Annotated in this window: 116 protein-coding genes, 4 tRNA genes, 2 pseudogenes and 2 riboswitches (1 of these 124 running past the window's edge); of the genes and pseudogenes, 69 read left to right on the forward strand and 53 right to left on the reverse strand. The window is 46.8% G+C overall.

What is annotated here, in order from left to right; genetic code table 11:
* Positions 1-185, forward strand: a 185-nt coding sequence (locus C8R30_RS16100) for a hypothetical protein (protein WP_218143458.1), incomplete at its 5' end; no start/stop codon positions are given.
* Here the strand turns inward: C8R30_RS16100 and rpsT are convergent.
* From rpsT to C8R30_RS06335, 3 genes are all read right to left on the reverse strand, one after another.
* Positions 165-428, reverse strand: coding sequence for a 30S ribosomal protein S20 (rpsT, locus tag C8R30_RS06325; protein WP_090669926.1), 264 nt, complete (start codon positions 426-428; stop codon positions 165-167). The two genes, C8R30_RS16100 and rpsT, sit on opposite strands and share 21 nt — an antisense overlap.
* Before the next feature lie 137 nt (positions 429-565).
* The gene (locus C8R30_RS06330) at positions 566-1,720 is read right to left on the reverse strand and encodes an NAD(P)/FAD-dependent oxidoreductase (protein ID WP_107789782.1); all 1,155 of its coding nucleotides are present in this window, start codon (positions 1,718-1,720) and stop codon (positions 566-568) included.
* Positions 1,717-1,884, reverse strand: coding sequence for a rubredoxin (locus tag C8R30_RS06335; RefSeq protein WP_090669932.1), 168 nt, complete (start codon positions 1,882-1,884; stop codon positions 1,717-1,719). The genes C8R30_RS06330 and C8R30_RS06335 overlap by 4 nt, the downstream gene beginning before the upstream one ends.
* Positions 1,885-2,203: 319 nt before the next feature.
* On the opposite strand from C8R30_RS06335, the gene htpX reads away from it, so the two are divergent.
* Entirely contained in the window at positions 2,204-3,088 is an 885-nt protein-coding gene (htpX, locus tag C8R30_RS06340; RefSeq protein ID WP_090669935.1) for a protease HtpX, read from the forward strand.
* 111 nt (positions 3,089-3,199) lie between these two features.
* Here the strand turns inward: htpX and C8R30_RS06345 are convergent, their stop codons facing one another.
* The 10 genes from C8R30_RS06345 to C8R30_RS06395 all read right to left on the reverse strand — a co-directional run bounded on the left by C8R30_RS06345 (position 3,200) and on the right by C8R30_RS06395 (position 11,409).
* On the reverse strand, positions 3,200-3,970 hold the full coding sequence (locus C8R30_RS06345; protein ID WP_090669938.1) for an MlaA family lipoprotein: 771 nt from the start codon (positions 3,968-3,970) through the stop codon (positions 3,200-3,202).
* An 831-nt stretch (positions 3,971-4,801) separates the two neighbouring features.
* Positions 4,802-5,104, reverse strand: a complete 303-nt coding sequence (locus C8R30_RS06355; RefSeq protein WP_090669948.1) for a HigA family addiction module antitoxin — start codon at positions 5,102-5,104, stop codon at positions 4,802-4,804.
* 26 nt (positions 5,105-5,130) lie between these two features.
* A complete protein-coding gene (locus tag C8R30_RS06360) occupies positions 5,131-5,406 on the reverse strand; it encodes a type II toxin-antitoxin system RelE/ParE family toxin (protein ID WP_107789784.1) in 276 nt (91 codons plus the stop codon).
* A gap of 171 nt (positions 5,407-5,577) precedes the next feature.
* On the reverse strand, positions 5,578-6,471 hold the full coding sequence (locus C8R30_RS06365) for a nucleoside triphosphate pyrophosphohydrolase family protein (protein ID WP_107789785.1): 894 nt from the start codon (positions 6,469-6,471) through the stop codon (positions 5,578-5,580).
* Complete coding sequence (locus C8R30_RS06370) at positions 6,458-7,465, reverse strand: nucleotide kinase domain-containing protein (RefSeq protein ID WP_107789786.1); 1,008 nt, start codon at positions 7,463-7,465, stop codon at positions 6,458-6,460. The genes C8R30_RS06365 and C8R30_RS06370 overlap by 14 nt, the downstream gene beginning before the upstream one ends.
* Positions 7,449-8,207, reverse strand: a complete 759-nt coding sequence (locus tag C8R30_RS06375; RefSeq protein WP_107789787.1) for a hypothetical protein — start codon at positions 8,205-8,207, stop codon at positions 7,449-7,451. Before C8R30_RS06375 ends, C8R30_RS06370 begins: the two co-directional genes overlap by 17 nt.
* Complete coding sequence (locus C8R30_RS06380; protein WP_107789788.1) at positions 8,204-9,034, reverse strand: ImmA/IrrE family metallo-endopeptidase; 831 nt, start codon at positions 9,032-9,034, stop codon at positions 8,204-8,206. Before C8R30_RS06380 ends, C8R30_RS06375 begins: the two co-directional genes overlap by 4 nt.
* Positions 9,021-9,362 (reverse strand): helix-turn-helix domain-containing protein, encoded by a 342-nt coding sequence (locus C8R30_RS06385; protein ID WP_219908823.1) that lies wholly within the window; start codon positions 9,360-9,362, stop codon positions 9,021-9,023. Before C8R30_RS06385 ends, C8R30_RS06380 begins: the two co-directional genes overlap by 14 nt.
* Positions 9,359-9,640: an acyl carrier protein gene (locus C8R30_RS06390; protein WP_181258706.1), complete on the reverse strand. Its 282-nt coding sequence runs from the start codon at positions 9,638-9,640 to the stop codon at positions 9,359-9,361. Before C8R30_RS06390 ends, C8R30_RS06385 begins: the two co-directional genes overlap by 4 nt.
* Before the next feature lie 588 nt (positions 9,641-10,228).
* Positions 10,229-11,409, reverse strand: a protein-coding gene (locus tag C8R30_RS06395; RefSeq protein WP_107789790.1) for an IS3 family transposase whose coding sequence is annotated in 2 segments (ribosomal slippage) — positions 10,229-11,139 and positions 11,139-11,409 — 1,182 coding nt in all. Because the reading frame shifts where the segments join, the coding sequence is not laid out codon by codon here.
* Positions 11,410-11,503: 94 nt separating this feature from the next.
* Between C8R30_RS06395 and C8R30_RS15830 the strand changes: the two genes are divergently transcribed.
* The 9 genes and pseudogenes from C8R30_RS15830 to C8R30_RS16635 form a co-directional block, all read left to right on the forward strand.
* The gene (locus C8R30_RS15830; RefSeq protein WP_181258707.1) at positions 11,504-11,650 is read left to right on the forward strand and encodes a hypothetical protein; all 147 of its coding nucleotides are present in this window, start codon (positions 11,504-11,506) and stop codon (positions 11,648-11,650) included.
* 6 nt (positions 11,651-11,656) lie between these two features.
* Positions 11,657-12,634 carry a hypothetical protein gene (locus C8R30_RS06400; protein ID WP_107789791.1) on the forward strand — a complete coding sequence of 326 codons (978 nt, stop codon included), beginning with the start codon at positions 11,657-11,659 and terminating at the stop codon, positions 12,632-12,634.
* A gap of 14 nt (positions 12,635-12,648) precedes the next feature.
* On the forward strand, positions 12,649-13,314 hold the full coding sequence (locus C8R30_RS06405; protein WP_107789792.1) for a hypothetical protein: 666 nt from the start codon (positions 12,649-12,651) through the stop codon (positions 13,312-13,314).
* Between the two features lie 181 nt (positions 13,315-13,495).
* On the forward strand, positions 13,496-15,103 hold the full coding sequence (locus tag C8R30_RS06410) for a type IV secretory system conjugative DNA transfer family protein (RefSeq protein WP_181258708.1): 1,608 nt from the start codon (positions 13,496-13,498) through the stop codon (positions 15,101-15,103).
* A gap of 12 nt (positions 15,104-15,115) precedes the next feature.
* A complete protein-coding gene (locus C8R30_RS06415) occupies positions 15,116-15,397 on the forward strand; it encodes a hypothetical protein (protein WP_107789794.1) in 282 nt (93 codons plus the stop codon).
* Positions 15,398-15,497: 100 nt separating this feature from the next.
* Positions 15,498-15,776, forward strand: a complete 279-nt coding sequence (locus C8R30_RS15835) for a hypothetical protein (RefSeq protein ID WP_181258709.1) — start codon at positions 15,498-15,500, stop codon at positions 15,774-15,776.
* Positions 15,760-16,164 carry a hypothetical protein gene (locus C8R30_RS15840; RefSeq protein ID WP_107789795.1) on the forward strand — a complete coding sequence of 135 codons (405 nt, stop codon included), beginning with the start codon at positions 15,760-15,762 and terminating at the stop codon, positions 16,162-16,164. Before C8R30_RS15835 ends, C8R30_RS15840 begins: the two co-directional genes overlap by 17 nt.
* 211 nt (positions 16,165-16,375) lie before the next feature.
* Positions 16,376-16,699, forward strand: a complete 324-nt coding sequence (locus C8R30_RS06430; protein ID WP_107789796.1) for a hypothetical protein — start codon at positions 16,376-16,378, stop codon at positions 16,697-16,699.
* A pseudogene (locus C8R30_RS16635) lies at positions 16,692-17,132 on the forward strand (recombinase family protein); the annotation flags it as partial. The gene C8R30_RS06430 and the pseudogene C8R30_RS16635, both read left to right, overlap by 8 nt.
* A gap of 48 nt (positions 17,133-17,180) precedes the next feature.
* On the opposite strand, the gene C8R30_RS16390 reads toward C8R30_RS16635, so the two are convergent.
* Positions 17,181-17,396 carry a hypothetical protein gene (locus tag C8R30_RS16390; RefSeq protein WP_107789797.1) on the reverse strand — a complete coding sequence of 72 codons (216 nt, stop codon included), beginning with the start codon at positions 17,394-17,396 and terminating at the stop codon, positions 17,181-17,183.
* 90 nt (positions 17,397-17,486) lie between these two features.
* Between C8R30_RS16390 and C8R30_RS16640 the strand changes: the two are divergent.
* A pseudogene (locus C8R30_RS16640) lies at positions 17,487-17,642 on the forward strand (recombinase zinc ribbon domain-containing protein); the annotation flags it as partial.
* Here C8R30_RS16640 and C8R30_RS06445 read toward each other — a convergent pair.
* The 3 genes from C8R30_RS06445 to C8R30_RS06455 form a co-directional block, all read right to left on the reverse strand.
* Positions 17,580-17,963: a hypothetical protein gene (locus tag C8R30_RS06445; protein WP_107789798.1), complete on the reverse strand. Its 384-nt coding sequence runs from the start codon at positions 17,961-17,963 to the stop codon at positions 17,580-17,582. The pseudogene C8R30_RS16640 and the gene C8R30_RS06445 overlap by 63 nt on opposite strands.
* Positions 17,964-18,189: 226 nt before the next feature.
* A tRNA-Ser gene (locus C8R30_RS06450) sits at positions 18,190-18,282 on the reverse strand.
* Positions 18,283-18,355: 73 nt separating this feature from the next.
* Positions 18,356-19,588, reverse strand: a complete 1,233-nt coding sequence (locus C8R30_RS06455; protein ID WP_090669960.1) for an aspartate kinase — start codon at positions 19,586-19,588, stop codon at positions 18,356-18,358.
* Positions 19,589-19,782: 194 nt separating this feature from the next.
* On the opposite strand from C8R30_RS06455, the gene C8R30_RS06460 reads away from it, so the two are divergent.
* The 5 genes from C8R30_RS06460 (at position 19,783) to C8R30_RS06480 (ending at position 23,875) form a co-directional block, all read left to right on the forward strand.
* Entirely contained in the window at positions 19,783-20,223 is a 441-nt protein-coding gene (locus C8R30_RS06460) for a hypothetical protein (protein WP_090669962.1), read from the forward strand.
* A gap of 175 nt (positions 20,224-20,398) precedes the next feature.
* Positions 20,399-21,040, forward strand: a complete 642-nt coding sequence (locus C8R30_RS06465) for a ubiquinone biosynthesis accessory factor UbiJ (protein WP_090669965.1) — start codon at positions 20,399-20,401, stop codon at positions 21,038-21,040.
* A 70-nt stretch (positions 21,041-21,110) separates the two neighbouring features.
* Positions 21,111-22,625 (forward strand): ubiquinone biosynthesis regulatory protein kinase UbiB, encoded by a 1,515-nt coding sequence (ubiB, locus tag C8R30_RS06470; protein ID WP_090669968.1) that lies wholly within the window; start codon positions 21,111-21,113, stop codon positions 22,623-22,625.
* Between the two features lie 282 nt (positions 22,626-22,907).
* Positions 22,908-23,216, forward strand: coding sequence for a (2Fe-2S) ferredoxin domain-containing protein (locus C8R30_RS06475; protein WP_090669972.1), 309 nt, complete (start codon positions 22,908-22,910; stop codon positions 23,214-23,216).
* A gap of 29 nt (positions 23,217-23,245) precedes the next feature.
* The gene (locus C8R30_RS06480) at positions 23,246-23,875 is read left to right on the forward strand and encodes an alpha/beta hydrolase (RefSeq protein WP_107789799.1); all 630 of its coding nucleotides are present in this window, start codon (positions 23,246-23,248) and stop codon (positions 23,873-23,875) included.
* A 19-nt stretch (positions 23,876-23,894) separates the two neighbouring features.
* Here C8R30_RS06480 and C8R30_RS06485 read toward each other — a convergent pair whose 3' ends face one another.
* Entirely contained in the window at positions 23,895-24,797 is a 903-nt protein-coding gene (locus C8R30_RS06485; protein ID WP_090669976.1) for a LysR family transcriptional regulator, read from the reverse strand.
* A 198-nt stretch (positions 24,798-24,995) separates the two neighbouring features.
* Between C8R30_RS06485 and C8R30_RS06490 the strand changes: the two genes are divergently transcribed.
* From C8R30_RS06490 to parA, 12 genes are all read left to right on the forward strand, one after another.
* Positions 24,996-26,417 (forward strand): form I ribulose bisphosphate carboxylase large subunit, encoded by a 1,422-nt coding sequence (locus C8R30_RS06490; RefSeq protein WP_090669979.1) that lies wholly within the window; start codon positions 24,996-24,998, stop codon positions 26,415-26,417.
* 112 nt (positions 26,418-26,529) lie between these two features.
* Positions 26,530-26,856 carry a ribulose bisphosphate carboxylase small subunit gene (locus tag C8R30_RS06495; protein WP_090669982.1) on the forward strand — a complete coding sequence of 109 codons (327 nt, stop codon included), beginning with the start codon at positions 26,530-26,532 and terminating at the stop codon, positions 26,854-26,856.
* Between the two features lie 26 nt (positions 26,857-26,882).
* Positions 26,883-29,594, forward strand: a complete 2,712-nt coding sequence (locus tag C8R30_RS06500; protein ID WP_107789800.1) for an alpha-carboxysome scaffolding protein CsoS2 — start codon at positions 26,883-26,885, stop codon at positions 29,592-29,594.
* An 11-nt stretch (positions 29,595-29,605) separates the two neighbouring features.
* On the forward strand, positions 29,606-31,138 hold the full coding sequence (locus tag C8R30_RS06505; RefSeq protein WP_107789801.1) for a carboxysome shell carbonic anhydrase: 1,533 nt from the start codon (positions 29,606-29,608) through the stop codon (positions 31,136-31,138).
* Between the two features lie 36 nt (positions 31,139-31,174).
* Positions 31,175-31,423 (forward strand): alpha-carboxysome shell vertex protein CsoS4, encoded by a 249-nt coding sequence (locus tag C8R30_RS06510; RefSeq protein ID WP_244888069.1) that lies wholly within the window; start codon positions 31,175-31,177, stop codon positions 31,421-31,423.
* Positions 31,423-31,668, forward strand: a complete 246-nt coding sequence (locus C8R30_RS06515) for a carboxysome peptide B (RefSeq protein WP_090669992.1) — start codon at positions 31,423-31,425, stop codon at positions 31,666-31,668. Before C8R30_RS06510 ends, C8R30_RS06515 begins: the two co-directional genes overlap by 1 nt.
* Positions 31,669-31,746: 78 nt before the next feature.
* Positions 31,747-32,043 carry an alpha-carboxysome major shell protein CsoS1 gene (locus tag C8R30_RS06520; RefSeq protein WP_090669995.1) on the forward strand — a complete coding sequence of 99 codons (297 nt, stop codon included), beginning with the start codon at positions 31,747-31,749 and terminating at the stop codon, positions 32,041-32,043.
* A gap of 47 nt (positions 32,044-32,090) precedes the next feature.
* Positions 32,091-32,387 (forward strand): alpha-carboxysome major shell protein CsoS1, encoded by a 297-nt coding sequence (locus C8R30_RS06525; RefSeq protein WP_107789802.1) that lies wholly within the window; start codon positions 32,091-32,093, stop codon positions 32,385-32,387.
* A gap of 47 nt (positions 32,388-32,434) precedes the next feature.
* Positions 32,435-32,773: an alpha-carboxysome major shell protein CsoS1 gene (locus tag C8R30_RS06530; RefSeq protein ID WP_107789803.1), complete on the forward strand. Its 339-nt coding sequence runs from the start codon at positions 32,435-32,437 to the stop codon at positions 32,771-32,773.
* Positions 32,774-32,784: 11 nt separating this feature from the next.
* Positions 32,785-33,222 (forward strand): ferritin-like domain-containing protein, encoded by a 438-nt coding sequence (locus tag C8R30_RS06535; RefSeq protein WP_107789804.1) that lies wholly within the window; start codon positions 32,785-32,787, stop codon positions 33,220-33,222.
* The gene (locus C8R30_RS06540) at positions 33,209-33,484 is read left to right on the forward strand and encodes a 4a-hydroxytetrahydrobiopterin dehydratase (RefSeq protein WP_107789805.1); all 276 of its coding nucleotides are present in this window, start codon (positions 33,209-33,211) and stop codon (positions 33,482-33,484) included. Before C8R30_RS06535 ends, C8R30_RS06540 begins: the two co-directional genes overlap by 14 nt.
* A gap of 2 nt (positions 33,485-33,486) precedes the next feature.
* A complete protein-coding gene (parA, locus tag C8R30_RS06545) occupies positions 33,487-34,122 on the forward strand; it encodes a ParA family partition ATPase (protein WP_107789806.1) in 636 nt (211 codons plus the stop codon).
* 72 nt (positions 34,123-34,194) lie between these two features.
* On the opposite strand, the gene C8R30_RS15845 is transcribed toward parA, so the two are convergent.
* The gene (locus tag C8R30_RS15845) at positions 34,195-34,347 is read right to left on the reverse strand and encodes a hypothetical protein (protein ID WP_177182332.1); all 153 of its coding nucleotides are present in this window, start codon (positions 34,345-34,347) and stop codon (positions 34,195-34,197) included.
* Between the two features lie 151 nt (positions 34,348-34,498).
* Here C8R30_RS15845 and C8R30_RS06555 point away from each other — a divergent pair, with 151 nt between their 5' ends.
* The 4 genes from C8R30_RS06555 to C8R30_RS06570 all read left to right on the forward strand — a co-directional run bounded on the left by C8R30_RS06555 (position 34,499) and on the right by C8R30_RS06570 (position 39,229).
* Positions 34,499-35,251: a CbbQ/NirQ/NorQ/GpvN family protein gene (locus tag C8R30_RS06555; RefSeq protein WP_219908409.1), complete on the forward strand. Its 753-nt coding sequence runs from the start codon at positions 34,499-34,501 to the stop codon at positions 35,249-35,251.
* 71 nt (positions 35,252-35,322) lie between these two features.
* Positions 35,323-37,677 carry a nitric oxide reductase activation protein NorD gene (locus C8R30_RS06560; protein ID WP_107789807.1) on the forward strand — a complete coding sequence of 785 codons (2,355 nt, stop codon included), beginning with the start codon at positions 35,323-35,325 and terminating at the stop codon, positions 37,675-37,677.
* Between the two features lie 6 nt (positions 37,678-37,683).
* Positions 37,684-38,313 carry a hypothetical protein gene (locus C8R30_RS06565; RefSeq protein ID WP_090670023.1) on the forward strand — a complete coding sequence of 210 codons (630 nt, stop codon included), beginning with the start codon at positions 37,684-37,686 and terminating at the stop codon, positions 38,311-38,313.
* An 85-nt stretch (positions 38,314-38,398) separates the two neighbouring features.
* Positions 38,399-39,229, forward strand: a complete 831-nt coding sequence (locus C8R30_RS06570) for a S1 family peptidase (protein WP_090670026.1) — start codon at positions 38,399-38,401, stop codon at positions 39,227-39,229.
* Positions 39,230-40,091: 862 nt separating this feature from the next.
* Here the strand turns inward: C8R30_RS06570 and C8R30_RS06575 are convergent.
* The 8 genes from C8R30_RS06575 to hemE all read right to left on the reverse strand — a co-directional run bounded on the left by C8R30_RS06575 (position 40,092) and on the right by hemE (position 52,121).
* Complete coding sequence (locus C8R30_RS06575; protein WP_090670029.1) at positions 40,092-43,400, reverse strand: DUF2309 domain-containing protein; 3,309 nt, start codon at positions 43,398-43,400, stop codon at positions 40,092-40,094.
* A 42-nt stretch (positions 43,401-43,442) separates the two neighbouring features.
* Positions 43,443-44,696, reverse strand: a complete 1,254-nt coding sequence (locus C8R30_RS06580; RefSeq protein ID WP_107789808.1) for a proton-conducting transporter transmembrane domain-containing protein — start codon at positions 44,694-44,696, stop codon at positions 43,443-43,445.
* Positions 44,693-46,318 (reverse strand): NADH-quinone oxidoreductase subunit 5 family protein, encoded by a 1,626-nt coding sequence (locus tag C8R30_RS06585; protein WP_219908824.1) that lies wholly within the window; start codon positions 46,316-46,318, stop codon positions 44,693-44,695. The genes C8R30_RS06580 and C8R30_RS06585 overlap by 4 nt, the downstream gene beginning before the upstream one ends.
* Positions 46,319-46,803: 485 nt before the next feature.
* Positions 46,804-47,106, reverse strand: coding sequence for a P-II family nitrogen regulator (locus C8R30_RS06590; RefSeq protein WP_258191951.1), 303 nt, complete (start codon positions 47,104-47,106; stop codon positions 46,804-46,806).
* Between the two features lie 85 nt (positions 47,107-47,191).
* Positions 47,192-48,154, reverse strand: coding sequence for a sodium-dependent bicarbonate transport family permease (locus C8R30_RS06595; protein WP_107789811.1), 963 nt, complete (start codon positions 48,152-48,154; stop codon positions 47,192-47,194).
* 902 nt (positions 48,155-49,056) lie between these two features.
* Positions 49,057-50,352 carry a sensor histidine kinase gene (locus C8R30_RS06605; protein ID WP_090670047.1) on the reverse strand — a complete coding sequence of 432 codons (1,296 nt, stop codon included), beginning with the start codon at positions 50,350-50,352 and terminating at the stop codon, positions 49,057-49,059.
* Positions 50,339-51,022: a response regulator transcription factor gene (locus C8R30_RS06610; RefSeq protein ID WP_090670050.1), complete on the reverse strand. Its 684-nt coding sequence runs from the start codon at positions 51,020-51,022 to the stop codon at positions 50,339-50,341. Before C8R30_RS06610 ends, C8R30_RS06605 begins: the two co-directional genes overlap by 14 nt.
* A 31-nt stretch (positions 51,023-51,053) precedes the next feature.
* On the reverse strand, positions 51,054-52,121 hold the full coding sequence (gene hemE / locus C8R30_RS06615) for a uroporphyrinogen decarboxylase (RefSeq protein WP_107784353.1): 1,068 nt from the start codon (positions 52,119-52,121) through the stop codon (positions 51,054-51,056).
* A 394-nt stretch (positions 52,122-52,515) separates the two neighbouring features.
* On the opposite strand from hemE, the gene rpsF reads away from it, so the two are divergent.
* The 5 genes from rpsF (at position 52,516) to dnaB (ending at position 55,549) form a co-directional block, all read left to right on the forward strand.
* Positions 52,516-52,956, forward strand: a complete 441-nt coding sequence (gene rpsF, locus C8R30_RS06620) for a 30S ribosomal protein S6 (RefSeq protein ID WP_090670056.1) — start codon at positions 52,516-52,518, stop codon at positions 52,954-52,956.
* A gap of 14 nt (positions 52,957-52,970) precedes the next feature.
* The gene (gene priB, locus C8R30_RS06625) at positions 52,971-53,267 is read left to right on the forward strand and encodes a primosomal replication protein N (protein WP_090670059.1); all 297 of its coding nucleotides are present in this window, start codon (positions 52,971-52,973) and stop codon (positions 53,265-53,267) included.
* Positions 53,268-53,290: 23 nt separating this feature from the next.
* A complete protein-coding gene (gene rpsR, locus C8R30_RS06630; protein ID WP_090670066.1) occupies positions 53,291-53,569 on the forward strand; it encodes a 30S ribosomal protein S18 in 279 nt (92 codons plus the stop codon).
* An 18-nt stretch (positions 53,570-53,587) separates the two neighbouring features.
* A complete protein-coding gene (gene rplI, locus C8R30_RS06635) occupies positions 53,588-54,043 on the forward strand; it encodes a 50S ribosomal protein L9 (RefSeq protein ID WP_090670069.1) in 456 nt (151 codons plus the stop codon).
* Between the two features lie 114 nt (positions 54,044-54,157).
* Entirely contained in the window at positions 54,158-55,549 is a 1,392-nt protein-coding gene (gene dnaB, locus C8R30_RS06640) for a replicative DNA helicase (RefSeq protein ID WP_090670072.1), read from the forward strand.
* A gap of 15 nt (positions 55,550-55,564) precedes the next feature.
* On the opposite strand, the gene C8R30_RS06645 is transcribed toward dnaB, so the two are convergent.
* Both C8R30_RS06645 and C8R30_RS06650 read right to left on the reverse strand, forming a co-directional pair.
* Entirely contained in the window at positions 55,565-57,073 is a 1,509-nt protein-coding gene (locus C8R30_RS06645) for a YifB family Mg chelatase-like AAA ATPase (RefSeq protein ID WP_107789812.1), read from the reverse strand.
* Positions 57,074-57,185: 112 nt separating this feature from the next.
* Positions 57,186-57,467, reverse strand: a complete 282-nt coding sequence (locus C8R30_RS06650) for an accessory factor UbiK family protein (protein WP_090670078.1) — start codon at positions 57,465-57,467, stop codon at positions 57,186-57,188.
* Between the two features lie 300 nt (positions 57,468-57,767).
* Here C8R30_RS06650 and C8R30_RS06655 point away from each other — a divergent pair, with 300 nt between their 5' ends.
* The 4 genes from C8R30_RS06655 (at position 57,768) to pnp (ending at position 62,413) form a co-directional block, all read left to right on the forward strand.
* A complete protein-coding gene (locus tag C8R30_RS06655) occupies positions 57,768-58,772 on the forward strand; it encodes an aminoglycoside phosphotransferase family protein (RefSeq protein WP_107789845.1) in 1,005 nt (334 codons plus the stop codon).
* Between the two features lie 27 nt (positions 58,773-58,799).
* On the forward strand, positions 58,800-59,495 hold the full coding sequence (gene murU / locus C8R30_RS06660; RefSeq protein ID WP_107789813.1) for an N-acetylmuramate alpha-1-phosphate uridylyltransferase MurU: 696 nt from the start codon (positions 58,800-58,802) through the stop codon (positions 59,493-59,495).
* Positions 59,496-59,946: 451 nt separating this feature from the next.
* Positions 59,947-60,216: a 30S ribosomal protein S15 gene (rpsO, locus tag C8R30_RS06665; RefSeq protein WP_107789814.1), complete on the forward strand. Its 270-nt coding sequence runs from the start codon at positions 59,947-59,949 to the stop codon at positions 60,214-60,216.
* Between the two features lie 88 nt (positions 60,217-60,304).
* Positions 60,305-62,413, forward strand: a complete 2,109-nt coding sequence (pnp, locus tag C8R30_RS06670; RefSeq protein ID WP_107789815.1) for a polyribonucleotide nucleotidyltransferase — start codon at positions 60,305-60,307, stop codon at positions 62,411-62,413.
* Positions 62,414-62,556: 143 nt separating this feature from the next.
* Here the strand turns inward: pnp and C8R30_RS06675 are convergent, their stop codons facing one another.
* From C8R30_RS06675 to C8R30_RS06690, 4 genes are all read right to left on the reverse strand, one after another.
* Positions 62,557-63,909: a DUF3422 domain-containing protein gene (locus tag C8R30_RS06675; RefSeq protein WP_239654090.1), complete on the reverse strand. Its 1,353-nt coding sequence runs from the start codon at positions 63,907-63,909 to the stop codon at positions 62,557-62,559.
* A gap of 536 nt (positions 63,910-64,445) precedes the next feature.
* Positions 64,446-64,520, reverse strand: a tRNA-His gene (locus tag C8R30_RS06680).
* A 68-nt stretch (positions 64,521-64,588) separates the two neighbouring features.
* Positions 64,589-64,665: transfer RNA gene (locus tag C8R30_RS06685), tRNA-Arg, on the reverse strand.
* A gap of 40 nt (positions 64,666-64,705) precedes the next feature.
* Positions 64,706-64,782, reverse strand: a tRNA-Pro gene (locus C8R30_RS06690).
* Positions 64,783-65,147: 365 nt separating this feature from the next.
* A riboswitch (glycine riboswitch) is annotated at positions 65,148-65,251 on the forward strand.
* 43 nt (positions 65,252-65,294) lie between these two features.
* Between C8R30_RS06690 and gcvT the strand changes: the two genes are divergently transcribed.
* From gcvT to C8R30_RS06720, 6 genes are all read left to right on the forward strand, one after another.
* The gene (gene gcvT / locus C8R30_RS06695; protein ID WP_107789816.1) at positions 65,295-66,386 is read left to right on the forward strand and encodes a glycine cleavage system aminomethyltransferase GcvT; all 1,092 of its coding nucleotides are present in this window, start codon (positions 65,295-65,297) and stop codon (positions 66,384-66,386) included.
* A gap of 42 nt (positions 66,387-66,428) precedes the next feature.
* A complete protein-coding gene (gene gcvH, locus C8R30_RS06700) occupies positions 66,429-66,818 on the forward strand; it encodes a glycine cleavage system protein GcvH (protein ID WP_090670089.1) in 390 nt (129 codons plus the stop codon).
* 53 nt (positions 66,819-66,871) lie between these two features.
* Positions 66,872-68,233 (forward strand): aminomethyl-transferring glycine dehydrogenase subunit GcvPA, encoded by a 1,362-nt coding sequence (gene gcvPA, locus C8R30_RS06705; RefSeq protein ID WP_090670091.1) that lies wholly within the window; start codon positions 66,872-66,874, stop codon positions 68,231-68,233.
* A 94-nt stretch (positions 68,234-68,327) separates the two neighbouring features.
* Positions 68,328-69,776 (forward strand): aminomethyl-transferring glycine dehydrogenase subunit GcvPB, encoded by a 1,449-nt coding sequence (gene gcvPB / locus C8R30_RS06710; protein WP_090670094.1) that lies wholly within the window; start codon positions 68,328-68,330, stop codon positions 69,774-69,776.
* Between the two features lie 115 nt (positions 69,777-69,891).
* Positions 69,892-70,827: a carbohydrate kinase family protein gene (locus C8R30_RS06715; RefSeq protein ID WP_107784220.1), complete on the forward strand. Its 936-nt coding sequence runs from the start codon at positions 69,892-69,894 to the stop codon at positions 70,825-70,827.
* A gap of 299 nt (positions 70,828-71,126) precedes the next feature.
* Positions 71,127-71,948: a lysophospholipid acyltransferase family protein gene (locus C8R30_RS06720; RefSeq protein WP_258191952.1), complete on the forward strand. Its 822-nt coding sequence runs from the start codon at positions 71,127-71,129 to the stop codon at positions 71,946-71,948.
* On the opposite strand, the gene C8R30_RS06725 is transcribed toward C8R30_RS06720, so the two are convergent.
* The 3 genes from C8R30_RS06725 to C8R30_RS06735 all read right to left on the reverse strand — a co-directional run bounded on the left by C8R30_RS06725 (position 71,875) and on the right by C8R30_RS06735 (position 74,194).
* Positions 71,875-72,702, reverse strand: a complete 828-nt coding sequence (locus C8R30_RS06725; RefSeq protein ID WP_107789817.1) for a symmetrical bis(5'-nucleosyl)-tetraphosphatase — start codon at positions 72,700-72,702, stop codon at positions 71,875-71,877. The two genes, C8R30_RS06720 and C8R30_RS06725, sit on opposite strands and share 74 nt — an antisense overlap.
* A gap of 31 nt (positions 72,703-72,733) precedes the next feature.
* A complete protein-coding gene (dapB, locus tag C8R30_RS06730; protein WP_090670103.1) occupies positions 72,734-73,540 on the reverse strand; it encodes a 4-hydroxy-tetrahydrodipicolinate reductase in 807 nt (268 codons plus the stop codon).
* 213 nt (positions 73,541-73,753) lie between these two features.
* On the reverse strand, positions 73,754-74,194 hold the full coding sequence (locus C8R30_RS06735) for an outer membrane protein assembly factor BamE (protein ID WP_090670106.1): 441 nt from the start codon (positions 74,192-74,194) through the stop codon (positions 73,754-73,756).
* Between the two features lie 75 nt (positions 74,195-74,269).
* On the opposite strand from C8R30_RS06735, the gene fur reads away from it, so the two are divergent.
* Together fur and C8R30_RS06745 are read left to right on the forward strand one after the other, a co-directional pair.
* The gene (gene fur / locus C8R30_RS06740) at positions 74,270-74,713 is read left to right on the forward strand and encodes a ferric iron uptake transcriptional regulator (protein ID WP_090670110.1); all 444 of its coding nucleotides are present in this window, start codon (positions 74,270-74,272) and stop codon (positions 74,711-74,713) included.
* A 10-nt stretch (positions 74,714-74,723) separates the two neighbouring features.
* A complete protein-coding gene (locus tag C8R30_RS06745; RefSeq protein WP_090670114.1) occupies positions 74,724-75,200 on the forward strand; it encodes a restriction endonuclease subunit S domain-containing protein in 477 nt (158 codons plus the stop codon).
* 99 nt (positions 75,201-75,299) lie between these two features.
* On the opposite strand, the gene C8R30_RS06750 is transcribed toward C8R30_RS06745, so the two are convergent.
* Positions 75,300-75,725, reverse strand: a complete 426-nt coding sequence (locus tag C8R30_RS06750; RefSeq protein WP_090671924.1) for a hypothetical protein — start codon at positions 75,723-75,725, stop codon at positions 75,300-75,302.
* Between the two features lie 340 nt (positions 75,726-76,065).
* On the opposite strand from C8R30_RS06750, the gene C8R30_RS06755 reads away from it, so the two are divergent.
* The gene (locus C8R30_RS06755) at positions 76,066-77,019 is read left to right on the forward strand and encodes a LysR family transcriptional regulator (protein ID WP_090671928.1); all 954 of its coding nucleotides are present in this window, start codon (positions 76,066-76,068) and stop codon (positions 77,017-77,019) included.
* An 11-nt stretch (positions 77,020-77,030) separates the two neighbouring features.
* On the opposite strand, the gene lpdA is transcribed toward C8R30_RS06755, so the two are convergent.
* Positions 77,031-78,776 (reverse strand): dihydrolipoyl dehydrogenase, encoded by a 1,746-nt coding sequence (gene lpdA, locus C8R30_RS06760; protein WP_107789818.1) that lies wholly within the window; start codon positions 78,774-78,776, stop codon positions 77,031-77,033.
* 40 nt (positions 78,777-78,816) lie between these two features.
* Positions 78,817-80,082 carry a glutamate-5-semialdehyde dehydrogenase gene (locus tag C8R30_RS06765; protein ID WP_107789819.1) on the reverse strand — a complete coding sequence of 422 codons (1,266 nt, stop codon included), beginning with the start codon at positions 80,080-80,082 and terminating at the stop codon, positions 78,817-78,819.
* A 422-nt stretch (positions 80,083-80,504) separates the two neighbouring features.
* On the opposite strand from C8R30_RS06765, the gene C8R30_RS06770 reads away from it, so the two are divergent.
* Together C8R30_RS06770 and C8R30_RS06775 are read left to right on the forward strand one after the other, a co-directional pair.
* The gene (locus C8R30_RS06770; protein ID WP_090671937.1) at positions 80,505-80,942 is read left to right on the forward strand and encodes a host attachment protein; all 438 of its coding nucleotides are present in this window, start codon (positions 80,505-80,507) and stop codon (positions 80,940-80,942) included.
* A gap of 40 nt (positions 80,943-80,982) precedes the next feature.
* Positions 80,983-81,297: an HPF/RaiA family ribosome-associated protein gene (locus tag C8R30_RS06775; RefSeq protein WP_090671940.1), complete on the forward strand. Its 315-nt coding sequence runs from the start codon at positions 80,983-80,985 to the stop codon at positions 81,295-81,297.
* Positions 81,298-81,520: 223 nt separating this feature from the next.
* On the opposite strand, the gene C8R30_RS06780 is transcribed toward C8R30_RS06775, so the two are convergent.
* Positions 81,521-81,967, reverse strand: coding sequence for a DUF4124 domain-containing protein (locus C8R30_RS06780; protein ID WP_090671944.1), 447 nt, complete (start codon positions 81,965-81,967; stop codon positions 81,521-81,523).
* A 98-nt stretch (positions 81,968-82,065) separates the two neighbouring features.
* On the opposite strand from C8R30_RS06780, the gene C8R30_RS06785 reads away from it, so the two are divergent.
* Together C8R30_RS06785 and C8R30_RS06790 are read left to right on the forward strand one after the other, a co-directional pair.
* On the forward strand, positions 82,066-82,521 hold the full coding sequence (locus tag C8R30_RS06785; protein ID WP_090671947.1) for an EVE domain-containing protein: 456 nt from the start codon (positions 82,066-82,068) through the stop codon (positions 82,519-82,521).
* 76 nt (positions 82,522-82,597) lie between these two features.
* Complete coding sequence (locus C8R30_RS06790; RefSeq protein ID WP_107789820.1) at positions 82,598-83,395, forward strand: sulfite exporter TauE/SafE family protein; 798 nt, start codon at positions 82,598-82,600, stop codon at positions 83,393-83,395.
* A gap of 40 nt (positions 83,396-83,435) precedes the next feature.
* Here the strand turns inward: C8R30_RS06790 and C8R30_RS06795 are convergent, their stop codons facing one another.
* The 3 genes from C8R30_RS06795 to purE are packed head-to-tail and all read right to left on the reverse strand — an operon-like array spanning position 83,436 to position 85,989.
* Entirely contained in the window at positions 83,436-84,326 is an 891-nt protein-coding gene (locus C8R30_RS06795; protein ID WP_107789821.1) for a phosphoribosylaminoimidazolesuccinocarboxamide synthase, read from the reverse strand.
* Between the two features lie 38 nt (positions 84,327-84,364).
* Positions 84,365-85,501 (reverse strand): 5-(carboxyamino)imidazole ribonucleotide synthase, encoded by a 1,137-nt coding sequence (locus C8R30_RS06800; protein WP_107789822.1) that lies wholly within the window; start codon positions 85,499-85,501, stop codon positions 84,365-84,367.
* The gene (purE, locus tag C8R30_RS06805) at positions 85,498-85,989 is read right to left on the reverse strand and encodes a 5-(carboxyamino)imidazole ribonucleotide mutase (protein WP_090671957.1); all 492 of its coding nucleotides are present in this window, start codon (positions 85,987-85,989) and stop codon (positions 85,498-85,500) included. Before purE ends, C8R30_RS06800 begins: the two co-directional genes overlap by 4 nt.
* A 163-nt stretch (positions 85,990-86,152) precedes the next feature.
* On the opposite strand from purE, the gene C8R30_RS06810 reads away from it, so the two are divergent.
* The 11 genes from C8R30_RS06810 to C8R30_RS06865 all read left to right on the forward strand — a co-directional run bounded on the left by C8R30_RS06810 (position 86,153) and on the right by C8R30_RS06865 (position 99,086).
* The gene (locus C8R30_RS06810; RefSeq protein WP_090671960.1) at positions 86,153-86,596 is read left to right on the forward strand and encodes an ExbD/TolR family protein; all 444 of its coding nucleotides are present in this window, start codon (positions 86,153-86,155) and stop codon (positions 86,594-86,596) included.
* A 98-nt stretch (positions 86,597-86,694) separates the two neighbouring features.
* Positions 86,695-87,333 (forward strand): superoxide dismutase, encoded by a 639-nt coding sequence (locus C8R30_RS06815; protein ID WP_107784230.1) that lies wholly within the window; start codon positions 86,695-86,697, stop codon positions 87,331-87,333.
* 13 nt (positions 87,334-87,346) lie between these two features.
* Positions 87,347-87,994 (forward strand): ATP phosphoribosyltransferase, encoded by a 648-nt coding sequence (hisG, locus tag C8R30_RS06820; protein ID WP_090671966.1) that lies wholly within the window; start codon positions 87,347-87,349, stop codon positions 87,992-87,994.
* 52 nt (positions 87,995-88,046) lie between these two features.
* Positions 88,047-89,345 (forward strand): histidinol dehydrogenase, encoded by a 1,299-nt coding sequence (gene hisD, locus C8R30_RS06825; protein WP_181258710.1) that lies wholly within the window; start codon positions 88,047-88,049, stop codon positions 89,343-89,345.
* Between the two features lie 24 nt (positions 89,346-89,369).
* Positions 89,370-89,963: a transcription elongation factor GreB gene (greB, locus tag C8R30_RS06830; RefSeq protein ID WP_107789823.1), complete on the forward strand. Its 594-nt coding sequence runs from the start codon at positions 89,370-89,372 to the stop codon at positions 89,961-89,963.
* A 308-nt stretch (positions 89,964-90,271) separates the two neighbouring features.
* Positions 90,272-92,197 carry a TonB-dependent receptor plug domain-containing protein gene (locus tag C8R30_RS06835; protein WP_177182375.1) on the forward strand — a complete coding sequence of 642 codons (1,926 nt, stop codon included), beginning with the start codon at positions 90,272-90,274 and terminating at the stop codon, positions 92,195-92,197.
* A gap of 6 nt (positions 92,198-92,203) precedes the next feature.
* Positions 92,204-92,782, forward strand: a complete 579-nt coding sequence (locus C8R30_RS06840) for a YfiR family protein (protein ID WP_090671975.1) — start codon at positions 92,204-92,206, stop codon at positions 92,780-92,782.
* Positions 92,779-95,541 (forward strand): response regulator, encoded by a 2,763-nt coding sequence (locus tag C8R30_RS06845; protein ID WP_107789824.1) that lies wholly within the window; start codon positions 92,779-92,781, stop codon positions 95,539-95,541. Before C8R30_RS06840 ends, C8R30_RS06845 begins: the two co-directional genes overlap by 4 nt.
* A gap of 243 nt (positions 95,542-95,784) precedes the next feature.
* Positions 95,785-97,722, forward strand: a complete 1,938-nt coding sequence (locus C8R30_RS06855; RefSeq protein ID WP_107789826.1) for a GGDEF domain-containing response regulator — start codon at positions 95,785-95,787, stop codon at positions 97,720-97,722.
* 81 nt (positions 97,723-97,803) lie between these two features.
* Entirely contained in the window at positions 97,804-98,730 is a 927-nt protein-coding gene (locus C8R30_RS06860) for a hypothetical protein (protein WP_107789827.1), read from the forward strand.
* A 29-nt stretch (positions 98,731-98,759) separates the two neighbouring features.
* On the forward strand, positions 98,760-99,086 hold the full coding sequence (locus tag C8R30_RS06865; RefSeq protein WP_107784235.1) for a hypothetical protein: 327 nt from the start codon (positions 98,760-98,762) through the stop codon (positions 99,084-99,086).
* 101 nt (positions 99,087-99,187) lie between these two features.
* Here C8R30_RS06865 and C8R30_RS06870 read toward each other — a convergent pair whose 3' ends face one another.
* On the reverse strand, positions 99,188-99,601 hold the full coding sequence (locus C8R30_RS06870; RefSeq protein WP_107789828.1) for a rhodanese-like domain-containing protein: 414 nt from the start codon (positions 99,599-99,601) through the stop codon (positions 99,188-99,190).
* Between the two features lie 144 nt (positions 99,602-99,745).
* Positions 99,746-101,416: a YeiH family protein gene (locus tag C8R30_RS06875; RefSeq protein ID WP_107789829.1), complete on the reverse strand. Its 1,671-nt coding sequence runs from the start codon at positions 101,414-101,416 to the stop codon at positions 99,746-99,748.
* 400 nt (positions 101,417-101,816) lie between these two features.
* Between C8R30_RS06875 and C8R30_RS06880 the strand changes: the two genes are divergently transcribed.
* The 3 genes from C8R30_RS06880 to C8R30_RS06890 all read left to right on the forward strand — a co-directional run bounded on the left by C8R30_RS06880 (position 101,817) and on the right by C8R30_RS06890 (position 107,181).
* Positions 101,817-103,742: a S8 family serine peptidase gene (locus C8R30_RS06880; protein ID WP_258191953.1), complete on the forward strand. Its 1,926-nt coding sequence runs from the start codon at positions 101,817-101,819 to the stop codon at positions 103,740-103,742.
* A gap of 288 nt (positions 103,743-104,030) precedes the next feature.
* A complete protein-coding gene (locus C8R30_RS06885; protein WP_107789830.1) occupies positions 104,031-104,720 on the forward strand; it encodes a PEP-CTERM sorting domain-containing protein in 690 nt (229 codons plus the stop codon).
* Positions 104,721-105,011: 291 nt separating this feature from the next.
* A riboswitch (cyclic di-GMP riboswitch) is annotated at positions 105,012-105,098 on the forward strand.
* Positions 105,099-105,255: 157 nt separating this feature from the next.
* The gene (locus C8R30_RS06890; protein ID WP_258191954.1) at positions 105,256-107,181 is read left to right on the forward strand and encodes a S8 family serine peptidase; all 1,926 of its coding nucleotides are present in this window, start codon (positions 105,256-105,258) and stop codon (positions 107,179-107,181) included.
* Between the two features lie 82 nt (positions 107,182-107,263).
* On the opposite strand, the gene C8R30_RS06895 is transcribed toward C8R30_RS06890, so the two are convergent.
* From C8R30_RS06895 to C8R30_RS06930, 8 genes are all read right to left on the reverse strand, one after another.
* A complete protein-coding gene (locus C8R30_RS06895) occupies positions 107,264-109,369 on the reverse strand; it encodes a M3 family metallopeptidase (RefSeq protein ID WP_107789831.1) in 2,106 nt (701 codons plus the stop codon).
* Positions 109,370-109,709: 340 nt separating this feature from the next.
* Complete coding sequence (locus C8R30_RS06900; RefSeq protein ID WP_107789832.1) at positions 109,710-110,987, reverse strand: dihydroorotase; 1,278 nt, start codon at positions 110,985-110,987, stop codon at positions 109,710-109,712.
* Positions 110,988-111,000: 13 nt separating this feature from the next.
* Positions 111,001-111,951 (reverse strand): aspartate carbamoyltransferase catalytic subunit, encoded by a 951-nt coding sequence (locus C8R30_RS06905; protein ID WP_090671754.1) that lies wholly within the window; start codon positions 111,949-111,951, stop codon positions 111,001-111,003.
* Positions 111,948-112,457 carry a bifunctional pyr operon transcriptional regulator/uracil phosphoribosyltransferase PyrR gene (pyrR, locus tag C8R30_RS06910; RefSeq protein WP_107789833.1) on the reverse strand — a complete coding sequence of 170 codons (510 nt, stop codon included), beginning with the start codon at positions 112,455-112,457 and terminating at the stop codon, positions 111,948-111,950. Before pyrR ends, C8R30_RS06905 begins: the two co-directional genes overlap by 4 nt.
* Positions 112,444-112,893: a Holliday junction resolvase RuvX gene (gene ruvX, locus C8R30_RS06915; RefSeq protein ID WP_107789850.1), complete on the reverse strand. Its 450-nt coding sequence runs from the start codon at positions 112,891-112,893 to the stop codon at positions 112,444-112,446. The genes pyrR and ruvX overlap by 14 nt, the downstream gene beginning before the upstream one ends.
* A gap of 58 nt (positions 112,894-112,951) precedes the next feature.
* Positions 112,952-113,512: a YqgE/AlgH family protein gene (locus C8R30_RS06920; RefSeq protein ID WP_107789834.1), complete on the reverse strand. Its 561-nt coding sequence runs from the start codon at positions 113,510-113,512 to the stop codon at positions 112,952-112,954.
* A 102-nt stretch (positions 113,513-113,614) separates the two neighbouring features.
* A complete protein-coding gene (gene coq7 / locus C8R30_RS06925; RefSeq protein ID WP_090671760.1) occupies positions 113,615-114,241 on the reverse strand; it encodes a 2-polyprenyl-3-methyl-6-methoxy-1,4-benzoquinone monooxygenase in 627 nt (208 codons plus the stop codon).
* A gap of 36 nt (positions 114,242-114,277) precedes the next feature.
* Positions 114,278-115,343, reverse strand: partial view of a (Fe-S)-binding protein gene (locus tag C8R30_RS06930; protein ID WP_258191955.1) — the 3' portion only. The gene runs 242 nt beyond the window's last position; the window shows 1,066 of its 1,308 coding nt (coding positions 243-1,308); its start codon lies off the right edge, out of view — the gene reads right to left on this strand; it ends in the stop codon at positions 114,278-114,280.

Below are 115,343 nucleotides of genomic sequence, written 5' to 3' on the forward strand. Positions count from 1 at the left end.
GTACCGTCGATATGTTCGCTTGCAATACGCCCGCAAACAGAACACCGCATACCGTCATCAGCCCCTTCAGCCAACTCCTGGCTTCCATTATTCTCCCTCCTTTTTTCGTTTTATTTATAAAAAACTACACGAAAATGCCCATTTTAACTACTTTAACAAACAACTCAGGCCATCGCTTTTATTGAGCTTGCCAAACGGCTTTTATGTCTAGCCGCTTTATTCTTATGAATAATCCCTTTATCTGCAATAGAATCGAGAATACTCGTCGATTTTCTATAAACAGCTTGCGCTTGAGTTTTATCTCCCGACTCAATCGCTTTTCTAACGCTTTTGATCGCGGTTCTTAACCTTGATCGCAAACTAAAATTCCGCTCTCGCCTTGCAACGGTCTGTCTTGCCCGCTTTTTGGCTTGCGCTGTATTCGCCATAAATATTCAATTCCTCAATTTGAGTTGCTAAAAACCTCGGGATGTTACGTTTATTCTCGAGATATTGCAATAAAAATCCTAAGTCATAAAACCAAAAAACCCGCGATTAATCTCTTCCCTTTTATCACTGAATCGATTTAAGCTATTACCGGCGGCAGAAGCGAAACGATTGCGTTTTTTTCTTTGGTTGCTTCGCCCAATAAAGCAAAACCTTGAAGATTGCCCGCTTCATCTCTGAATAGAGCCTTGAGGCCATCTAGCTGAGCATCGATTTGCCAGCTACCTGGCATAGCAGGATCAGGTGGAGACACGATGGTCGGGCAAGCGGGTGTTTTAACCAATACTGGCATAGGCGGGTAACGGACGGGTGTGGCTGTTCCATTGATAGTGGCTGCTATTGCTCGCGCTGCGTGTGTAATTGGCATTACAAATGGCAACACTTTACCCTCCACCTCAGCACAATCCCCCAACGCGAAAATACTTGCATCTTGGGTTTGTAAAAATCGATTGGTCACTATGCCGCGATTAACATGAATACCCGTAGTTTGTGCTAGCGTTGTGCGTGGCCGCAAACCCACTGCCGACAAAACCAGGTCGACTTCTATCACCTGGTCATCAGCCAAAATTAATCGATAGCGATGCCCTCTTCGCTCGATAGATTGCGTTTGTGTATTCAAATGAAATTGGATACCCGCTGCCGCGAGCTTATCATGCAGATACTTACCCGCTTCTGTAGGGAGCAATCGACCCAAAGGCTGCATACTGATGTCTATTATGCGTACTTGGTAACCTGCTCCTGCTAGATCATTAGCAAATTCACAGCCGATTAAGCCTGCTCCAAGTATGGCGATTTCTTTTTTTCCTTCTAAGGCTTCGCGAAAGCGGCGATAATCATCGAGATCGTTTACAGACAAAATATCGTCGACCGCATCCCCTGATAAGGGCAATCGAATAGGATCGGCACCCACCGCTAACACCAATTTACTAAAAACTAGATGACCACCGTTCTCAAGTTTTATGGCTTTGTTCGCTTGATCAATTTCCTGGGCACGCGTATGCGTGTGTATCTCTATTTTTAGCTGGGCCGTCATTTGCGCGGCATCCGAATTCAAAATAGCAGCGGGCGTCTTACCTGTCGCTAACGCATTGGATAGCATCGGCTTGGAATAAAACCCGCCATGATCAGCAGATAACATAGTGATAGGAATATCGCTATTCAATTTACGTAACTCCCTAGCCACAGCGTAGCCTGCAAGACCACTGCCAATAACTACAACTGATTGCTGACTCATATCATCTCTACCATTTCGAAATCATCTTTGACTACTCCGCACTCGGGACAGGACCAACTCGCGGGGATTTCTTCCCAACGCGTTCCCGCCTCGATACCATGTTCTGGATCGCCTATCGATTCGTCATAAATAAACCCACATACCATGCACTGAAACTTTCGCATCGAATTATCAAACTCCTATTAGATTTTGCATATTTATACTCATCGCACCTCAAAATTCGGCATCTACACCTTCTCCCGCTGGAGAAGGTTGAATGAGGGGTGATAAAAATCCAATTTTGAGGTGTGAAGCGTATAATTGTTTCAATAATTGTACCCCAACGAATGAACTTGGTTCGCCTTTACTATTTTCACCATTTCATAATTCATGCTTGATAGAATACATGCCTCATTTTCGCCACTGAGGCAAAATTGAACCAATGTCTGGAAGGCTATTCAAATGTTCGTTAATAAAAAAACAACTAATAGGTAGAGTTAATCCATGAAACGTATTCTTTTATTCATTGCAACCAACCTAGCTATTTTAGTGGTACTCAGCATTACGTTGAGGATATTGGGTGTCGACCGTGTGCTTGATGCTGAAAGCGGTGGGTTGAACTATAACTCCCTGCTGGTATTCTCGGCTGTCATTGGATTCGGGGGCTCGCTTATTTCTCTCGCCATGTCTAAATGGAGCGCGAAACATATGACTGGCGCAGTTGTCATCGATATTCCATCGAATGCAACGGAAGGATGGCTGGTTGAAACTGTTCGTCGACAAGCTAAAGCATCCGGTATTGGCATGCCAGAGGTTGCTATCTACGATTCACCTGATGTCAATGCTTTTGCAACGGGTATGAGCCGCAATAATGCACTTGTTGCAGTGAGTACGGGTTTACTCCAGAAAATGGAGCGAGATGAAATCGAAGCCGTATTGGCGCATGAAGTCAGCCACATCGCCAATGGCGACATGGTGACACTGACCTTAATTCAAGGTGTGGTCAATACCTTTGTTATTTTCCTATCCAGAATCATCGGACATGCAGTCGATCGCATCATCTTCAAAACTGAAGAAGAACATGGTCCAGCCTATCTCATAACAAGTATCATTGCTCAGATCGTGCTGGGGATCCTTGCGAGTATCATTGTCATGTGGTTCAGCAGGCAGCGTGAATTCCGTGCAGATGCGGGCAGCGCAAAACTGGTCGGTCGGAATAAAATGATCGCGGCTCTTGAAAGATTGAAACAGCAGTATGAACCTTCTCATTTACCCGACAAAATGGCCGCGTTTGGTATCTCAGGAAAACAGAGCCAGATAGGTCGTCTATTTATGTCTCACCCTCCTCTCGATGAGCGTATTGCTGCTTTACGTGAGGCTGCGTATTGAGATAGTTACTATTTTTAATATTCGGTAGGATGCGGTTATGTGTATCCTACCGAATCGCAAAGTTTACGCAGAAACAGACTGGATTATCCTGTTGAATCTCATCAAGCGAGCTTATTCGAGCTTTTCTGTTTCATCTTCACCATTAAACTCGAAGCTCTCATCTGCCGGTGGGCTACCGTCATAAACCAAATTCTGACGGCGTTGTAAATAAGCATCGCGTACAAATTCGTATTTATCCAGGGCTGCTTCTTCCAATGTCTTGTCCGTATCGAGCATTTGAGCACGCGTATCAATCGCCCATCCAACTGAAGCAGGAAATCGAACAGTCAGAAAATCAAAATCAGGATAGATCGACCAGATTGGATGAAAAATAGAACTGTCCACCGCAATACCTACAGCGTCACGTATCGTACTCGGACCTAAGAAAGGTAATACAAGATAGGGTCCCGGGCCAATGCCATAACGGCCAAGTGTTTGGCCAAAATCTTCATTACGTTTACTTATGTCGATATCACTCACGGCGCTGATATCACTCGCAAGATCGATAATTCCAAACAAGCCAAATGTCGAGTTAATTACGACACGTGTTGCGCTAGCTGCCGCATCATCGAACTTGAGCTGCAGCAAAGCATTGGCCGTAATCACGACATCGCCAAAGTTTGAAAAAACATTACCAATTATCATTTCGAGCGGATCCGGTACAATCGCTCGATACCCCCTAGCGACTGGCTCCAGTACAAAATCATCCACTTTTTCATTAAATGCAAATACTGCTCGGTTCATTGATTCTAAAGGATCTCTCCGATTCTCGACCGAAGCACAACCAATCAGCATATACCCTAATAACATCAAAACCAGAAATCTATAGCGATATAAGATCATTTTACGTCTATTGTTTTTATTTGCGAACGGGGCATCTTGCCATATTTACGTATTTGCGACAACCTAATGATCACCTCTAAATTCGCGATTACCTTTTCTGATTTGTCTCACGCGATCAGGCGGTTGACGCGGAATACACGATTTTTCGTACAAACTAGCTTATTGAACCGGGGTTGGAGTTTCGAGCCATTTTTAGATAATCAAAGACAACCCGAGTATTTAGCGGACATTTTTCGTCATCTCAGGAGAATTGTTTCGCTTTGCTTCTTGTTTTTTGTCTGCCCTGATCATCAAGCGCACTGCACATAGTTTTTCCGTCAATAGCTAGGAGAGGCTCATCCAAATAGACTGATTGACTGCATACGAGCCTGGTTGGCCGGATTTTCCGATCCTTTTCGTTAAATAGAACGGCTATTCGTCTCAATTGATCGAAAAATCCAACTCAATCAATCTCATCCTCGCTACATCGCTATTCTCGGCCAGTCTTACCTAACTCATAATGATGCGGTGTTTCATACTGAATTGGATGCCACGATACGAATCATCAGTGCGCGTCTAATGACAAAGCAAGAGAAAAAGGTTTATGAAGAAGACCAAGGTAAAAGATGAACTTAATCATAATCTTGCAAAAAACTGTCAAGTGAGCAACTTGCAAAATTTAGGGATTAAGCAGAATTACTGGTTTGAACAGCCAACAAAAGCAAGATAGCCTGTCCATAAGTGATAAAGCTGAGTTATCAGAAACACAAAAATCATTAACAAATGAAAAGATTCCGGATGCCGGGAGCTGAGTGACATACCCGATTTGATCTAATACTCAAATGCCAGATTCTAAATAAGCGCTTCTTTCTGTGATTGCCACGGATGAATTTTACGAATTTTATTGCCTAGCGCGGTTTTAGCTTTATCAAGCTCATAGGCTTTTTGCAGGTTTAACCAAAGCTCAGGGCCGGTGCCAAAGAACTGTCCTAACCGCAAAGCAGTATCTGCTGTTAAATCCCGTTTGCCACGAATAATCTGTGAGATACGGTTTGGTGGCACATCAATTTGCCGCGCAAGCTCAGTGCGCGTCATACCAATTTCCGTTAATTCATCAGCGAGAAATTCGCCGGGGTGAATAGCTTCTCTAACCATCTTTGTTTACCTTTTCATAGACTGTTTCAGTGATAATCCACGATTTCCACATCAATTGCGCCTTCGTCCCACATAAAATACACGCGCCATTGTTGATTGATACGAATACTGTATTGTCCCACTCTATCGCCGGATAAGCGTTCAAAGCAATTGCTGGGTAATGCAACCAACGCTTCCAGCGTAATGGCGGCATCCAGTATTCGGAGACGCTTTTCCGCTTGGCGTTTAAAGCTGGAAAACGCCGCAACATGCTGACCGTCAAAGAGGCGCTGGGTTTTCCGGCATTTAAAGCTCTTTATCATTCTTAACCCTAACACGCATGACGTGTTACGTCAATCGTCAATATGATACGATAATTAAAATCAAGTTTAAGGGGACGGTGATTTACTAACTATGATAATGAAACTCTATATTATCCGATGGTTGGAGAAATAAATTATTGAAATATAAAATTTGTCCTGAGATGCGAAGGGTTAAGATAATTCTTCAAAAAACATCGTCTTTTCATGCAGATTGCAAACAACCCTACCTGTTTTTTCTTTTCGCATTTTCCTCCACACCACAAAGCCAGTAAGAATTGCTTGTTCCCATTGTTTAGGTGTAGCCTTCTTGACTTCAAGGTGTCTTGTTAATTGCCTGATTGTATGTAGTAATTGTTCATCTATCGTTTGAATTCCATCGTAAAAATTATGATTTCTAGCGTGTTCAAATACCAGTGCAGAAATTGCTTCATCAATTACAATAGCTCTTCCACCATCTTCTATTTCATTTATTAAATCATTGCTTCGCCTTTTTTTGTGCATTAATGCTCTGGCAGTGGGCGACCAGCCGAGTACAGTCACGTACGAGAAATGAAACAGGTCATGATATCTGTAGTAATCGTCTTCGTAGTGGTTATCACGAATTGGGTCGCCAAATTTTTGCCCGTTAATGAATATTTCAACACATTCTTTTCCATTGTTATCGACCCCTTCGTTAAACTCCGCTACGAATTCCCTAGGAAACTGCTCTGTCTCTTCAAATCCGTCATCAAAAAATTCACCTCCAAGGTTTAGCTGACCTTCGCTATGTAGATCAATCCACCTTTCTTTGGTTTTTTTCAGGTTGTATTCTAGAATTTCTGAGAGAGGAATTTTTTCTATAGTTGCAATTGATGTGAGATACCAAATGATATCGCCCAGTTCTTCCATTATTTTTTCACGAAAGATCGCGTAGCTGTCTCCATCACGTATTTTTTTCTTATATTCAGTAGATAAACCTCCAACTTCTCCATTGAGGCCAAGCATTACAATTGAAAGCGCCTTTTCGTGATCTTTATTGAATTGCATCGTCTCAGCAGCTTCAGCCTGATACTCATCTGCATTCATCTTTTACTCCTAATTGGATTTTCCATTTGGGGGGGAAAAAATATCTGATTGGTTCAGGATTCTGTTTAAAGCGCTGCTTAATGCGTGTTCTTCCAGAAAAACCGGATAGATTTGGATGCGCAACACGACAGTATTTATCTACTTCACAAAAAATATTTTGTATATCTATATACTGTAACGGACGATTTCCGATTTTTTTAAAGTCAAGCCCTAGTCGTTCGAATTCTAGTTCTTGCCTATCCGTCATCATTTTGATGATATCCGTTTCCGATAAGCCACCAAGCTTAGAAAAGCATTTCTTGATTCCGTCCCTAGCTCCCGGCCCGGGAATAGTAAATTCTGTTTCGTTAAAGTCGATTAGGTCACTATAGTTCAGGTCAGTCACGTATTGGTATGCTAGAAATCTGCCGATTAAAGGGTAATCAAGAAGTAATGCATATGCTTGCATCATCTTTTTGCATGATGCTACTTTGTCTGCCAAATTTTCATCTAGCATTCTCTTTAAAAGAATTAGATGCGCATGATGCTTTCTTGTTACATTAAATTCTTTACATCCAGAGGCCATCATATAAGCGTTCGAATACAATGTCCTGCCACTGTTCATTTCACTGTCTAGAAAAGTTCTAAAAGAATCCAAATTAAAATTATCGACATTTAGATCGCCAAATTTATTTTCCAATAACTGCCATGTCTCAATTTTGTTAAAAAGCTTGAACAATATCACTCTGAACAAAATATCATTTGCTGTACGTTTGTTACAGTTCTGGTAGATTACGTTTTTTATTAGATACTGGCTTACTCTGTCACATGCCCGATACACATTGGTAAACTTGAATTCTTGAATTATTGAATCTTTTGTAAATGGAGGGTTTTCAACTTTAAGTCGCGCAAAAAATACGTTTTGTCGTTCGTAAGCGAATCTCCAGAAAGTGTCATATGCTATTGTAGGCTTGGCGGGATCGAGTTTAATAATAATATCAGTCTGTTTCGACATATTTTCTATACTTATTTGTAAAATTTCTGGCTTCAGTTTTATTCATTCTCCCCAGTTCAAGTACACTAGCGATACAATTGACTTCATCTAGCTCAAGCCCCATTTTACCGGCCATAAAATTCCCAAGATTTCGTAACCCAACATAGTTACCATACCCTCTATTAGTAAGATGCTGCATGGCATATATAGCGTTGATAGTCATTTTTCCACTTTTTTTCGGAATAAAGCAGACCTGCTGTAAGCAAGGGAAGCCTCTCATTGTTTGGGATGTATGATCAATCGAAGGGTCGAATGTCAAAGCTATTAATGCGGAACGCCTATGCACAGGTTTTCTCACGCCTTCTACACCGTTATATGTGTCTATAATATGCTTAAGCTGATTGATTGGTTGGCCGCTTGCCTCATTGAAAGCAATTAAACGTCTAAAGTAATGTCCATTTCTATTTTGTTTATCTTTTTTTACATGCTTCCAGATATTTTCAAAGCGTTCAAAGACTGTGCTCTGATCACCAGTAGCTAGGCTTTTCGGAAATATCGTGCTGGCAGTTGTTTCAAATGAGTTCTGCCCTATACGTTTAAGAAACTCATTGAGATCATTTTCCAGTTCTTCTTGATAGTCAGGGACTGAATTGTTGACAGCAAAATTCGCCACGAGTGGTGCAATTTCTGTACTCGCACTATCAGCTATAGCAATCAGTATTTTTAGCCAGCATTCTGTTATTGAATTTCCACGTACAATCATTCTTCCTCGTATTTGTATTGATAAAGCCCTTGGAACTTGTGTTGACTAGCTTTCAAAAAACAACTCCAATCCTCACTAAAAATACGCGTGATACCAGGCGCCGTTGCCACATAAATAATTTGTTGGCTATTTGAAACATGCTTAAGAATTTGCGGCCCATCAACGGAAAGTGTTTTTGAGGATACGATATAGTCGCCGACTTCAAGCTCAATTGCTTTTTCGTCCCACCAATTTCCAATATTGAAAACTTGTGATTTCACTTCCAACCCACTAATAGAATGGCGTATATCCGATAGTTTTGAAGAGATGAGTTTCTGATAGTGTCTATAAGGGATTAGTCGAAGATTTATGTATAAATGGGTTGCAAATGCCTGATATGAAACACCGAAATATTTGGACAACGTATAAGCATCAACCGAAGTAATACTATCTGCGCTAATGCCATAGAGAAGTAATGTCCTATTTACAGCTGAAGATGGCATCAGAAGCATGCTTGCGAAGAAGTCAGCCTCTTGTTCTTCTTGTTTGTTGGACCCACACTCCAGAATTTCATCAATCACGGTGCCATGTTTAAGAACGTGATGTCCTATTTCATGAGCACATGTGAATCGTTTGCGCCCCTCGGGCCTTTCAGCAGAAATTAAAATAAGATTTTTATTTGCAATATACATACCTTCAAAAGAAGGAATTTTTATAAAACGAAGATCGAATCCCATCGCCTCACACAAAGAGTAAGGGCACACAGGTAGATGCGGATCAATACCCAAGAAGGTTTTTCTTGTTTTGAGCGCTTTAGCTGTAATTTGCGCTGCCCTAATTTTTTCCATCCTTATTCTCCGAAGCCTTTATCATCTTAATGGTGTTAATCAAAGCTTCAATGTCCTCATCTTTCATTGAACTTAGTTCACGGGCAGCAGCTAAGATAGACTGATCAATTTTATCTTCATTCACTTTTCCTTCAGTTATCCAAGTAATTTCAACACCGTACAAATTTGCCAGTTTGAGCAATTCATCAGATTTAACATTTCTACGGCCTGCTTCAATTTCACTAATAGTAGGGCGATGCATTCCAAGCCGTTTTGCTGCTTGTCCTTGAGAAAGCCCGGCCATTTCTCTAGCAGAACGAAGCCTATTGGCGATCTCCAGTTTACTCATTTTGTTTTTTCCTTTGTAAATTGATATATTGATCTCACCATTGACGAAACAGTAATATCTTCCAGATTAATATTTGAAAAAATTTTTTCAGGAGGTAATTCACATTCTATTTTTTCCTCAATGCTCATCAAGACTTCGATAGCTCTGAGGCTATCAAAACCAGCTAGATCAGAAGCTGGCTTAGTGCTATTAGTGATGTCTGGGATCGACTCTCCTGATAGCTCAAGATTATCTCTAAGAGATTGAATTACAATATATTCCAATTCCTGTATAGTCATAATTTCCCCCATTTATTACCAACGGTAAGAATATATTACCGGCGGTAATATATATTGTCAAGCTTCTAAATTTTTAGCTCATTGTTCTATTGGGAATGCTAGTGTTATGCAGGGATGAAAAATCAAAAGATGGCATCAACTCAGTATACGGCTGCTCGAGGGGATAGATAAAGGTTGTAAATTAATCTCTTTGAAGGGCGTTTTACGACTATTCATTTTTAATATGCGTATAGCAAAGGAAGACAATTCTTCCAAGCGGTGAGTGTGATAATACAGCGATACATTTTAATGGTGCATGAAGGCTCAATGCCGAATGCGCCACTATGCCGGGGGTATGCAACAGGGGCGCGCAGCGGGCCCCTTTGCCAAGATGGCGTCGTGCGGAAAAATCGAAGATTTTGTAGTACAACGCACAGCTTGCGTGTAACGGGAAGCGACGTAGGACAATAGCGTTTTGTAGCACAAAATGGAGACGCGACCAAACAAGACCCGTTTGATCGTTGCAATCATCGGCCAAAGACCAGAGAGCTGGTCCTACTTTGTTGGACAGATTTGCGGCGAAGTTAAGCTACAAATCGTTGGTTTATGTCATGCCGCTTGTCTTGTGTTTTGTTCCTCCGGGTGCAGGGCGTAGCCCAAGGCCGGAGGAACAAAATTTCGTCCATCATAAACCTCATCCGGCGTACGTCCATCAAAAGTTGAATGGGGCCGCTGCGCATTGTAAAACGCCAGCCAATGCCCGATTTCCCGCCTTGCCCGAAGGCCGTTATCAAAGGCGTTCAGATAGACGCACTCATATTTCAAAGACCGCCAGAGCCGCTCGATAAACACATTGTCCATCCACCTTCCTTTGCCATCCATTGAGATTTTGATACCGTTTTCCTTCAAAAGCCCGGTAAATTCAAAGCTCGTGAACTGGCTGCCCTGATCGGTGTTGAAGATTTCCGGCCTGCCGTAGCGGGCCAGAGCCTCTTCCAGAGCCTCGACGCAAAAGCCTGTATCCATCGTGTTGGACAGACGCCAGGACAGCACCTTGCGGCTATACCAGTCCATAATCGCCACCAGGTATAAAAAGCCTCTGCGTACCGGAATATAGGTAATATCCGCACACCAGACCTGACCCGGACGGGCAATATCCAGCCCTTTCAGCAAGTACGGATAGATCTTGTGCCCGGGGTGCGGATCAGACGTGCGCGGCCTTTGATAAACCGCTTCAATCCCCATTTGCCGCATCAGCCTGCGCACACGGTGACGGCCAACATTATAACCCTGACGCCGTAAATGCCGCGCCATCTGACGGGAGCCGTAATACGGCGCAGCCAGAAACTGCTCGTCGATCAACCGCATCAGCTTTAAATTGAGCGGGGTCTCGCCCTTCGGATCGTAATACCAGCCAGACCGGCTGATCGATAGCAGGCAGCACTGCGCCGTGATGCTCAGATTGTCATTGCCCGGCTCTACCATTTCCTGACGCCTCCTAACCCCAACCGGCTGGAGGCATCTGCTAAAAAATCACGTTCCACCGTCAATTGCCCGATTTTTGCGTGGAGCGCTTTGACCTCTGCTTTATGATCCTTCTCCTGAACCTCCAGCTTACCGGAAAAGCCAGCCTCCATTGACGCCAGGGCTTCTTTCTTCCAACGGTGGATGACGTTCGCATGCACGCCATAACGCGCCGACAGCTCCGCCACGCTCGCATCCTCGCGTAACGCCGCCAATGCCACCTGCGCTTTAAATTTTGCAGGGTAGTTCTTCCTTGTTTTGCTCATTTTATTGACCCTCCTTCGGTCATAAAATGTAGCTTAACAAACTGTCCGAATTCTTGGGACCACCTCTAACGCCATTGATGCGGCGCAGGTGGAAATGGCCGATTCACTGCGGCGCATCATGGTGAATGTGCATCTGATACTGAGCATAGCCTATCCGGATAGCCCGATTTCCAATCCACCCGGTTCAGGCTCCCCGCAAACCATTCGCGCATTGATGCATAAGCGCAATTATCTGGAGTAAATCATCATGAAAGAAATCAAACATGTGGTATTGACCGACAAAGAATACGCTTATGTCGCCGTTGCCATGAATCATATAAAAAAGACGGCGCAACAGGCGCTATGGCTGCTGTTTCCGACAGCTTTATCCCTGCTGATTTTTCTCTGCGCCGCTGGAATCGAGGTTGCAATCGCCTACGGCGTATTCAGCGGCTTGCTGCAAGGTATCGAAGACCCGGTGGTGGAACATTCAGCGGGATTATTGTCGTTGACGGCGATAGTCGCCATGCTAACCTACCACTGGATCAGCAAGGATCATCCGGATGCATGGCCGGTACGCCTGATCCGCAATCTCAGCACTATATTCGCGCCGTTTTACGTACTGGCTGGCGGCCTGTTCTTGGGCATACTGCTATTTCCCGGCGCGGTTGCCACGGCCACCACAGGCACACCCGACACGATTTTCGGGTTGCCGGTGGAACAGGCCGATGCCGGTTCAATAGGACAAGCCATCGTCACGTGGCTGCAAGACAACATGGTGCTTGCCGCACCGTTTTTTGTCGCGGGCGTCATGGGCATTTCGATAATGGGTTTGTTTGTAGGCGGCCAGTGCATAGGTACGATCTTCACGAATGCCTCAACTATTTATCATGCCCTGTCCAACCAGAAGATCGCCAAACAGGCATGGGGACAATTTCAGACGGATATCAACATTTATCCCAAAACTGTAAAGGCATACGACCGGCTTAAAAACTGGACTGACAGTGCGCTCAGAAACAAGGCGGCGTTGATGATCGCCGGTTTGGCCGGTCAATTTGTACAACGCGCCGAGTCGGCAATCGAGAACAATCCTGCACTACAGACTGGCAATGACGAGCCGGATTCGGCGTTAAGCCGGTTTTTCGGCAAACAGCCTGATCTGGGGCATATCAAGCCCCGCATTGAAACCCTCAAAACACTCACTGCAAAAAATATTCGCAGTGTCATCGACCGCAATCTTAAATAAAGGAGAACCAAATCATGAAATTCAAGATGAAATTCACTACATTATCTTTACTGACCGCACTGGGCGGTACAAGTTACGCACAAACGCCTATACATGTGACATTTGCGCTGGATCGGTCTTCGTCCAACCCGAATGAAGTTAAAACATTCCGCGATGCCGCTGCAAGACATGCCAAGGATACAGTTTCAGCATTGAAAATGGGCGATACCGTAGCCGTTATGGCTTTCGGCGATGGCGGCTTGAGCAATTTCCAGCTAACAAAGCGTGTGAAACTGTCGGCGCGTATGCGGCCTTCACAAGTCGGGGGTGCGTTGGAAAAAGCCATTATTGCGAAAGCCGAAGAAGCGGCAAACAAACCGCAAAACGAAACCCGCCTGATGTCTTTTCTGGAGGAATCTCACCGGGAATTCCAGTGCGCGTCCGGTAATGCCAAGGTGATTGTCTATACCGACGGTATCGAGCATTCGGCGGAACTGACGGGCAAACAATTTGTGCTCGATAAAAAACCGCTTCCCGATCCGACACCTGGCATCCTTTCGGGGTGCCATGTAGAGTTTATCGGCGTCGGTCTGGGCGTCAACGGCGCACTGCAACGGCCTGAGAAAAGACACATCACAGATGCATGGTCTGCATGGATGGAAAAAGCCGGTGCGACCTTTGAAGCCCGATCCAACCTTTAACGGGTTGGACGGTTTTTACTGAGCTGCATTAACCATGCATCAACAATACCCCAACAATCAACCGCCACCCAGCCTGCTCATGGTTGCAGGCATAGCAGCCGGGCTGGTGTGGTGGTCGATGAACCTGAACCCGCCGCTGGTGAACGGTCAGATTGACGGTTTCTCGGCGCTGATACATTTTATGGCGGGACTGTTCTGTCTCCATACGGTTATTCGGCTGCTGGAAAATCTTTCGCACTTTATCGACTTTCTTTCCAGCCGCAGACCGATGGGACAACACGGCACTGCCGCATGGGCGAAAGTCAGGGACTACAAAAACGCACTAACCAAAAACAAACGCGGCCCATTCTGGGGGCGTGCGCTGGACGGTTCCCGGCCTGCTTTATTCTTTGATTTCGTTAGTAATTCAATGACAGTCGCACCAGCAGGCTCCGGTAAAGGTATTTATACCGTTGTGACCAATATTATGAGTATCCGGCACAGCAAGGTCGTGGCTGATTTCAAGGGTGAGCTGGTCTGCATGTGCAAGGCCGCACTGGAAAAACGCGGCGAGATTGTGCGTGTCCTCAATCCCGGCAATCTGTGGCAGAACATTATCGGTCAAAGCGGTTCCTGCAATCCGCTCGATATTATCGCAGACGATCTCACGCGGCCCGGCGGTTTACGGGATGTAATGGACGATTTGCGGGAAATGGGTTCGCAAATCCTGCCCGAACCGGGTGACAAGGAAGGAGAAAATACCTACTTCCGCGAAGGCAGCCGCCGTCTCATTGCCGATGCAATTTTGTTTGAAGTCATGGTCGATTTGTATGACGCTACGCTGTCATCTGTGGCACTGCTCATCGAAAACCGCACCCGTCTGGAAGATATGGCGCGATGGGTGGCCGGAGTCGATATCGAAGACAAACTGCACCCGGACGGCCCGTTTCCGATTGAACATACCGAATGGGCAAAAGCGCATGATCCGCAGAATGTTGCAGAATTTGCCGCTCTAGTCAGAGCCAGAGCGAAAAACCTGATTGCACTTATGTCGGGCGGTGACAATCGTACATTCGATTCATTTATTACCGGCGCACAGCAGGCGCTTGCACCGTTTGCATTCGGCAGACTGGCCCCGGCCATGGGACGTTCGACGTTTCGCATGAGCGATCTTAAGGAAGGCAAGAAGCCGACAACATTATTTATCGTTGCGGACGCCAGCCGTATGGAAGCCTACAAGGCATTTGTCGGTCTGGTGCAATGGTGCTGTATGACGGCGGTAAAACGCCATGAAAACAAGGCACGGCCTGTCTGTTACATACTGGACGAAGCGACGAATTACAAAGTCAACGGGCTGGAAAATCTGCTCACATGGGGTCGTTCTTATGGGCTGCGTTTGCATTTAATCTTTCAGGACTTGGCCGCATTTGAGCGCACTTACGGTAAGACCGCGCTTGATACCTTGTTAAGCGAGACGGAAATCAAGCAATTCCTGCCCGGGCAACGCTCGCCCAAAACACTGGAACTCATCTCAAAACAACTGCTCGGCGATCAATCCATGATGGCAATCGGCACCAGCCGTTCTGTCGATCAACCCGGTTTAAGCGAGAATTTGAGCGAAGCGGGCCGACCGCTCGCCACACCGGATGAAATCCGGCGCATGAAGGCAGGGATTCTGTTTGTACGCCAGCACCGCCCGATTGCGTTCGAGCCGGTGTCATACGCCGAGATCGAGCCGTGGCGCTCACAGGTCGGTATCAACCCGTTCCACGGCAAGCCCTTCAAGAAGAAAGTCAAAATCAGATTATAGGAGGTCACAAACATGAAAACCTATTCACCCGGAAAATTCCGCCCGCTGTCATGGCTCTCATTGCTGTTGCGCGGTATCGCCTATGTACTGCGCCACTGGCTTGTCATCCTGATTGCCGTGCTGGTGATCTCGCCGGTCGGGCCGCATCTGCTGGTCTGGTACACGTATAAGGATTACGGCGCATACAAGGATATGAACGATTGCGTTTACCTGGGCGGTCGCGGACTGGTCAAGCGCCATGACGGCGATAACTGCCCGGTCATCGTCATCATCGACCGGCGCATAGAGCGCTAATTTCAACTGAACATTCTCATTTTATAAACCCGCTTCCCGGCATGCCTGCATCCGGGACGGATACGATTTATGCAGGCGATTTGATTTTAAGGAGATAACAATGAGCGACGAACATTCAAACACGGGCCGCAAGCCCGACCAGATTGCGTATTCGGTGAAAGAATCGCCCGATGGCAAGGGATACTGGAACAGAGTAGGAGCACTTTTCTATCACCGTGACGGTCATGGCGCGGAACTGGTTCTGGACAGCATCCCGGTTAACGGACGTATCACGCTGCGCGATCAGCGCGACCAGCGCATGCAGGATTATCAGGACGAGCGTGAGGCGCGTCAGCCGGTGAAGCAGACCCGGACGCGTGATTATGGCCGCGAACGATAACAGTGGCGGCAACAGAAATCCCAACCGCGAAGTATATCCGCGAACGGCAAGCTATGCCGGAAAACACCCGGAACTGGCGGGTGACATGCCCGCCGGTTTCCGTGCAGCGCTGTCACCCCGCCGCGCATTCAACGATGTCCGCGAGCACACAGGGCGCGGTTCTGAAATGATACGGCGGGACAAGCCGTTTCCCGAGCTTCGTCCCGAAGACGAACAGGCTCCCATCCGTGAAGCGTTTAACCGCGCATGGCTGCGCGAACAGCGTGAAGCGCGGATGGCCGATCTGGAACGGCAACGCGAGGAACGGCGGATGATTGAACAGGCCGAACGTGCAAAGCAACAGGATTTTGAAGCGCAAGCGCCTGTGCAGCACGTACCGGAGCGTTAGGTTCGATCTGCCGGTTGATCCGAAAAACCGTTGCAGGAAAAACCGGATTTAACCCCGGAAAACTTGGCGGCTGAGACGTTTTTTAATTGCCAACTCAAGGAAAATATGTTCTCTTTTTGTTCGTGTTGGGTGTTTTTTTTAAACGACAGGAAGGGGCACGACAGATGAATGGATAAACCGCAAGGCAGGGCCTTGCCATAAGGAAAACGCTATGAACGACGAAACGACAACGCAGGAAAAAAGCAAACAGGAAGCCATACCCGTCCCGGTACTGGATGTCGATGCCTACCGCGCCGACTGGACGGATTTGGAATTAACCCCCGAACAGGAAAAAGAACTCCTGCTGATCCTGTGGGACATGATGCGCACATTATGCGATCTCAATCTGGAAATGGATGCGGTGCAGATGATCATGCCGCCGTCATTGTACAAAGCCTTCAATGACGAAACCGATGAAAATTTGAACGAGGCGGAGCAGCAGCTCGATCAAAATACAGATATACAAACCAGCACAAGGAGCAAACCCAATGGATAAAGCCGTGATTTATTGCCGGGTGTCCACCAAGCGGCAGACCAAGGCCGGAGACGGCCTTGCGTCGCAGGCCACGCGCTGCCGTGAATTTGCCCGCTACCGCAATCTCGAAGTGATCGAGGTATTTCAGGATTCGCAATCCGGCTCGCTGATCGACCGGCCCGGCATGCAGGACATGCTTAAATTCCTGCGTGCGCACCGCAAAGACAATCTGACGGTGATCATCGACGATCTGAGCAGGCTTGCGCGTGGCATGGAAGCGCATATTCACCTGCGTACCGCAATTGCCGAAGTGGGTGCCAAGCTGGCTTCGCCCAGCATTGAATTTGGCGAAGATTCGGATTCCGTATTGGTGGAGCATCTGCTGGCCAGCGTCTCGCAGCACCACCGGCAGAAAAACGCCGAACAAACCCGTAACCGCCGCCGTGCGCGGATGCTGAACGGCTATTGGGTGCATTTTGCGCCGATTGGTTACAAATACGTCTCAAAACCCGGTCACGGCAAGGTGCTGGTGCGTGATGAGCCGCTGGCCAGCATTATCGCCGAAGGGCTGGAAGGGTACGCCAGCGGGCGCTTTCAGATCAGGGCGGAAGTCAAACGCTTCTTCGAACAGTTCCCGGAGTTTCCCAAAGACGCTAACGGCGAAGTCAAGAACGAGCAGATCAACCGGATATTCAGCCGGGTGATTTATGCCGGTCATATTCAATCGGATGTGATGGACGTATCGTTGCGTCCGGCGCAGAACGAACCGCTGATTTCGCTGGAAACGTTCCAGAAAATCCAGCAGCGCATGCAGGAAAAACCCAAGATACCCGCGCGTAAGGATTTGAACGAAGACTTCCCACTCAGGGGCGCGGTGCGGTGCTCTGATTGCGACAACCCGTTAACGGCCTGCTGGACGAAAGGGCGCAGCAAGCACTACCCCTATTATTACTGCTTTACCAAAAGCTGCGAGAGCTACGGCAAGGCTATTGCCCGCGAGAAAATCGAAGGGGAATTTGTCAGCCTGTTGCACAAGCTGGAGCCTTCCGCGCCGCTGTTCAAGACCGCGAGCAAGATGTTCGAGACATGGTGGCGTTACCGGCAGGCGCAAATTGAACAGCGCGGGCAATCGCTTGAACGTGAGATTCAGAAGCTGGACGGCAAAATAGAGCAATTGATGGACAGGCTGGTTGAAACGGACAGCGATTCGATGGTCAAGGCGTATGAGAACCGGATCAAGAAGCTTGAAACCGACAAGGCGGTACTCGTTGAAAAATCGTCTCAATCGCTGCGCCCGATGCGTTCTTACGATGCGGCACTTAGAACCGCGCTGGATTTTATCTCAAACCCGCATAAACTCTGGGATTCAGGGCGGCTGGACAACCGCCGCGCGGTGCTGAAACTCGCCTTTCCGGGTGGGTTTCAATACCATAGAAATACAGGACTTAGAACCGCTGAAACCCCATTACCTTTCAAGGTGTTAGGCATGCTTACAGATAAAAAAAATCATCTGGCGGAGAGAGAGGGATTCGAACCCTCGATAAGCTTTTTGAGCCTATACTCCCTTAGCAGGGGAGCGCCTTCGACCACTCGGCCATCTCTCCTCGAGAACCCGCAAGCATAACGGGTTAAAAATACCAGGTCAAATTTTTATATTCTCTAAAAATATTAGAAATATTAGAGCTCTTGATCTAAATCAAAAGCCTTGTGAAGGACTCTGACAGCAAGCTCCATATATTTCTCGTCTACGACAACAGAAATTTTGATCTCCGATGTGGTGATCATCTGAATATTGATACCTTCTTCTGCTAATACACGAAACATTTTGCTCGCAATACCGGCATGAGAGCGCATACCCACACCGACTACAGAAACTTTGGCTATCTTATCACCCCCGATGATGTCTCGCGCACCAATATGAGGCAGAATCTTGTTCTTCAGGATATTCATGGTATTAGCAAATTCACCACGATTCACGGTAAAGGAGAAATCTGTAGTTCCATCATGGCCTACATTTTGGATGATCATATCCACATCGATATTGGCATCTGCAACAGGACCCAGAATCTGATAAGCAATGCCGGGATGATCGGGTACACCCAAGATTGTTATTTTTGCCTCGTCACGATTAAAAGCAATGCCAGAAATAACAGCCTGTTCCATATTATTTTTATCTTCCTCAAAAGTGATCAGAGTCCCCTCACCTTCCTCTTCAAAGCTCGAGAGCACCCTGAGCTTGACTTTATATTTGCCAGCGAACTCAACAGACCGTATTTGCAAAACTTTCGAGCCTAGGCTTGCCATTTCTAGCATTTCTTCGAAAGTGATCGTTTTCAGCCGTCTTGCTTCGGGCACAATACGAGGATCTGTCGTATAGATTCCATCCACGTCTGTATAAATTTGACATTCATCCGCTTTTAACGCAGCGGCGAGCGCGACACCAGTCGTATCGGACCCTCCCCGCCCAAGCGTTGTAATATTATTTGCTTCATCGATACCTTGAAAACCCGCAACCACGACAACGTTGCCTGCTTTGAGATCAGCACGAATTCTTTCTTCGTCAATTTTTAAAATTCGTGCTTTAGTATGTGCGCTGTCGGTCAATATGCGAACTTGCGATCCCGTATAGCTTTTGGCTTTTATATTGATTTCCTTCAAGGCCATTGCCAATAACGCTATGGTCACTTGCTCGCCCGTAGAAACCATTACATCAAGCTCACGCGGATCAGGATTTGCCTGAATCTCTTTGGCTAATGCGATAAGTCGATTTGTTTCCCCGCTCATAGCAGAGACTACGACAATCAACTCGTGCCCAGCCGCATAATATTTCGCTACACGCCGGGCTACATTTTTGATACGCTCAGCACTGCCGACCGATGTTCCACCATATTTTTGAACAAAAAGCGCCACTGAATTAACCGATCTTTGACTTGAAATGAAAACTCATGAAATGAGGTTTGAATTCTACACATTTCTTAAAAAGAACTCTATCTTATTATCATAAAATTAGATAAAAAATACTTGCGGGATCACTATGTTGGCTTGTAATATCACAAAGACGATCTATATCGTCGTAGTGTTTGATACCTTGAGATAAAAATGACATGGCGGAGCAGAAATACGTAATCAGACAACAGGATAAAAACGCTGCGGTGAGTTACTTGGATCAACAGATCGCTAGCAATCCTCAGTGGTTATCCCATGATGACGCGAAGCGCTCAATCGCTGAACGCGAGTATCGGGATGCTAAATTCGAGTCAATAACCTTGAATGACTGGTGCTGGAAATGGTTGGATGAAATCCGGTGGGCACAACTCAAGAACGCTATTCAAGCCGCAAGAGATCGAATCGAAAGCCAGAAATACCGGCCGCAACTTAAAACAATTAGTCTCACGCACAATGCATGGCAGATTCTCACTGATTTGGCAAAACATGATGAGGCTACGCTTTCAGAGGTCATTATCAAGAGATTAGGCGGCGAACAGCTAAATTCATACGATCAACCCGAAAAGCGCAGATACATCAATATCAATAAATCCAATTAATTCTGCTAAAGTTTATAGTAACGCTTTATGCTTTGTAATTCCTTGCAACTATTTGTAAGCACATGAAATCCTGGTATAAAAAGAAAAATTAGAATTGGCCTACGCCTGTGCTTAGCTGTCGTATTTGCTCATACATGCTATTCTAAATAAGTTGTCGTAATCATACTGCTTACCCATGCTGCCTTCTTTCATATTTACGGCACTGAGCCATGTCTTAAATGGTGAATCCTGGGCGCGCAAGCGTCTTCAACCCCATGCCGGCAAGACGATTCAATTTGCTATTTTTTCGTCTAGCGATCTAGTTGCACTTATACAAAGTGACGGAAAAATTACGGCAATTCCATTTTCAAATACCACTGCTACAGCCAACACAAGCTTAACTATCCCACCTTCATTGCTGTTACGCCTCATCGCCCGTGATGCAAGCGCGATTCAAGAAATAAATATATCCGGTGATAGGCTGCTTGCTGATGAATTATTAACTATCATCAGAAGCCTACATTGGGATATAGAACATGACTTAAGCCCCTTTTTAGGAGATATCCTTGCCCATCGCCTAACACAGACAGGACAAACGCTACTCCGCTGGCAATCGCAGAGTTTATTGAACGTTTCGCAAGCGATGATCGAGTATTTATCTGAGGAAAAGCCCATCTTATCAAATCAAGCAAGCATCGATCATTTTGTTGCTGAAATCAATACACTTAACGAGCAGGTAGCTTCTTTAGAAGAAAGAATAGACACTCTAAGCAGTTCATTAGCTTCAGCCGAAAAGAGCGGCGTTACTTTACAAACAGGGAGCAAGGAAACAAGTTAGAATAGCGCGATAGATTATTACCACGACGCTTCCACTTACACGAGCTCCTTGTTGATCAAAAGAAGAATAAATGCGCTTTTTTCGCTTATTTAAAATCATTCTAATCGCATTACGTTTCGGCTTAGATGATATTTTACTGAGTCATCCCCGCCTGCGTCTATTTCGCCCCCTTACCCTGCTGGTGCCATTTCGGTCAAGACTGAAATTGCCACGCGCCATGCGCTTGCGATTGGCTCTAGAAAAGCTGGGGCCTATTTTTATTAAATTTGGCCAAATGCTATCTACTCGGCGCGATTTATTGGCTCAAGACTTTGCTGATGAGCTCGCGAAGCTCCAAGACCAAGTACCCCCTTTTGCGTCCGATCTTGCCATCGCCACTTTAGAAAAAGTTTATCAAAAACCGATCAGTCAAGTTTTTCTGGAATTTGAGAAACAGCCTATTGCGAGCGCATCAGTCGCTCAAGTTCATTATGCTGTTTTGCATGATGGCACTGAAGTTGCCGTCAAGATTTTGCGCCCTTCTATTGCTCCCATCATTGCACATGATATTTCCTTAATGGAAACCGGTGCATGGCTGCTTGAATCGATATGGCCTGATGGCAAACGTTTAAAGTTGCGGGAAGTCGTCACAGAATTTGCACGGCATTTGGGAGATGAGCTTGATTTGATTCGTGAAGCTTCTAATTGTAGTCAATTGAGACGAAATTTTTTAGATTCCCCCCTGCTACTTGTCCCAGAAGTATACTGGGATTACTGCCATACGGAAGTAATGGTCATGCAGCGTGTAGATGGTATTCCGATCAGCCATGTCGAAGAACTTCGTAAACGCGAAATTGATATCCCACAACTTGCACGCGTCGGCGTGGAAATTTTTTTTACACAAGTATTCCGAGACGGTTATTTTCATGCGGATATGCACCCAGGTAACATTTTCGTCGGATTGGATGGACGCTACATTGCCGTCGACTTTGGCATTATGGGAACACTTAGTGATGAAGATAAAAATTATTTAGCTCAGAACTTTTTGGCTTTTTTTCGCCGTGATTATCGACGTGTCGCGCAAGCACATGTTGAAGCGGGCTGGGCCCCGAGAAACACGCGCGTAGACGACTTTGAAGCAGGCATCCGCGCTGTTTGTGAACCCATTTTCGACAGACCATTAAAAGAGATCTATTTCGGACGCGTTTTATTACGGTTATTTCAAGTATCCCGCCAGTTCAATGTTGAAATTCAGCCTCAGTTAGTTTTACTGCAAAAGACCTTGCTCAATATCGAAGGATTAGGGCGAGATCTCGATCCTGATCTCGATTTATGGAAAACCGCCAAACCCTTCTTGGAAAATTGGATGGCAGAACAAGTCGGTTGGCGAGGTTTGATTAGCCATCTTCAAAAAGAAGCACCTAACTGGGCGGCTATGTTGCCGGAATTTCCACGATTGATCCACTATCACTTGAGTCAAGAACGCGCCCAAGTGCTCGAAGATCGACTCGCCGATCTCGTTGCACAAGAAAGAAAACAGAGTAAGCTGCTTGCATTGCTTGCAGCATTGTTAGCGGCCTTACTGCTCGCACAGGTTTATTTTTAATGAAAAATTTAATTAAACCAAGAATGCAACTCGAATTTAGGAAAAACCTCTATAGGATGTCGGCTACTATTCACCACAGAATACAGCAAACAAAGCGGGTTAAATCGACTTCTAGACTCACCGCACCTCAAAATTCGGATTTTACCATCCCTTATCCAACCTTCTCCCAGCAGGAGAAGGTATACATGCCGAATTTTGAAGTGCGAAGTGTATAAAGATACAGTCCAATAAGTGATTTCTACCTAGTTATTACGCACAAAAAATAGAATAAGGGAAAACTTCATGGCATATTATCAGAGACATGTTTTTTTCTGCGTTAATCAACGAGAAAATGGGGAAGCTTGCTGCAATGATCACAATGCTCAAGCGATGCGTGATTATGCGAAAGAACGCATTAAAGCATTAAATATGAGTGGGAAAGGTAAAATACGCATCAATAATGCTGGTTGCCTTGATCGCTGCAGCGAAGGTCCTGTCATTGTCATCTACCCTGACGATATCTGGTACACCTATGTCGATCAAGAGGATATCGATGAAATTATTGATGAACACTTAATCAATGGCCGCCCTGTTGATCGTCTAAAAATCTAATCAATACCCACTTCACTAGCCCATCAACTTTGACAAAATCCGCATCGCACAAATTCTTTGTCAAGGGCCCTGCTGGCAAATTAGAGACCATTATTACAGCACCCGCCCTCGAGCCGCGAGGAATAGCCATTATTGCCCATCCGCACCCGCTGCATCAAGGTAACATGGATAATAAGGTGGTATTTATCGTCTCTAAGGCATTGATTGAATCCGGTTACGTCACGGCTAAATTTAACTTTAGAGGTGTAGGCGCAAGCGAAGGACATCACGCTGACGGTATTGGCGAAGTAAACGATGTGCTAGCTGTTACGCAATTTGTTCGTCAACATTATGATAAAAATAATGACCTTCCTTTACTGCTTGCTGGTTTTTCCTTTGGTGGGGCTATCCAAATCGTAGCTGCACAGCAACTTCATCCCCGCATATTGGTACTCATTGCGCCATCCGTTTTGCGCTCACAAGCGCCAACCGTAGTTGATCATGCCGACAAGATACTTATCGTGCAAGGTGATCTAGATGACATTGTTCCACTCAAATCTGTACTCGACTGGGCAACCCCCCAGGAAATCCCAGTTGTTGTCATCCCAGGCGCTTCCCATTTTTTTCATGGAAAACTGCCACAACTAAAACAAACGATTATCAATGCTTGTCAGCTCTGAACCACTAAAATAAAGCCGGTTACGCCACTAAACTCGAAGCTTCTTTTAATAGAAAATCTTTAAAAGTTTTAACGACTTGTGAAAATCGTTTATTTTTGCGGTGCACGACATACCAGTGGCGCATAATCGGAAACCCTTGCACGTCTAAAACTTCTAGGCGGTGAGCGGCTAATTCCAGTTCTATGGTATGTAAAGACATGATACCCAGCCCCATACCTGCTTGAACTGCCTGCTTAATCGCTTCAGTCGTATCGGCTTCCATCCCCCGGGTAACGTTAATTTCTTGTTCTGAAAAAAAACGCTCCATGGCACTACGTGTCCCTGATCCCACTTCACGAACTAAAAAAACCTCCTGTTCGAGCTGCTTCACCGGAATTTGTCGCTGTCCGCATAAAGGATGGCCAGGTGGCGCGATAATGACGAGCGGATTTTCCATAAATGATTCCGAAACAATATCCAAACCATCGGGAGGCTGCCCCATGATCGCCAAATCAGTTAGATTATCCGCTAATTGTTTAAGCACTGCTTCACGATTAGAAACATTGAGGCTAACGGTTACGCCATGATAACGCTGGCAAAATTTTGCCAATAAATGGGGCGTAAAATAGTTAGCCGTACTGACAACCGAAATAGTAAGCTTGCCTCGATCGAGACCTTTCAGCTCGTCCAGGGCAAGCTCCATATCAGCCAATAGTTGTGCGATCGATCGACTATAGTGATAAAGTTCCTGCCCCGCTTCAGTTAAATAAATGCGTTTTCCTATTTGCTCGAACAAAGGCATTGCGATTGCATTTTCAAGCTGTTTTATTTGCAATGAAATGGTTGGTTGGGTCAAAAACAATTCTTCTGCAGCACGAGTAAAACTCAGATTACGCGCAACCGATTCAAATACTTTTAGTTGACGCAGGGTTATATGCAACATCGACCAAGTTAGGATAAAAAATGTATGTATAGATAAATCCTATCATAATCATCAGAATTATTAATTTGTTTTAATTGATAATATGGCATAGAGTTCGATTAGCGTTACAAACAGACCTTTTTTAATAATTTTTCGATTTAAAATTTCTCAATCACTGATAAATTTTATACAGAACTTTCAATAATAGGAAATTGCAAGATGGCTGTTAAAACATACAATGCAGGTGTTAAAGAGTATCGACAAACCTATTGGATGCCAGAATATGTTCCTCTCGATACAGATATTCTCGCTTGCTTTAAAATCACTCCTCAACCCGGTGTCGATCGCGAAGAAGCAGCTGCTGCAGTGGCTGCTGAATCCTCGACAGGAACTTGGACTACGGTATGGACCGACCTATTAACTGACTTGGATTACTATAAGGGTCGTGCTTATCATATTGAAGACGTACCAGGTGACGATACCTGCTTTTACACTTTCATTGCCTATCCGATTGACTTGTTCGAAGAGGGTTCGGTAGTTAACGTATTTACATCCCTGGTAGGCAATGTATTTGGCTTCAAAGCAGTACGAGCATTACGACTCGAAGACATCCGCTTCCCTATCGCATACGTAAAAACTTGTGGTGGTCCTCCCAACGGCATTCAAGTTGAACGTGACGTGATGAACAAATATGGTCGGCCTCTTTTAGGCTGCACAATTAAGCCTAAATTAGGGCTTTCTGCCAAAAATTATGGTCGTGCTGTCTACGAGTGCTTGCGAGGTGGTTTGGACTTTACCAAGGACGATGAGAATATTAATAGCCAGCCTTTTATGCGCTGGAGACAACGTTTTGATTTCGTCATGGAAGCCATCTTAAAGTCTGAGGCTGAGACAGGCGAGCGGAAGGGTCATTACTTGAATGTTACAGCGCCCACCCCGGAAGAAATGTATAAACGGGCTGAATATGCTAAGGAAATTGGCGCACCCATTATTATGCATGACTATATTACTGGCGGTTTTTGTGCCAACACGGGCCTAGCAAATTGGTGTCGCGACAATGGTATGCTGTTACATATCCACCGAGCCATGCATGCCGTCCTTGACCGTAATCCACACCATGGCATTCATTTCCGTGTTCTAGCTAAAGTTCTACGTCTATCAGGTGGTGATCACATTCACACCGGTACTGTTGTAGGCAAACTAGAAGGCGATCGTCAAGCCACCTTGGGTTGGATCGATTTATTGCGTGAATCCTTTGTTCCTGAAGATCGTTCGCGTGGCATTTTCTTCGATCAAGATTGGGGGTCTATGCCTGGCGTCTTCGCTGTAGCTTCCGGTGGTATTCATGTATGGCACATGCCTGCGCTAGTGACTATCTTTGGAGATGATTCCGTCTTACAGTTCGGTGGCGGAACTCTGGGTCACCCTTGGGGTAATGCAGCAGGCGCGGCAGCCAACCGAGTCGCTTTAGAGGCATGTGTTCAAGCGCGCAATGAGGGTCGCGAAGTGGAGAAAGAAGGTAAAGAAATACTCACTGCCGCAGCTCAGTTTTCACCAGAACTCAAGATCGCTATGGAAACATGGAAAGAGATCAAATTTGAATTTGATACCGTCGACAAATTGGATGTCACACATAAGTGATGTATTTCGGGATTCGAATTTTATGCTATTGAAAACATACGATATTCAATTTGTTGCTCTCAAATCATGAAATTCTTATTCGTTTCTATCTAGCAAGAAAGGATATATAAAAATGACTGTTCAAGCCTATAAAGCCACAAGGAAGTATGAAACTTTTTCGTATTTGCCGCAAATGACACCGGACCAAGTACGCCGTCAAATTGCTTACGCCATTAGTCAAGGTTGGAATCCTGCAATTGAACACACTGAGAAAGGAGCCAACTCGATGAGTAATTATTGGTATATGTGGAAGTTGCCATTATTTGGCGAGCAATCGATTGATGCCGTACTCGCTGAAATCGAAGCCTGTCATCGAGAGTTTCCTGATCATATGGTTCGTTTTGTTGCCTATGACAACTACACTCAAAGTCAAGGACTCGCTTTTGTTGTTTATCGTTGATCAAAAATCTATGTTAGAGGTATGTAATGAGGCAAGTCTCAGAAGGTATTGCCGTTGCTACTTTGTCGGGGCGTGATCTCGCTTTACAGCGTCGTAAGGTAATGGCGCTACATGGCAAGACAGGTTTTTACCAAAAAAAATTAAACCAACGAGTGGAAGCAGTACACAAAACCAGAAGTACTGCCTCGACCTCGTCTACGATCGATTCGGCTTTCAAGACTTTGGATTCCGAGTCCGATAGACGCTTTGTAGCTGAAACAAGTGGTCGTAGCGTTAGTCGAGAACGCCGTAACGCAATGAATAGTAAGGGAAAAGCTGCGATTAAATCCACATCCAGCATGCCGAGTGGCCGTAGACGATCGTCGCAGCATCATATTGTTACCAGTAACAACCCTTTAACAAAAATCGAGCATGCATTATCGGAAAAGTCATGCGGCTGTGGTAGCTGTAGTTGTGGTAAAGCCGAACAAGAATTTTCCAACGTACGCAATGCGAACGTTACGAATGTCGATCAGATAATTGCTGATACTGCGAAAATCCTACCCAATACGAATATTAAGATGGCCGATAGCCTAAATAGTCGTGTGTTTGCGCGTGCTCGGCGTGCTGCATTGGCGCAAGATGGAAAAGCTGGATTAAAGCGCGTATCGCAAGTGGCTAAAATTGCGACTTCAATGCCAGATATGGACTGGCAGACGGCAATAGTCAAAGGGGCTTCAGGTCGGCAGGTCGCCATGCAACGTCGATTGGTGTGTTCATTAGCTGGCCGTACCAATGTCAGCAAGGAGGACAGTCGCCCTTCTGGCCGCACACGTTCCACTCGGTCCTCACTCGCGCCTCAAAAGGTAGAACAAGGCCATACACTCTCCGGCCACACGGTTACGGGTACGATGGTGGAGCGAAGTAAAAAAGTGACGGGTAACGAACCGGGTTCCTGCCGTCCTATCACCGGTACGGAGTACATTGGAGCAGAACAATTTCAGGAATTATGCACAACACAGCCTGAGCCTGCACCGGCTAAAGTGAATATCAGTAGTACGCTACGCAACCATAAGATAACCGGTACTGAACTAAGCCAATCGAAGAAAATAACGGGAGATGAACCAGGTTCATGCCGTAACGTTACTGGTACAGAATATTTGGCAGCAGAGCATTTTGAAGAATTCTGTCCCAGCAAACCCGCGCCTGCGCCCTTAAAGGTTAATGTTGATTGGACTGAAAAAGAAAAAGCGGTTACAGGTACTTCAGTGATCAATACCGAAAAGGTAACGGGAAACGAACAAGGATCTGATCGTGCTATTACTGGTACAAACTATACCCGACAATCAAGAGATACCGCTCCTGATAAAGTAGTGATCTCACACACTAGCCATGGCCGTCCAGTGACAGGTACCGCTGTAGGTCATACTAGCAAGATCACAGGTGATGAATCAGGCGCTTGCCACAATCTCGTTACCGGTACCGAATATCTTTCAGCTGAGCAATTTAAAGATATTTGTCGTTCCGAACCACCCGCTACTCCTCATAAAGTCAGTGTGATGTCTTCACGTGGCAATCTGCCGGTATCAGGGACTGAGGTAGGTCGTTCCAGCAGTGTTACTGGCGACGAGGCAGGTTCTTGTCATTCAATTACTGGCACTCAATATTATACCGTTTCCGACTTTGGCGAATTATGTAACGTTAATGGACCTCGCAAAGTAAACTCTATGCAAACTTTGACAAATCAAACAGTAACTGGGACGGAGGTAGGCCATAGCCCAAAGGTAACCGGTGACGATAAAGGCGGGTGCAAACCCGTCACCGGAACAGATTATGTCGGTGCAAACCCAGAGGGTTGTACTGTCAGCACCCCGATTTCCCCTGTTGCCAAAGTATTGGTAGATCAAACCTGGCGCGGACAATCAGTTACAGGAAGTTATGTAGGTCGTTCCCAAAAAGTTACAGGCAATGAATATGGCGAGTGCACGCCTATTAGTGGCACACCTTATATTGGGCGCAACCAATATAGTAATTTTTGTGAATCTTCATCGCTTGTTGCTCAGGAAGCAAATCTCCCAGCCAGCGCTAACATATCGGCTATTGCAGTAACGGGTGATCGGCCTGGTGCTAATGGATCAACAATGACCGGTGATGATCGAGGTATCTGTGAGTTGATTACAGGCACACCTTATATCGGTGCAGATAATATTGCTAGCAAATGCCTATCGAGTGGTCGTTTTGTTCCTAGAGCGCGCGCTTCGAAAGAGTCTACATTACCGCCCCCTCCTGCTGATTTCAGTATCAAGACACCCGCACGACAAGCTCAAGAGCGACGTAACGGCAATGACACTATTACAGGCTGTGTTTACACCGATGAGCGCATAACAGGCCCGGTCAATAAAGCTGGCGGTCTCATTACAGGAACACCCGAATTTCGTCATCGTGATAGCAAAAATCAGCAGATAGAGCAGGAAGTAACGATAGCCGCTGCCCAACGGCTGACTGGCGAAGGCAATCAGACCGGAAGGCCTATCACAGGTGATGCGTGGTTTGTTCAGAATCGTGTGACAGGCACTGAAGGCGCCTCTTCTTTGACGCGTAATTTATCAATACGAGGAGAACCTCGTGGTGGTGGTATCAATGCACAGCAATTCCGTGAAATGGAACGTCCTTCTGTGCCGGAAAGCCGTATTACCGGTTCAGCTGGAAGCGCTACAAAAGGCGCTGTCGTGACAGTTTCTGGTGGGGCACGTGCTTGAAAGGTAGTTAAATGAACACACGCAAAAATAAACTAGCTGCACGGAGGCGAATGACCAAAATGAGTATGGCCGAAAATTTTTCTGTTGATACCGTACCGCATATTGAACCAATCTGTACTGTTGGTCCAAACCAGAGTTGCAGGCACTCACTCGTTGATCAAGAGCTCAATGAATTTTTACATATTTATGAGGAACTTGTTCGCAGCCGTTTTTCAGCGATTACAGATACGCTAAAAACGCTTTCGATATATCAGCATGAACTTGATTTCGTGACTCGAGCACAGCGTATTGCAATGGATCATTTGCATTATAAATTGCCTTTGAATTTGCTGGAAGATTCGTGGGTATCGGGTCTCAACCTACGTGCGTTGCATTCATACTGTATTTTTCGCAGTTTCAAAGAATGTATCGCTAAGGCACGCTTTGACCAGGCCTCTTGGCGTGAGCGCAATGCTTTAAATACAAATTTCTTACATTCCTGCGGTTATCACACAGTGAATATCAGCCCCTGTGCGGATGGCCGTCTGCAAGGATTGTTATCCTTTGTGCTACGTCTCGTGCCAAGCGAAGCGGTTTATGTCAAGGCCTATGCAGGTGCTATGTTTAATATCGAGGAAGATATTACCAATTGGGCACATCGTGAACTTGAACGACTGACTGGCGGCCTCCCAGGTGATGAAGATAGAAACTACTTAAAAATAGCGGTATATCACTACAGCAGCTCTAATCCCTCCCACGAGGGTTGCGCTGCACATGGGAGTGACAATAAGAAAGCAGTCGAAGCCGCGCTGATGAGACTTAATGAATTGCGTGCCGCCATAAATAATACTTATGGCCGCGGAGCAGCACCCGATATTCTTTTAATTGGGGTTGATACCGATATCGATTCTATTCGTGTACACATTCCGGATGCAAACGGTGATATCCATTCTCACCGCTTTGTCGATAGTGGTGATCTATATCGAGAGTCGCTAGGTATGACTCAGGAAGCTGCTCGGATGTATATTGCTGATGCAGTGACCAAGGCAGAATGCCAAAATGGATTAATCCATAATAAAGGAAAAATGGCAGCAGGCATGCGAAGCCTGGTGTTTGGACTCCTTGAGGCCAATCTATCGCAAATTGAATATGTAATTCAATATCATGCTGGGCGTTATGCAGTAATTGGGCATAACGAGCGTTTCATCTGCGCTGGGGAAGCCATGAATGAATTGCATTTGCGCAATAAGTTTTATTTTGCTCATCTCAACACAGTTGAAGAAGGTGCAATCCACTTAGATGTTGGTATCAAGATTTTTACTAATCTTAATATCAAACATGGCTTGGCGATTCCTATACTCGTGCATTATCACTACTCCTCGCGTGTACCGGGTGCCCGCGAACGGGTGATACAACGCTGCAGGCGTGTCAAGGCAGCCATAGAGGCTCGTTATTCACAACTCCATGAAAAAGGCCTGCTTTATTGCCAGATTGCAATAAGTGATAAGGCCGGCAGTGAACGCTGCACATTCATTGAAGATGAAATCATAGAAGCTGAGCATTAACACTGTTGTTTTGTCGAGGTCGTTTTTATGAGAATCATGAGAGTTGAAAAAACGCTTGTATCAACCAACCGCATCAAAGAAATGGGACATCGTCCCCTCTTGGTTGTTAGAGACAAGATAGGAGGGACACCCAGCGTAGCTGTCGATGCAGTTGGCTGCATTCCAGGTGATTGGGTGATATGTGTCGGCTCGTCCGCTGCACGCGAGGCGGCGGGTAGTAAAGAATTTCCAAGCGATCTAACCATTGTTGGCATTATTGATCAATGGGAGGAAGAAAAATCCTAATGGAAATCATGCTTGTAAAAGATGAGCTTGTATGCACTCGTCGTGTACCCGGTATCAAAGCAGCATCCCTTCGGGTACTAGAGAATCGCGCGGGTAGTTTGGTTGTGGCGACAGACCCTGTCGGTGTGCCAGTAGGTAAATGGGTATTCACGACAAGCGGTAGTGCAGCACGATTGGCAATGCCTGATCGAACGATATTAACCGATCTGACCATCTGCGGCATCATCGATAATTGGGATAATTAAGATGAGCGAAACAAGTTTTATTAATTGAACAATATACATTACTTTTTAATTTTGCTTGAAGAGGAGTAACAAAACAAAATGGCTAATATGACTGGTGTAGCACTTGGCATGATAGAAACTCGTGGTCTGGTTCCCGCGATTGAGGCAGCAGATGCCATGACCAAAGCTGCTGAAGTACGATTGATCGGACGACAATTTGTCGGTGGTGGTTATGTAACCGTACTGGTACGAGGTGAAACAGGTGCCGTGAACGCTGCAGTCCGCGCCGGAGCAGATGCCTGTGAACGTGTCGGTGATGGCCTCGTGGCCGCACACATCATCGCTCGTGTACATAGTGAAGTGGAAGGCATCTTGCCAGCTGCTCCTTCTGCTTAAATTTTATCAACATCGCAGCAAGTGTTTTATTTTAGGAGTTTTTCAAAATGGCTAATATGACTGGTATAGCGCTTGGCATGATAGAAACTCGCGGTCTGGTTCCCGCGATTGAGGCAGCAGATGCCATGACCAAAGCTGCTGAAGTACGATTGATCGGACGACAATTTGTCGGTGGTGGTTATGTAACCGTACTGGTACGAGGTGAAACAGGTGCCGTGAACGCTGCAGTCCGCGCCGGAGCAGATGCCTGTGAGCGTGTCGGTGATGGCCTCGTGGCCGCACACATCATCGCTCGTGTACATAGTGAAGTGGAAGGTATCTTGCCAGCTGTTCCATCTGCTTAAATTTTATCAACATCGCAGCAAGTGTTTTATTTTAGGAGTTTTTCAGAATGGCTAATATGACTGGTATAGCGCTTGGCATGATAGAAACTCGCGGTCTGGTTCCCGCGATTGAGGCAGCAGATGCCATGACCAAGGCTGCTGAAGTACGATTGATCGGACGACAATTTGTCGGTGGGGGTTATGTAACCGTGCTGGTGCGAGGCGAAACAGGTGCCGTGAATGCTGCTGTGCGCGCCGGAGCAGATGCCTGTGAACGTGTCGGTGATGGCCTCGTGGCCGCACACATCATCGCTCGTGTACACAGTGAAGTGGAAGGTATCCTGCCAACGAAATTGGAAGCAGACGGCGGCGGGCGTGATGCTGAAATTACTTCAACTCGCAGCTAATACGTAAATCGATGAGTGTAGATTCGCGTACGCTAGGCTGGTTAACGCGGGCGCTCACTCACGAAATGAGTGCAGTGCAACAATATCTTGCACAAAGTGTACTTGCTCGTTTATGGGGTGATCCGATCAAAGCAGAGAAATTTCATCAAGAAGCGATTGAAGAGCTCAAGCATGCTGAGCGCCTGATGGAGCATTTGATCCTGCTTGGTATTGCACCTTCAGCAGGTAATTTGATGCCTGCCCGTCTCGGACGAAATTGGGATGAAATGCTGGCAGCTGATCATGTGCTTGAAGTAAACGCCGTACATTTATACAAGGATGCGCTATTGCATTCTCAACGTATACGTGACTCAGTAACAGCGGCATTGCTGGAATCTATTCTGTCTGATGAGATTGCGCATATCAAAGAAATTGATAGCATGAAAATGGAGCAGAATGAACGTAGCTAAAGTGCCTGATGGATGGGAATCACGAGGTAAACCGCCAACATTGTTTAGACGCTTTGTGTTTGGGCGTTATAACGAGACACGTGATTTCCTTGATGCATTAGCCGCGCTGACAGATGAAGCAGGATTGCACCCGCAGAACATCAATTTTGCAAGCACTTACGTCAATATAACCTTGGATGCAAATGATAGTGGAGAGTTGGGTGAAGCTGAATTAAGTTTAGCAACGCGCATCAATCAGCTTTATTTGAAAAAAAGCGATTGACTATGGCTCCCTATATCATCGCAATTATTAATCAAAAAGGAGGCGCTGGTAAAACGACTTTAGCAATGAATTTGGCAGCTGGATTATCTCAACGCGCTAAAACTATCGTGATTGATCTTGATCCACAAGGTTCTTCTCTACAGTGGGCGGACATGGGCAAGGATGTGTTTTCCACACCGGTGGAAGCACTAGCAGGAAATTGGAGTACCTTTGATTTAAAACATAAATATCAAGTATACCAATATATTGTGCTTGATTGTCCTCCTTCGCTGGACAGTCATACATCCCTGCAAGCTTTGCTAGCTTGTGATTTAGCATTAATACCTGTCCTGCCCTCTCCAATTGATCTTTGGGCAAGTATAAGACTCTCGCAGGAAATAGAGAAAACCAGAGAAATTAACCCGAATATCCAGGCCTTTCTTGTTATTAACCAGCTTGAAGCGAACAGCGCACTTTCAAGCGCTATGTATGATGCACTTAAAGAATTCAATATTCCTGTACTTAATACAATGATTCGCCGCCGCGCTGCGTATCGCAGTGCGGCACTTGAAGGGGTATCAGTTTATCAAATGAAGGGGCTCGGCAAACGAGCGGTTGAAGAAATTGAAGCAATTATTAATGAGGTCATTCCATTATGAATAAAATCAAAGACAAACTCACCTCAAGCGTGCGTCAAGCAAAGGCCACTCTGCAACCCAAACCTGAAAATGTTATTTCTGAAGATCAGCTTCCCGCTGAAACAACTCTAGACAAACCGTCAACTGAAAAGCGAGCGCCTGCGTCTGTCGGTAGCGTTCGTGAGAGTAGCGGCGAGTTGTTTCCAGATCGTGTCTGGCCAGATTGAGTAAAAGGAAGTTCATCATGCACAATCAGACATTCATGCGTACTTATTCCCCTCGACAAGAAGCATTGGCTCGAAAAGCTGCTCAACAAAGAGATAATCAAAGTTTTGAGAATCTAGCTTCCTCTGATTTATTGACGCAATACCGCATCAAAAGTGAACCATATTATCGCATGGTTGCCGATGAAATCGAACTTTATGAAGCTGCTTACTCTGTACGGATGCCTATTATGCTGAAAGGGCCAACCGGATGCGGCAAAACGCGTTTCGTAGAGTATATGGCTTGGAAGCTTAATAAACCATTGATCACCGTTGCTTGTAACGAAGATATGACCGCATCTGATCTTATCGGCCGTTACTTACTCGATGCAAGTGGAACACGCTGGCAAGATGGTCCGCTGGCAGTTGCTGCCCGCTACGGAGCAATATGCTATCTTGATGAAGTGGTAGAAGCTCGCCAAGACACAATTGTAGCCATACACACACTGACAGACGCCCGACGCATGTTGCCTCTCGAGAAAAAGGGTGAGGTCATCGAGGCTCATCCGGACTTTCAATTAGTCATATCCTACAATCCAGGCTACCAATCACTTATGAAAGATCTCAAGCAGTCAACTAAACAGCGATTTGGCGCACTTGATTTTGATTATCCGGAACATGATATTGAGGCAGAGATTGTCGCTCATGAATCAGGGATAAATCTTGATATTGCAAAAAAACTTGTTCACATAGCTGAACGTGCACGTAATCTAAAAGGCCATGGATTGGATGAGGGTCTGTCAACACGTATGCTAATTTATGCCGGTTCGCTCATCTATAAGGGTGTACAACCACTGGCTGCATGTCGTGTTGCACTCGTTCGCCCCATCACTGATGACCCTGATATGCGAGATGCTCTAGATTCGGCTGTTACAACTTATTTCTAATTTAGTTAAAAGAAGCAGCAGTCATATTAAAGAAGATACGCATTTAACTAATTTGTCACGCTATTTCTCCAATGACTATTCACCTTGAAGAATACCAAGCGCTCCTTGATGATTTGCCGAGCAATTCACAGGATGTACTCCGTGCATCCTGGAAAGAGGCAGCCAAGGTTTTTTCTTCGCGTGGTCTAAGTAACTATCTAAAAGGTGCTCTGGCGCTGCATGATCTTGGGCGAGGAGAAGATCTAGTTGTTACTTTCATTCAAGAGATACCACAAGTAGCGTATATCATTGGTGAGGACATTCTGCCTGAGATCGTTAGCTTCTTGCTTTCAATGTCTTCTAAAACATCAAGTGAAATACTCGCCCTAATTGTGAGTACCGCTCCCTTAGCTGCTGAGAGATTGGGAGACGAAGAACTTTTCCGTAACTACCTCAGTGTGCTCTCTATCATGTTGGCTCAGGCACCGCGAGGCTTACGCCCTATGTTAGAGAAACTCGGACTGCTTCTGAACCAGCTTACGCTTGGGGGCCTTCGTCGTTGGGTACAGTGGGGTATTCATGCATACAAGACAGATTTTGAAGGGCAAATTGGTTATTTTTCTCTGCAAAGCCCTGATGCGCTATCAGTTCTGCAATCCGAACGAAAAGGTACGCTGTTCGTAGATGTACAGCGCCGTCTCAACATGTATCTTCGGGCGATGTGGGGGCGTGATTTTTTCTTGCGCCCAACATCGGGGGACTATGAAAACCGAGACGGTTTGAAGCCTTATATCAGCAATTATATTATTTATATTGCTGATGCCTATGACGATTACCAACCCGAAGGCGATACAGTACCGCCTATGTCTGTGATTCCGGGAACTGAAATTTATCGAGCAATCGTCAATCACTGTGCAGCACACCTGGTTTACACCCTTAAGCCTTTGTCGATGCAGATGTTGAATACGACTCAAATAGCCATTATTGAAGCTATTGAAGATGCGCGTGTGGAGGAACTAGCCTGTCGCCAGTTTCCAGGCATGCAGAATAGCTGGCTAGCTTTGCACCCACTTCCTGACTATAGTGAGCCAAAAACAGTGGGGGATTTGCTAAATCGGCTGGCGCGAGCACTGCTCGAGGAAAACAGTGCTGACCCTCATCCGTGGATACAAGAAGCTATTGAGCTTTTCAGGACAGCGCAAAACCTCGATACTAATCAGTCAAGTTGGAATATCGGTGTAGAGCTAGCTTATCGTTTAGCTAAATTCCCATTACCAGAATACAATCCGCGCACTGATTTTCTACGTGCGATTTACCGGGATGATAATCGAGTAATCTGGGAATCTGAAGAATATAATGAAATGGAAGCCTTTGAAACGACATGGATGCCCAAGCAGACTCGTAAGAAGGTTAGCGTTATGGAAATGGTCAATACGCTAGATAACGAATTTGCCGGTGACGATGCAGAAGAAATATGGGTACTCCCCACAGAGTTCTGGTTAGATCAAGAAGGTACAACGATCAATTCTCTAGAAGGTAAAGAACCCATATCAGATCCCCATCACTATCATGAATGGGATTATCAGATCCAGTTGGAGCGGCCCAGTTGGGTAACTGTACTAGAACGCCGTCCGAAACTTGGTGATCTCGATCTGATAAATAAGATTATAGAGGATAATAAACCGATCATATCTCGGCTTAAATTCATTATCGATTCCATGACACCTCATGGCATGCAACGAATCCGACGTGTTGAAGATGGTGATGAGCTGGACATTAATGCCGCCGTGCGTGCTATGATCGATATCCGCATGGGACAGCAGCCGGATAACCGCTTCATGATCCGTCATAAACGAAACCTGCGTGATATAGCGGTTATGGTACTGTTAGATATGTCTGAGTCCGCCAATGACAAGGTACGCGGCCATGATTACACGGTAATGGATCTCACTCGTGCTGCCACCGTCCTCCTGTCAAACGCGCTTGATCGTATCGGCGATCCTTTTGCTCTACACGGTTTCTGTTCCGATGGACGGCATGACGTGCATTACTTTCGTTTCAAGGATTTCAATGAGCCTTATGATGACCTTGTCAAGGCACGTTTAGCGGCCATCCAAGGTAGTTATTCGACACGAATGGGCGCTGCTCTACGTCACGCAGGCTCGATACTCGGTCAGCAACCCAATGCTAAAAAGATTTTATTCGTAATTACGGACGGTGAGCCTGCCGACAGTGATGTACGCGATCCTCAATATCTTCGATTCGATGCTAAGCGAGCTGTAGAGGAATTAGTGCGTGCTGGCATCTCGACATATGCCATTTCGCTTGATCCGGGTGCTGACCAATACGTTTCACGTATCTTTGGTATAAACAATTTCACAGTCTTGGATCATGTGGAGCGACTCCCTGAGAAACTACCAATGTTATATATGGGACTCACGCACTGAGAAATCATGCATATCTCTTTGCGTACTTTTGTTTTTATCGATGCGCTACAGCCGCAGCTCGCATCTTATCTAGCGACTTCATCTCAGGGTTTCCTCCCTACACCAGGCGATGCTTGTCTATGGATTGAGGTTGCGCCTGGTATGGCGGTGCATCGTCTATCAGATATTGCCTTGAAAGAAACGAACGTGCGTATGGGTGAGCAGGTCGTCGAGCGTTCATTTGGTTCTATGGAAATTCATTATCGCAATCAAAGTGATGTGCTCGAAGCAGGAAATATTATTCTACGAGAAATTGGTGCCAATATTGAATCACGCATGGCTTGTCGGATTGCATGGAATGAGATTATTTGCTCTATCACACCTGATCACGCAACGCTCATTAATCGTCAGCTACGTAAAGGCTCTATGATCTTGCCAGGCAAAAGTATGTTCATATTGGAAGTCGAGCCTGCAGGCTATGCCATTTACGCAGCTAATCAAGCTGAAAAAGCGGCCCATGTTACGCTTATCGACGTTAAGCCCTTTGGCAACTTCGGTAGACTTACCATGATGGGTAACGAAGCTGAAACGAGAGAAGCTGCTTTAGCAGTAGAAAAGGCTATTGAACAAATAAATAAACAAGCACGTAAAGATTAGCAAGACGAAAAATTAATTTACTGCCATAGATTGAACTAATTGATGAAATACACGGTGATTTTTCCTCACTAGAGTGTGAGTAAATATGGAAATTAACTCTATTACTAAAAAGCTACTGTTTAATACCATTCGTATTGATACTGTTCTCAATGACGGCAGCGAAGGTTCAGGAACAGCCTTTATTGTAAGCCATAATCACGCGAACAGTTCATATACCTTCATCGTAACCAATCGACATTTGGTAGACGACGTGCAACGTGGCGGCCTTGTATTTACCCAGAAACGTAGTGGACTACCCCTATTCGGTAAGCGGTTCCAGCTAAATATAGATGATTTCTCACATGCATGGTACCTGCATCCAGACCCGGATATCGATCTTGCAATTATTCCATTACGGCCTCTTGAGCGAGCTGCGAATGATCAAGGGGTAGAGCTATATTACCACACGATCGATAGTCGATTGGCGCTGGATGCTATGACTCTACGTACACTTGACGTACTAGAAGAAGTATTTTTTATCGGCTACCCAAGTGGCGTGTGGGATCAAGTAAATCTTATGCCGATTCTTCGCCGCGGTACCACAGCAACACCTATTGCGCTTGAATTTGAAGGCCGACAGGAATTTCTCATTGATGCTGCCGTATTTCCTGGCTCCAGTGGAAGCCCTGTCTTCATTAACTACTCAGATACGCTAAGATTGACGCGACATACTAACAATAAATTACTCTTCGCCGGTATCGTCACTGCAGTTTTTTTTAGAGAAGAAGCTAATCATCTTATTCCTATTCCAGTTCCAGCCAATAATCATAGTATTGTCATGGGTTCTGAAATGATTGACCTCGGTCTTGTCATTAAAGCACAGGTAATTATTGATCTAATCAATATCTATTTAAGTGAATACGGATTTCAGAATTGAATAGCGTTTCAGTAATTACCGCTATCCAAGGGACCTCTCACTCAATGCAACATACACGGCAATTAAATGTGTTAACGCTATTGCGCTTTATTGTGAGGAAATAGTATGGGTACGCTTCTTTAGCAAGTAAAATTGTAAGCGCACAAAATTGGCGAGAGAGATTGACTTGGTTTACTCTTTACTTAAAGTAAACCCCCACACCATAGAGTATAACGATGATAGCATTCCCAAATAGTTGGTATTGCTAGTTTCCCCTATTAGCCTACCAGCAACACTTCCATTTTTTGGACTTAAAAATGAATTCAGATTTTGCTGCCGTTGCTGAGTGATCCGATTATTGGGCTAAGTTTAAAATATTTATAGTCATCTGCAATAAGCTAGATTCTAAACCAGACCCCGGCAAAGTCTTCTCACACTCCGGCATTAAAAATCAGGTTTCTGTGATTGATCCGTCTAAGTACTTCTTTCTTCTTAAATTTTCCCGTCTACGTTGCCCACAGTAACCCACTCCAAAATAAACCAAGATAAGCTAAATTGTCTTAGATTGGTATTATAGGCACATTGTATCCCCTTAATCACCAATATGATTCATTTATTACTACTTAATTTGTGAATTTTTTGTGAATAAAATAGTCTTATTAGAAAATATTCGATTCCGGTCTGAATTTTTTTTAATAACTTTTTATTAAAGGAGATATCATGAAGCTAACGATTACTTATTATACAATTTTAATCATTCTATTAATTATCTTTGAATTGATTAGTTAAATAAACACGAACACAATTCTTAGTAGTTACCAATCAGCCAAACCGCGCTTTCTAAAGAAAGCGCGGTTTGGCTTTTTTAATTATGCTTACCTATTTAATGTAATTGGTTTGAAGTTGCATTACTGATTCTAACCCATTCACCTGTAGGTCGATAACGATAGAGCACACCTTCCTCAGGCTCCATTACCACGAGATTCACCCACTCATTATGATAATAATGTCTTAATAATTCATGCTTGGCAATTAGCTTCTCAATTTCTTTCCGTGGCGCTTCTACAACTGAAACCAGGCGCATTGGCTCATGAAATGGCATTTCCCCATTCATTACAGTCTGCCATGATAAGCCAAGGCGAAGATCACTCCAAGGCCCTGCCAAAACACCAAAATTTCCGACCACATTATGATAAATTTTACTGCCACTGCCATACACGTCATAGTCGGTTGTGGAGAAATAGTGCTCCATATTGATCCATTGCGCCACTACCTGAGGCGCGGTTAACAGGACTTCAAGGAACTTACTTTCCGTATCATAGCGATAATCATATGAATGCAAAAAGACACGACCCCGTAAATCGAGTGAATCCGTGAGTGCACGCCGTCCAATAACAAAAGCTGTATTGCTGGACAAACCCCACTCAGGTCTTACCTGACTCCAGTCTGCGCTTCTCTGAATAACATGCGATTTAGCCTCATCATATGACAAAGTATTCTCAATGTCCGCGAATCGGCTGCAGCGCTCCTGACTAGTTCTCCGTCCAGCCTCTTCTAAATACTCAATCAATCTCGCAATATCCTGTGAATGCGATAGAGGAAAATCCTCCAGATCAAAGAGCTCAACTTCATCAGTTGTCGTATTAATTTGGCCGGCAACGAAATAGGTGTCTGCAGGTATCTCAATACCGTTTTGTGCCAAACGTTCTCTAACCAAAGGATTGTTAGCCATCATGACGAAAACCCGGGCATTTGGTTTGCCTTCGTTCCCGCCACACGCGCCACAATCAAGTGCTGATTCATACGGGTTATTATCTGACTCACTTCCATGTCCGCAAATCAACACCAGCCGTGCAAAGTTACTGGTAAGACCCATTATCCGCAAAGCTGTGCTAACTGTTTGAGCTTGCTCATCCAAAGAAAATCCAGTATGCAAAATAGATTCCTTTTGACAAGAAATCTCTTTATGTTCAACACCATATTGGAGCTGTAAACGACTAATTGTTTCAGAAAGCTTATCTTTGGAAATTCCGGCCTCACCGGCTATTTCGATCAAAGAAGAAGTTAATTCTGCTTCAGAGTTCAATATATGTTGCCACAATGCATCAACCAAATGAGTCGGTATCTGCCACCGGCTTAATCCCGTCACATCATGTAGTACCTTAAATATGAGATTTTCATATTTAACTTTCAACATTTCTTCAGTTTCTGCTTCGCTAGGCTTATCAACCGTAATCGTAGTCGAAATAGCTGGAATAAGCTTCTTCTGGAGCCAATGACTCGCTTTATTGTAGAGCCTTGGTAATATCGTCTTACCAAACATCTGTATGGTATAAAACAACCCTACCGCTTCTACCATAACATAGGTAGTTATCGCATTATGCTTCAAATCATGCAGAAGCGTATGACCCGCATGAATCATACTAGTACGATGCTCATACATAGGAAGCATCTTTTCCAGATAGCTCCGTGGAATTTCGTGAACTTCAGTTTTAGGGCCAACAATAACTGGATATTGTTCAGTTTTATGCTCATGTTCCCAGAAGCTGTGACGGATTAGTACGCCAAAGAAACCTGCAAATCCGTAGGTTTGATTTGGCCCTAAAGACTCCAAATGGCGCCTAAAAGGCTCAGATCGCACATCGATACAATAAACAGATTGAGTATGAGGGCGCTCACTTACCTGCGTTTTACTATGCGCTAATTCTTCGTTTTTAACTTTTGCCTCAGCAATTCTACCGAGTAATTGTTCTTGATATCCTGCTTCAAAGGCCCTGAGCCACACCGGACCATGATCCGACTCTGGAAACGCTTTTATCCAATCAATCAGCTTCTTAAGATCTGTAGAAGAGCAATTCAGTAAATCTGCTGGCTCTATCTTCATCTCTGATGCCAGCAAGCATAGGCTTTTAGACAGCTTATTATGCGATGCCCTGACTATCTTCGGATTAGCATTGTCCCAATAATGATTAAACAAGTCATCCCAAGTAACACCTTTTCGATGAGACAAACGATCAACTTCTGCTGAATAAGCTGCTGGCAAGCGGCCTGCAATCCTCTCCCTTCGCAAAAAATATTCACGCGAGGAATTTTTCATGTAGGAAATCATTTCTGGATAGCGCCCATCAATACCAAGAAATTGATGACAATATTTGTTAACTAATTCACGCTCATACCAGAGACTCACCGCCAGGTATTGGAATAGATCAATGGGGTATGCTTCCTGCCAAACATAGTTATTTTGTTTAGCGCGCCACTTAATATAGCCAACCCAGCCGGGTAAAGCACTCATATGAAGCGTTATATAATCTCTCCACGCCTGCTGCGGAATTGCAAGCGCTTGAAGGCAATCTATCACAACGTATTCCGCATCATCAGGAAGTTGATCAACCTTTCTTCCAACATCATCGATGCCACAAGTTGCCCATTCATCAGATAGCGTAGCTTTCCAACTTCTAAAAAATCCTTTTTCTCGGCCTGGCATTTCCCAAGTAGTATAGCCCTCATCCAGGAATGGTTCGCATCTACCAATCAAATCACTCGTGATCTGATCAACAATTTGTGTATCCAACACCTGGTCACACCACTGGGAGAGGGTTACTGTTCGAGCAAGTGCTGCTTCGTCCTCCGAGGCAACAGCTTGTAGCTTTTCGGAGGCATCTTGAACTGGAAGCACGGATGCGAGTCGATCAGAAAGTGATTTGATTAGCTCATAATCCGGATCGTTGACATTACTGACACTCGGATATTCATCCGCAAAAGCTGAGATACGATTAGTCAAGCATGCGTGCAATACCTCTTTATGACCTATTTGACGCGTACCAATCGATATGTGTTCATTCTGCACTTTAGCCTCAAGTGCCGAATCCACATGCCGCGGCTGAATTCTGCCTGATTTAAAATACTCACGATACATATAATTCGGAAGGTAACCTTTTCCATTAAGAAATTGTTTACCGCGTTGTACCGCTTCATCGAATTTAAGGTATTCAAGAGAGTGAAGGGGATTATGGTGGACGAACGTGCGCATTGGCCAGAATCCAGCGATCACCTCATTAGCCAATTTAACTTCCTCACGCAGTTTTGTACGCAGGCTTTCTACATCCGCTCTCGCAACGATTGCATCTACTTTTTCCTCTAATACCGCTCTTGCAAATACATTATTAGCAGTCGTTTCTTCTATTAGTTTCATGATACAGATTCCATTAAAGTTACAATGATTGGGGACATTAAATTAGATGCCAGTTATATTGCTTGGCAGTACCCCCAACGCAACGCAAATCAATACTACAATAAGAAGAGATGCAAATTCCGATCGATGCAATTCAATCCGGCGAATCTCAAGCTGCTTTTGACCAAAGAGCATTTTTTGCACCATACTCATAATGTACCAGGATGCGGCTAACCATGCGGCGAGGATAAATATCAGCGGGATATAGGTCGTAAAAGTCGTGGTAAGAAGCATGCCTACAAACCCAGCAAATACACCAAATGGCGGCATACCCATTGCTGCCAATGCTACAAGTGTCAATAAAACAGCAAACTGAGGCATCGACCAAACAAGACCATGAACTGTCCGCATATCCACATCATCGCCATACCTGCTACATATTACCTGCCAGGAAACCATAAGACCGGTTGCCACAAATGCTACCGCAACAAGATAAATCACATTCTGAGGCGTCACTGTTTGTGATGATGCCAAGAACCACCAAAGAATGGCAAAAAAAGCAAAACTACTATAGGCCAGGATCAAGGGTACTCGAGATTGAACTAGCGCTTTGGCCGTTCCGAAAACAACACTGAGCAGGGCTATTATTGATATTGAATACGCGATATCATCCGGTACGTCAGTTATCAGATTGGCAAGATTATTCAAACCAAGAACAGGTAGTAGGAATATCAAAAATGACGGCAAGCTACCTGGTAGTCGCGTTACTGCTGTTACATATCCAGCTTGTAAGGGTAGCAGCGGTAACAATACTGCACTAACCAATAATGAAATAATTAGAGCAGTTGATGTATCAACACCAGCAGAATAACCGGCACCTACCGCAGCTAAACTGAAAATCCCTATACCTGCCCAGGATGAAGACCACAAAGGGTTCCGGTATTTAAATAGCAGATATGCATTGAGGCCAAATATTACAGTGAGAAAGAGCTGGCTCGTGAGACCTGCGCTCGTCAAAGCCCCTAACCCCAGCCCAAGGAGCAAGACAGTCATAAGCAAGCTAAGCTGATCGTCATGGCTATTAAGTTTCACGAGCAAAGATACGCAAGCAGCCAATGGCAAGAGATAAAGTAATAACGTTCCGCCAACTGATGTTGTTAACTGATCTGATAATGCAAAAGCAAGGGCCAAACTGAGGATTGTAACCAAGATCAGCCACATCTTAAGTTTGATAGGCTGGGACCAGACCGTTACTCCTAACAATCCACCCAATAGAGGTACCATTGTTAATATTAAAGAATTTGTTTCAAATGTCATTTCGACCACCCCGCATCATGCCCAACGATTCGATTTAGAACACGCATAAAAAACCGCCCTAACCCTTCATACATTTTTTCAATATAGAATCGGTTCATGGATAACCTGTATAAACGCACTTTGAACGACTCTATCCAGTCGGGCACGCGTATCGAACCTCCTCTTGCGCTAATATACAAATAAGACCAGCTTGTAATAATTACTAAAGAAACAGCAACTACAATAGTACTAAAGAGCCAGTCAGGAAGCGCAGCGGCCTTCAGATAAAACTCGACTTCAGCCGGATTTGGATAAATAAATGCGGTGAATGTCTCGGCAGCAAACAAATAAATAAATATGACAAAGAACCAGACAGATATCATGCTGGCTGACACCTTCCACGATGCCACGCCACGAATACGTGTAAGCGACAATATTGCCTGTGTAGAAGTTATCCAAATAAAGAATAGAAAAATCATCAGCCCTTGTGACTCAAGCAGTGGGATAGCGAGAACATCATGTATAGCAAGAAGAATAACCAGCGGGATCAATAGCGTAGTGACTAATCCCGTAAACCAGGTCAGAAAAGAAAACTCTGCTGGTTTTCTGGAAGTGACGATATGAGGCAAGCTTGGTTCTTTACGCGCATGATGAATCACATTGCCGCAATACAAGAATACCGAACCTTTGAAAAAACCATGTGCAATGAGATGAAACACTGCTAAAGCAAACGCGCCCAGTCCACACTCCATAATCATGTAGCCCATTTGTCCAATTGTCGAATAGCCCAGTTTTCTCTTAATATCATTCTGCCTTAGCATCATGAGTCCACCGACAATAACAGTAATCAGGCCTACCGCAAAAGCCAAATGTAATATCGTTGGGCTCAAACCAAACATCGGCGCTAAACGATTGATCAAAAATCCACCAGCATTGATAATGCCTGCATGGAGCAAGGCATGCATGGGGGTTGGTGCAAAAAGAGAGCTAGGCAACCAAATATGGAACGGAAAATTAGCAGACTTGCAGATCCCGCCTATGAAAAGGAATAATGTGATAGCTGTTGCACCGCTAATTTCTATCCCGGGAAAAGGCGTAAGCATAACGGGCGATTCAGCGACCCTTTCAAAAAGCGTGCTATATTCCAGCGTGCCGTACAACTGATAGGCAAGCACGATACCTATTAAAAAAGCAACGTCCCCAACTCTTAGCATCGTATACGTTCTAAATGCGCCTGCAAGCGTGGGTCCATGAGAATGATTATGAGCCAGGATATATAGCAAATAGCTCAATAACTGCCAAAATATGTACAGCATCATGATGTTGGCGCTGGAAACCATACATAGCAGCACAAAAACTGTAAACGCCATCAGCGATAAATATCTTCTGGCATTATAATCCTGGAACATATTGCCAACAGAGTAAGTATAAACGATCATGCCAACGCAAGAGATTAGCGTCATCATGACTGCACTCAGCCGGTCAATATAAAAACCTATCGGAAAAACCAGGGACGAGAGTGAGTCTGGATCATAATAACGGATAGTGATTGGTCCCTGTGTTGCCACATGCCAGAGCGTCAGGGCGGATCCAAGGAAAGCTGCACCGAGGAAAAAAATTGCGATTTTGGCACGTTTATGCAAGGAGCTACTGCCTCCTGAAGCTACAATAAGCGCACCTATAAGTGGAAGTAAGGGAACTAAAACAACAATAGGCATACAAACCTCATAAAGATATCCAAATTAAGTGGAGTTTTTAAAATACTATAAACATTGTTAAGGCTTGCTTAAAAAAGCATATCCGACATGCTCCTTTAGCTTGCGCCATGATTTTAAATGTGTTTCAGCGTTTTATTTAACAACTTTTGTTGCACGCTCAGGAATATCAACAATATCTTCTAAAATAGATTCCGAAGAGATATTAACAATAACAACAGTACCTCACCGCAAAGCGGTGAGGTATAAAACTCATTAGCTATTCATAGCCTAGTAACTGTTTTTTCTTAATTACACTTTATCCAAATATGAAGATACTTGGAACGATAATAAGCTTCGCTACCTTCCTTTGTTTTAGAGCAATGGTATGACTATCGCCCCAACAAAGAAACCAAAATCAATTAAAAAATGGACTAATAAGATACTACTGCTGCACCTTCAACCCATAAACAATTAGAAACAATACATACGCCGCCAAAACCTTTCAGCTTCGGCTGTAGTGATTCAACCAGTGCCTTCGCAGTATCATTTTCGCATACTAGAAACACTAGGATATTTTCCTCTTCGTTTAGAACATCCTCAGGCGTGCGATGACCCCGTGCGCCCAATCCGGAAATTCTCCGGATAATAGAATAACCGCGAATTTTATTCTCTAATAAAATATCCACTAATTCATCAATCTTCTCTGCACCAACGACAATATCAATTCTTTTCATTGCTAATGTATTCCTCATAATTTATTTCCCTTTCAACCTTAAATAAGAAGTAACCCACGAATCTATACTCATCACTTATAGCTTATTAGGTGATATTGTGAATCCATTTTGACATTTCCCAATAAAGTGGAACACCCAAAAATATGTTAAAAGGGAAGGTGATCCCCAATGATGCGCCAATTGACAGTGCTGGATCTGCTTCCGGCACAGCAATTCGCATAGCAGCAGGAGCGGCAATATATGAACAACTTGCGTACAGCACTGCTAATAACATCGTTCCACCTGCAGACAACTCAAACAACCAGCCTACATAAGTACCGAACACTGCTGCCGCTATTGGAAATGCAACCCCAAACACCATCAAGAATAACCCTTTTTCTCTGACCGCGGACAAGCGAGCCGATGCGAGCAATCCCATTTCCAAAAGAAATAAAGCCAACACACCCATAAACAAATCCATGTACATTTTGTCTAACGGTGCGACGTTATCTGTTACACCGGCATAGTAGCCAATGAATACCCCACCTATTAATAGCACCAGACTGGTACCGGTAAGTATCTCATGCAACAGCTTGCCCCATGGCGTTTTTTCACCGCTGGCACTGGCAACACCAGCACGAGCCAGGATGGTACCGGTAACTAGCGCCGGTATTTCCATCAGCGCCATAATCAGCGCCATGTAACCTTCATAGTATTGATTGAGTTCATGTAATAGCGCCAACCCCACTGCAAAAGTCACCGCACTTACTGAACCGTAGTGAGCAGCAATAGCACCCGAGTCAGCTTTGCTGAATTTACCCACATATTTCAGAATTGGATAAGCGAGTAAGGGAACTAACGCCGACAGTACAACCATTGATATAGCGATGGGTAATACTTGCATAATATCGTATTTAGCCATCGACACCCCGCCCTTGAAGCCAATTGCGACAAGCAAGAAGATGCTTAAGCTTTTATACAACGCTTCTGGGATTTTTAAATCAGATTTTATTACACCTGCAAGCACTCCTAAAATAAAAAACAACACTACTGGCTGTATCGTCGCCATGTTTCCATTCTCCCTGTATAATTTATATAAAAATCTATAGCCTGTATTTATTAGTTTTTATGTGCCATCTGCGCAGCCACATTAAAAATTAAGAGCTTTGTCCACAGTCACCTTCGCTTGTATATGAAGATAAAATAACAAGTTGAGATACGAAATAAAAAAAGCATACTGCTCCTCCACTAAACTTCTAAAAGTGCATAACTTTTTTTCTTTCGCAGCTAAAAGCTAACATAACGATCGTGAAGAATTTGTGAATCTATAATTGATTGTCGTAACTTAATAGAATTGATCATTCCTTAACGTCACGACGAGATTGTGAAGCGCATTTTTCTGATATTTTTTCCAGGAAAAACCTTCATGAAAAAAAATCATGCTTTTTTCTGCAAACCTGATTCTGTCAATTCTGAAACAATTCAAGATCGGATCGATACTTGGTGAGCAGGACGCCTTCATGACGGCACGATTGAAGGTTTGAAGATGAGCGTCAATGCTTACAAGAAGTTAATAGAGGGGTTTAGTACAGCGCGCGGTCATTCATCTCCGGCAGAATACGCCATCAGAGCTCGTGACCTGAACAGTAAACGTCAAGGCAAACCAAATATCCCATTGACTGCAATAACATCTCTGAGAAAATATCACAAGCCATGAAGAAACCCGCTGCCTGTTCCCAGCGCTGCGATGAGCAGTGCGCACTTCTCGGCTGTTATTTGGCAAATCAATCTCATTTTTGCGCACCGTCCAACTTGCGCTTCGGATGCGCACTACGTTTTTTTTATCGCTTTCCAGCAAAAGCCAGAAAATCTTCACCGGCATCGATGAAACGCGGAGATTGCATCGTTATGACTGCAGGATTGTTGTTATGCTGAGAAATTGAGCTTAAAACTGAATTTTCTGCATCGCCTCTAAGGAAAAACAATATGAAACGTCGCTCCACTCCCTGGTGTGCTATCGACTTCAATTCTCCAATCGTAGTAATCACAAATACGTTTGACGATTACCAACCCAATCCCCAAACCTTGTGTTTTTTCTGAGCCACGAAAAAAACGTTCATAAAGAAAAGGCATAAAAGCGGGCTCAATGCCAATTCCTGAGTCGGCAATCGACAATCGATTATTGTCAAAACTGATACGGATAAATCCTTGCTCGGTATACTGCACGGCATTTCTTAAAATATTCACGAGGGCAGTATGCAACGCCTGTCTATTAAGCGTTAGAACGACACCTGGTTTGACTGTAACATCCAGCTCCAGATTCTTCTGATAGATTTCTTCACAAAATGGCTCGACCGCATCATATACGCATTCAGCTATAGCAACCGGTTCCATAGTACCCAAAGCTTGCTCACGTGCCAGGAAAAGCAGTGCCTGGACTTGCTCACTCATACGATTCGATACCGCCTCAATGTTTCGGATGCGAGCATAAGCTTTAGGAGACAAGTTTTGCTCTGCAAGCAGCAATTCGCAGCTTGTCAGAATGGTTGTAATAGGTGTACGCAGTTCATGGCTGATATTAGAAGTAAACTCCTGCTCGCGCTGAAGCATGCGGACGATGCGGTACTGATAATCTTCCAGTGTTCGGGCAAGTTGAGCAACTTCTTCATCCTGACCAGGCTGACTTAGCGATACGCAATGAATGTTATTAGAAACCAAACCCGTGCTATCATTGATCGGCAGCAGGCGTTTAACCCGCTCAGCCAGATCCGTCACTTGTTTCACCAGCAAGCCCGCCAATAAGTAACCGATCAGGAAAGCAATTGCAACAACAGCTACCAAAGACAAAACGACAAGCAGCCTAAACTCACGCTGACGCTGCTCATGCAACCCGATTTTGTAGGCGACAACAAACTTTACTCCCCCTGCGTATTGTACGAGCACACGAATCTCTTGATCATGACGAAAAATCTTGTGTGATCCACGATCAAGATTCTGCAAATAATCAGGTAATTGCGACTCTTCTTCGGTATTGCGTATGACATAACTTTTAAGACTAGAACCCACTTGGGGAGTAAAGCGGGTATGTTGAAGGTAATGATGAATCACATGATTCATCTCGGCCTTCATGATTTGCTCGATATGCGTTTCCTCAATATCATCCGAAGCGAAATAGAGGCTGATAGCAAGCGCACCTACGATGATGATACAGAAAATTGCTAGCGCCAACGTAACCCGAAGGCGAATACCATATTTAATCTTGAACACTAGAACTCAGGCAATACCCTAAACCATGAACAGTTTCGATCGGATCATATCCGCCCGCTTTTGTTAAAGCGCGTCTTAGCACGTGCATATGACTTCGTAGTGTGTCACTCGTCTCTTGCTCTTCTTCCCAAGCTTCTAACTCTAATTCCTTACGACTAAATACTTTTCCAGGTTCACTCATCATAAGCGCAAGCAATCGAATACACTTCGGCGGTAATTTGACTTCATTCTCTACAAAACGGATCGACAACGTTTTAGGATCGAATGTAAGATCACCCACTTCGAGCTTACGTGCCGCCACCTTGCCTTTATACCGCTTATGCATCGCTGTCAGGCGCGCCTCGACTTCTTTGAGTGCAAACGGCTTGACGAGGTAATCATCCGCACCGTTTTCGAAACCAATCAATTTATCTTCAAGTGTATCGCGGGCGGTCAGCATCAAGATTGGAATATCGATTTGACATTCGTGGCGAAGCTTGTGACATAAGGTCATTCCGTCAAGATTTGGTAATTTTAAATCGAGCAAGATAGCATCGAATGATTGTGTGCTTGCAAGATGGAACCCCGTTATTCCATCGAGTGCAGCATCCGCTTTGTGTCCACGCGACTCTAAAAAATCATAAAGATTTGCAGCTATCGCTTGATCGTCTTCTATAATGAGTATACGCATATCGAGCCAACAAGAATCTTAAAAAAATAGACTATTCCTTATGATAGGGACGACTTAAAGTATGAACAGCATCCACCAGCACCAGTGCATTTTCAGGCGGCGTAAATTGAGAAATACCATGCCCTAGGTTAAATACATGCCCCGCACCCTGTCCATAACTTGCTAATACCTTCCCTACTTCATTGGTTATGGTCTCCGGAGAAGCAAACAAAACTGCAGGGTCGAGATTTCCTTGTAACGCAACCTGATCTTTAACACGTCGCCTAGCTTCCCCAATATCGACTGTCCAATCAAGCCCAATTGCATCGCACTGACTCTCTATCATTTTTTCCAACCATAATCCGCCACCTTTCGTGAAAATGATATTGGGAATACGTACACCATCATGCTCACGCTTTAATCCTGAAATTATTTGAGTCATATAGTGTAAAGAAAATTCCAGGTAAGCGGATTGTGATAGTGCCCCGCCCCATGTATCAAAAATCATGACTGCTTGTGCGCCGGCTTCAATCTGGGCATTGAGATATGCCGTTACTGCCTGCGCATTCGTATCCAGAATATGGTGCAATAAATCAGGACGTTGATAGAGCATCGTCTTGATTTGACGAAAATCTGTACCCCCACACCCCTCTACCATGTAACAAGCAAGCGTGAACGGGCTACCGGAAAAGCCGATGAGCGGAACTTGATTGTTCAATGCCTTACGGATTTGCGAAACCGCATCGATGACATAACGCAAATGAACATCAGGATCGGGTACCGCGAGCGAGCGTATTTCCCACTCCTCTCTTAATGGCCGTTCAAAACGAGGCCCTTCCCCTTCAGCAAAATAGAGTCCCAGCCCCATTGCATCAGGAATGGTAAGAATATCGGAAAATAAAATAGCGGCATCTAACGAAAAGCGCGCTAGCGGCTGCATAGTTACTTCAGTCGCAAAATTTGGATTCTTGCATAACGACAGAAAATCCCCAGCTCGAGCACGCGTCTGGTTGTATTCGGGCAAATAGCGCCCTGCCTGGCGCATGAGCCATACGGGCGTATATTCAGTCGGTTGACGCAATAATGCCCGTATCAAGGTATCATTTCTCAGCTTAGTCATTGCATTATTCAATTGATAGAATAGGTAATAGGTAAAATTAAAGTTAGTCGAATTTCTATTGATTTTTTATTTCGCCAACTTATACATAAGGACGAGTATGTTACCAGTGATTTGCTCATGATTCACATTTAAGCTAGGAAAAGACACATTGATTACCAATGAGTGATCTCCAGCAGCCAGATTTCTTCATTCTTTATCTGCGAAAATCAAAGTTTTTTTGATGTTACTCAATTAATTCATTAGAATACGCGATCGTTATCACGACAGCAGTATTAAAAAAGTCACAAAGCGCAGTAAATTCTTAACCCTTGCCTCACTGTGTACTAAAAAGATTGAAAAGATTGAAAACTTTCAATTTTTTGTCTTTACAGGAGGCTTTACCCATAAGGATATTATGAGACATTACGAAATTGTTTTTATCGTTCACCCGGATCAAAGTGAACAAGTTCCTGCCATGATCGAACGTTATCGCGGCATCGTCACTTCAAAAGGGGGCGCCATTCATCGTGTAGAAGATTGGGGACGACGTCAACTAGCTTATCTCATTCAAAAAGTGCACAAGGCGCATTATGTTTTAATGAATATCGAATGTAACCAAGAAACGCTAAATGAGCTCGAACATGCATTTAAGTTCAGCGATGCGGTACTTCGGCATCTGACGATTAAAATGGATCAGGCAATCACCACACCATCCATCATGATGCGAGAAGACAAAATCAAAGCGTCAGCGATGAATGAGGATACCGAAACAAATCAAGATAACGCAGAAGTAACCGAACCCAGTGCTGAAGGTGTTACCGAAGAAATATCGGAAAAAGCCAGCGCTGAAACTTGATCACAGGTCAATGATTGAATTGCAATCAAACCGTCATTTGCGGAGAAATCATCAACATCGGCCAGTTGCGCTATACCCCTGCAGGAAAAGCCGTTATTGAATTTGCGCTTGCTCATCATTCAAAGCAAGTTGAAGCCGGCATACAGCGCCAGGTTATATGCGAAATTCCCGCCGTAGCGCTTGCTGATACAGCCAATATGATTTCTACGCTGACAATCGGTAGTTTGGTTAAATTGACCGGTTTTCTGGCAAAGAAAAGTAGAATCAGCTCTCAACTAGCGCTGCACGTAACGCATATCGATATCATATAAATTTTGGAAATAGGAAGAATACGATGAGATTTACCAGGAATAGAGATAGCAATCTCAAAAATAAGGACAAAATGGCTAATCGCCCTTTGTTCAAACGCAAGAAGTTCTGTCGCTTTACCGTGGAAGGTATCAAAACAATCGATTATAAAGATGTTGATTTGCTGAAGGATTTTATTAGCGAAAACGGCAGAATCATTCCAGCTCGCATCACAGGTACGAAATCGTTCTATCAGCGTCAACTCAATACAGCGATAGAACGCGCCCGCTTTCTTGCTTTGCTGCCCTATACCGACCGACATTGAGAACCGAGGAGAAATAACATGCAAGTGATACTGTTGGAAAAAATTGCGAATCTCGGACAACTAGGAGACATTGTCAACGTTAAAAGAGGCTATGCGCGCAATTATCTGATACCTCAGGGTAAAGCCAAATGGGCGACCGAAAATGCAATTGCGGATTTCAATGCAAGACGTGCTGAATTAGAAAAAAAACAAGCAGAAAGCATGGCGTCTGCCCAAGCGCTCGCGGCCAAACTCGATGGATTAATGCTGCAAATCACGCAAAAAAGTGGTGTCGACGGGAAGTTGTTTGGTTCGGTTACCAATGCGAACATCGCAGAAGCACTCAAAGAACAGGGCTATGAAATTGATAAATCGATGATACGTATGCCGGACGGCCAACTCAAGCAAGTTGGCGATTATACGCTCACTATAGCATTACATAGCGATATCTCAGCGCATATAACCGTATCAGTACTGGGTGAAGCAACCACTTAGGTTTACGAGTTAACCCACCTTCGGTAAAAAGGACTGGCAACAGTCCTTTTTTTATTCCTACCAATCAATGATAGAATTCATTTCATCAGCGTTCGTAGACTCCACTGGATTCCTATGATTCAATCGCCCATCAGCATCACACATAATGAATTAGATATTTACAAGACTCCGCCTCATTCAGTGGAAGCAGAGCAATCAGTACTAGGCGGTTTGATGCTCGATAACCACGCCTGGGACAGAATCGCGGACATTCTCACCCACTCTGATTTTTACCGGCACGATCATCAGCTAATCTATCATCATATCTGCAACTTGATAGAGCAAAACAAACCTGCGGACGTCATCACGGTAGCGGAATCGCTCGAAAATTCAGCAGAATTACAAAATGTTGGCGGATTAGCCTATATCGGCGCTATCGTCCAAAATACCCCAACCGCCGCCAATATCCGCCGCTACGCGGAAATCGTGCGGGAACGCGCCATCATGCGCAAGCTCGCTGAAGTCAGCACTCAAATCGCTGACTCTGCATATAACCCCGCAGGACGTTCCGCGACCAACTTATTGGATGAAGCAGAAAGCAAGATCTTTGAGATCGCCGAATTAGGCGCGCGTGGCAGACAAGGTTTTACCGATATCCAGCCACTCTTGAAGCAAGTGGTGGAACGCATCGAAATGCTTTACAGCCGCGATAATCCCAGTGATGTTACTGGGATCGCATCAGGCTTCCATGATCTGGACCAAAAAACCTCGGGCTTTCAACCGGGTGATCTAATCATTGTTGCTGGCAGACCCTCGATGGGCAAAACAGCTTTTTCCCTGAATATTGCCGAGCACGTCGCATTGGAGCTCAATAAGCCTACCGCTGTTTTCAGCATGGAAATGGGTGGCGCGCAGCTCGCAATGCGGATGCTGGGCTCAATAGGCAGGCTTGATCAACACAAGGTACGCACTGGACGACTGGATGATGAAGATTGGCCCAAGTTGACGCATGCGCTTGGAAAACTCAATGATGCGCCTATTTTTATCGATGAAAGCGCCGCATTGAATGCATTGGAACTGAGGGCGCGGGCGAGACGCCTATATCGCCAGCATGGTGAGTTAGGATTGATTGTCGTGGACTACCTCCAACTCATGTCCTCTCACACGCAAAGTGAGAATCGCGCAACTGAGATTTCCGAGATTTCGCGTTCTCTGAAGGCGCTGGCAAAGGAATTACAAGTACCGGTTATCGCCTTATCACAGCTCAACCGTAGCCTTGAGCAGCGACCCAATCCACACAAGCGGCCTGTTATGTCCGATCTTCGGGAATCGGGAGCAATCGAGCAAGATGCAGATGTTATTTTGTTTATCTATCGTGATGAAGTATATAACCCAGATACGCCAGACAAAGGTATCGCTGAAATTATCATTGGTAAGCAACGCAATGGACCCATCGGAAAAGTCGATTTAACTTTTCTGGGCGAATATACCCGTTTTGAGAATTGTGCCCGGGCGGAATATTACTGATGCTATCGCGACGATTTAACTTCGATCCAATCGACGATATTGAATCGCCTCTGCAACATGGCTGCTTTGTACCAGCTCACTGCCTGCCAAATCTGCAATAGTGCGCGCAAGCTTCAAAATACGGTGATAGGCTCGCGCAGATATGTTCAAACGGGTGATGGCCTGCTCCAATAACTGTTTCCCTTGCCCATCAGGTGTGCAATATGCGTCAATCTCTCGCGTTTTCAAGCGGGTATTCGTAACGTGTTGTCGTGTAAGTTGCAATTGACGAGCTTTCTCGACACGCACTCTTACTTCGATACTTGACTCCCCTTCCCCTTGACGTAACAAATCCTCTTGTGGGACGGCGGGGACTTCAATCTGCATATCGATGCGATCGAGCAAAGGCCCGGATAACTTCCCGCGATAGCGCGTTACCTGATCGGGAGTACAGCGGCAGCGCCCACCATAATGCCCTAAATAACCGCAAGGACAAGGGTTCATTGCTGCGATCAACTGAAACTGTGCAGGAAAATTAGCTTGGCGGGTTGCGCGTGATATCGTGATCTGCCCTGATTCAAGCGGTTCACGCAATACTTCCAGGACTTTTCTGTCAAATTCTGGCAGCTCATCCAAAAATAGCACACCGTGCATTGCCAACGAAATTTCTCCAGGCTTGGGAATACTTCCGCCTCCTACCATCGCTACAGCAGAAGCGGTATGGTGAGGCGAGCGGAATGGGCGGCGCTTCCAACCAGCAACATCGAAACGACCACTGGCAAGCGATTGAATTGCGGCAGACTCGAGCGCCTCCTGCTCCGTCATGGACGGGAGAATACCCGGCAAACGTTCTGCCAGCATAGATTTTCCAGTTCCCGGTGGGCCGATCATCAAGACGCTATGGCCACCCGCCGCAGCAATCTCTAGCGCACGTTTGGCATGCGCCTGGCCTTTCACATCTTTCCAATCTGGACAATCTAGCATGTCCCCAACAAGACTTTTTTCTGCTGGTGGAGCATGGCGTAATAATGGTTCATGTCCAGTTAAATGCGCGCATATCTGCAGCAATGAGGTTGCAGGATAAACCCTTGCTTCTTTGACCAGGGCAGCCTCGGCAGCATTGTGTTGCGGTAACACAAAACTACGCCCTGAACGGGATGCACCGTAAGTCATGGCTAGCGCACCATGAATGGGGCGCAGCTCTCCGCTTAATGAAAGCTCCCCTACCCATTCATATTGGTCAAGTGCATTTGCAGGAATTTGCCCAGTGGCCGCAAGAATACCCAGCGCGATCGGCAGATCGAACCGGCCACTTTCTTTGGGTAAATCAGCGGGTGCAAGATTGACGGTAATGCGTTGTGCTGGAAATTTGAAGCGTCCGTTTTGTAGTGCAGCGCGTACTCGATCTTTACTTTCTTTGACCTCTGTTTCAGGCAATCCTACGATTGTAAAACTCGGCAAGCCATTGGATAAATGCGTTTCTACGGTAACCAACGGCGCTTCCATTCCGGACAACGCACGACTATAAAGGATAGCCAGTGACATGAAGAACTAGGGTTGCGGTATTTGTTCTGCTTATTGTCGATATCTTATGCAAGAAAAAAAGAACAATGGTGCGATTGATAAGATAAACGCAGAGAAATTAGCTGCTCGCGCACTACCCTTCGTAGTTCGTATCACCTATCTCAGTACTGGAGGAGGCTGGTTTTAGTTGGCGCTCCAATTCGGAAACCTTGTCTTCAAGTTCGTTCAGCTTAGCGCGTGTTCTGCTAAGCACTTCTTGCTGCACCTCAAACTCCTCACGAGTCACCATATCCAAACGAGAAAGCATACTCGTCATCATGGCACGCATATTTCTCTCAATATCTTTGGCTGGGCTATGTGCTACGATCTCACTGATTTTGGCGCCGATTTCATCCAAAACATTTTTATTAACCATTTTTCTCTCCAATTTTTTTATAATAATAGCTTTACACCCACTATATAGGTTTGGCCAGCGTCTATACAAGATAACATCGCATACTTCAAACAAATAGGCAACCTTCCAGAGGTAAGCGAGGCAAGCTTAACAGCCTGTAATCGGCCTGTAATTTATTTCGACCTTCACCCAGACCATATTCCTGATCGATCGGTATATGAATTTAATTTTCCCGCACAATTTTGCGCTATCGAGAAACTGTCTTGAAAGCTTATCCTATGCGATGATTTCATTTTTTTAGCCTAATCCGGATTCATGACTATCGATCGCTTACACCGCCTGGAAGAATGGATTAAAGCAACCTTTCCAGAAAAACCCTTCAGTCTCTCCCCTGCTTCTGCTGATGCGAGCTTCCGCCGCTATTTCCGTATCACAATGGCTAATGACACCATGATCGCTATGGATGCTCCGCCAGAACTTGAAGACTGCTCGCCTTTTTTACATGTAGCCAAGGTATTTGCTACAGCGGCAGTTAATGTGCCAACCATATTGTCGCAAAATCTGGCAGAAGGTTTTCTATTGCTTTCCGATTTAGGCAGCACCACTTACCTTCGCACATTGATGGCAAACCCCGCCAGTGCTGATGAGCTTTATACGGATGCTATTGATGCCCTCATCAAGATTCAATTAATCAGCCAGGAACACGTTTTTCCGACATATGATGAACCCCTGCTTAGAAGAGAATTAAACCTTTTCCCAGAATGGTATATCGCCCGCCATCTTCAAGTGACGCTTGATCAGAAGCAGCAAAATAATTTAGAAATGATTTTTGCCCGTATTCTCAGAAATAACCTGGCCCAGCCGAGGGTATATGTCCATCGTGATTATCATTCCCGCAACCTGATGCTGACCACGCCCAACCCAGGCATTATCGATTTCCAGGATGCAGTTTACGGTCCAATTACCTATGACTTAGTTTCCTTATTTAAGGATGCATACATTCATTGGGAGGAAGATCGCGTGCTCGACTGGGTTATCCGCTACTGGGAAAAAGCACGTAAAGTAGGTCTTCCTGTCGCTATAGATTTCTCGGACTTTTACCGTGACTTCGAATGGATGGGTGTCCAGCGCCACCTCAAAGTACTGGGTATTTTTGCCCGCCTTTATCATCGTGATCATAAAGATGCCTACCTTAAAGACATGCCCCTGGTCATGACTTATTTGCGGAGAGCCTGTGAACGCTATCAGGAATTACATCTATTGCTCGCCCTGCTCGATCAGCTTGAGAATATTCGACCTGATACACGAATAGGCTATACCTTCTGACCAGTGGCTAATCATCCTTTTCGGGCGATGATACTCGCTGCCGGGCGAGGCGAACGAATGCGCCCGCTTACAGATACCCTGCCCAAACCGTTATTGCGTGCCGGCAACCAAATGCTGATCGAATATCATCTGCATAATTTGGCGCAAGCTGGCTTTCTGGAAATTATCATCAACCATGCCTACCTAGGCCATATGATCGAAGCAGCTCTCGGTGACGGTCAGCGCTATAGCGTCCATATCACTTACTCTAAAGAAACCTCGGTACTAGAAACAGCTGGCGGCATAGCGAATGCGCTCCCACATCTGACTAACGGCGCGGCTAATCAACCCTTCCTCGTTGTCAATGCCGATATTTACGTCCAAATGGATTATGCCACCCTGCTGCCAGCATTAAAACGCTTGCATTCCACCCCCGAAAATGATCTCGCGCATTTGATCTTGGTCGATAATCCTCCTCATCATCCTGCAGGCGACTTTTTTCTGGCGAACGATCGTATTACAACTTCTGGGCACGCTACACTGACATACAGCGGGATTGGCGCTTATCATCCGATACTCTTTAATCAAGTCACCCCCGGCGTTGCGACAAAACTCTCACCATTGCTGCGCCACGCCATTTCGGTAAAAAAAGTAACGGGAGAATATTTCTCGGGTACTTGGATGGATATCGGCACACCTGAGCGTTTACAGTGGTTGGATAAACAGTTTAGCGATAAGAGGTAAAAAAACAGGATACTAAAGCTATGCCTTGCTCAATAGCCATTGCATCATTCTTTTCCAGGTAGCAATGGGTAACACTGATCTGTATCCCTATATTCGCCAGGTAAGGTTGCCCGAGAATAGAGAGGCTGCAAATCAACTGTTCGCGCTGTCCGCTCGGTATCTGGAGTGTTTCCTACCATTTGTTAGCAAAACTTCTTTTTATCAAAACTCCGTTTTCACGAAACTCCGTTTTCACAACCTCTCAGTAGCTTTAGTTTGCTTTGTCGGACAATAGTGAGAAATATCCGTAAAATTCTAAATATATTCCTTTATTTATCTGCAGAATATTTCCTTTACACCTATTTGATCCAGACCCTCCCAACGCTTTGTTAGTTTTGGACAAATACCCCATTAAAGAGTAAAATCGCGCATCTTGAAATAGGTTAATAACACAAAAACTGGAGAAAACTATATGGCAGTCACAACCGAGCAAAAAGCTAAGGTGGTGCATGACTATCAAAGAGCCGCAGGAGATACCGGTTCTCCTGAAGTTCAGGTAGCACTTTTAACTACTCGCATCAATGACTTAATCAATCACTTTAAAACACATATCAAAGATCATCACTCACGCCGCGGCTTACTTAGAATGGTCAGTCACCGACGCAAATTACTCGATTACTTGAAAAAGAAAAACAACGATCGCTATCTTGCGCTAATTGAGCGCCTTGGTTTACGCAAATAATTGACTTATTAGCTTTCTACCCTAGCTTGGATGAGTTTTAAGTAATTGTTTAAACTATTTTAGCTAAACAATAAAGAAGGACTGTTAATTGAAACTGATCAAGAAAAGTATTACCTACGGTCGCCATACGCTTACACTGGAGACCGGAGAAATTGCGAGACAAGCGCATGGTGCAGTGATGGTCACGATGGATGACACAGTTGTACTGGTAACTGTCGTAGGCGATAAAAACACCAAACCTGGTCAAGATTTTTTTCCATTGACCGTTGATTATCAAGAAAAATTTTATTCGGCAGGACGTATTCCAGGCAGTTTCTTTAAACGTGAGGGGCGCCCTTCCGAAAAGGAAACGCTGACTTCAAGACTGATCGATCGCCCTATTCGGCCATTATTTCCCGATGGCTTTTATAATGAAGTACAAGTTCTCGCCATGGTACTCTCATCGGAGAGCGAGATAGACGCCGACATTCCTGCCATGATAGGCACGTCTGCCGCGCTCGTTCTTTCTGGCATCCCATTTGACGGCCCTATTGGCGCCGCGCGTGTAGGCTACATCAATGGCGAATACGTACTTAACCCGACCACGACTGAGCTAAAAGAAACACAACTCAATTTAGTCGTAGCGGGTACACAGCAAGCAGTTCTGATGGTTGAATCCGAAGCAAATGAGTTACCTGAAGAAGTGATGCTCGGGGCCATCATGTATGGTCACGAACAAATGCAAAAAGTCATCGATGCCATTAATGAATTTGCCGATGAAGCTGGGGTAACTGCGTGGGATTGGAAACCAGTAGAAAAAGATCCGACATTGATCGAAAAAATCAAACAATTAGCTGAGGCCGATTTACGCAATGCATTTCAATTAAAACAAAAGCAAGCCAGAACCGAAGCGATTAAAGAAACCTGGCAACGTGTCTATAATGAATTGGGTATCGGTACAGAAACGGGTCCTGAAGAACAATCTGTCAAAGAAATCGCTTTCGAGCTTGAATCTCAAATCGTTCGTACACGCATTCTTGATGGAGAACCACGCATAGATGGGCGCGGAACACGTACGGTCCGCCCGATTACCATACGACATGGCGTGCTGCCTCGCACACATGGCTCTGCATTATTTACCCGTGGCGAGACCCAAGCATTGGTTGTTGCTACTTTAGGAACGGCTCGCGACGAACAAAGAATCGATACCTTGCAAGGTGATTATTCAGACCGTTTCATGTTGCACTATAACATGCCACCTTTTGCTACCGGTGAAATTGGGCGGGTTGGCACACCAAAACGGCGTGAGATCGGTCATGGGCGACTCGCTAAACGCGCCCTAGTGGCCGTGCTTCCTTCAACCGAAGAATTTGGTTACTCATTGCGAGTTGTTTCTGAAATTACTGAATCTAATGGTTCGAGCTCCATGGCGTCGGTCTGTGGGGGGTGTTTAGCATTAATGGATGCGGGTGTTCCCTTAAAAGCACATGTGGCAGGAATCGCCATGGGTTTGATTAAGGAAGGAAATCGTTTTGCGGTATTAACCGATATACTGGGTGATGAAGATCATCTTGGCGACATGGATTTTAAAGTTGCCGGAACGGAAAAAGGAATCACCGCATTACAGATGGATATCAAAATCCAGGGTATCACCAAGGAAATCATGCAAGTTGCTTTGTTGCAAGCACAAGAGGGGCGGCTACATATTCTCGAACTCATGAAACAGGCATTACCCACCACACGCGAGAATATATCGACCCATGCTCCACGCATTATTAAATTCAAAATCAATCCTGAAAAAATCCGCGATGTCATCGGAAAAGGCGGCGCAGTAATTCGTGCGCTTACCGAAGAAACCAATACCACGATTGATATCACAGATGATGGAACCGTCATGATCGCGTGCATCAATAGCGAGGGAGGTGAACTCGCCAGAAAGCGTATTGAAGATATCACTGCAGAAGTGGAAGTCGGCAAAATCTACAATGGAGTAGTATTGAAACTGCTCGATTTTGGTGCAATTGTCAGCATACTGCCCGGGAAAGACGGGCTCCTGCATATTTCACAAATTGCCAATGAACGAGTGGAGGATGTTGCCACCCACCTTAAAGAAGGTCAATCAGTTCGGGTAAAAGTGCTGGAGGCGGATGATAAGGGCCGACTCCGTTTGAGCATGAAAGCAGTTACGACTGATGAAACAGAAAGTGCCGTTTCTTGATTGTCGAATCAAACTTGACCTGATTTCTTACAGTAGATCTGAAAAAATAAGCGTTACCCGTTTGCGATAAATAAGGGGGTAACGCTTTTTTCATTCATTGATGCAAATGCGAAGCAGGGATTAAAGCAAGGAACTTATTTGCGCTAATTACTCTTTTTCACCATGCGGCGCAATCGCCTCACGCCAAAGAATACCGCAGCCACAACAATGGGAATGGCCACGCCGGTAAGCAATTCTACGTTAACTGCATAACCCGCTGCTTTAACTGCTTTTAGCCCATAGCCCACAATACCGATTAAATAATAACTGAGTACGACGACTGACAAGCCTTCGACCGTTTCTTGCAAACGCAATTGCAAGTGCGCGCGATTATCCATGGATTTCAATAAATCACGTATTTGCGATTCCATAGAAATATCTACTCGCGTCCGTAGCATCGATGAGGCGCGCGCCACACGCAGAGAAAGGATTTCTAGTTGCGAACGGACCAGATCAAATGTCCCCATCGCTGAAGTCACACGCTGTTTCCTGAACTCGTACAACATTTGCAGACCCTCGATACGCTCCTCTCTCAATTCGACGATACGCTGTTGCATAATCGCGTAATAGGTCTGCGAAGCGCTGAAACGGTGACTCGTTTGGGCTGAGATTTTTTCGATTTCAGAAGCTAACTTAGTCAGCTCACCAAGTAAACGCTGTTCATCTTCGATCCCTGTCAACTCATTGCCCGTTATCAGTTCGGCTAATCGATCATCATAACGCTCCAGCTGAGGGATGACTTTCCGTGTCAATGTGAGCGGCAATATCGCCAACATTCGATATGTTTCGATCTCCAATAATCGCTGCACCAGCCTGCCGACTTGGCGGCTGCGCAAATTGTCATCATGAATCAAGATTCGACTAAAGCCATCCGCATGAATTTGGTTATCACTCCATACGCTCGCGCTTCCACCCGACACTTTAGAACCAATGACAGTATTGGACTCAAATAGATTAGCCAATTCACTCAAACTACGGCTCGGACGAGAACGATCATCCAAAGCGATGTGTGTCGCTACCAGCACTTCACCTGGTATACGCGCTAACCAATCTTGAGGTATCTCGGCGATAGCCGGCTTTGCAAATGGAATATCAAACGACCCTCTCCGGTAAACAGTATAGGTTGAATATTCAGTGTGGCGCTCCCAACGCAAACGAAATTCACCCATTTCGGCACTGAACTGATCAAAATGTGAATTAGGTCGTGCAATTTTGTAGCGATCGCAGAGCGCTACAATCAACTGACGCTCTTGGTCTATCCATTGCCTGTCGGATAACAGCACCAAGTGCGATAGTTGCGCGGGTATACTTACCAGTTCATAAACATCCGCATTAAGCTCTGTATGAAGATCGTGCCGTTCGGGGTACTCAGGGATACCCGCCAAATTTCTCTTTGGAAGAGGCTGGCTATCTGCTTCTGGCTGCGCAAGAAAAGAGGAGAAATTCATATCACTCATGATCACCGGGGTTTCATCAAACTAGAGGGCACCACTCAAAATCCGTATAGGTTTACAATGCTTCGTTGCTCACAGAAAAGGTTTCATTAGCTATCAAGCACAGGCTACGTCAGCATTTTTTGCTCCCACCTCGTCTTATTTAAAACGCTGAATTTTTAGAGGCAACTTAGAGATTATCACGATAAAGGCTGAAGGATTATCCTGATTATTCATATATTACCTGGGAATTTCGTCCATCTAACAGCTCAAGTAAGAGAAATACAAGAAAATAGGAAAATTGGAGCATCACGAAGAAGGGTATTTCTTCGCTATCGTACGGCGGATCTTTGATATGAATAATCAAAAATTTCTTTAACGCAGGATTTGTTCCTGATGCTCTGGTAGGTAGGCTGCGTTCAGTCTTAAAAGTTTAGGGAAGATACATAGGATTTACGCCAAGACTGTCACAACATAAAGACCATGATGGGGAATCTACCGCAAACCAGACACATCCATAACGCTAACGCCAAATTAAGCGATCTACGGGCTTTAGGTACTGGGGTGGCTGATGGGGGTCGAACCCACGACAACCGGAATCACAATCCGGGACTCTACCACTGAGCTACAGCCACCATCTACAAAAACAGTATTCAAATATTACGCTTATTAGTTTTTTGGATTGCAAAAAACGAAGTAATTATGGCGTGCCCGACAGGAATCGAACCTGTAACCCCCAGCTTAGAAGGCTGGTGCTCTATCCGGTTGAGCTACGGGCACGACTCAAACCGGGCTTAATCCAACACAGCTACACATAAACTGGTCGGGGTGGAGAGATTTGAACTCCCGACATCCTGGTCCCAAACCAGGCGCGCTACCAGGCTACGCTACACCCCGGAAAGGCAGCTAATATACCTTTTCAAAAGGTATACGTCAAATTCCCGTTTCATTTTCCAATCGTGGTGTTGAAATCAGGTTATTTTCCCCAGCTTCACCCTATGCTTTGAGTCAAATGAGCGGGGCAAGTGTCGATCTTTTTGGCTACCCCCCAATCGATCGATTATCAACGAATGGGAGATTGTTTTTATAGAACATTTTCAGCAGTATCTTGTTTCGCACACCCAGCTAAGGTATAGTGGCGAACTGCCATTTTATATCCAAGCAGGAGAGCGCGCTTTGCTTAGCGCCGCCGAAGGCGTAACCCCCCCGGAATCGCTCAGGTATAGTCAACAAAACTCTTATTGACTAAAAAAACTGCTTGCGACAGGCAATCTGGAGAGCGCCGAACATTGAGTTCAGCCACCGAAGGGGCACACGGACAACATTCCACCGTAAAACTCTCAGGTAAAAGGACAGAGGGGTGAGGTCGAGAGAAGACTTCATTTTTTTATCTTAGGGAGAAAAAATCTGTGCTAAAAATGACCCCTCTTAACCAAGTTCACCGAGATATGAACGCAAAAATGGTCGATTTCGGTGGTTGGGATATGCCACTTCATTATGGATCACAATTAGACGAACACCATAAGGTTAGGCAAGACGCTGGCATGTTTGATGTATCGCATATGCTGGTCGTCGACGTCGAGGGTGGCCATGTCCGTGATTTCCTGCGGCAACTGGTTGCCAATAATGTTGATAAACTCACAGTTCCCGGCAAAGCACTTTATACCTGCATGCTCAAACCGGATGGGGGTATCATCGATGATCTCATCATCTACTTCTTGTCAGAATCCTGGTTTCGACTCGTCGTCAATGCCGGCACTGCGGATAAGGACGTTGCCTGGATCACTTCGCAACGCGACAAATCCGCCCCAGATCTTGAAATAAAACCACGTCGCGATTTAGCCATGATTGCCGTGCAAGGCCCAACGGCACGTACTAAAGTTTGGCAAGTTATTCCAGGCGCTCAATCGATTACGGAAAACTTGAAGCAATTCCAATCCGCGGTATTTGATCAATATTTCATTGCGCGTACAGGTTACACCGGTGAGGATGGCTTTGAAATCATTTTGCCGGTGACCGATGCCGCAGATTTCTGGAAAAAACTTTATTCGGCTGGAGTAGCGCCTGCAGGGCTGGGTGCGCGCGATACGCTTCGCCTGGAAGCGGGGATGAATCTCTATGGTCAAGATATGGATGAAACGACCAACCCGCTTGAATCCGGGTTAGCCTGGACGGTCGATCTCAAAAGCGAGCGCGATTTCATCGGCAAGCAAGCATTGTTACAAACGCCCATCAAGAAACAATTGATCGGTCTGCTGTTATTGGATAAAGGCGTCCTTCGCAGCCACCAGCGAGTGATTACGCGGCACGATAATAGCCAGGGAGAAGGAGAAATAACCAGCGGTGGCTTTTCCCCTACAATCGGCCAATCCATTGCTTTGGCCCGTGTTCCAGCAGACGTCACCGTTGGTGATGAAGTTCATGTGCTGGTTCGAGACAAACAACTCGCCGCCAAAGTCGTAAAATATCCATTCGTACGAAATGGCCAAATATTGATTTGAAGCCAAGACCACTTAAATCCTTTTTTATATTTGGAGAATAGAATGAGTATCCCAACAGAACTGAAATATACAAAATCGCATGAATGGGTAAAAACCGAGAGTGATGGTACCGTCACGATCGGCATCACTCAGCATGCACAGGAATTGCTCGGCGATATGGTTTTTGTCGAGCTGCCCAAAGTCGGCCGCACCCTTGGCCAAAAAGAAGAATGTGCCGTCGTGGAATCAGTCAAGGCGGCAGCTGATGTTTATTCCCCTCTCGCAGGAGAAGTCGTAGAAGTCAACACGGAATTGGAATCTTCTCCTGAGAAGATCAACCAGGATCCTTACCATGCCTGGCTATTTAAATTGAAGCCAGCGAATGTTGCCGATGTAGCCAACCTTCTCGATGCACAAGGCTATGAAAAAGCCTTGGAAAGCGAAGCACATTAGCCCAGCTTATTCGTTTCTGATTTATTGCTCTAAATTATATAAAACTACCGATCATGCCATTTATTCCTCACACAGAAGAAGACGTCGAAGAGATGCTTGCCAGTATTGGTGCGGCCTCTATCGAAGAATTATTTGATGAAATTCCGCCCGACCTAAAGACAGGTAATTTGTCACGCGTACCCCCTGGTATGACCGAAATGGAAATAACAAGACTGATGCATGAGCGTGCGCAAGCCGATGGCTTCTATCTCAATTTCATCGGAGCGGGTGCCTATGAGCATCACATTCCTGCAGCAGTCTGGCAAATTACCACGCGTGGTGAATTCTATTCCTCATACACGCCTTATCAGGCGGAAGCAAGCCAAGGTACACTTCAATTGCTGTACGAATACCAAACCATGATGGCCTCGTTGACCGGCATGGATGTATCGAACGCGAGTCTTTACGATGGCGCAACTGCGCTAGCAGAAGCCGCGCTAATGGCAGTACGGCAGCACAAGACGTCTCGTCGTATTCTGGTGCCGGGAACGGCTCACCCAACCTATCGTAAGGTATTACGTGCCATTGTACGCAATCAAGATATTGAAGTGGTCGAAATCCCCTTTGATCCCGAATCGGGACAAGTAATCCCCGAACAGCTCGACCCATTTGGCCAAGAGGAATTTGCTGCACTCGTCGTCCCTCAGCCTAATTTTTTTGGTGTCCTCGAACAAGTCGACACCCTTACGGATTGGGCACACAAAAAAAATTCATTGGTGATCGCCGTTGTCAACCCGATGTCGCTTGCCATGCTCACACCACCAGGCGAATGGGGTACAAAGGGTGCGGATATCGCAGTAGGCGAAGGCCAACCGTTAGGTATCCCGCTGTCTAGCGGCGGTCCTTATTTTGGTTTTATGGCCTGCAAGCAAGAATTAGTTCGTCAAATGCCAGGGCGTATTATTGGCAAAACAGTTGATCTAGATAATAAACCTGGTTTTGTCCTCACTTTACAGGCACGCGAACAACACATTCGCCGCTCAAAAGCGACCTCTAATATCTGTACCAACCAAGGATTGATGGTAACTGCCGCCACCATCTACATGTCTCTCTTGGGCCCAGAGGGGCTGCGCCGGGTTGCTGCCCAGTCACACGCCAATCTGTTGCAATTGGTTGAAAAATTGGAAACCATACCAGGGGTAAAACGCGCACATAGCGGTTTTTGTTTCCATGAGGCCGCACTAAAGCTGCCTGGCCCAATTGATGAAATTCTGCAAGCACTTAAAGCACAAGGTATTCTGGGCGGATTAAGCCTCCAAGACTACTACCCAGCGTTAAGCAATACACTCCTCGTGTGCACGACTGAGACTAAAACACCTGTTGATCTGGATAAATTCGGTGAGGTGCTTGGAAAAATACTCAAAAAATACAAGTAATGATCGAAATCTGCCATTCTGCAGACTAAAGTTGAGCTTGATCAACCGACGGTTCTGTCTAATTTGAACTCATTTTCTAAATGTAAAAACCCTTATGTTGATATTTGAACATTCACGTCCGGGAAGACGCAATTATTCCCAATCTCCGACCACGCCAGCGGAGAAACAGGCTATCCCACAAAATCTACTGCGTAAATCACCAGTGCTACTTCCTGAAGTATCTGAAATGGATGCAGTGCGTCACTATACTCGCCTTTCTCAGAAGAATTTTTCGATCGATACAGAATTCTACCCACTCGGTTCTTGTACGATGAAATACAACCCGCGTGCTTGCAACGCTCTGGCCATGCTCCCGCAATTTCTGGCGCGACATCCTTTAGCACCTGAAGATACCGGGCAAGGCTTCCTTGCGTGCATGTATGAACTACAGGAAATTCTGAAAGATGTCACAGGCATGGCTGGGGTAAGCCTCACGCCTATGGCAGGCGCACAAGGTGAGTTGATTGGCGTCATGATGATCCGCGCTTACCATGAAGCGCGCGGTGATAAAAAACGTACCGAAATCATCGTACCCGATGCCGCGCACGGTACAAACCCTGCTACCGCCGTCATGTGTGGATACAAAGTGGTCGAAATCACCACGGATAAAGAAGGCAATGTCGACATGGATGCGTTGAAAGCCGCTGTGGGACCTCAAACAGCTGGTTTGATGCTGACCAACCCATCGACGCTGGGTGTTTTTGAAAAAAATATCTCGGAAATGAGCCGTATCGTCCATGAAGCCGGTGGGCTGCTTTACTATGACGGCGCTAACCTCAACGCGGTCCTCGGCAAAGTCAAACCAGGCGATATGGGATTTGATGTCATCCATATCAACCTGCACAAGACCTTTTCCACACCGCACGGTGGCGGTGGTCCGGGAGCAGCCCCTGTCGGCGTAGCTGAGCGCCTTCTACCTTATTTACCTATTCCCATGGTTGCGCATGAGAAAGGCGTTTATCGCTGGCTGACGGAAGAAGACGTACCACAAACGATTGGCCGATTATCTGCCCACATGGGAAATGCAGGGGTATTGCTTCGCGCTTATATTTATGTTCGTTTACTAGGCGCAGAAGGGATGAATCGGATTTCACAATATGCCACCTTGAATGCCAACTATTTGATGGCAGAGTTACGCAAGGCTGGGTTTGAAATCGCCTACCCCACGCGCCGGGCAAGCCATGAATTTATCGTCACGCTGAAAGAAATCAAAGAAAGAACAGGCGTTACCGCGATGAACCTCGCCAAGCGGTTATTAGATAAAGGCTATCATGCACCGACAACTTATTTTCCGATCCTAATTCCGGAATGTCTGCTCATTGAACCTGCCGAAACGGAATCCAAGCAAACGCTCGATGCATTTGTTACTGCCATGAAGGAAATATTGCAAGAGATCGAAGATCAGCCCGACATGGTGAAAAGCGCTCCCCACAACATGCCATTGCGTAAATTGGACGATGTCCGAGCTGCCCGTGAATTGGATTTAGCCTGGAAGCCACAATGAATTTACTGAACTCTTTTTAATCACAATCTCCCTCCCCGATTGAGCAGATGATCATCTCATCCGGGGAGGTGTTTATTCTAACCCATATACACGCAGTCTATATATACTCATAACGATGCATACCCTCGTTTGCGGCTCTATTGCCTACGACACCATCATGGTGTTCCGAGATCACTTCAAACGCCATATCCTGCCTGATAAATTGCACGTACTCAATGTAGCCTTTCTCGTGCCGGATATGCGCCGTGAGTTTGGCGGTTGCGCAGCCAATATCGCTTACAACCTGAATATGTTGGGTGGTCATCCCCTGATCATGGCAACGGTCGGTGACGATTTTCAGCCTTACGCATATCGCCTAGAGAAACTCAACTTGGCTAAAACCTATATCCGGCAAATTAACGATACCTTTACTGCGCAGGCGTTTATTACCACTGACCTCGATGATAATCAAATCACCGCCTTTCATCCCGGCGCAATGAACTTCTCGCACTACAACTCTGTTAAGGATGCGGCGGATATTTGTCTCGGTATCATTGCACCTGACGGCCGGGAAGGAATGCTTGCCCACGCGCGCGAATTCCATGAATGTGGCATTCCCTATATGTTTGATCCTGGCCAAGGGCTCCCTATGTTCAGTGGCGATGAGCTGGTCGATTTTGTCGAGAAAGCCGACTATATCGCGGTCAATGACTATGAGGGTCAATTATTGCAAGAACGCACACAATGGTCATTCAATCAGCTTGCCAGTCAGGTCAAGGCATTGATCGTCACAAAAGGCGCCCATGGCTCGACCATTTACGCGGATGGCCATGAAATCGATATTCCCTGTGCCACACCCAAAGCCATCGTTGACCCTACAGGCTGCGGAGATGCTTATCGTGCTGGATTACTGTACGGCATCACCCATGACATGGATTGGCAATCAACCGGTCAGCTCGCCTCGCTATTAGGGGCGATCAAAATCGCTCACCGAGGTGGACAGAATCATCGATTCAGTCGAGAAGAAATTGATCAGCTTTATTATGAAGCTTTTGGTAGTCGAATTTTTTAAAAAAACGGTATTCAAGACTCAACGGCTTAACTCGAGTCAGTTATATTGTGATGGCGTTTACGAGAGGCTAACCATAAAAATCGATAATGTGCCACGCCTGAAATTTCACCTGAATATTTCATGAATTCACGTGATGAGCACGCAGGAATCTGACTCACTGGGAAGTTTTGAGATGGCGTGTTGTCGTAACTCATACACCCAATCGGACATAATCTTTCTTATTAATCAAAGAATAAGTGAGGATACGTGGCAACTTATACAATACTCTGGCTAGATAAGCCAATTTTGGATAGCCATACATGATTACGCCTGCAGCCAATCACATGAATAGCGCCAAAACTTCTTATATTATCCGGTTGTTCCGATTGGCCAGGCTATTGCTGCATATTTTATCAGGTTTACTTCAGTCTTTTGTCTATCCCCGTTTCAATCGAACGATTCAAAGACGGATGGCCAGAAAATGGGCAAACAATTTCCTGGCGATTCTTAATATCAAACTTATCTGCAGCGGGATTTTACCTGCGGAAGATGAAAAGCGAGTCATATTGGTCGCCAACCATATCTCCTGGTTGGATATTATGATTATTATGGCGAAATATCCTGTCAGATTTGTCGCCAAAGCGGAGATTCTTGGCTGGCCACTGCTGAATCTCTTGTGCCGCAATGTCGGCACGATCTTCATCGAACGCGAAAAACGTAATGATACGTTGCGCGTCAATCAAGATATCGTCAGAGCGCTTGATTCAGGCGATAGCATCGCTATTTTTCCTGAAGGTGCAACGAGTGATGGAACGGTCCTATTGCACTTTCATGCTTCTCTGCTGCAATCCGCAGTCAACGTTAGCGCTTCGCTCTATCCCGTGGCCATCTGTTACCGCGATAGAGTTGGTATACATAACACCAAAGTGGCCTATGCCAACATCACGATTCTAGAGTCACTAAAACTAATTCTTGAGCAACCGTTTATACAAGCAGAATTATATTTTCTGGATTCAATTCCCAGCGACGATAAGAATCGACGGGAGCTTGCCCGTCTGTCGGAACAGGCTATCTCTGAGACGCTGCAACTGAACGTCGTGCGCAAGGCACCTGAAAGACCCGTCGATCTTCCAGTCGAATAGCCGTCAGCTGACCTCCCCACAGACATCCCGTATCCAGCGCCAGAATGTTATCCCTAACTTGCAGGCCAAGTGCTGACCAATGGCCGAATACAACCGTTGCTGAACTACTGGCACGCTGAGGCGCCTCAAACCAGGGTAAATAACCAGAGGGTATCGTTCGAGGTTGTCCTTTATAAGAAAACTCCATTCTTCCGTCGGGGGTACAGATACGTAACCGCGTCATTGCATTGATGATCACTCGGAAGCGATCATAGCCCTCAAGATCGTCACTCCAACAATTTGGCTCATCACCGTACATGCGCAACAATAGTTCATGGTATTTTTCCCCACGCAAGACAGCTTCCACCTCTTGCGCAAGCTCCGCAGCCTGCGCTATATCCCAGGACGGCAGTAAACCAGCATGCACGAGCGCATATTCATCCTCAGCGTAAAACAACCTTTGTTGCCGCAACCAGCTAAGCAAAGTTTGGCGATCAGGTGCTTCCAGAATTTCCTGCAGCGTATCACCGGAACGTTGCTGAGCAAAGCCCTCTGCCACCAATAGCAAATGTAAATCATGGTTACCTAACACAAGTACCGCACTATCGCCTAATTTCATGATAAACCTAAGCAATGGTAAAGAACCAGTACCACGATTGACGATGTCGCCTACCAGCCAGAGCTTGTCCTTGGTAACATTAAAGCCGATTAATTCAGTAAGCTGCTGAAATGCTTCATGGCATCCCTGCAAATCACCGATTGCATAAGTCGCCATGGTCAAGCCGGATGATCAAGCATTGCACTTCTCATCGCAACCCGAGCACATCTTGCATATCAAATAAACCAGTACTTCGGGTCGCAAGGAAGCGTGCCGCACGCAATGCACCCACGGCGAAGGTCTTACGGCTGCTCGCTTTGTGGGTAATTTCGATACGCTCACCCGTCCCAGCAAAAATAGCGGTATGATCGCCCACAATATCGCCCCCACGTATGGTAGCAAACCCTATCGTTTCAGCCGAACGCTCTCCAGTAACGCCTTCCCGTCCATAAACAGCGACTTTACCCAGATCCCTTTTCAAGGTTTGTGCGATAATTTCACCCATACGCAGTGCTGTACCTGATGGCGCATCCACTTTGTGTCGATGATGCGCTTCTACGATTTCAATATCGTATTCATTGAGTAGCGAACTTGCAGCCACCTCCAATAGTTTGAACAAAACATTAACGCCCACACTCATATTAGGCGCAAATACGATCGCAAGCTCTTTCGATGCTGTGTTCAGTATTTCTTTCTCGGCTGCAGAGAATCCAGTCGTGCCAATGACCATTTTTATGCCTGCCTCGCGACAGAGGGCAAGATGAGTAAGCGTACCAGCAGGACGGGTAAAATCTATCAATATATCGCTTCCGTTTAATGCCGAAGCGATATCACTGCTGATTGCAATTCCACATGGCGCCCCAATCAACTCGCCTGCATCTTTTTTCAAGAAGGGATTATTTTTTTGCTCCAACGCAGCGGATAATCTCAGATCCGGTGCTTCGTCAATCATTTCAAGCAGTACTTTACCCATTCGGCCAGTACAGCCAGCAACAGCAATATTTAGTATTGTCATAGATATTAAAAACTATTGATCATTGATAATGATAATTTAATTAACCTCATTTCTAACGTATTCATTTTAAACCGTGGCTGTTTGCAACAGACCGGCCAATTTGAAAAGTAACCAACATGGATTTTTTCGTTAAATTCGCGCTAAGCTGACGCTGTCCAGCTGTTCAACTTGATTACACCCCCCAGTAACACCTGCAATCGATAACAAAACCCTTTATAATGGGTTAACTGGTGCAGTAATGTTGGGTTTTACGTCATCCTCTTGTCCCTCTATGAATGGTTGGCGTTTTTCTTCCAGGCTTGGCGCAATTGGCAACAAATCATCAGAAGCAGGAGAAAGTGTAAAATCACCTTCAATATGAGAAAGCTGATCACCATCAAAAATAACAGTAAGCTTACGCTTCTCAGATACAGATCCACGTGGAGCAAAATAATAAAAATAATCCCAGCGATCAGCATGGAACACATCGGTAATAAGGGGCGTACCCAATACAAAACGTACTTGAGACCGAGACATGCCCGGTTTTAGCTTTTCTACCATCTCTTCAGTAACGACATTACCTTGTTGAATATCGATTTTATAAGGAAGCGTTGGAATATAGGAACAGCCCAACGGTAAAGCAGCAACGAGCACCAGGAGTATTTTTAAATGCATAGACAAGCGCGTATGTTTTCAAAGCTAACCAAGCGCTATATGATACAGCAAATAACTTTTTGGACTGATTAAACCATGAGCAAATCGGAAGATCTCAAAGGCATTGACCTTAAAACCATGGGTTTAAAAACAACCCTCCCTCGTCTAAAGATACTTAATCTGTTTGAAAAAAGTTCAGTCCGCCACTTGTCTGCAGAAGATGTCTACAAAGAACTGCTCAATGAAGGTGAAGATATCGGTCTCGCAACAGTTTATCGTGTACTGACTCAGTTTGAGCAAGCAGGATTGCTCGAACGTCATCATTTTGAAAGTGGTAAGGCGGTATTTGAGTTGAGAAGTGACTCTCACCATGACCATCTTGTCTGCTTGCAATGTGGCAGGGTAGAAGAGTTTTACGACGCAGAAATCGAGAAACGTCAAATCAAAATCGCTAAAGATCGCGGATTTCAGCTACAGGAACATTCACTGTCTCTTTATGCAGATTGCACAAAACCTGCCTGCCCTCATCGCAAAATCTAGATACGGGAATATGTGCACGCATTGCAGCGCATCAGGGTATTTTGCCCGCATCGCGCTGCGATGTGGCATAGCCTTGTTATTCTGCTGCATGCTGCCTTATGCTACGGCACTACATGCTGAAACGCTCACCGAATCACCGGTCGCAGCTCAAATGCGCTTACTAGAAACCGACTTGCAACGGCTACATCAGAAGCAGCAGAATATTTTCCAACAGTTTCAAATGATACAAGAACTTCGTCGTTATGAATTGATGCGAGAAGGCGAAATAACACCTTCCATGCCGCCTGCAATGGTTATGGGCGGGCCTTTACCAAGTTACGAAGAAATGGCAGGAAAAAGAGAGGAACGTCATAAACGTCTGGAACGGTATACAGCGGATTTAGATCAACTCTATGCACAATACCAAGAATTAGAGAACGAGAAAAAATACCTGATGCAGCAAATAGACGCGCTTTCGCGCAGCCTGATGGAGCAACTCACCAAATAAGTTAGCTAAAAAATAAAGAAAATAAAGTGGCGTGACCATGGCTGCCAGTTATTGCCACTAAGTCACGCCCCAATCGGGTACAGCTCTCTTTATTATTATTTAATTGACACTATTGCCCGTGCTATTTCTTTGCTTTGCAATATCGCTCGGCTTCTCGCCGCTTCCGCAACGGTAAGCAAGCGCATGGACCTCTTGATGGCTATCCGATCCGCCAGAATGTTCATTCCATACAATATGCGTCGCATTCCGTTCCGCTGCCATCTTCAACGCTTTATCTTCCGCTTTATGTCTGCTTGAATTTGCGGAATATCTATTCCACTTGGATAATTTTCCACCCGCTGCGCCCCAGACTTCTCCTAGATAGTCACAACCCTGGGCTTCTACTTCCACTTTAGCTGCCGCAACGATGTTGTAGGTATTCTCGCCAGCGACTGTAGCTGAGGCCATAGAAAATGCCGTTAAGAATGCGCACACATTCAGCAAAAATAATCGGGGATGGGAAAGTAACGGATTTGATAATTTCATTTTCACCTACTGACTCCTCATCATTGTTATTAGTTTTTTATAAAAACCCCATTATCAATACGTTCTTATCTGTCTACAGTAACCAACCCAATTAATAGCGGAGTCTACTTAAATATTATTGCTTTATATAACTTGCTATACTGCGCTCAAACATGGTTTTTACCTTAAGTTTCAACCAATACCCATAAAATATTTAAGGATATATTTGAACGCCCTGTAATAGGGTGCATATTATTAATAAAATAAACTAAAAATAAGTAGGCTAAAATGAACTATATTGTAGTTAAATAGGATACAATTAAGCAAACATTTTACCTTAGCTTTAATAGGAGGCTTATGTATGCAAGATCTCAATCTCATTGCCACTTTTGCACGGGTTGTTGAAGCTGGCAGCTTTGCTGAGGCAGCGCGCCGCATGGATACTTCTCGATCTGCTGTTAGTAAGGCTGTCGCTAAGCTTGAGGTTGATCTCGGCGCCAGGCTTCTCAATCGCAGTACCCGTCATCTCAGCCTGACGGAAGTTGGCAGAACGTTCGCAGAGCATTCGATACGTATCTTGGAAGAAGCAGAACATGCCGAACAAGTGGTTACTAGCCTGCATGCCGAGCCACGCGGCATGCTCAGAGTATGCGCTTCAGTCGCGTTTGGTACACTTCATGTCGCACCAGCACTTGCCGATTTTCTTTCTCGCTATCCCGAAATTCGAATCGATATGACGATTACCGATCGGCCGGTCGATATTGTCGAAGAAGGCTACGATGTCATCATACGGGTAACAGGAGAACCCGATCTCAATCTGGTAGCACGCAAGCTTGCACCAGCGCGTCGTAAATTGTGCGCCACACCGGATTACTTCCGCCGGCGGGGAATACCGCTTACACCGAGCGATCTTGTCAAACATAATTGCCTGGACTATACGCTTTCAGGTGAACAAGGTTATTGGCGCTTCAAAGGACCTGAAGGCGAAATCGCCGTACCGGTATCCGGAACACTGCGCATCAATGACGACGACGCGCTATCCCAAGCTGTGCTGGGTGGATTGGGTATTGCATTGCTACCCACCTTCACTATCGGGAAAGAATTACAGAATGGAAATTTACAAGCTGTTTTGTCTGAATATATCCCGGTTGAGCGCTATATCTACGCCTGTTATCTGCCTAATCGTTATTTGCCGGCAAAAGTCCGATCATTTATTGATTTTCTTTCAGCGCGTATCGGCTCTGAACCTTACTGGGACAGCCCTTCAATACAGCTGGAAACCAGCAACAATCCATCGAACCCGGTTAACGCTTGAGCGTCAGAACGTTAACGCTTGGGCAATAGCAAGTCAGTAATGGTACCCTCGGCTATTTCGGCTGAGAAAAAGACCGTCTCCGATAAAGTTGGATGAGGGTGTATGGTCAGGCCAATATCCTGCATATCGGCCCCCATTTCCAGCGCCAGCACCGTTTCCGCAATGAGGTCGCCAGCCTGAACACCGACAATACTCGCACCCAGTAGCTTACGGGAATGTTTATCAAACAGCAGCTTGGTAAACCCCTCATCCCGTCCCATGGCGAGTGCGCGGCCACTGGCCGCCCAGGGGAAAACGGCTTTTTCATAATCGATACTGCGTTTATTGGCTTCTGTTTCGGTCAACCCCATCCACGCGATCTCGGGATCCGTATAGGCAACCGATGGAATGGTGCGCGCATCAAAGGCCACTTTATGCCCGGCAATCACTTCAGCGGCGAGCTTGCCTTCATAGGTTGCCTTATGCGCTAGCATGGGCTCGCCTGCGATATCCCCGATCGCATAAATATGCGGGATATTGGTGCGCATTTGTTGATCGACTGGAATAAACCCCCGCTCGTCAACCTGGATACCTGCGTTTTCAGCGCCGATCACCTTGCCATTGGGGCGACGCCCCACCGCGACCAAAATACGATCATACGTTTGAGGCTCGGGAGCGTCATGACCTTCGAAATAGACCTTCAGACCTTTTTTTTCAGTATCGATTTTACTGACCTTAGTATTGAGATGAATCGCTTCATAACGTTTCAACAGACGCTTGTGGAGTGGCTTGACCACGTCACGATCCGCTCCAGGCATCAGCTGATCCAACTGCTCGACGATGCTGATCTGGCTACCCAGGGCGTTGTACACGGTCGCCATTTCTAGACCGATAATCCCACCACCGATCACCAGCATTCTTCTGGGAATATCGATCAATTGCAATGCATCGGTTGAATCCATCATTCGTGCATCATCATGAGGAAACCCAGGAATTCGCACTGCACCTGAACCTGCAGCAATGATACAGTGATCGAATGAAACCGTTTTAACCCCCTGCTCGGTCCGTACTTCGATCATGTGAGAAGAAATGAAGTGGCCAACCCCCTGAATGACGGCAACCTTGCGCTGCTTGGCAAGCGTAGCCAACCCTTTCGTGAGCTTACCGACTACCGAGTCCTTCCATGCGCGCAGCTTGTCGATCGCGATCTTAGGCTTACCAAGAACGATGCCTTGTTGGCCAATTTCTTCAGCCTCCGTGATGACCTTGGCAATATGCAGCAACGCTTTGGAAGGAATACAACCCACGTTGAGACAAACCCCACCCAAAGTGGAATAACGCTCGACCAGAACAACTTGCTTTCCTAGATCTGCCACGCGGAAGGCTGCTGTATAGCCACCCGGCCCAGCGCCCAATACAACCACTTCCGCATGCATCTCAGCTCGCTGAGCAGATGCAGGCTGCTTTTCACTTGGAGCGGGTGGTGGCGCGTCTTGGCTGGCCGAAACATGATCAACTGCCTTATCAGGGGTGGAGTGCGCTGCTTGCAGCATCGCGATGAGCGCCCCCTGCGACACTTTGTCCCCCACCTGGACATGCAGCTCTTTGATCACTCCCGCCTGGGGCGAAGGCACTTCCATCGAAGCCTTATCGGTTTCCAAGGTGATCAATGGCGATTCTTTCTCAACCGCATCTCCTGGTTCGACCAATACCTCAATGACAGAAACATCCTTGAAATCACCAATATCGGGCACTTCTACTTTAATTAGTTTGGTCATCCTTCTCACTGTCTCTATTGTAAGATTACAGGGCAAACAATCACTGACGTATCTGACCCTCTCCCAACACGACAAACTTCTGGCTTGTCAGCCCTTCCAATCCTACCGGTCCGCGCGCATGAATTTTATCTGTAGATATACCGATTTCGGCCCCCAACCCATATTCAAACCCATCCGCAAAGCGTGTGGAGGCATTGACCATTACCGAACTCGAATCGACTTCACGTAAAAAACGACGTGCGCGGGTAAGATTTTCTGTGACAATCGCATCGGTATGCTGCGATCCATAGCGCGTAATATGTTCAATCGCTTCATCCAATCCGCTCACAACAGCAATATTCAGAATAGGTGCCAGATACTCGGTGCGCCAATCTTCTTCCGATGCTTGCTTCATTCGGGAAATGATGGCGCAGGCTGCTTGATTGCCACGTAATTCCACCCCTTTCTCTAAATAAATATCACAGAGTGGCGGCAAAATTTGTTTGGCAATGCCTTCATGTAGCAGTAAAGTCTCCATGGTATTGCAAGTGCCGTAACGCTGAGTTTTGGCATTGTCGGCAATGCGGATTGCCTTGTCGAAATCGGCCTGATCGTCGATATAGACATGACAAATCCCATCCAGATGTTTGATGACGGGAATGCATGCCTCGTTGGCAATCCGCTCGATCAATCCTTTCCCGCCCCGTGGCACAATAATGTCGACAAACGCTTTCATGGTAATCAGTTCACCAACGGCTGCACGATCGCTCGTTTCGATGACTTGCACGGCTGTCTCTGGCAGTCCTGCTGACGTTAACCCTTCTTTCACGCATGCGGCAATGGCTTGGTTGCTGTGTATCGCCTCCGATCCGCCCCGCAGTATTGCGGCATTACCTGCCTTCAAGCATAATCCGGCCGCATCTGCGGTCACATTCGGCCGCGCCTCGTAAATGATTCCAATCACGCCCAATGGCACGCGCATTCTCCCGACTTGAATACCTGACGGACGATAATTCAAGTCGCTCATCTCTCCGATCGGATCAGGCAAAGCGGCGATTTGCAACAAACCATCGGCCATACTTGCTACACTCTTAGCAGAAAGCGCCAAGCGGTCGATCATGGCTGACCCTAGCCCTTTGGCTTTGGCACTCTCGAGATCGTGTGCGTTGGCAGTCAACAAATTTTTTTCGTCGCGCCTGATCGCATCGGCCATTGCAATGAGCGCGCGGTTTTTGCTCGCCGTGTCCGCTTTTGCCATTAAGCGCGAGGCAGCCCGGGCATTCTGTCCGACTGTCTGCATATAATCTTTGATATTTGTGATATCCATCGAGTAACTCCAAAATGGGCAATATTCCGAAATAACGCAAGACGCTAAAGGCAATCGAAAGAAAAACCCGCTCTATCGCGCCAAAGTTCGTTATTTTACATGGCGTGCCCATCTATCACAGGGCTTTTTGGAACCAAACCATTAATTTCGTCGCCACCTCAATACGAATGGCTTATCATCGACAGCAAAACTCACTTACAGTATAGTTTTCCCTATAGCCGATCTCATTGGCTAGATGATACTCATCATTCATAACGGAATGATAGAAAAAAATCTATAAATTATGATCCAGTCATCCATCCAGACATCGCGTGTAAAATGATGCCTGTAAAATAATGTATAGGCGGTGGCCACTACACAGCGTAGCGCTGTTTTCAAGCGTTCAACATTATTGAAACCGTACAATTTTTGGGAGACGACTCATGAGCAAAATCTGGATTCTTTCCGCTAATAGCAGCAAAGCCACCCTTTTTACCGCAGATACACCGATTGCCCCGCTGGCCGAATTGACAACCTTTGAGAACCCTGACGCCCGAATTAAACAAAAAGATCTCGTCAGCGATCGCCCTGGCCGCAGCTTTGATAGTCATGGTGAAGGGCGTCACGCAATGGAAGTCAAGGTCGACCCCAAGGAGCAAGAGCTCATTCGTTTCGCCAAATCAATCGCAGACTGGCTTGAGCAAGAACGCGTTAAAAATGCGTTCGAGCGACTCATACTGGTTGCGGCCCCGGCTTTTCTTGGATTATTACGTGCCCACTTAAGCGCACCGCTCGACACACTTGTCACTTTGGAAGTAGACAAGGATTACACAGCACTTCGGCCCGAAGAATTGCGTAGCCGGCTACCTGAACGGCTATGATGCCGCGCAAACAACACCCCATTTCTTAGGAGAAAACACTATGCAGATCCAGATCAACACTGACCGTAATGTTCAAGATTCTGATACGTTTTCAAGTCATGTAAAATCTATCGTTGAGGAAGCATTGAGCCGTTTTAGCGAACACATTACCCGAATTGAAGTCCATCTCAGCGATGAGAATAGTGATAAAGCCGGCATTGATGACAAACGCTGCGTAATGGAAGCTCGCCTCAAAGGCCGCCAACCAATTGCAGTGACTGACCAGGCAATAAACTTGGACCAAGCCATTCGCGGTGCTACCGAAAAGCTGACACGCATGATAGAAAATATACTTGGGCGGCTGGACAGCCGCTAGCGTCTAGGCGGTTAATCCTGACAATAAAACAATACCGTTATGCCGAGACCACTGATAAAAAGAGCGCTTTCTATATACTATACACTTCGCACTTCAAAATTCGATTTTTTATCATCCCTCATCCAACCTTCTCCCAACGGGAGAAGGTATAGTTGCCGAATTTTGAGGTGCGATGAGTATAAATCAGGCCGGGCAACCGGCCTATCGATGGCAAAATCTCGTTTCAGTCGCAATAAGCAGCTATATTCTTTAATGCTTCGTCCATGAATTTTTGGCGAAGCTCATCATCAACATCCATCACCCCTCCGTCCCCATCCGGAACGGATAAACGCTCAGTGTGTTTCAGTAGATCCAGATTGCTTTGCGCCCGTAGACAATTCTCTTTTTTCACATTGGCCTCCGCCAGTTGCTTGCTTCTCGTTGCTTCGCGCATGGCTCGCCTTTCCTTGTCGATTTGCTCTTCTTCAAACGCAGCTTTTTCGCCACTCTCTTCATGCGTTGATGGTGACCAAGCGGGCACAGCTATCATTTTTTCATGCTTACTCGCCCCGGGTGGTGGAGGATAATCGGTATATTGCGTTTTCCCCTGCTGATCGACCCATTTATAAATCTGCCCGTGGGCAGCACTGACGAATAAGAATAATAAAACCAGAAACATCAAATTGCGCATGGCTTTTCTCCTAAAATAGATAGATAACTTAATATCGATCCAATTTATTTAAACTTTATCGGTCAATTGATTGACTTAATTTTTTAGGGAGCAAATCAATGCGTTACTGGTTGATGAAATCGGAGCCAACTGAGGTCAGCATCGATGATCTGGCGGCCAGGCCTGGGCAGACGGTGGCCTGGGATGGTGTGAGGAATTATCAGGCACGCAATTTCATGCGTAATCAAATGCAATTGGGTGATCAGGCGTTCTTTTATCATTCCAGTTGTGACGAACCGGGTATCGTCGGCATCACAACGGTGTCGAAACTTGCCTATCCCGATGTGACGCAATTCGATCCAAAAAGCAAATACTACGACCCCAAAGCGACGCCTGAAAACCCGCGTTGGTTCAATGTGGAAGTAACGTTGCTCAAAAAAACCCGGCTGGTTTCTCTCAAGGAATTACGCAGCTATCCAGAGCTTGCCAGCATGCGCATCCTGCAAAAAGGCAACCGCTTGTCGATCACCCCAGTCGACCCGGCCGAATGGAACTTTATCATGAATATTTTGTAGTGCTCGTCAGGCAACGCTCACTCCGCATGATCGTTACCCATCCTTAACATCAGATCCCTGCCAAGCTTACAACGACATGGAATGGTGGCTCGTTTACTTATTGCTCGGCGCCGTGGTCGGTTTCCTCGCGGGTTTGCTGGGCATCGGCGGGGGCTTGGTCATCGTACCGGTACTCGTATTTAGCTTTACCGCCCAGGATTTCCCGCCCGACCGCATTCTGCATCTGGCACTGGGCACGACACTGGCTACCATTTTCTTCACTTCCTTGGCCAGCTTGCGCATGCATCATGCACACGGCGCGGTCAATTGGGGGATCGTGAAATATCTCGTTCCCGGCGTGATCCTAGGAACACTGGCGGGATCGACGCTGGCCGGATCACTGTCCACGCAGGTACTGGGCATCATTTTCGTGATTTTCATTTATTATGCCGCCACGCAAATGTGGTTCAATCTCCGCCCCCCCTCCACTCGTCCATTGCCTGGCACAGTGGGTATGGTGGTCGCCGGCGGTGTGATCGGTGCATTGTCCAGCTTGGTCGCCATCGGGGGCGGCATCTTGACCGTACCCTTCCTTACCTTGTGCAATGTCAAGCTTCAGTACGCGATCGGTACAGCGGCTGCGGTCGGCTTTCCGATCGCAGCCGCTGGTGCGCTGGGCTACATCCTCAACGGCATGGCACAAACGCAACCCTTGCCCGAATACAGCCTGGGTTATGTCTATCTACCCGCACTCGGCTGGATCGCGGCAGCGAGCATGCTCACTGCACCGCTTGGCGCCTACACTACACATCGCATGCAAACCGCGACGCTCAAAAAAATATTTGTCGTGCTGCTTTATTTGCTGGGCACCAAAATGCTGCTGAATTTGTTCTAGCTAGGAATAAAGCCTCGTGGGCCAAATGAGCCTAACGAGCCTAATGAAGCAAACGATCGAGGGCTTCCTGATAACGCGCCACTGTTTGTGCAAGAATTTCGTCTGGGATAGCTGGCGCAGGCGGTTGTTTATTCCAGTTGAGCTGCTCCAGCCAGTCGCGCACAAATTGTTTATCGTAGCTGGGTGGATTTTTCCCCGGCCGATATTGGTCTGCTGGCCAGAAACGTGATGAATCCGGCGTGAGCACTTCATCGATCAGATAGAGCTGCCCCGCAGTATCCTGGCCAAATTCGAATTTGGTATCAGCAATGATTACCCCACGGGTAGCCGCATAATCGGCGGCTTCGCTATACAACGCAATCGAATTGCTGCGCACTGCCTGAGCAAGTGCCACCCCCAGTAACCGTTCGCATTCCTCGAATGTAATATTTTCGTCATGCGCACCCGCCATGGCCTTGGTGGAAGGGGTAAACACAGCGCCCATCGGCAATTTATCCGCTTCTTGCAGCCCGGGTGGCAGTGCAATACCGCTGACCGCCCCTGTTCGCTGATAATCCTTCCAACCCGAACCGACAATGTAGCCGCGTACGATAGCCTCGATCGGCAGGGGTCGCAAACGTTTGACGACAAAAGCACGGTCGATGACTTGTTCGCGTTCTTCCGGCGTTACGATCGATTCAGGTGCGATACCCGTCAAATGATTAGGCAAAATGTGGCTCAACTTCTCGAACCAGAAATGGGATAACCGTGTCAACACCTTGCCCTTGCCAGGCACTGGCGTAGGCAAAATCACATCGAACGCAGACAAACGATCAGTTTGAATAACCAACAAATGATGTTCATCGACTGCGTAAATATCACGTACCTTGCCCCGATGCAACAAAGGCAGGCTGGTGAGATTCGTTTCAAACAAAGGTATAGAATCGTTCATAAGAGCTCGATTTCAGTAATTTTTGGGAATCTCGGTTGTTAAATATTGGTTAGCGAGCGCTTGATCGACTTGGCTTGGTGTAAAGCAAGCTCGACCGTATCGGCCATCACGGTAAAATGCCCCATTTTTCTGCCTACCCTCGCTTCATGTTTACCGTACAAGTGCAGCTTGGCAGACGGATTTTCGAGCACTTTGCACCAATCAGGCTCGCCTGATTGCCATAGGTCGCCGAGTAAATTCACCATCACGCAAGGTGCATGCAATGCCGTGCTTCCCTGCGGTAAGCGGCACAGTATCCGTGCCTGCTGCTCGAATTGCGAAGTGATGCAGGCATCGACTGAATAATGTCCGCTATTGTGCGGGCGAGGCGCCATTTCATTGATGAGCAAGCGGCCATCGGTCAATACGAAAAATTCGATACAGAGCACCCCCCGGTAATCCAGCTTGATCGCCACGTCAGTAGCCATTTCCCTAGCCTGCCGTATGATTGTTTCCGGCACACTTGCCGGCACGATACTGATGTCAAGTATGCCTTGGGCATGCTGATTTTCTGCTACTGGAAAATGGGTGATCTGACCGTCAAACCCACGCGCAACGATCACGGAAATTTCGCAGGCGAGCGGCACCAATTGCTCCAGCACACACGGCTGCTGCTGCAGGCGGTTGAAAGCAGCCGGCAATTCATGGGATGTGCTGACGCTTATCTGCCCCTTGCCGTCATAGCCCAATTGGCTGACTTTAAGGATACCTGGGAAAAAAGCGGCCTCTATTTCCTTGGCAAGATCGCTCTCCTGCTGGATCACAATAAATGGCGCCACCGGAAAACCATTTTTAGCCAAGAATTGTTTTTCATGGATACGATTCTGTGCGATCGATACGCTATGGGGCGGCGGGCTGACGAGACAATGCTGTTCGAGAAATTGCAGCGCTCCAGCAGGTACATTCTCAAACTCGGTCGTCACGGCTGCGCAGCTCGTGCTCAAAGCATGCAGCGCTTCGACATCCAGGTAATCTGCGCAGAGATGCCGGTCTGCAACACTGCCTGCGGGACTCTCGCGGGAAGGATCCAATACCGTCACGCGATAACCCATGCTCTGGGCCGCCATGGTGAACATTCGCCCCAATTGGCCGCCACCCAGCAGCCCGAGCATTGCACCGGGTAGAATACGGTTCATACGCTAGGCAAGGTCATAGCGTTCACTGCTTCCGCTTGTGCTACCCGGAACGATTGGAGACGCGCTGCAAGCGCCGGGTTGCCAATCGACAGCAAAGCGACCGCAAACAAGCCTGCATTGGCTGCTCCTGCTTCGCCAATGGCGAACGTAGCAACCGGCACGCCTTTGGGCATCTGTACGATGGAAAGCAGCGAATCGAGCCCTTGCAAATGCTTGGAAGTGACGGGAACACCGAGAACGGGCAATGTCGTTTTGGCGGCGATCATGCCAGGCAAATGCGCCGCACCGCCAGCGCCCGCAATGATGCACCGTATGCCACGCTCGATCGCGGTTTCGGCAAACTCGAACATGCGATCGGGCGTACGGTGCGCGGAAACAATCAAAGTTTCATGGGGAATATCGAATTCTTTGAGCATATGGGCAGCCTGTTGCATCACGCTCCAATCGCTGTTACTGCCCATCACGACACTGACTAATGGGTTATCCATTCAAAACGAAATGATGAATTAAAAATCATCGAAGATGACGAAAGCGGTAATGATAAACTAGAATGAAACCTTTATTCGGTTGATTTAGTATCCCGCTGGGTATTTTGCGGTCATTTCACGGCTCGACAACCGGCCAATCCTGAAGAGTGTTTTTGCTAACGCTATGAATTTTCAACGTGGTCAGAAAAAAGAAGAACCAGAAATCAATCTTGTGCCCATGATCGATGTCCTATTGGTCATCCTGATTTTTTTGGTGATTACGACAACTTACTCAAAATTTTCCGAACTTGAGATTACGCTGCCTCAAGCAGCCAATGCCGAAATCACGCCGGATAGCGAACGGCCCCATGTCATCGACGTGACGGTCAGCGCAGCCGGTAACTACACCATCAATCGGGTACCGATCACCTTCTCCAGCGTTGAAGGATTACGTAACGAACTGCAATCGGCTGCCAAAAATGAGAAGAATCCGGTTATCATTATCAACGCAGATGCAAAAGCGACGCATCAATCTGTTATCACGATCATGGAAGCAGCCCGGATAGCTGGGTACAATCAGGTTACATTCGCTACTGAAACGACCGAAGCGACCGAAACAAAAAAATAACACCGAATGACTTGATATCGGCTATTATTTTTTTTCGATCAATTTTCATTCCTACGCTAATGATTTCTTTATTCAATTTTTTTAAAAAAGGAAGAAAGATGAGCAATACTCTGGAAAATTTTTCTAAAGCCGCACAATCAGGCAATACTTATGTCCTGGCTCCTCTCCCCTATGCGGATAATGCGCTGGAACCGGTAATCTCCGCGCATACCCTGAGTTTCCACTATGGCAAACATCACAAAGCGTATGTCGACAATTTGAACAAACTGGTCGCCGATACGCCTCTGGCTGGCAAATCACTGGAAGAAATCATCAAGGCAACTGCTGGCCAAGCGGATAAAGCCGGTATTTTCAACAATGCCGCGCAAGTCTGGAATCACATGTTTTACTGGCATAGTCTCAACCCTAAAGGGGGTGGCGAACCACCCGCCGCACTGAAACAAAAAATAGAAGCCTCTTTTGGCAGCGTAGATGCCTGCAAAAAAGAATTTGCCAATGCGGCCGTGACCCAATTCGGCAGCGGCTGGGCCTGGCTGGTACAAGAAGGCGATAAACTGGCCATTGCCAAGACCAGCAACGCCGATTCGCCCATTACCAAAAACAGCAGGCCTCTGTTGACCATCGATGTATGGGAACATGCTTATTATCTGGATTACCAAAACCGGCGGCCAGATTATGTCAACACTATCCTGGATAAGTTAATCAACTGGGAATTCGCTGCTGCAAACCTGAGCTAATTTTTCGGTTTTTATGACTAATATCACCATTGCGCTTTCCAAGGGGCGGATTTTCGAGGATACCGCTCCTTTTCTGAAAGCAGCGGGGATTGTTGCGCAAGACGACCCCGAAAGCTCGCGCAAACTGATCATCGATACCAACAATCCGGCTGTGCGCCTCATTATGGTGCGCGCATCGGATGTACCGACCTATGTTCAGTATGGCGCAGCCGACCTGGGAGTAGCCGGAAAGGATGTATTGCTGGAGCATGGTGGCGGCGGTCTTTACCAGCCGCTGGATCTGCAAATTGCACGTTGCCGCATGATGGTCGCCGTGCCTGATGATTTCGATTACGAATCCGCCGTTTTTCAGGGTGCTCGCCTGCGCGTCGCCACCAAATATCTCAAAACGGCGCGTGATCATTTTGCCGATAAAGGGATGCATGTCGATCTCATCAAACTCTACGGCTCGATGGAGCTTGCCCCGCTGGTCGGTCTGGCCGATGCCATCGTCGACCTCGTTTCAAGCGGCAATACGTTGAAAGCGAACCATTTGAAGGCAGTGGAAGAAATCATGCCTATTTCAGCACGCTTGATCATTAACCAAGCTGCGCTGAAACTCAAGCGAGAAACCATTCAACCCCTGCTCGAAGCTTTTCGGTCCGCCATCGCAGCCACTTAACAATACTACCGAATCGACATGCCCAAGTTATATCACGCTTACGCCTACTTCTATGATTAAACTTAACCGATTATCTTCTACCGACAGCCAATTCGAAGCATCGCTCAACGCTTTATTGGCCTTCGAAAGCACGCAAGACGAAGCGGTAACCGAAACCGTGACCCGCATTCTGGCTGACGTCAGGAAAGGGGGGGATGATGCGCTGCTTGACTATACGCGCCGCTTCGATCAGCTCGAAATAGCCGTCATTGCCGACATTGAGCTACCTAAAAGCGAGTGGCAGCAATCATTACAACGGCTCCAGGCGGCCGAAAGAGAAGCGCTGGAGCAGGCTGCGGAACGGATTCGCATTTACCATGAAAAGCAGTTGGCGCAATCATGGCAGTATACCGAACCGGATGGTACGGTGCTGGGGCAAAAAATCACCGCGCTTGATCGGGTCGGGCTTTATGTGCCCGGCGGGAAAGCTTCCTACCCTTCATCCGTATTGATGAATGCCATTCCGGCAAAAGTCGCCGGCGTCAAGGAATTGATCATGGTAGTGCCCACGCCACGCGGCGAAAGAAATGATTTAGTGCTAGCCGCCGCAGCCATTTCCGGCGTAGATCGTATTTTCACCATAGGCGGGGCGCAAGCGATCGGTGCACTGGCCTATGGCACCAAACTCATACCCAAAGTCGATAAGATTGTCGGGCCTGGTAATGCCTATGTGGCCACCGCCAAGCGTATGGTGTTCGGACAGGTCGGCATCGACATGGTCGCAGGCCCGTCAGAAATCCTGGTGATTTGTGACGGCAATACCGATCCCGACTGGATTGCCATGGATCTCTTTTCGCAAGCTGAACACGATGAGCAAGCACAATCGATCTTACTGTGCCCTCATTCCGATTTTCTCGACGCCGTGGCAGCAAGCATTGCTCGGCAGCTTGAAACCATGCCAAGAAAAGAGGTCATCCGCGCCTCGCTCGAATCGCGTGGCGCCCTGATCAAAGTGCGTGATCTCGCCGAAGCCTGCACGATCGCCAACCGCATAGCGCCGGAACATCTGGAATTATCGGTCGATCAGCCCGAACAATGGCTGGATAAACTGAAGCATGCAGGCGCCATTTTCATGGGACATCATACCTGCGAAGCACTGGGTGATTATTGCGCCGGACCGAACCATGTTCTGCCCACTTCCGGAACAGCGCGTTTTTCCTCGCCTTTGGGTGTGTACGATTTTCAAAAACGCACCAGCCTGATCCAAGTTTCTCCACAAGGCGCCACCACGCTAGGCACCATCGCCGCAACGTTGGCGAGAGGAGAAGGATTGCAAGCGCATGCCTTGTCGGCAGAATTCCGCTGCAAATAACTACAAAAGTAAAACCCATCGCACATGAGCAAGGCATTTGTCAAAGAAGCCGATAACCTCGACGAATTGGAGGAGGATGTACCCGTCCCGCCACTTCCGCAAGGCAGCAAAAACTATATGACACCCGCGGGTCATGCCCGTCTCACTGAAGAGTACCTCTGGCTACTCAACAAGGAGCGGCCCGATGTCACGGCCACCGTAGCGTGGGCGGCCGGCAATGGTGACCGTTCCGAAAATGGCGATTACCTCTACGGCAAGAAACGGTTGCGCGAAATCGACAAACGGCTGCGTTTTCTTTCCAAGCGGTTGGACGTAGCCGAGATCGTCGATCCCACTGCACCGCGTGAAGATCCCACCCGTATCTTTTTTGGCGCCACTGTCTGCTACGCCGACCAGCACGGCCAGGAAAAAACGGTTTCCATTGTTGGTATCGACGAAATCGATCCTCTAAAGGGCTATATCAGCTGGATCTCTCCCGTCGCACGCGCGCTCATCTCCGCGCGTGAAGGCGATACGGTCATCTTGCGCACGCCTGCTGGTATCGAGAAACTCGATATCGTGTCGGTCGACTATCAACCAATTATTATTCCTCCTTTCGAACCTGTCCATTCAAAGTAGTCTTTCACCCTCCACTCAACTCACGCATAAGCAATACTCGCCCGCGCAGCAGCGTGCAATGACATACCATTCTCAAATCACGCCGGTCTGAATTTCCCTGGAAATCAATATAGGTTACCTCTCAAAAACTAGCGATCCGATCAAGGGAGGAATCTAGGTTTAGGCCTCTTTATCGCAGCTTCACTCCCCGAATTTGTCTGGTTAAATCTGCAACATCCCCTTTAACCGTTTGCGATGTTAATGTTTCAGATTACCCAATGCCGCTATTTGGTCGTTCTCTAAGATTACTTTTATGCCTGACTTCCCTCATGGCAATTCTGCCTGCTCAGGCTACCAAGCACCTGGAAGAGTTAAGCTTGGAAGAATTGATGCAAATCAGGGTGGTTGGCGTATCCAAATACGAACAGTCCCAACAACAAGTCGCCGCTGCTGTCAGCGTTATCACGCGTAACGACATCAAAACCTATGGCTGGCGAACGCTGGGTGAAGCGCTGGCCAGTTTACCAGGCGTTCATACGACCTACGACCGCCAATACACTTACTTCGGTACCCGCGGCTTTGGCCTGCCCGGCGATTTCAATACCCGAGTACTCATCTCCATCAACGGCAATCGCATCAATGACGCCACTTACGATCAAGGCCCGATTGGCCGGGAATTCCCGCTCGATCTTGATCTGATCGAGCGAATCGAATTTATCCCCGGCCCCGGCAGCGCTGTCTATGGACAAAATGCCATGCTTGGCGTCGTCAATATCGTGACCCGCAAAGGAAACGACGTCAATGGCATCGAGTTATCCGGCTCCTATAACACGCTGCAATCGACCTTTCAGGATCGCGTCACGATGGGCAAAACCTTCGATAACGGCCTCGATGCGCTCGTTTCGTTCACTGGCATACAGTCAAAGGGGCAGGACCTGTTCTTTGATTTCGGGGATACGGGGATCTCAGGGACCGCACGCGGACAGGATGGTGAGGATGTCAAACAATTTTATGCCCAGCTGCGGCGAGGGCCGCTTTCCTTCGATTTTATTTATGGTAACCGCCGCAAAGAGGTTCCCACCGCGGCCTACCTGTCCGACCCGCTCGTGCCGGGTCAATTCGAGCGCGACCTCCATCTGCGGACACAAATCCAATATAACGATTATTTTCTCAATGACACGCTCAATGTACTCGGGCGGGTATTTCTCGGGCAATTCCGTTATCACTCTCCCGCTACCTACGAGGGCGCAGAAACGCTTGCCACGGGCCCAAGCGACTGGCACGGCGCGGAAATACGTTTTGTCTCAACCGCTGTCGCGCGCCACAAATTGATGCTAGGCGTGGAATATCAGAACAATACGCGCATCCAACAAACGACCCAGGTGTTCGTTGCCCCACAAGACAATGTCGACATTGAAAGTGCGGTGCTGCGTACGGGCGTCTACTTGCAAGATGAATGGCAAATTACCGAGACACTGACCGCCACGGCTGGATTGCGTTATGACTACAACGGTTGGATAGGCAGCCGGCTCAGCCCACGCGGTGCGCTCATCTGGCAAGCCACGCCCAAAGCAACTCTCAAAGCGCTGTACGGGCGTGCGCATCGTGCACCGAATTCTTATGAACGCGATTTCGCCGACGGCATCTCACAGATTGCCAATCCTCACTTGAACAGCGAAACCATCGATACCGTCGAACTCATCGCTGATTACCGCATTACGGAAAGCATGAATCTGCGCACCGCCCTGTATCGCTGGAATATGCGTAACCTCATCGTTTTTAGGGACAATCCAGAACAAGAAAAGCTACCCTTTTTCCAGCAATCCGACGTCGATGTCATTGCCAGAGGGGTTGAGTTTTCCGCTGACAAAACCTGGTCATGGGGTGGGCGGCTGCGCGCCAGCTTCGCATTGCAAGACGATAAATTTGCCCAATCCAGATTGGTCAATTCCCCGCAATATCTCAGCAAGCTCAATTTCACCACACCTTTACCATTTGCAGGCTTGCGGTTGGGTTATGAACTGCAATACAACAGCAAGCGTAAAACGCTCGACGACACCCATGTCGGCGGCTATGTTCTTTCCAATCTCAATTTGATGACGGATGTACGCGCGATCAAGGGATTGCAAGCATCGCTTGCACTCTACAATCTGTTTGACGAACATTACCTCCACCCTGCCTCGGATAACAATTGGCAAAACAGTATCGTGCAAGATGGCCGCAGCGTACGATTCAGACTGGATTACCGCTTCTAGCCGACTATGCCGATTGTACGTACAGTCTTTGTTTTGATTGCGCCGAACCTGCCGCTGCGGTTGAAATCGCTTGCGCTATCTTTGCTGGTGGGCTTTCTGCTTTGTTCTTATTCGTTGTTTACCCGAGCCGAGGAGCCCACGGAATACCGTTTGAAAACTGCCTTCCTCTACAATTTTGCCACCTATACCCAGTGGCCTTCAGATAACCGCAGCACTTTCAATCTCTGCATTTATGGCGACAACCCTTTTGGCAATCATTTGGATCATCTGCTGGAAAAGAAAGTCGATACGCGTGCTATCAGCATCCACCAGAAAACACGCCTTGAGGAGCTCGAAGAATGCCATCTAGTGTTCATCAGCCAATCCGCAGTCGTTACGCTGGATTCGATACTCCAAGCATTGCAGGGCAAGCCCATCCTCACCGTCACAGATCAACCAGGCATCGGCAAACGCGGCGTTATGCTCAACATGGAAATCAAGGACGGCAAAATCGCGTTTGACGCCAATCTGGGTATAGCCAGAAAAGCGGGTTTAAATCTCAGCTCACAATTACTTCGTTTCGCTCATGAGGTCTACCAAGAATGAGAAATGACATCTATCCACACATCACGTTACGCAGCAAGCTGCAGCAGATCAACCTCGCCACCTTGGGGGCCGCCATGCTGGTGGCAGCCAGCCTGATCACCCTGATCAGCTTTTTCATAAACCTTTACGCCCTGGTCGAGAAAAGCCAGTCCACAGCAAAAATACTCGCCGAGAATACGGCGGCGACATTGATGTTTCAAGATACACACTCTGCACAAACGCTGTTGCAATCACTCAGCAATTCAAGAGAAATTCAGGCTGCCGCAATGTACGATGAGGATCGGAATCAATTCGCGCATTATTCAATCGACGATCATACACTCCCCGCATCGCTACACTCACTGGACAGTCAACTCATCACAGGGCTTCGTTTCATCACCATCACACAACCTGTTTTGCACAAAGATCAGGTACTTGGCAGCCTCTATCTGGAAATCACTTTGTCTCCCCTTTATTGGCAGATGTCATGGCAGATCCTCCTAACGATTGCCGCCGCCCTTATTGCGCTCATCATCGCCTATCGATTGCTGCAACGGTTGAACAAATCGGTGCTCATGCCGCTCAATCATCTCTCAGGCATTATGGAACACGTTTCCAGTCAATCAGATTACAGTGCGCGCGCGAAATCAAGCAAGATCACAGAGCTCGATACACTTGCAACTGGGTTCAATACCATGCTGGCGATGGTCCAGGAACGTGATGCGCGGCTGGCGAACCACCTCGATCAGCTTGAAGACGAAGTAGCAAAACGTACTCAAGAACTGGTACAGGCCAAGGAAATAGCTGAAGCCGCCAGTAAAGCCAAGAGCGAATTTCTCGCTACCATGAGTCATGAAATCCGCACCCCTATGAACGGTATCCTTGGCATGACAGAACTCCTGTTGCAAAGCCAAATGAATGAAGACCAACGTCACTTCGCCGAAACCGTTCAACAATCCGGACAGCACCTGCTCGGTATCATCAATGACATTCTCGACTTCTCAAAAATCGAATCGGGTCATATGGAACTGGAGATCATCGATTTTGACCTGATCAAATTAATCGAAGACACCCTGGTCATGTTCGCCCAACCCGCCGATCAAAAAGGGCTGGAGCTTGCCGTTCAATTTATCCCACCCAGCACAGGGCTAGCCGTTCGCGGTGATCCCTTCCGTTTACGCCAGATTATAGCGAATTTACTCAATAATGCGATCAAGTTCACAACGCACGGAGAGGTCGTGATCCGCACGGTGATTGAGGAGCAAGCTGATCGCCATGTCAAGATCATGTTGTGCATCGTCGATACCGGCATCGGCATCGCCGCAGATCAACATGACAAAATTTTTCAGCACTTTTCACAAGCGGATGGATCGACTACTCGTCAATTTGGCGGTACCGGTCTGGGCTTGACGATTTGCAAGCGGTTATTGGCGCTCATGGGGGGCGAAATTTATGTAGAAAGCACGCCAGGCCAGGGATCGACTTTTAAGATCAACCTCCGTTTCGAAAAAACACAAGCTCAGCAACGCATTTCCCTGGATGATGCGACCCTGGAAAATATCAAGGTATTGGTCGTCGATGATAACCAGACCAACCGGGAAATTCTCAAGTTACAGCTACAAAATTGGCAGATGAATGTCACCTGCGCCGAGAATGCCGAGCAAGCATTGCAATCCTTGCACCAAGCTCTGCTTGATCACGACCCCTTTCAATTAGCGATCTTGGATATGCAAATGCCAAGAATAAATGGCCTGCAGCTTGCCGCTAAAATTCACGAAAACCCAAATTTAACCAGCACGCGATTAATGATGCTCACTTCGGCCTGCCATCATGCCAGCCAGCTTGTTCGGGAAAAAATCGGTATTCTACGTTGCATAAGCAAACCTGTTCGGCAAAGCGAACTATTCGAAATCATCAGCGGCGTCATGGGGAACCATCCCAGTGCATGTGTCACCGCATCGATACCGGCATCCTCACTTGAGTCCAAGCCTTGCGCGCATGGCAAGGTGCTCCTGGCAGAAGACAATCCGGTTAACCAAGAAGTCGCCAAGGCCATGCTCTCCAAGCTGGGTTTACCGGTAGACATCGCCAATGACGGTCAAGAAGCAGTGAATCTCGCGCTCAGCAACCATTACGATCTCGTGTTCATGGACTGTCAAATGCCGGTTATGGATGGTTATGAAGCAACGTCACACATCCGTAAGCTACAAGCAGACAGCACACGGACCCCCATCATTGCGTTGACCGCCCATGCAGCTGAATCCCATCGCACGCATTGCCTCAATGCCGGCATGGACGACTTTCTTGCTAAACCCTACTCGTTAGATCAGCTGCAGCAAACCCTCTATCGATGGCTGCCTAAAGAAAAAATCCATGCGGCGGCAACGGTAACAGCAGAGGTCACCCCAGCGACTTCCACAAAAAACAGACCGCAGCTCAACCTAAGACAACTTGAGCAAATTCGCAGCCTTGATACTTCAGGCGGGAATGAATTGGTGCGGAATATTTTGCGCACCTTTCTGGAATCTGCACATGACCACCTCAATCAGCTCAGCCAAGCCATTTTAAATGGGGACACTGAAAAGTTGCGACATTCAGCCCATACGCTCAAGTCGAGCGCAGCCAATATCGGCGCAGAAAGTTTGTCGGAAGCCTTGAAGCAGCTCGAGAAATTTGGGCTAGCCGGTGAATTGCATGCAGCAAGATCGCTTCAGGAAAAAGTGCAGCAGCTGTATCAACAAGTTCTGCCTGAGATCGAAGAAATACTGAAGAAACCATGAACCCCGATTCCACAGCCGATGGCATACAAACAGGATCCAAGTTGTTTATACGATGATTATTTTTTTAGTATACTTAATGCTTTGCATCTCAATCGGATTCAGATTGCATAATATGACTTCGGTACGGCCACCTACTCCACAAGAATCTCTAACATGATGCATTTGCATCGGCAACATCAAAACGAAAATCGCGTAGCGCCCGCGAGATCGCAATAAATCAAGGCCATCGAAAGGAATCATACTGTGAAAATAGCGGATATTACCCAACTCAAAACGAGTGGATTTCTCCCTCAACCACCCGAGGTTGCGCTGACCTTGCTAGCGTCCAGCCGAGAAAATGAAATGACGCTCAGTGACATTGGACGGTTCATTCAGGCCAATCCCACGCTTTCCCGCTGTTTGGGTCAGCGAATGAACAAGACACCGACTCACTCTCACGATATCACATCCCTTTCTGAGGCCATTTTTCGTGTCGACCTCACCGCTGTCAAGCAATTGGCCATCGGTATTTCTCTACTCGAGCAATATCAGCATGGCTCCTGCAAGGGATTCGACTACCCTTCTTTTTGGTCGCACGCTTTACTGATGGCGCTTGCCATGGAGGCTCTAGGCAAAACGACCCGAATTTGTACGCCCGACGAGCTGTTTGCGTGCGGCCTTCTCGCTCGCATCGGCTGTTTAGCGCTGGCAACGATTTACCCTGACGCATACACCGATATCCTAGCGACCCATAAGCAAGATCCCTCAATATCACTCTCGCTGCTTGAGCAGCAGCGTCTGCAAATCGATCACAATCAGCTCACTGCAGCGATGTTGATTGATTTTGACATCCCGATGATATTGGTCGAATCCATCTATTATCATGAAGCCCCCATGGAATCGGGCTTTTCCGAGGAGTCCCATCCCTTCCAGTTGGTTCGTCTTTTCCATTTAGCCAAGCAAGTCGCTGACCTAGGATTGTCATCGGAATCAGAACGTACTGAACGAATCTCTGAACTGTTGCTACTCGGTGGCAATATCGGCCTGGATTCGGAATCATTCGGTGATTTTTTCGATCAGATCAACGCTGAATGGCGATCTTGGGGGAAAATACTCAACCTGCCGATCCCAGCGCTTCCCTCATTCCATAAAATGATGGGCATGTTGGTCACCAGCCCGGACAATGCGGCCGATGCCTCCGCTTTACGCGTTTTGTTAGTGGAAGATGAGCCTTCCAGTCGTATGTTGGCCGAAAGTGTCCTGACCAAAATTCTCGGTCATACCGTATTCTCAGCCAATGATGGCAAACAGGCTTTTTCCCTCGCCATGGAAATTATGCCTCATATCGTGATAACCGATTGGCTCATGCCCACCATGGATGGTCTTGAATTGACCAAAACCCTGCGTGCGGCAGATTGGGGAAAAAATGTCTACATCATCATGTTGACCAGTTTTGAAGATGACGAGCAAATCGCGGAAGCGTTTGAGGCTGGCGTGAACGATTACGTCACCAAGCCTATCGATATTCGCGCTTTCCGCGCTCGATTACGCGCGGCCTGGCATTATCGGAAATTACAGGAATCATGGGAGCGTGACCGAGCGCACCTCAAACGCTTTGCTGCAGAACTTGCCGTCACAAACCGCAAGCTCAGACACGCTGCATTAACCGACACGCTAACCGAGATCCCTAACCGCCGGGCGGGAATGGAAGCGTTGGCGGGCGCCTGGAATACCGCTAGCCGCGCTGGCCTGCCTATTGCCGTTATGCTAGTCGATATCGATTTTTTCAAAAAGATCAATGACACCTATGGCCATGCTGTCGGCGATAAAATCCTCAAGGAAGTCGCGATTTCCATACGGGACAATACCCGTAAAGGCGATACATTTTGCCGCATGGGTGGGGAGGAATTTCTGATGGTTTGTCAGAACGGCAGCAAAGATGCCCAATCCGTTTGCCTGTTTGCAGAAAGATTGCGCCGACATATCAAAATGAAAACCATCGTCGTCAACGAAACACCGATTCGAATCACGATCAGTATCGGGGTTGCCATAAAAGAAGCGAGCATGACAAGTGACGATCAATTGGTCAATGCCGCAGACAAAGCACTCTATGCCGCTAAAAACGGGGGAAGAGACCGGGTTTGTCTATTCCTGGACAATCAACTTGTCGACTGCGACAAATGGTCAGCGACGTTTTCTTGATGCACTCACCCTCACCACGTCGCTCCCTACGCCCTGCTTGATATCATTCATTCACAACACTCGTGACAGAGGAAAAACATCATGAACAAGAAACGCCATCCCTTCTCGCATCTTCTCTCCATTTTCATCGCTGCATTACTGCTGGCGCTCACTGGATGTACCTCTACCTCGCTCAATCATGTCGGTGTCTTTTCACAAGCCAGCGCCGAACTCGCTAAATCGGCAGCAGACGGTTACGAGATGATCAACAATATCACGATCGAGCGTCGTCTTTCGGATATCGCATCTGAAGCCGATCGTTATCCCAACGAAGACACGTTCAAGCAACTGATCACAGGCTCCAGCCTAACCACTCGCATCAGGCTGCTGAGAGCGATGGAAACTTATGCAAACGCATTGGGCGAGCTGGCCAGCGCTCAATTCAGAAAAGAAATCGATGCTGCATCCAGCAATTTATATGGCGCGCTCGATCAGCTGCAAGAGACCTATGCAAAAGGCACACAGGCGAGCCCACCCTTAACCGATCATCAGCTTGCATTGATAGCCACTGCCGTAGACGCCATAGGCACTGCCATTATTGAAGAAAAGCGCCGGGCTGCATTAAAAACGATTATTATCCAAGTTGACCCCATGATCCAACAAGCGATGCGATTGATCTCGATGGAGCTTCCGGCGCTCAGCGAATATGCTATCGCCAGTAAGCAAACCATTTTTACCGACTTGATCAAAGCTTATCAGCAAGAAGCAGCCAGTATCAGCTACAACGAACGTATCATGAAACTCGATCAAATACGCATCACTTACGAAGAAGTGGAAGCCATCTCGAGTTTGTTCGCCGATCTCATCACGGCCAGCAAACGGATCGCAAACGCGCATTCCACACTCCGTCTTTCGGTCGCTGCAAACAAATTTACCTCGCCAGAGTTGATCAGCGAAATCAAATCACTGACTGCTTTTGCCAAATCAACCCAAGGTTTCCACGATCAACTGCTACCCGCAAGCTATTAATTCCTTACCATTGTGATTCGGAGATATTCATGACCGCTACTTTGAGAAGCAGTATCAGCGATACCGTCAATACCCTCAACAAGCTTTTATTACAAACGCATACACCCGAGGCAGAAGCGCGCCTGAGAAAATTGCGCCGCATCTATTTTGCGTTGTGGGAAGAAGTGATCGAGCAAGAAATCGATCACCAAACCTCAGAATTCAGTGATGCCCTGGAAGCGTTATCACAAGCGGATCACGCACTCGAGGCTGCCCGATCGGACATGTCAAAGGTTAACGATGCAATCAATCATGCCACGGTAGCAGCCCAGGCAGTCGATAGAATCGTTAAATTAGGGCTTGATCTGTTTGCTTAACGGACTTGCGCGTATCGCGGAAGCTGCAACAGTCTTCAGTTCAGTATGTTAAGGGCACCGCTAAAGGTTTTTGAGCCAACTGCCATGCCAGTCCCACCGAATCAGCTTTGGTTAACGGCATAGCCCGCTTTTTCCCATCCTTGAATACCTTCACGGTAATACAGTATTTTCTGCCAGCCCCATTCTGCTGCTTTCTGACTGGCTTTAGAACTGCCCATGCAATGAATACCGTTGCAATAAAAAACGACGGTGTCGCGTTTTTCCACGATAGCGCGCAAATTTTCAACCGTAAAATATTCGCCGTTGACGGAAAGATGTCTGGCACCCGGAATGTGGCTGCGCTCGTAATCCTCCTGTTTGCGCACATCGACAAAAATAAACCCTTTATCGAATAACAGCTTGGCCGTCGCGGTATTGATGGTCACCGCACCCGCAACCTGTTCTGGTGCAAGCGTTTCGCTGGCGATGACAGGGGCTGTCAGCAGCAATAACAATGCGTATAGATATTTTGTCATTTCACTCCCCCGATTGATAGGCTTTGCACCTCAGAATCAATCATCGACATCATCTCCCACTGGCAGTAGATAGGATGAGGGATGATAACAATCAAATTTTGAGGTGCCATGAGTCCCTCTTGCAAGACCATCGCAAAATAATCTTTAGATGGTTGCGGTAATTTCTGGAAACACCCTATAAAACATGACATAGGCTACCCCCAGCGTCAACAGCAAATTCAACGCTTGCCCACAGACATAAAGTATCAAGGGTTTGCCGCCTACAAAATGGTGTTTGAGTGTTTTGAAATGGGTACTAAGCCCAATACTGGCAAATGCCAGACAGAAAAACCAAGTGCGCAGATTCTTGGTAAAGTCCCCCAATACCCCATTTTCCAGTATGAGATGCGCGGCATGTTTATCCAATGACGAATACAAAATTGAAAACAGGATGCTCGCGCCCATGAAGCCGAGAATAAATTTGGGAAAGCGATGCCAAATTTCACCTATGCCGATGTGCGGCGCGTGAGCGGCCTTTTCTACCCGGGTTGCAAAATAAATCGCCACGCCAAATGCGATAACGCCGATCAACATATTCTGTATCATCTTGATCGTCGTCGCCACATACATGGCTTTGTCACCCAAGGCCGCACCCGCCGCAACCACTGCACCGGAACTGTCGATCGTGCCCCCTATCCATGCCCCGCCCAGGACTTCCGGTATGCCGGCAAATTTGATGAACAGCGGCAGCAACACCATCATGATTGCCGTGAATACCATGCTCAGGCCAATCGCCACAGTGAGTTCCTCGCGCGTCGCTTTACTGGCCGCAGCCGTCGCAATCGCAGCCGACACCCCGCACACGCTCATATCGGCACTAATGGTAATATTGAGCGACTTGGAAGCTATTTTCAGCACATATTGACCGAACCAGTAGGTTACGACCAGAACGATGGGTGTGACCACCCAGGCGACAAAAATACCCGGCAAGCCAATGGCAACAATTTTGCCGATCAACAGTTCCGCCCCCATCAACACCAAACCAGTTTTAATGAAAAATTCCGTTTGCAAGGCAGGTGTCGCCCATGCCGGCGTCCCGATTGTGTTGCTGATCACGATCCCCAGCAAGATCGCCCATAATGCGTATTCGATGCCATAATCCTTGAAATCATTTTGCGCCGCGAGCAACAAGGCAATTAAAGCAATCAGGAAAACAAGCGCAAACCCTTTGATAAACGATACAAACGCGATGCCTTGTCCTTTGGCACCTAACCCAAATAAGAGCGCCAGAAAGACAAAAAGCAGCAAACTATGCGGCAGAGAAAACCCGCCCGCTTTGAGCTTTGCTTTTTTCTTCTCGAGTTCTTTGAAGTGCTGCTGCCAATCCTCGATCGCCGCCCCTGCCGCCATATTGAGCGTCTCATTCTGATAATGGGCCGCTTGCGCCGCCTGCTCGGCAATCAATGCTTGCTCACGGGCAAGCCGAAGCGAGCGCATTTCTGTCGCAAGATCCGCCTCGGTAGCAGGTTTATAAACGGCATCGACAGGATTATCGCTCCATTTATTGGGCAGCATCGCTAGGTTTTTCAGAAACTGCCCTACCGGCTGATCGGCTGGTTTCAATTGAACCAGCTCGGCTGTGGCTTCATGCCATCGGACTGTTTTGAAGGGCTTGGCTGCTTCCCCTTCAATAACCGCTGAAATGGCCGCCACTTTTTGTTGGGTTTCTCCTGAATACAAAGCAAAGTAAACCGCTAATGCCCATAGCAGCAAGCAGCTTCCTAGTGTAATCGCCCAGAAATCTTCTGTTTTGTAGAAAGGTTGTCGGTGGTGCATGATGGAATTGAATAATGACTGTTAAAGACTGAACAAAACCCGAAATGCTTAAAAATAGCAAAGTATTTGCTTTTCGTCTTGCTTTCTTTATTGATGTGTAGAGACAACATCGAAAATCGGAGAGCGCTGCGCTGACTTATTCCAGATGGCTACACTCATCTGCCCCACCCGTCGCCTATCTGAGACATCCAAGTATTTATTAGAAACAGATACTTAAAAAATCAGCCTTAAAAGTCCGTCAGGTATTGGCAACACTTTAGCCTTCACGTTAGGTCCCAACAAAACGATAAGTAACTGATTTTATATAATTAAATAATAAAGGCACAGTATTTGCTTTAACTAGATCAGTTTCATAGAAATGAGAAGCACTCTCAACTCAATCATTCATTGAAAGGAAAACATGATTATCAATAAGAGCATCACCCCAATTCATCACAATCCTTCAACACACCCCTCAAACCCATCTATTCGCGCTCGGATGAATCATTTCTTCTGTTACACTATCCTGGCAGGGTTCGTTTCACTTGCACCCACCTTGAGCAGCGCAGCCCCACCCGAACACGCAAACGAGCGTGCGCAAGCGGTTTTTTCTGAGGATACGCTTCCTGAAAATGCGCGTTCAAAGCGCATGGACGGTGAAGAATTTGCCAGAGGACGTATCCTCATCATGCCACGTGCCGGACTGCCCGCCCAGGCATTGGCCAACATCTTGAAAGAGCATGATGGCAAGCCCAGAAAAATCGGGCAAAGCGACTTGTACATCGTCGATCTGCCTGAATATACCGAAGAAGGTGTGATTGCAAGACTCGCGCACCATCCGCATCTGAAGTTTGCGGAGTTGGATCGCGCCGTGCCTCCTAGTTTAGCTCCCAACGACCCTTACTATCCCAATGGGTGGCATTTACCTAAAATTGGCTCACCTGTTGCTTGGGATAGTTCACAAGGCACAGGAATTACCATCGCTATCCTGGACTCTGGTGTCGATGGTAGCCACCCCGACCTCGCAGCAAAAATGGTACCTGGCTGGAATTTCTACAACAATAATTCAAATACCGCAGATGTGCGTGGACACGGCACAAAAGTCGCTGGTGCGGCTGCCGCCATTACCAATAACGGCACCGGCGTGGCAGGTATAGCGGGTCAGGCGAAAATCATGCCAATTCGCGTTGCCGATGCGGATGGCTATGGCTACGATAGCATGATTATCCAGGGGCTGACTTATGCTGCCGACAAGGGTGCACGTGTCGCCAATGCCAGTTACCTTGGGCTTTCCAGCAGCTCAGCTGTGCAGAATGCTGCACTCTATATGAAAAATAAAGGCGGCCTCGTGACAGTAAGTGGCGGCAATTCTGGAAGATTAGAAAGCTTTGCAGCGACCACTACCATGATTCCTGTAGCTGCAACTGATGCATATGATAACCGAACAAGTTGGTCAAGCTATGGAAATTATATTGTTTTAGCAGCCCCTGGTGCAGGAATCTGGACCACAACTAGCGACGGAGGCTATGGCTCTGTCAACGGAACCTCTTTCTCCAGCCCAATCACAGCAGGTGTCATTGCCCTGATGATGGCAGCTAACCCCAAAATGAAAAATACCGATATTGAAAAAATATTGTTTTCTACCGCAAAAGATCTCGGTACATTAGGCAAGGACCCCTACTTTGGCTATGGCCGAGTAGACGCAGCAGCAGCTGTAAAAGCAGTAAAAGCTGCAACCACATCAACTACTGCCGACACCGAGGCACCCAAAGTATCAATTCTTGGTCCTCTTACAGGTGAGGCCGTCTCTGGCCTAGTACCTGTCGATATAGAAGTAACCGATAATATTGGTGTAGTACGTACTGAATTATGGGTTAATAGCACAAGTGTTGCTGTTGATACTTCTGTACCTTTTGCTTTCACTTGGGATTCCAAAGGTGTGCCGAATGGCACCGCCAACCTTACCGTTCGAGCGATAGACGCATCGGGTAATGCTGCTGCTTCAAATACTGTAAATGTGAATGTCTCGAATCAAACCTCCACTGTCGTGTCAGCTAGTGATACCTCACCGCCTACTGTAAAAATCATCAACCCCGTATCAGGGAGTATAAAAGGGAACATAACTATCACGGTCAATGCCGCAGACAATAGCGGTGCAGCTAATATTGCACTGGCCATTTATATCGACGGAATACTCTCAGCAACTGGTAGCGGCAGTACTCTAAGCACTAACTGGAATACTCGCCCGAAAAGTGTTGTAGCCGGCAAACATACAATCAAAGCCATGGCAAAAGACAAAGCAGGTAATATTTCTTATGCCACTGTTGATGTAACAGTTATCAAGTAACCCCATTTGTAAACACCAATCTTGATTTACTTGCAGGCAGGTATTTATTTATATCTGCTTGCTTTACTCATGCTCTAAGCACACAAGCCAAAACGCCAAGAAAAAGTGTCGGAAAATTTTACAACCTCATCAATCAAGTTACACATAAACCCAATCTGATAAAGAAAACCATTAATAATTATTGATTTATTAAAAATATTACAATTGGCATGGATATTGCTTTTATATTATTACCAGACAAACCTGATTCTTCTGGAAATATACAAACATAGAGGAGGTCGACACATTATGAAAGCAAAAAAATTCACTACGCTTTATGGCGTGGCTCTTGCATTATCTCTTGGATTTTCAACAACTCAAGCTGCAGTCCTAACGATTAATCTTAATACGGAGTTCAGCGGCGGTACACCGCCAGCCGGAGCTGCTCCTTGGTTGACGGCAACTTTTGAAGATATAGCACTAGACACAGTAAGGCTCACCATGAGTACCTCAGGCCTAACTGGGGGTGAATTTGTCGATGGAAGTGGAGCAAACTTTGGCTGGGGGTTCAATATCGACCCATTACTCAGTGCAAGCGCTTTAAATTTCACGTTTGTCAGTGGCAACGATGCCAACTTAATCTCAACTGGGGTCGATTCGTTTAAAGCTGATGGAGATGGTTTCTTTGATATTCTGTTTAGCTGGGATCCTGCACCCAGTTCTCGATTCGCCGCCGGCCAAACTTCAGTTTACAACATCACCGGCATTGCTGGCTTGGATGCGCTAGATTTCAACTTCAATAGCGTAAATGGTGTTCCTGGCAATGGTAACTGGACTTCGGCTGCTCATGTTCAGAATATCGGCCCCAATGGTGAAAGTGGCTGGATCGGTGGTCTTGGGCGCCGCCCTGAGCAGGAAATTCCTGAACCTGGGATTTTGTTACTTCTGGCTGCGGGACTTGCTGGCCTAGGTTTATCTCGCAGGCGAAGCGCTGTGTAACTGATTGCTTTGAGTTTTATTAGAAAACCTGCTTTAAGCAGGTTTTCTATTTATTTGCTCCTTGATTTCTTGTTGTCGACTTTTCAAAAATTGAAACACTTGACTTCTACTCATTGTCGATTTTTCTTACACCCTCAATTTACCGTAATTGGCTGACAATCTTCCTTCTTTTCCTCAAAATAAATTTTCAATCATGCTTTAACATGCATTCATAAATACATTTTGTATTTTTAGTATGTAATAGGCGGGCATGCTCTAATTTCTCGAAATTTCATAACCGTCTCTTTCATTAACTGTTAAGGGCAAACCTCGCGAAAGTGAGGGACGCAAAGTCATTGATCTACAGGGCCAATGCCCCAGGATAGCAAGACTGCCAGGTTATACCACTCATTCTGACCTTTTGGAAAGGTGATGTGAATATCGAGCAAACCGCTCGACTGCTGCTCACTTTCAAACTTATAAGCACAAAGTGTTCAACAGAAATATTTAGCAGTTCTTTTCCCGGGCTTTCCCTGAATTTGAAGAGGATAAATTCATGGCAAGCATTCATTTTCAATTCCCGATTCTTAATTCGGATACTTCGCGCATTTCGGCAAATCACATGCGCACTAACCAATCTTTCCGACTATGGCAACTTTTCTGCGCAACAGTATTAGCTGCACTCATGGGACTCACCCCCTCCTTTTCCAGTGCTGCTCCTCCTGCGCACGCAAACAATCATGCAAAAAATAATTTTTTCGGTGAGACTCTTCCAGAGAGCGCACGCTCTAAGCGGAATGAAAGCGAGGAATGGGCAAAAGGACGTATCCTCGTCATGCCACGTGCCGGACTACCTGCCCAGGCATTAGCCAAAATCTTGAAAGAGCATAATGGCAAACATAGAAAAATTGGGCAAAGCGACTTGTATATCGTCGATCTGCCTGAATATACCGAAGAAGGTGTGATTGCAAGACTCGCGCACCATCCACATCTGAAGTTTGCCGAGTTGGATCGTGCCGTGCCTCCTAGTTTAGCTCCTAACGACCCTTACTATCCCAACGGGTGGCATTTACCTAAAATTGGTTCACCTACCGCTTGGGATAGCTCACAAGGCGCTGGAATTACCATCGCCATCCTGGATTCTGGCGTCGATGGCAGCCACCCCGACCTCGCAGCAAAAATGGTGCCTGGCTGGAATTTCTACAACAATAATTCAAATACTGCAGATGTGCGGGGGCACGGTACTAAAGTCGCTGGCGCAGCCGCCGCCATTACCAATAACGGCACTGGCGTAGCGGGCATAGCAGGTCAGGCTAAAATCATGCCGATTCGTGTTGCTGATGCAGAAGGATATGGCTACGACAGCCTGATTATCCAGGGGCTGACTTACGCTGCCGACAAAGGGGCACGCGTCGCCAATGCCAGCTATCTAGGACTTTCTAGTAGCTCAGCTGTGCAGAATGCTGCACTCTATATGAAAAATAAAGGTGGTCTCGTGACGGTAAGTGGTGGTAATTCCGGCAGGTTAGAAAGCTTTGCGGCCACCTCTACCATGATTCCCATAGCCGCAACAGACGGAAACGACAATCGGACAAGTTGGTCAAGTTATGGAAATTATATTGCTCTAGCAGCTCCGGGTGCTGGAATCTGGACAACGTTTATCGGTGGGGGCTATGGCTCTGTTAATGGAACATCCTTCTCCAGTCCAATCACAGCAGGCGTCATTGCCTTGATGATGGCAGCTAACCCCAAAATGAAAAATACTGATATTGAGAAAATACTGTTTACCACCGCAAAAGATCTCGGCACATCTGGCTGGGACCCCTACTTTGGCCATGGGCGGGTAGATGCCGCAGCAGCCGTGCAAGCAGTTGTGGCAGCTGCTCCCGTTGTCGATACCGAAGCACCCCAAGTTGCCATCATCGACCCCTTGAGTGATGCCACTGTATCCGGGTTGGTACCTGTCGATATTGAAGCAACCGATAATATCGGTGTTGTCCGCGCTGAATTATGGGTTAACAACACGAGTGTAGCAGTCGACACCTCTTCACCATTCGCATTCACTTGGGACTCACAAGGTGTAGCTAATGGCCCAGCGCATCTTATCGTCTATGCTTTTGATGATGCAGGCAACTCAGCTGCTTCCAATATCGTAGAAGTAAATGTTAACAATCAGGTTGTCGAGACGACAAATGATACCGTGCCTCCAGCAGTTGAAATCGTCAACCCAGTTGCTGGTAACGTGTCAGGCAATGTCACCATCACGGCCAATGCTTCGGACAACGCGAGCGCCGCCGAAATCACGCAATCCATTTACTTGAACGGAAAGTTGCTCGCATCAGGTAGCGGCAGTACGCTCAGCACCAATTGGAACACTCGCCCTAGAAGCGTATCACGTGGGACGCATACCATCCAGGTTGTTGCCAAGGATAAAGCAGGCAATACCACGACCTCCAGCGTGGATGTCAACGTCGTCAAATAAGACAGCGTAAGCCTTTCATGAAAAAACCGGGAATCACAATCCGTGTCCCCGGTTTTTTTCTGTCTACAAGCAATTAGCTAGATCAAGCCGCCATGCCATTGTGGCGCAGCAAGGCGTCGATTTTAGGTTCACGCCCACGAAAGGCGATGAAGGATTCAAGCGCAGGGCGGCTTCCACCGACTGCCAGGATTTCTTTACGGAAACGCTCGCCAATTTGAGGACTGACCACCTGCCCTTCACCCTTTTCTTCAAAGAAGCTGTAGGCATCGGCAGACAGTACTTCAGCCCATTTATAGCTATAGTAACCCGCTGCATAGCCACCCGCGAAGATATGCGAGAAGCTGTTTGGAAAACGATTGAATGCAGGCGGAATGACTACGGCCACCCGGCTACGTATCTCATCCAGTAATTGCAACACTGTTTTTTCCCCGTGGGGATCAAAATCATAGTGCAAATGCATGTCGAACAAAGCAAATTCAATTTGGCGCAGCGTCTGAAGACCGCTTTGGAAATTCTTGGCTGACAGCATTTTATCGAACAACGCACGGGGTAGCGGAGCGCCGGTCTCGATATGTGCGGTCATATGACTCAGCACCTCCCATTCCCAGCAGAAATTTTCCATAAACTGGCTCGGCAGTTCGACCGCATCCCACTCGACGCCATTGATGCCGGATACTCCGAGATCTTCCACCTGCGTCAACAAGTGATGCAGCCCATGGCCAAACTCATGAAACAATACGATCACTTCATCGTGGGTAAACAAAGCAGGCCGCAGCTGGCCATTGATGGTTACCGGCGCGGAAAAATTACACGTGAGATAGGCGACAGGCAGTTGGATGGATGATTTCCCCGTTTCTGGCTGTACAATCCGCCGCCGCGTGATGGCGTCATCCATCCATGCTCCGCCGCGCTTGCTAGGACGCGCATAGAGGTCGATATAAAAATGACCGATCAACTCACCCGCAGCATCACGAATGTCGAAAAATTTTACATCTGGATGCCAGCGTTGGATGTTGGATGAAGGCGGCGCTTCAACGATTTGGATCCCGTAGAGCGTTTCCACTAATCTGAACATCCCTGGCAGCACTTTGTTTTCAGGAAAATACTGTTTGACTTCCTGATCTGAGAAAGCATAGCGCGCTACGCGCAATTTCTCGCTCGCATACGCTAAATCCCACGATTCCAGCTTATCCAGTCCAAGCTGGGAAGCAGCGAATTCCTTTAGCTCAGCCAGATCCCGCTCAGCGTAGGGACGTGCCTTGGCCGCCAACTCCTCGAGAAAATCGAGTACTTGTTTGGGTGATTCGGCCATTTTGGGTGTCAGCGACACTTCTGCGTAATTGTCGAAACCGAGCATTTTGGCTTCTTCTTGACGTAATTGAAGTATCTTGTTGATCAGCGGCATGTTGTCCCAGTTGGATGTCGCATGGGCAAGAGTATCGATTTCACTTGCCCGGGTAACATAAGCGCGGTACATCTTCTCACGCAATACACGATTATCTGCATATTGCATCACGGCTAAATACGAAGGCGCATGCAAGGTAAATTTCCAGCCAGGGGCCGATATGGCCGAATCCTTCTCGGCGGCCTCTTTGGCTGCATGCAAGGCATCTTCAGGTATGCCGGAAAGCGCGCTTTCATCTTCGATCAGCAGAAAAAAATCATTGGTCGCATCGAGCAGATTGTCGCTGAATTTTGCGGAAAGCGCCGATAGCTCCTCTTGTATGCTCATGAAACGCGCTTTCTTCTCCGGCGGCAACTCTGCGCCGCCGAGACGAAAATCCCGCAATTGATTTTCGACGATTTTCCGGCGCGCTTGGCTCAAACTGTTAAAGGCTTCGCTATTTCTCAGTTGCTTGATTTTTTCAAACAAGACCTGGTCTTGCGAGAGCTCGGCATAATACTGCGTGATGCGTGGCAAATTGGCATTGTAGGCTTCACGCAATGCTGGACTGTTCATCACGGCATTGAGATGCGATACCTGTCCCCAGGCGCGGGATAGTTTCTCATTCATATCACTCACAGGCTGCACGAAATCTTGCCAGGTGGGAGGCGTTGACGCTGCGCGCGCTCGGGCAACCACCTCCCGGCAATCTTGCAACAATTCATCTACTGCAGGAGAAATATGCTCAGGTTGGATATCGTTAAAACGCGGTAAGCCGGAAAAATCAAGTAAAGGATTCATCATAATGGTCTTCTATTGAAAGTATTGTTTTTCTAAGGGTACCTCTAAAAATCCATATTTCGTCACAATACATCGTTGTTCACAAAAAATGTTTCCTTACCTATCCATCATAGGCTGCGTCAACATTTTTTGTTCTCGCCTTGTCTTGTTTAAAACTCCTAATTTTTAGAAGCACCCTTTAGCTAAATTGCAAAATCTTAGTGACCCTGTTTCAGAGCGGCTTTATCAAATAATAGGTGATGCAGAAAGATACCTTCTCTATCGCACACCGGACAGCCTCCCTGCGATAGCAACCTGCGGTATGTCAGATTCAAAACATGGTTGGGTCTAATGACACGATTATTTACAGGTGCTCATAGACAACTTTGCCGTCGGTTAACGTATATTTGACCTGCCCAGGCAATTCTCTTCCCAGAAAAGGCGTATTCTTACCCTGGCTTTTGATCGCTGAGGCGGTTACATACCAATAGGCCTCCGGATCAAATATGCAGATATCCGCAGGCGCATCAGGCGTTAAATGACCGGCATCGATGCCTAAAATCTTGGCAGGCGCATACGTAACCGTGTTCAAAGCATCGATCAGCGGCGTATTCATGTGCATGGCCCATTTGTAGGTCAGTGACAATAACAACTCCAGACCCGTTGCACCTGCTTCGGATTGCCCAAAAGGCAAAAGTTTGGCATCTTCGTCCACCGGCGCATGATCCGAACAGATCGCATCGATGGTGCCATCGGCCAATCCAGTGCAGAGCGCATCACGATCAGGCAAGCTGCGCAGCGGCGGTACCAGATGGCAATTGCTATCAAAAAAACCGAGATCCATCTCGGACAGATGCACGTGATTGATTGCCACGTCGCAGGTAATGGGAAGTCCCTGCTGCTTGGCAGCACGCACCATGGCAACGCCTTCCGCACTGGAAATACGGCATAGATGCACCTTCACACCCGTTTCACGGGTTAATAGAATAATATTCGATAACGCGACCGTTTCCGCACACACTGGAATAGGCGGCAAGCCCAGCCGCGTCGCCATTTCGCCATCGTGTGCCACACCTTTGTTAGCAAGGCTGACATCCTGGGGACGCAACCACACGCTGAAACCAAATGTCGATGCGTATTGCATCGCTTGCATCAATACATGCAAATTAGCCAATGGCGCGTCGGCATGGCTGAAGGCAACGCAACCCGCATCACGCAATTCGGCCATTTCAGTCAAGCGCTCGCCTTTAAGTTGCTGGGTCAAAGCACCTACCGGGTAAACACGCACTTGATCCAGACTCTTGGTTCGATGTTTCAACATTTCCACCAGACCCGGTTCATCCAGCGGCGGATCGGTATCCGGCGGGCAAGCGAGGCTGGTCACGCCGCCTGCTGCCGCAGCTTGCAACTCGGATTCCAGCGTTGCCTTGTACTCTAGCCCCGGTTCCCGTAATCGCGCAGATAAATCGACCAATCCAGGACATACGATCATACCCGTGGCATCGATCACCCGATAATCCTGAAAGTCAGCAGGGCGCGCACCGACAGATACGACCTTGCCCCCAGCAAGGTACAGATCGCTGATCGCATCGATGCCATTGCGTGGATCGATCAAGCGCCCGTTTTTGATGTGAATTCTCATGGCAAGTCGCGCTTCAATTTCCTGCAAGAATCGACATGACAGCCATGCGTACCGCAATACCAAATGTGACCTGCGGTAAAATCACCGACTGCTTTCCATCCGCGACGGCTGAATCGATTTCGACCCCCCGATTCATTGGCCCTGGATGCATCACAATCGCATCCGGTTTGGCCATCGCCAGTTTTTCCTGGGTTAACCCATAATATTTAAAATATTCCTCCGAACTCGGTAAGCTCGCACCCACCATCCGTTCATTCTGCAACCGCAGCATGATCAACACATCGATATCTTTCAACCCCTGAGCCATATCGTGATAGACATGCACCCCCAATCGCTCAACCTTGCTCGGCAAGATCGTTTTGGGCGCTATGACACGCACCTCGGGCACGCCCAGTGTCGTCAGTGCATGAATTTGCGAGCGTGCGACCCTTGAATGCAAAATATCGCCGACGATCGCGACACGCAGATTATGAAAATCCTGCTTGTAGCGTCGAATCGTGAACATATCCAGCAGCGCTTGGGTCGGATGCGCATGGCGCCCATCACCGGCATTGATGACATGAATATCCGGACGAACATGACTCGCTATCATATGCGCCGCACCGCTCTGGGCGTGACGAACGACAAACATATCGGCGTGCATCGCCGACAGATTATTGACGGTATCCAGCAATGTTTCCCCTTTGGACTGCGCAGATACCGCGATATTGAGATTGATGACATCCGCAGAAAGGCGTTTTGCGGCAATTTCGAAAGTCGTCCGGGTACGCGTGCTGGGTTCGAAAAAAAGGTTGAAGACCGACTTGCCGCGTAATAATGGAATTTTCTTGACTTCCCGCTCGGTCACCCCGGCGAATGATTCCGCCGTATCCAGAATATGCCGCAAGATGGAAATCGGCAAGCCTTCGGTGGTTAGTAAGTGCTGCAATTCACCTTGTTTGTTCAACTGAGGATTTCTGTTCATTTCTCAGGAAATCGAATATCACGTAGACCAAGACTCAATTTTCCATCCCCTTCCTGCTTCAATTCCAGCATTTTATCTTCAGGCAAAGACAGCATCGCACCAATATACTGGGCAGCAATGGGCAACTCCCTTCCGCCACGATCTACCAATGCGGCCAAATGGATAGCTGCCGGCCGTCCATAATCGAATATCTCGTTCACCGCAGCGCGAACCGTTCTGCCCGTATAAAGCACATCATCGACTAATATGATGTGGCTTCCCTCTATCTCAAAAGGTAATTTCGATGGCTTGACTTGAGGGTGCAAGCCGATCTTGCTGTAATCGTCTCGATAAAAGGAAATATCGAGAACGCCCAACGGTAAACGAATACCCAATGCTTGATGCAAGCGCTTGGCAACCCAGGCACCGCCAGTATGAATACCAATCATGGCTGTTGCTTCATTCATATCGGGGCGCAACTTGGTTGTTAAGTCGGCAAGTAACTGTTCTGCGTCAGGTAGCTGCATAATTGCCATCAAAAAAAGACTGAAGAATGTGCTGCGCGGCTATCTGGTCTAGCATAGGCTTTTGTTTTTTTCCTTTAATCCCCAACTCACCCAGTGACGAGCGAGCGGTAATCGTCGTATAACGTTCATCCACTAGGCATGTTTTGATCCCGAAGCGGCCTTCCAAGCGACGTGCAAACCGTTGACTCAACCGGGTCAGCTCATGCTCCGTTCCATCAGCATGTGTAGGCAGCCCCACCACTAATAGCACAGGCTGCCAAGTTTCAATCAGTTTAGCGATGGCCTCAAAACGTTGTTTGGTCATGACACAATCGATGGTGGTTAGCGGGTGAGCCAATTGCAGCCCCTGCTCGCCAACAGCAACACCGATACGCCGCTCGCCAAAATCAAATGCGAGCACCGTGCCAGCTCTCGATCGAGGTGTATCCCCTGTCATTCGCCCTGTTTCATGCGAGATGTTTTCGGTTGCCAAAGCCGTTTGCGTATCGGGTGAATTAGGCATGTCCGACTTGGTTCGATAAATTGGAAAAATTGATCCCCAGCAGTTGTATGGCCGCCGGCAGGCGCTCTTCAAAGGTGGTTTCAAAAATAATGCGAGCGGATGCCGGCACCGTCAACCATGCGTTCTGCGCCAATTCTTCCTCGATCTGACCGGGAGCCCAACCCGAATAGCCTAGTGTCACCAGCACTTGTTCTGGGCCATCACTATTGGCAATCGCTTCCAGAATATCGACAGAAGAAGTCAATCCCACCGCATGATTAACCGCCAACGTTGATTTCCATTCACCCACGGGTTGATGCAACACAAACCCGCTATCGATTTGAACCGGCCCACCAAACAGTACGGAGCGGCTAAGCGGCAATGAATCAGCAAACGGAATGCCCAGTTGCTCGAATAGTTTATCTAATGTCAATTCGGTAGGCCGGTTGATGACAAGCCCCACTGCGCCATGCTCGTTGTGTTCACAAATATAAGTGAGCGTTTTCGCGAAAAAGGGATCGGTCATATTAGGCATGGCGATTAGAAAATGATCTGTCAGGTTGATGTTTTTCATAAAAAGACCTCCAGACTGCGCGTGGGAAATCGAAAATTACACTGCATGATCAATCTGAAACAAAAATAGGCGATTAATTCCCACTTCTTTTGATATTGCTGATCAGACCCAGTAAGCCGTTCGTGTCATGACTGTCGAGCCCATTTTCATGGCGAGTTTCACTGGCAAAGGCAACTCCATACCACCATGCGATATCGCCATCGTAGCATGGCTTGCTTCGTCGATTTTCATTTGCGCGACGATTGCCCTGCTTTTCAAGTCCTGGTGAGGCAACCTATGTAAATGGTCGGCAAGATGTGCTTCCACCTGATGCTCCGTTTCAGCCAGAAAACCGAGATTCCATTTATCACCCAGCGTGCCCGCCACCAAGCCGATGGCGAAAGAACCACCATACCAAAAGGGATTGAGCAAGCTTTTTCGCCCCCCCAGCTCAGTGAGTCGGCGCTCAGTCCAAGCCAAGTGCTCGGTCTCCTCGCGGGCAGCTTGTGTCAACGCATTCTGAACTTCCTGATTTCTTGCAGTCAACGCTTGTCCTTGATAAAGCGCTTGGGCACAAATTTCACCCACGTGATTCACACGCATCAAAGCAGATGACTCTTTTCTATCGTCATCCGTCAAATCATTTTCAGGTAAATTTTTTCCGGGTACAGAACGCAAGGTTTGAGCGGGCACCATCAATGTTCGTAACGCATTATCAAAACCAATAATGAATTTGTCTATATTCAGCATGGTTCAACTCCAAATTAAGCAAGATTGAATAGTTTATCACGGTATAGCCATTTGCCGGGCCAGCAACGTGACAGGATGTAACACTTCGATTACGCAGCCTTGCCGCTTTTGATGCTGCAAGCCACTGGCGATATGCAGTGCACAGCCGATATTCGAAGTCACAAGATAGCGCGCGTGCAAGCGAGTCAATGCCGCAATTTTTTCATTCAACAGCGATTCTGCGATCTCTGGTTGATCGAGAAAGTAAGTTCCGGCCGCACCGCAACACTGATGATTACCCGCAAGCGCTACCACCTCGATCTCGGGAATATGCGAAAGCAACTGATAAGGAAGGCTTGCGGCACGCAGCACGTTACGCAGCGTACAAGGGTCATGTACCGCAACTTTTTTAGGTAGAGGTGCGAAGCTGACTTCGCTCCAGTCTTGCTCGACCAGAAACTGATTGATATCCATGACAGGCGCGGAGAAACTTTCCAGCGGCTGCTGTGCCGATCGTTCAACCAAATGCGCGCCGCAGCCGGAAGCCGTACTGATAATCGCGTCGATCTTCAGATCAGCGAAGGCCCGCTTGTTTTGCAAGATCAAAGCTTTCGCCTCATCCATGCGACCGCTGTGCTGGTATAACGCACCACAGCATGTTTGTGTACGGGGGACATGGACCGTATACCCCAGATGATTCAACACAAAAATGGCCGCAAGGTTAGTCTCGGTATCAATCAGCCTTGCGACACACCCCAAAAACAAGGCGACAGCACCACGCTGCACGCCTACGGCGGGATAGACTGCTCGCCATTTATAACGGTAGCGATGAACGGACGGCAATTTCGATAACAATAACGCGAATGGCGTCCCTTTTACAAAACCCAATCGCTGCAGGCCCGCTTGCAAGCCAGTTATCTGAAACAGACGAATAAATGGGCGAATGAGATCGAAGCGCGACGGCTTGGCAATAAAAACATGCTCCAGCACGGCTCGTAGGCCACGTTTTTTTTGATCAACCTCCTTTTCAGACAGGTGGACAGACGATACGGACACTAGGCTACGGGCTTCATCGATAATCCGGCCGAAAGCCACATGATTGGGACAAGCCACTTCGCACGCC

Origin of the sequence: Nitrosomonas nitrosa (assembly GCF_003051105.1) — a bacterium.
GTDB lineage: Bacteria > Pseudomonadota > Gammaproteobacteria > Burkholderiales > Nitrosomonadaceae > Nitrosomonas > Nitrosomonas nitrosa.

Excerpts from the sequence above, each read along its gene's own strand:
- rpsT (WP_090669926.1), bottom strand. The coding sequence starts at position 428 with ATGGCGAATACAGCGCAAGCCAAAAAGCGGGCAAGACAGACCGTTGCA.
- C8R30_RS06330 (WP_107789782.1), bottom strand. The coding sequence starts at position 1,720 with ATGAGTCAGCAATCAGTTGTAGTTATTGGCAGTGGTCTTGCAGGCTAC.
- C8R30_RS06335 (WP_090669932.1), bottom strand. The coding sequence starts at position 1,884 with ATGCGAAAGTTTCAGTGCATGGTATGTGGGTTTATTTATGACGAATCG.
- htpX (WP_090669935.1), top strand. The coding sequence starts at position 2,204 with ATGAAACGTATTCTTTTATTCATTGCAACCAACCTAGCTATTTTAGTG.
- C8R30_RS06345 (WP_090669938.1), bottom strand. The coding sequence starts at position 3,970 with ATGATCTTATATCGCTATAGATTTCTGGTTTTGATGTTATTAGGGTAT.
- C8R30_RS06355 (WP_090669948.1), bottom strand. The coding sequence starts at position 5,104 with ATGGTTAGAGAAGCTATTCACCCCGGCGAATTTCTCGCTGATGAATTA.
- C8R30_RS06360 (WP_107789784.1), bottom strand. The coding sequence starts at position 5,406 with ATGATAAAGAGCTTTAAATGCCGGAAAACCCAGCGCCTCTTTGACGGT.
- C8R30_RS06365 (WP_107789785.1), bottom strand. The coding sequence starts at position 6,471 with ATGAATGCAGATGAGTATCAGGCTGAAGCTGCTGAGACGATGCAATTC.
- C8R30_RS06370 (WP_107789786.1), bottom strand. The coding sequence starts at position 7,465 with ATGTCGAAACAGACTGATATTATTATTAAACTCGATCCCGCCAAGCCT.
- C8R30_RS06375 (WP_107789787.1), bottom strand. The coding sequence starts at position 8,207 with ATGATTGTACGTGGAAATTCAATAACAGAATGCTGGCTAAAAATACTG.
- C8R30_RS06380 (WP_107789788.1), bottom strand. The coding sequence starts at position 9,034 with ATGGAAAAAATTAGGGCAGCGCAAATTACAGCTAAAGCGCTCAAAACA.
- C8R30_RS06385 (WP_219908823.1), bottom strand. The coding sequence starts at position 9,362 with ATGAGTAAACTGGAGATCGCCAATAGGCTTCGTTCTGCTAGAGAAATG.
- C8R30_RS06390 (WP_181258706.1), bottom strand. The coding sequence starts at position 9,640 with ATGACTATACAGGAATTGGAATATATTGTAATTCAATCTCTTAGAGAT.
- C8R30_RS15830 (WP_181258707.1), top strand. The coding sequence starts at position 11,504 with ATGGCCGATTCACTGCGGCGCATCATGGTGAATGTGCATCTGATACTG.
- C8R30_RS06400 (WP_107789791.1), top strand. The coding sequence starts at position 11,657 with ATGAAAGAAATCAAACATGTGGTATTGACCGACAAAGAATACGCTTAT.
- C8R30_RS06405 (WP_107789792.1), top strand. The coding sequence starts at position 12,649 with ATGAAATTCAAGATGAAATTCACTACATTATCTTTACTGACCGCACTG.
- C8R30_RS06410 (WP_181258708.1), top strand. The coding sequence starts at position 13,496 with ATGGCGGGACTGTTCTGTCTCCATACGGTTATTCGGCTGCTGGAAAAT.
- C8R30_RS06415 (WP_107789794.1), top strand. The coding sequence starts at position 15,116 with ATGAAAACCTATTCACCCGGAAAATTCCGCCCGCTGTCATGGCTCTCA.
- C8R30_RS15835 (WP_181258709.1), top strand. The coding sequence starts at position 15,498 with ATGAGCGACGAACATTCAAACACGGGCCGCAAGCCCGACCAGATTGCG.
- C8R30_RS15840 (WP_107789795.1), top strand. The coding sequence starts at position 15,760 with ATGGCCGCGAACGATAACAGTGGCGGCAACAGAAATCCCAACCGCGAA.
- C8R30_RS06430 (WP_107789796.1), top strand. The coding sequence starts at position 16,376 with ATGAACGACGAAACGACAACGCAGGAAAAAAGCAAACAGGAAGCCATA.
- C8R30_RS16390 (WP_107789797.1), bottom strand. The coding sequence starts at position 17,396 with ATGACCGGCATAAATCACCCGGCTGAATATCCGGTTGATCTGCTCGTT.
- C8R30_RS06460 (WP_090669962.1), top strand. The coding sequence starts at position 19,783 with ATGGCGGAGCAGAAATACGTAATCAGACAACAGGATAAAAACGCTGCG.
- C8R30_RS06465 (WP_090669965.1), top strand. The coding sequence starts at position 20,399 with ATGCTGCCTTCTTTCATATTTACGGCACTGAGCCATGTCTTAAATGGT.
- ubiB (WP_090669968.1), top strand. The coding sequence starts at position 21,111 with ATGCGCTTTTTTCGCTTATTTAAAATCATTCTAATCGCATTACGTTTC.
- C8R30_RS06475 (WP_090669972.1), top strand. The coding sequence starts at position 22,908 with ATGGCATATTATCAGAGACATGTTTTTTTCTGCGTTAATCAACGAGAA.
- C8R30_RS06485 (WP_090669976.1), bottom strand. The coding sequence starts at position 24,797 with ATGTTGCATATAACCCTGCGTCAACTAAAAGTATTTGAATCGGTTGCG.
- C8R30_RS06490 (WP_090669979.1), top strand. The coding sequence starts at position 24,996 with ATGGCTGTTAAAACATACAATGCAGGTGTTAAAGAGTATCGACAAACC.
- C8R30_RS06495 (WP_090669982.1), top strand. The coding sequence starts at position 26,530 with ATGACTGTTCAAGCCTATAAAGCCACAAGGAAGTATGAAACTTTTTCG.
- C8R30_RS06500 (WP_107789800.1), top strand. The coding sequence starts at position 26,883 with ATGAGGCAAGTCTCAGAAGGTATTGCCGTTGCTACTTTGTCGGGGCGT.
- C8R30_RS06505 (WP_107789801.1), top strand. The coding sequence starts at position 29,606 with ATGAACACACGCAAAAATAAACTAGCTGCACGGAGGCGAATGACCAAA.
- C8R30_RS06510 (WP_244888069.1), top strand. The coding sequence starts at position 31,175 with ATGAGAGTTGAAAAAACGCTTGTATCAACCAACCGCATCAAAGAAATG.
- C8R30_RS06515 (WP_090669992.1), top strand. The coding sequence starts at position 31,423 with ATGGAAATCATGCTTGTAAAAGATGAGCTTGTATGCACTCGTCGTGTA.
- C8R30_RS06520 (WP_090669995.1), top strand. The coding sequence starts at position 31,747 with ATGGCTAATATGACTGGTGTAGCACTTGGCATGATAGAAACTCGTGGT.
- C8R30_RS06525 (WP_107789802.1), top strand. The coding sequence starts at position 32,091 with ATGGCTAATATGACTGGTATAGCGCTTGGCATGATAGAAACTCGCGGT.
- C8R30_RS06530 (WP_107789803.1), top strand. The coding sequence starts at position 32,435 with ATGGCTAATATGACTGGTATAGCGCTTGGCATGATAGAAACTCGCGGT.
- C8R30_RS06535 (WP_107789804.1), top strand. The coding sequence starts at position 32,785 with ATGAGTGTAGATTCGCGTACGCTAGGCTGGTTAACGCGGGCGCTCACT.
- C8R30_RS06540 (WP_107789805.1), top strand. The coding sequence starts at position 33,209 with ATGAACGTAGCTAAAGTGCCTGATGGATGGGAATCACGAGGTAAACCG.
- parA (WP_107789806.1), top strand. The coding sequence starts at position 33,487 with ATGGCTCCCTATATCATCGCAATTATTAATCAAAAAGGAGGCGCTGGT.
- C8R30_RS15845 (WP_177182332.1), bottom strand. The coding sequence starts at position 34,347 with ATGATGAACTTCCTTTTACTCAATCTGGCCAGACACGATCTGGAAACA.
- C8R30_RS06555 (WP_219908409.1), top strand. The coding sequence starts at position 34,499 with ATGGTTGCCGATGAAATCGAACTTTATGAAGCTGCTTACTCTGTACGG.
- C8R30_RS06560 (WP_107789807.1), top strand. The coding sequence starts at position 35,323 with ATGACTATTCACCTTGAAGAATACCAAGCGCTCCTTGATGATTTGCCG.
- C8R30_RS06565 (WP_090670023.1), top strand. The coding sequence starts at position 37,684 with ATGCATATCTCTTTGCGTACTTTTGTTTTTATCGATGCGCTACAGCCG.
- C8R30_RS06570 (WP_090670026.1), top strand. The coding sequence starts at position 38,399 with ATGGAAATTAACTCTATTACTAAAAAGCTACTGTTTAATACCATTCGT.
- C8R30_RS06575 (WP_090670029.1), bottom strand. The coding sequence starts at position 43,400 with ATGAAACTAATAGAAGAAACGACTGCTAATAATGTATTTGCAAGAGCG.
- C8R30_RS06580 (WP_107789808.1), bottom strand. The coding sequence starts at position 44,696 with ATGACATTTGAAACAAATTCTTTAATATTAACAATGGTACCTCTATTG.
- C8R30_RS06590 (WP_258191951.1), bottom strand. The coding sequence starts at position 47,106 with ATGAAAAGAATTGATATTGTCGTTGGTGCAGAGAAGATTGATGAATTA.
- C8R30_RS06595 (WP_107789811.1), bottom strand. The coding sequence starts at position 48,154 with ATGGCGACGATACAGCCAGTAGTGTTGTTTTTTATTTTAGGAGTGCTT.
- C8R30_RS06610 (WP_090670050.1), bottom strand. The coding sequence starts at position 51,022 with ATGCGTATACTCATTATAGAAGACGATCAAGCGATAGCTGCAAATCTT.
- hemE (WP_107784353.1), bottom strand. The coding sequence starts at position 52,121 with ATGACTAAGCTGAGAAATGATACCTTGATACGGGCATTATTGCGTCAA.
- rpsF (WP_090670056.1), top strand. The coding sequence starts at position 52,516 with ATGAGACATTACGAAATTGTTTTTATCGTTCACCCGGATCAAAGTGAA.
- rpsR (WP_090670066.1), top strand. The coding sequence starts at position 53,291 with ATGAGATTTACCAGGAATAGAGATAGCAATCTCAAAAATAAGGACAAA.
- rplI (WP_090670069.1), top strand. The coding sequence starts at position 53,588 with ATGCAAGTGATACTGTTGGAAAAAATTGCGAATCTCGGACAACTAGGA.
- dnaB (WP_090670072.1), top strand. The coding sequence starts at position 54,158 with ATGATTCAATCGCCCATCAGCATCACACATAATGAATTAGATATTTAC.
- C8R30_RS06645 (WP_107789812.1), bottom strand. The coding sequence starts at position 57,073 with ATGTCACTGGCTATCCTTTATAGTCGTGCGTTGTCCGGAATGGAAGCG.
- C8R30_RS06650 (WP_090670078.1), bottom strand. The coding sequence starts at position 57,467 with ATGGTTAATAAAAATGTTTTGGATGAAATCGGCGCCAAAATCAGTGAG.
- murU (WP_107789813.1), top strand. The coding sequence starts at position 58,800 with ATGATACTCGCTGCCGGGCGAGGCGAACGAATGCGCCCGCTTACAGAT.
- rpsO (WP_107789814.1), top strand. The coding sequence starts at position 59,947 with ATGGCAGTCACAACCGAGCAAAAAGCTAAGGTGGTGCATGACTATCAA.
- C8R30_RS06675 (WP_239654090.1), bottom strand. The coding sequence starts at position 63,909 with ATGAGTGATATGAATTTCTCCTCTTTTCTTGCGCAGCCAGAAGCAGAT.
- gcvH (WP_090670089.1), top strand. The coding sequence starts at position 66,429 with ATGAGTATCCCAACAGAACTGAAATATACAAAATCGCATGAATGGGTA.
- gcvPA (WP_090670091.1), top strand. The coding sequence starts at position 66,872 with ATGCCATTTATTCCTCACACAGAAGAAGACGTCGAAGAGATGCTTGCC.
- gcvPB (WP_090670094.1), top strand. The coding sequence starts at position 68,328 with ATGTTGATATTTGAACATTCACGTCCGGGAAGACGCAATTATTCCCAA.
- C8R30_RS06715 (WP_107784220.1), top strand. The coding sequence starts at position 69,892 with ATGCATACCCTCGTTTGCGGCTCTATTGCCTACGACACCATCATGGTG.
- C8R30_RS06720 (WP_258191952.1), top strand. The coding sequence starts at position 71,127 with ATGATTACGCCTGCAGCCAATCACATGAATAGCGCCAAAACTTCTTAT.
- C8R30_RS06725 (WP_107789817.1), bottom strand. The coding sequence starts at position 72,702 with ATGGCGACTTATGCAATCGGTGATTTGCAGGGATGCCATGAAGCATTT.
- dapB (WP_090670103.1), bottom strand. The coding sequence starts at position 73,540 with ATGACAATACTAAATATTGCTGTTGCTGGCTGTACTGGCCGAATGGGT.
- C8R30_RS06735 (WP_090670106.1), bottom strand. The coding sequence starts at position 74,194 with ATGCATTTAAAAATACTCCTGGTGCTCGTTGCTGCTTTACCGTTGGGC.
- fur (WP_090670110.1), top strand. The coding sequence starts at position 74,270 with ATGAGCAAATCGGAAGATCTCAAAGGCATTGACCTTAAAACCATGGGT.
- C8R30_RS06745 (WP_090670114.1), top strand. The coding sequence starts at position 74,724 with ATGTGCACGCATTGCAGCGCATCAGGGTATTTTGCCCGCATCGCGCTG.
- C8R30_RS06750 (WP_090671924.1), bottom strand. The coding sequence starts at position 75,725 with ATGAAATTATCAAATCCGTTACTTTCCCATCCCCGATTATTTTTGCTG.
- C8R30_RS06755 (WP_090671928.1), top strand. The coding sequence starts at position 76,066 with ATGCAAGATCTCAATCTCATTGCCACTTTTGCACGGGTTGTTGAAGCT.
- lpdA (WP_107789818.1), bottom strand. The coding sequence starts at position 78,776 with ATGACCAAACTAATTAAAGTAGAAGTGCCCGATATTGGTGATTTCAAG.
- C8R30_RS06765 (WP_107789819.1), bottom strand. The coding sequence starts at position 80,082 with ATGGATATCACAAATATCAAAGATTATATGCAGACAGTCGGACAGAAT.
- C8R30_RS06770 (WP_090671937.1), top strand. The coding sequence starts at position 80,505 with ATGAGCAAAATCTGGATTCTTTCCGCTAATAGCAGCAAAGCCACCCTT.
- C8R30_RS06775 (WP_090671940.1), top strand. The coding sequence starts at position 80,983 with ATGCAGATCCAGATCAACACTGACCGTAATGTTCAAGATTCTGATACG.
- C8R30_RS06780 (WP_090671944.1), bottom strand. The coding sequence starts at position 81,967 with ATGCGCAATTTGATGTTTCTGGTTTTATTATTCTTATTCGTCAGTGCT.
- C8R30_RS06785 (WP_090671947.1), top strand. The coding sequence starts at position 82,066 with ATGCGTTACTGGTTGATGAAATCGGAGCCAACTGAGGTCAGCATCGAT.
- C8R30_RS06790 (WP_107789820.1), top strand. The coding sequence starts at position 82,598 with ATGGAATGGTGGCTCGTTTACTTATTGCTCGGCGCCGTGGTCGGTTTC.
- C8R30_RS06795 (WP_107789821.1), bottom strand. The coding sequence starts at position 84,326 with ATGAACGATTCTATACCTTTGTTTGAAACGAATCTCACCAGCCTGCCT.
- C8R30_RS06800 (WP_107789822.1), bottom strand. The coding sequence starts at position 85,501 with ATGAACCGTATTCTACCCGGTGCAATGCTCGGGCTGCTGGGTGGCGGC.
- purE (WP_090671957.1), bottom strand. The coding sequence starts at position 85,989 with ATGGATAACCCATTAGTCAGTGTCGTGATGGGCAGTAACAGCGATTGG.
- C8R30_RS06810 (WP_090671960.1), top strand. The coding sequence starts at position 86,153 with ATGAATTTTCAACGTGGTCAGAAAAAAGAAGAACCAGAAATCAATCTT.
- C8R30_RS06815 (WP_107784230.1), top strand. The coding sequence starts at position 86,695 with ATGAGCAATACTCTGGAAAATTTTTCTAAAGCCGCACAATCAGGCAAT.
- hisG (WP_090671966.1), top strand. The coding sequence starts at position 87,347 with ATGACTAATATCACCATTGCGCTTTCCAAGGGGCGGATTTTCGAGGAT.
- hisD (WP_181258710.1), top strand. The coding sequence starts at position 88,047 with ATGATTAAACTTAACCGATTATCTTCTACCGACAGCCAATTCGAAGCA.
- greB (WP_107789823.1), top strand. The coding sequence starts at position 89,370 with ATGAGCAAGGCATTTGTCAAAGAAGCCGATAACCTCGACGAATTGGAG.
- C8R30_RS06835 (WP_177182375.1), top strand. The coding sequence starts at position 90,272 with ATGGCAATTCTGCCTGCTCAGGCTACCAAGCACCTGGAAGAGTTAAGC.
- C8R30_RS06840 (WP_090671975.1), top strand. The coding sequence starts at position 92,204 with ATGCCGATTGTACGTACAGTCTTTGTTTTGATTGCGCCGAACCTGCCG.
- C8R30_RS06845 (WP_107789824.1), top strand. The coding sequence starts at position 92,779 with ATGAGAAATGACATCTATCCACACATCACGTTACGCAGCAAGCTGCAG.
- C8R30_RS06860 (WP_107789827.1), top strand. The coding sequence starts at position 97,804 with ATGAACAAGAAACGCCATCCCTTCTCGCATCTTCTCTCCATTTTCATC.
- C8R30_RS06865 (WP_107784235.1), top strand. The coding sequence starts at position 98,760 with ATGACCGCTACTTTGAGAAGCAGTATCAGCGATACCGTCAATACCCTC.
- C8R30_RS06870 (WP_107789828.1), bottom strand. The coding sequence starts at position 99,601 with ATGACAAAATATCTATACGCATTGTTATTGCTGCTGACAGCCCCTGTC.
- C8R30_RS06875 (WP_107789829.1), bottom strand. The coding sequence starts at position 101,416 with ATGCACCACCGACAACCTTTCTACAAAACAGAAGATTTCTGGGCGATT.
- C8R30_RS06880 (WP_258191953.1), top strand. The coding sequence starts at position 101,817 with ATGATTATCAATAAGAGCATCACCCCAATTCATCACAATCCTTCAACA.
- C8R30_RS06885 (WP_107789830.1), top strand. The coding sequence starts at position 104,031 with ATGAAAGCAAAAAAATTCACTACGCTTTATGGCGTGGCTCTTGCATTA.
- C8R30_RS06890 (WP_258191954.1), top strand. The coding sequence starts at position 105,256 with ATGGCAAGCATTCATTTTCAATTCCCGATTCTTAATTCGGATACTTCG.
- C8R30_RS06895 (WP_107789831.1), bottom strand. The coding sequence starts at position 109,369 with ATGATGAATCCTTTACTTGATTTTTCCGGCTTACCGCGTTTTAACGAT.
- C8R30_RS06900 (WP_107789832.1), bottom strand. The coding sequence starts at position 110,987 with ATGAGAATTCACATCAAAAACGGGCGCTTGATCGATCCACGCAATGGC.
- C8R30_RS06905 (WP_090671754.1), bottom strand. The coding sequence starts at position 111,951 with ATGAACAGAAATCCTCAGTTGAACAAACAAGGTGAATTGCAGCACTTA.
- pyrR (WP_107789833.1), bottom strand. The coding sequence starts at position 112,457 with ATGCAGCTACCTGACGCAGAACAGTTACTTGCCGACTTAACAACCAAG.
- ruvX (WP_107789850.1), bottom strand. The coding sequence starts at position 112,893 with ATGACAGGGGATACACCTCGATCGAGAGCTGGCACGGTGCTCGCATTT.
- C8R30_RS06920 (WP_107789834.1), bottom strand. The coding sequence starts at position 113,512 with ATGAAAAACATCAACCTGACAGATCATTTTCTAATCGCCATGCCTAAT.
- coq7 (WP_090671760.1), bottom strand. The coding sequence starts at position 114,241 with ATGCTGAATATAGACAAATTCATTATTGGTTTTGATAATGCGTTACGA.